Genomic DNA, 112,553 nt, shown 5'->3' with positions numbered 1-112,553 from the left:
CAAACTGTTGCGAAAATCGGGCAGACGGCTGTCGGCCATTCGAGCGACACCACTCCATCCGCTGACGTCAATGGTCGACCGGAACCGGCCCCCGACTCAGAAGTGTTTCGACGGCCTGATGGGGAATGCGCTGCTCCCACCGTTCCGCATTCGCCTCGAAAATCCGCGCGCCCTCTTTCTGCGCCAGATCGGCGTCGAGCAGAAACGCGCGCGCGCGTTCGACGAACTCGTCGGGATCGTCGTAGGCCGTCAGCCCGAAGACCGGTTCGAGCGAACCGATGGCGGCGGTGGTGCCCACCACGGGCAGACCACGGCCGGCGGCGTCGAGGAGCTTCACCCGGACCCCGCCCCCGGTCCGGATGGGGGCGACGAGGGCACGGCAGGTGCCGAGGAACGCGTCGAGGTCCTCCACGAAGCCGATGTCACGGACGCCGTCGGGCAGCGGCGGTGGTGTCGCGCCCGGTTTGGGTGCGCCGACGATGCACAGCTCGGCGTCGGGGATGCCCTGCGCAATGCGCGGCCACAGGCGGAGGATCTCCAGGAAGCCCTCCTGATTCGGCGGCCAGTCCCGGGTTCCCATGAAGACGAGTCGCGGTACGTCGGCATCGGCGTCGGCGCGCGTCCCGGGCGGCAGGGTGAGATCGATCCAGCGGGCACTCGGGCACCCGCGCTCCCGGTAGAACTGCGCCTCCTCGAGGTCGTAGGTGCCGATCGCCGACGCGCTGCGCGCCACCCGGAGTTCATCGGACAGGATGCGCTTCGCCTCGAGGATCCCCGGCACTCCGCGCGTGAGCCGCCACACCAGGGATTCCGAGTTGACCGTGTTGATCACCAGTTCGCTGCGATCCACCTGCGTCGAGCGCAGGTACGACTCGGCCATGTACGAGTGCTCCGCGAGGAAGACGTCACCGTCGAGGTCGTCGAGGGTGCGGACCAGGTCGTCGGTGTCGAACCGGACGTGGCACACGCTCCGCCGGGTCCGCACGCTGTTGCCGATCAGCGCCGGGAGTCGCACAGGCGGCTTCGGCACCCGGATCACCCTGCCGTCGGCCGAGATCCGCGGAGCGTCGCCGGTGGCGAGATGGTTGGAGAGACACACGGCCCGTAGGTCGAACGATTCCGCCGCGATGTCGAAGATCACCCGGGCCAGGGCCACGTCGCCGCCGTGGTCGTGTTCGATGTCCTTGGCCATCATGAACGTCACCGTCGTCATACGCCTCACCCCTGTCTTGCGGTTTCGTCTTCTCCGGTGACGAGCCCTTCGGGCCGCACCGACCGGACATAGATCGCGAACAGGATCGCGTCGGTGACCACCGACGCGATCGCCGCTCCCACCGCACCGAAACCCGCCAGCGCGCAGACCAATCCGAGTTTGACCGGGACCAGTACGGCGGCCGCGGCGCTGCGTACCACATCGCGTCGCTGCACATAGAGCACCGTCGTCAGCACGTTGTTCATCACACGCAGTGCGACGAACAACGAGATCACCACCAGCGCCCAGGCGAGTTCGGATGAGTACGGGGTGGCGAGCAGGACGAACCCGGCCCCCATCACAAGCGCCGAGGTCGCGACCGCCATGATCACCACGTGTTTCACCGGCGGACCCGCGGTGACCGCGCCACCGGCGGCACGCAACTGCTCGTGGTAGGTCCCGGCGAGCGACATCCCGACCTGGCCGGCCGCCCAGCCGACCGTGCTCGCGATCGCGAAGTATCCCGCCACATCGGAATCGGTCACCGCTCCCAGCAGCAGGATGTCGCCCTGCATGTAGAGCGCGTTCGCGAGATGCTCCCCGAACAGGATCGCGATCAGGCGAGCCGAGCCGGGGACGCCCGGGCGGGTACGCGGGACAAGCGTCGCGGCGTAGACGGCGATGACGAGATACGGTGCGAGATAACAGAAACTCGCCGTCTCGAGATCTGCCGACGGTACGAACTGCAGGTAGCCGACGGCCATTGCGATGCTCACGACCTGCCGCGTGGTGTCGAATCGCATCACCCGATCGGGGTGGCCGTCGCGCAGCGCGCGGCTCTTGACCGCGTTGAACGCGATCTCACCACCCGCGACGATCAGGGCGAACCACACCAGATACGGCGCAGCCAGACACGACGCACCCACGCCCATCAGACCGAGCCCCAACAGGATTCGCGTCACCCGCTCCGCCGCGAACGCATCCTCCGCCTCGCGGATGGCCCGCACCGCGAACGGATTGTCCAGGGGCGCCGCGATGATAGCGCCGAGCGCGAAGGCCATCGCGTACTGCCCGTAGGCGCCGATGCCGAGGTGAAAGGTGAGGGCGATGGTCCAGCCCAGACCTGCGGCTCGTCCGCCGTAGGTCCACCCGGCAGCCACGAGCGCCTTGACCAGGTTGCGTCGGTCGTCGACCGGGGCCGCCTTCTCCTCGGTGTCGGTCGCGCCGCTCAGGCCCGACACAGCGACCTCGCCCAGGTCTCGAGGTAACCGCCGACTACCTCGTCGGGTTCGCGCGCCTCGCGCATCGCCTTCAGTGCCTCGGCCATCTCGGACAGGCGATCTCGGGATTCGACGAGATCCGCGGCAGCCGTCGCCAACTCACTCACCGTCTCGTCTTCGGTGCGTCCGTCGTCGTCGACGACGCGAACGCCGCCTTCGGCCCGGAGCTCACCGAGCGCACCATGACCGGTGCACACGACCGGGGTGAGATGTGCGATCGCGTCGGTGACGACACTCGAACCGGGGAACGCCTCGCCGTAGGGACTGCGCGCACCGTAGGGCACGATGAGTGCCCGGATGGCGGAGAAGTAGGCGGGAAGGTCCGCGTCGTCGACGCCGCCCAGGATCTCCACACCGTCGATGGCGGGCAGCGCTTCGGTCCCGCGGCCGGCGATCCGGATGACGATGTCGTCGGGAAGCAGACTCCGAAGTCGTTCGACGTGCTCGAAACCCTTTCCGCGGTATACCAGTCCGAACAGTCCGACCGCTTTCGGCCGGTCCGGGGCGGACACCACCTCACCGCGGCTCCACACCGGCATGTGGGCATGGCGCACAGTCGTGTCCGGATAGGCACGGAGCAGCGATCGGACCCCGGCATCGCTCATCGCGAAGAGCGTGCGAGATCCGGCGACCCTCCGCTCGACCGCACGGGAGAGCGTCCGGAGCGGGAAATGCACGGCGTGGTTGAGCAGCTTGCGCTGCTCGAGGAACGCGACGCGCCCAGGCCACCAGACGAGTCCGGGCGGATCGTGGACGGTCGCACTGACCAGGACATCACGTCGGTGACGTTCGAGTCCGGCCGTGGGCCAGAAGGATTCGACCGAACCGCCGGAGAACTCACCGTGCACGACGACCGGACGGCCGTCCGCGGCGTCGATGAGCTCGATGATCGCCCGCCGCCGAGCACGCAGTCCGGCAACCGTGTCGGTTCCGGGCCGCGGGTGCCGGACCTCGTGGAAGTCCGCGACACGACGGCGCAGTATGCCCGCGAACACCTCCGAATAGGCGCCGACTCCGCCGGCAGTCCTCTCGGCGGCGACGTAGATCAGACGAACCCCGTCCAGGTCCGTCGTCCCCGGCTTCCCGACCGGCCCTGCTGCCATCTGGCCGGCCATCAGTAGAAGAGCGGCCGGTACTTCGGCCGGTAACGCAACGCCGACTCGGGTCGCTTGGAGATCGTCTTGGCCGGCACACCGCCGACGATGTCGAGATCGGCGACGTCCCTGCTGACGAGCGCGCACGCGGCGACCACGGCACCCCGTCCGATGCTGACGCCGCTCACGACGGTGGCGCGGCTGGCGATCCACGCGTGGTCACCGATGTACACCGGTTCGAGAATCGCCTCGAACTCCGGACTCGCCGGGTCGTGCTTTCCGGCGATGATCTGGGTGTCACTCGCGATCACCACGTTGTCACCGATGCAGATGCCCGATCGTGCGTCGAACAGGACGCGGAACCCGATGGAGCACGCCTCGCCGATCCGGATCTGGTCGATGTCGAAGACCTGACAGCCGCGCAGGATCGAGGTGTCCTTACCGATCTTCGCGCCGAACGCGCGGAGGAATCCCTGCCGGATGGTATGAGACGGGATGTAGGTGATGATGTTGTTGTACAGCAGGATTCCGACACGGTTCTTCGCCTTGGCGATCGTCGAGATCTCGGTGAAGGTGTACCGGGGGTGGAAATCCGCGCGCTGCGGAACCGTCGGTCCGGCTGGTCCCGCCGCCGGCGGTGTCGTCATTTCGGTACTCACGTTCGCTCCGCTCCTCTCGCGACCACTGCCTCGGACACGAGGTTCTTGATCTCCTTGATGAATGTCTCCTCGCCGAAGTGGGCGACGTGCGCCTTGATCTGTTCGGCATCCCAGTCGCGCGTGGCGATCTCGGCGACGGCGGCCCGGATGCTCACCGGGTCGGGTGCGTCGAAGAACACTCCGTTGACGCCTTCGGCGATGGTGTCGAGGAAACCACCCCAGCGCAGTACGGCGCACGGCTTGCCCCGCATGCCGCCCTCCAGTGGGGTCAGTCCGTAGTCCTCGTAGCTGGCCGCGACCACTGCGGTGCAGTTGTCGTACAACCAGCCCATCTCGGCGTCGGTGAGGTCGCTCAGCATGGTCACGTTCTCGGGCTTGGTTGCGCGCAACCGCTCCGCCTCGGGCCCGCGACCCACGACCACCAGATGATCGTCCGTACCACGGAAGGCGTCGATCACCGCGTCGACGTTCTTGTACGCCAGCAGGCGTGAGACACACAGATGGAACGGGCGTACCGGAATGCCGGCGGGCGCATCCGCTAACCCCGACGGCGCGAGGGGCGGGAGCACCGGCGCCGAGACCACCGTCGAATCGAGGCCGTACGCCGCCTCGATGCGGTCGCGGACCGCCCTCGAGATCGCGAGGTAGCGGTCGCACTCCCGCGCGGCCGCCCGGTCCCAGCGACGAAGTACCGGCCCGAGCAGGCGGATCGCGAGTTTCTTGACGGCACTGGAGGACTCACCGAGATAGACATCGGTCTGATAGAGCCAGCGCGCCGGCGAGTAGCAGTAGACGAGCTTGTACCCGGAGGTGTCGAAGCCGTGCGCCCAGCCACTCGAACTCACCACCACGATGTCGGCGTCGATGCGCATCCGCGAGGCCGCGAACGGCAGCACCGGCAGGGCCGACCGGTGATCGGTACGCAGTGCCGCAACACGATTCACCGGCGAGGTGATGATCGTCTTGTCCCGGAACTCCTCATAAGTCTGATCCGGCTCGTACAAGAGCGTGTAGATAGGGGCGTCCGGAAACGCCTTACTGAGGGACAGGACGACCTTTTCCGCCCCGCCCCGCTGGGTCAGATAGTCGTGGGCGATCGCCACTCTCGGCATTTTCTCCACGACGAGCCCAGCATCCATCATGTGCACCAAAGAACCACTTCTCCCCCGACGAATTTCGAGAAGAATTCTCGTGAATGGCGAGTGCACGCACTCGCGCGGACCCCGATGTCCGCTCGAAAGGAGATCGTAATGTGGAAACGCCCGCTCCGCGCGGCGTGCTCGCGATATGTGAGCTTGCCGTCGCGGAACGGGCGTGAGAATGTGCCACGGACAGTGGCGGTGTCAGACCGCTCCCAGGACGCTTGCCGCGTACTTCGGAGTCCAGTCGTGCTTGTAGATGGCACCGAAATTCTGTTCGCGATCGGCCAGATTGGTACCGGTGTCCCGGATGCTGTAGATGAACGTCGGGCCCACGAATCCCGCCGAGACGGCGAAGCCCTTCACATCCGTGATCTGTTTGGCCTGTTCCCATTCCGAGACCGCGTCGTCCGCCGTGCCGGTGGGAGCGCCGAGTTCGGTGAACCAGATCTTCTTCGCGCCGTCCCCGCGCGCGATCATCAGGTTGCGCACCGCCGGGATGTCGGTGACGGCGTTCTCCGGGTTGGCGTACAGGCCGCCGGGGAAGACGTACGGGTGCATCGCGAGCGCGTCGAAGCTGCCCTTGGCGCCGGCGTTGTACATGGCGGTGACGAAGTTCGGCGGCGAGTTCCAGCCGCCGGAACGCGCCAGACCTGCAGCGATGACGGTGGAACCCCACTGCGCCGACTTGATGGTGCTGTAGGCGGCCTTCAGGAGGGAGGTGTACCGGGCGGCGTCGACCGTCCACCCGAAGAAGATGGGCAGATTCGGCTCATTCCAGATCTGGTAGTTCGTGACCTTGCTTCCGTACCGCGCGATGAACTTCTTCAAGAAGGAACTCAGGTCGGAATTGTTCGTCGGCGGGGCGGTGAAGAAGGTTCCGGCCGGCCGGGACCAGGGCGGCGACGACACCACATTGGCGAGGACCTTGAGCCCGCGGGCACGCGCCGCATTGATGATCCGGTCCGGGGTGGACCAGTTGTACGAGTTCTTGGCCGCCTCGATCGAGTTCCAGTCGACCGTGACCCGCAGCCAGGTCGCCTTGGTCCGCTTCACCGCGTCGAGTTCGCGGCCGAGGTCGGCATCGTTGAGCCACAACAGTCCTGAGCCGCCGGCGAAGCCGAACCCGGCCGTGGTGACGGGGACCGCCGCCTCGGTGGGGCCGGCAGCGCTCCCGGAACCCAACCAGCCCGGGGCGGCGGGGGCGGAGCTCGCGGATCCGGGGACACTTCCACCGATCCCGAGGCCGAGCAACAGAGAGATGCTCACCACAAAGGCAGAGAGGAAATGGGTTCTCGATAGGCAGAAATGCCGGGATGATCGTATTCTCATGGCGCAGAGAGTACCGCCAAGTTCGGGGACCCACATGGGTGGCGGGTTCCGGACGAGGCTGTGCTCGCAGCTTTTACATGCATCTGGTCGGGGAATCAGTGCGTGTTCGAAAGTCGGTGAAAAGACACGGATGTCGTTCGCCTCGCACTGGGAGAATTGTCGATGAAATCTGCATTGATCACCGGTATCACCGGACAGGACGGCCTCTACCTCGCCGAGCTCCTGCATTCGAAGGGTTACCGGGTCGTGGGACTCGTTCGGGGACAGAACAACCCGAAGGCCGCGCGCCTTGCCGAATCGCATCCGTACGTCGACATCGTCAGCGGGAACCTGCTCGATCTGTCGAGCTTGATGCGGGCCATGACCTATGCGAATCCGGATGAGGTCTACAACCTCGGCGCCGTCTCGTTCGTCGCCTACTCGTGGCAGAATGCCCGACTGACGAGCGATGTGACCGGTACGGGCGTACTGAACATGCTCGAAGCGGTTCGTCTGCACCAGGATACGACCGGCAAGGACATCCGCTACTACCAGGCGTCGAGCTCCGAGATGTTCGGCAAGGTGCAGGAGGTCCCCCAGCGCGAGTCGACACTGCTCTGGCCGCGTTCGCCGTACGGTGTGAGCAAGGTCTTCGGCCACTACATGACCATCAACTACCGCGAGTCCTACGGCATGCACGCCAGCTCCGGAATCCTGTTCAATCACGAGTCGCCGCGTCGGGGCCCGGAGTTCGTGACCCGCAAGGTCACCCAGGCCGTCGCCCGCATCGCACTCGGCACCGACGATTCGATCGCACTGGGAAACCTGGATGCACAGCGCGACTGGGGCTTTGCCGGCGACTACGTCCGCGCCATGTGGATGATGCTGCAACAGGACATCGCCGACGACTACGTCATCTCCACCGGCGAGACACACTCCATCCGTGAGTTGCTCGACGTGGCGTTCAAGGTCGTGGGCATCGACGACTGGGAGCATCTCGTCCGCATCGACCCCCGCTTCTTCCGCCCTGCCGAGGTCGATCTCCTCATCGGCGACAGCACCAAGGCCCGTGAACTCCTCGGCTGGAAGCCCGAGGTCGGCTTCACCGAGCTGATCACGATGATGGTCGAGGCAGATCTCGACATCGAATCGAAGAAGCTGGCCGGCAAGGTCGCATGACCCCGCCACGTGCCCTTGTCACCGGCGCGAACGGGCAGGACGGGCACCTGCTGATCGAGGAATTGGTCACGAGGGGTTGGGATGTCGTCGCCTTGGTACGACCGGGCCGCGCGGTGGGTCGTGCGTCCGGTGGCGACGTGGTGATGAGCCCGGTCGACCTCGCCGACCCGGAATCGACGCGCCGCGTGATCACCGACCACGCCCCCGATCACATCTTCCACCTCGGCGCCGTGTCCTCGGTGTCGGAGAGCTGGCATGATCCGCTGACCACCGCCCGGGTGACCGCGATGTCGACCGTCGCGATACTCGAGGCGGCGTCGGCGCTCGACGACCTGGGGCAGCGCGTCCACGTCGTGAACGCCTCCAGCGCCGAGATCTTCGCCGGTTCGACGACCACCCCCCAGAACGAGACCACGCCGATCGCCCCGGCGTCGCCCTACGGAGCGGCGAAGGCGTACGGCCACACCATGGCCGGGGTTGCGAGATCGAAAGGACTGGAGGTGGCCAACGCCATCCTCTACCCGCACGAATCCCCGTTGCGCTCCACCCGTTTCGTCACCCGGAAGATCACCGCCGGGGTGGCCGCGATTGCGGCCGGGAGCACCGAACCACTTGTGTTGGGCAACCTCGACGCGCGTCGCGACTGGGGGTGGGCAGGGGACTACGTGTCCGCCATGATCGCCCTCGCCGAGAACCGGGCGAACGACGACTACGTCGTCGCGACCGGCGAATCCCACAGCGTCGGAGAGTTTGTCGCGACCGCTTTCGAGGTGGCCGGGATCTCGTCGTGGGAACACCTCGTGACCACCGATCCGTCCTTCGTGCGTCCGGCGGATGGCGTCGACCTGGTGGGTGATCCCCGCAAGATCGGCGACGAGTTCGGCTGGCGGCCGACGACCAGGTTCGCGGAAGTGGTCGAAGCAATGGTCCGGCACGACCTCGCTCTTGTGGGCGCGGACGAATCCCGGCGGGCGGCAATCGCATGACCTCGGCTCGCGACACGATCCCGGCGGATTCGGGGCCGGGGTTCCCGGGCGGATCACGACGCCTGATCGCCGTGCGCCGTAGGCAATCACGATCGCGATCATGGGTTCCGCGGTACACCAGAGCTCTCTGGTGCACCGATCTGGTCGTCGTGGTCGCCTCGGTGGCCCTGGCCCAGCGGCTCCGGTTCGGCCCCAGCGGTTCTCTCCATTCGGCCGCCGCGGTCCACATCCCGTCGATCCTCGTGTCCGCGGCACTGATCGTCGTCTGGATGGCCGCCCTCGCCGCCTTCCAGACCTACGACCGGCGGATCTTCGGCTCCGGCCCCCAGGAGTACAGCCGGGTCGTCACCGCATGCTTCGCGGTCTTCGGCGGACTGGCCATCGTCGACCTCCTCGGCGGACTGAACATCGCGCGGGGGTACCTGGCGCTCGCCCTCCCGATGGGGACCATCACCTTGTTGCTGGGCCGGAACGTCTTCCGGCGGCTCCTCGCACGGGCGAGGATCTCCGGCAGGCATCGTGAGTCGGTGCTGATGGTCGGCGGTGTCGAGTCGGTCCGGCCGACCGTTCGGCGCCTGGCGGCCGCGGCCCCGCTCGGGTACCAGGTCGTCGGCGCCTGCCTGCCGCCCGGGCATCGTGGCACCCACGCGGAGATCGACGTCGACGGCGCGGCGGTCCCGGTCCTCGGAGATTTCGACGACGTCCTCGCCGCCGTCGGGGCGTCGGGTGCGACCACGGTGGCCGTCACCTCGGCCGATGCCCTCGGGCATCAGGCGATGCAGGACCTGTCCTGGAACCTGCACGGACTCGACGTCGACATGGTCGTCGCGCCCGGCGTCACAGACGTCACCGGCCCGCGGATGATGCTGCGGCCGGTGGCCGGGTTGCCACTGCTGCACATCGATCACCCGCGCTACGAAGCAGCGACCCGGTTCCGCAAGTCCGCTCTCGATCGGTGCGGCGCAGCGCTTCTCCTTCTCGCACTGTCCCCTGTCTTCCTGATCGTCGGCGTCGCGGTGGTCGTCGACTCCGGGTTCCCGGTCTTCTATCGCGCCGACCGGGTCGGACTGGGGAACAAGAAGTTCCGCATGTGGAAGTTCCGGTCCATGGTCACCGGCGCCGACCGGATGCGCGGCGGTCTCGGCGACCGCGACGACGGCGCGGGACTGCTGTTCAAGGTTCACGACGATCCGCGGGTCACCCGGGTCGGCAAGGTGATCCGCGCCTACAGCCTCGACGAACTCCCTCAGCTCTTCAACGTCCTGACCGGGCAGATGAGTCTGGTCGGGCCGCGCCCGCCGCTGCCCGAGGAGGTGGAGAAGTACGACGGCCGGGTCGCACGGCGGATGCTCGTCAAACCCGGCATGACCGGGCTGTGGCAGGTCTCCGGACGATCCGACCTCTCCTGGGAGGAGTCGGTCCGGCTGGACCTGTCCTACGTCGAGAACTGGACCATCATGCAGGATCTGACGATCCTGTGGCGCACCGCCCGAGCAGTGGTTGCGAAGGACGGCGCCTACTGAGCCCCGGGCGCCCCCGCATCCCGCGTCCCGGCAGGATCGCCACTTCGGACCGGAATCACGCGCTCCACCATGTGATTCCGAGACCGAAGTGGCGATCACTCGCTGCGGGAAGGGCCGGCGAGATCCCGATAGGCCTCGAACATCGCGCGTCCGAACTCGCGCTGCCCGGCGGAGTTGTAGTGGATCGTCTCCCCTGGGTTGTGCATGCCGTCCGGTCCCGACACGTGTGCGCACGCCGAGTGCCGGTCGGGTGTGGTGGCGTGCACCGCGGCGATGCCCGGATACTTCGGGTGTCCGGTCGCGATCTCCTCGGGCACCATCTGGCCGAGGATGAACGGTACCTCACCGAAATTGTCTCGGAGACCGGTGATCAGCGCGTCCAGGCGATCCCGGTAGACGTCGGGCGGCGTCAGCGGGACGTCACTCTCGCCCTGGTGCCACAGGATCGCGGCGAGCCGGGAGCCGGTGCTGGCAGCCGCGAGGGCATTGCCGATCTGCCGTACGGCGAGGTCGTACAGATTGACGCGCGCAGTGCGGTTCGCCGGATCCCAGCTGTAGCCGTTCTTCTGATGGAAAGACGTGTCGCCGCGAGCCGACGGGACCAGCAGCACTGCCTCACCGGTGTAGTCGGCCAGCAGGGAACCGAACGTCGTCGCGAATCCGGCCCCGGCACCGGGGATCTCGTGGAGCAGTGGGTCCTCGGCCTGCAGTATCCGCCCGCGCCGCCGGCCGCATCCCGGCCACTGGTGGACCCGCCGATCCGGCTGGCCGGGAAGCGCACCGACCCCGGACATTCCGGCACCATGCGCATTCGACTGCCCGAGAACCGCGACCACCGAGTAGTGATCGGCCGGTTCGACCACGGTCCCCGCGGCGAGTAGACGTTTGACCGCGTCTTTCGCGCGGATGATCCGCTGGGCCCTGGCCGGTGCGTCCCCGTGGATTCGCAGGTCGGACTCCGAGATCGACTGCCCCGTCGTGGGTTCGTGCATGACGTTCACCTCTCCGAGCAGGTCGACGCTGCCGGTTCCCCGGCGAAGCGGGCCGAGATCCATGGCAGCAATGCGGCCGCGTCCACATCTGGGTGCCCGCGGTCCTCTTGGTAGTCGACGGTCACCGAATCACCGACCTCACAGGCCCGTTCGACGAACGCCGCGGTCCATTCCGCGTCGATGAACGTGTCCCGGCCGCCGTAGAGGACGTACATCGGCACCGGTGTCGGGGCCACCGGCACGGCATATCCGGCGAGGATCTCCGACAACCTGTACGCGGACTCCGGCGTGCCGGGTCCGATGTCGCGCGGCGCCAGCGACTCGGCCGCCTGCGCCCGGCCGGCGACTGCCGGTCCCGTACAGGCGGACAACGTGTCCCACGCCGCCACCGCCGCCCCTCGCCGGTAGTCGTCGAGCCGTACCGCCGGGTCGCGACGAGACCACGCCTCGACGATCCACTGCAGCATGAGCTGCTGGTCACCGGTGATCGTGCCGTCCCGGGACTTCTCGACCACACCGGCGATGTCCGCGGCCGGGACCATCGCGGCCGCACCGAGCATCGCCAGACCTCGGCCGTACTCGGGTGCCGCCATCGCGGCGGCCAGAACCGCTCCGCCACCCTGCGATCCGCCGTAGGCGACCCACTTCTCGGAGGCGTAGGGCAACACCGCCCGCAGTGCCCGGACGGAATCGATCACGTTCATACCCGCGGTCCGGGCGTCGAGATACGGGTGCACCCCGGGACTTCCCAGGCCCTGGTAGTCGGGCAGCGCCACCACGAAACCCGCTTTGACGAGCCCATGTGCGAGTTCGCCGAGACCGTACATCCCGGCGGCGACGGAGGGTGCGCACGGTTCGTCGATGCCGGTGGTGCCGTGCGCGAACGCCACTACCGGCCGGGTCTGACCGGCGTCGGGTTCCGGACCGGTGACCACCAGTCCACTGACGACGGTGGGTTCTCCCGAGTTCGCATCCGTGGACCAGTACGTCACCCGGATCGCGCGGACGTCGTCGAGACGTGCCGAGATCGGCAGCGAGTCGGTGTATTCGGCCGACACCACCTTCCCGGGGCCCTCGACGATCGCGAACGGCACCGGTCCGTCCGCGGGGTCCCGGACCACGTTGACGAGACGGATACCCGAGGTCACCACGACCAGCATGACCGTGTGCGTCACCAGCGCGAGCGGTATCGCGACGAGGAGGGGATGTCGGCGGACGAGGCCGATCATCGCCGGCGCATCCTCCTGGCCACCACCATCGCGGGCTGCTCGATGTATCGATAGGTGATGCTCGCGAACACGAGGCTGACCGCGCCGACGAGCAGGACGTTGACGATGAGACCCGTCACCGAATCACCCTGCAGCAGTCCGAGTCTGCCGATCACGATCATCAGCGGGAAATGCCAGAGGTAGATGCTCAGCGAGATCCGTCCGCTGTAGTCGAGCGGCTTCCAGTCCAGGACGGTGGCGAGCCTGCCCTCCTGGCCTGCGGCCAGCGGCAGCACGATGATCAGGATGAACAGCGCAGACGACAGCGCCGTGAAGGTCGACTGATACGACGAGCCGGCCGCGATCAGCACCAGCATGATCAGCAACGACGGTACGAGCGCCACCGCCGATGCGATACGCAGACGCCGGGCGCCCCGCACCGAGATGTGGCCGGTACCGACCGCGACGAACGCCGCGACGGCGAGCATGCCGAACGCGAAGTTGTCGGCGGCTGCGAAGAAACTCCGCAGGATGACGGCGACGGCGTTGGGTCCCCAGTTCTGCTCGGTCACCGCGGTGATGCCCTGGGCCTCGGCGACCCGGCCCGCGACCATCTTGCCGATCGTCCCGACCACGATCAGGATCGCCGGTGGTGTCACCACGAGGATCGCGGCATGCGTTCCGAACCGCCGCCGTAGCCACCACATGGCCATCCCGAACAGCGGCAACGACAGGTAGAAGCCGAATTCCAGTGTCAGCGACCACGATGGGCTGATGCCTGTCTGCAGGTACTGCGGGAAGTAGGTCTGCGTCAGGGTCAGGTTGGTCAGGAGCATGGCCGGGTCGGTGATCATCCCGGTCCCGGTGTCCTTGCCGGTCTCACTCGCGACGAACTCGTTCACGACGAAACAAGCCTGGAGAACGTAGTTGGTGATGAGGAAGATCAGCAGGTACGCGGGGAACACCCGCAGCAGACGATGCGTCGCATAGGAGCGGACGTCCGGCGGGGACTGCCGGCCGCTAACCAGGCCCTTCACGTACGGCAGGTAGAGCAGGAACCCGGACAGCGCGAAGAAGAAGATCAGTGCCTGCCCGAACAGCTGGAGGCCACCACTCGCCATCGTGTCCGGTGAATTCTGCACGGCGACATGGACGATCAGCACCGCCCAGCACGCGATGCCGCGCGGACCGTCGAGTCCTCGGATGCGACCGACGGTCGGCGTCGTCGCGGGTGCGGGGACATCACCGGCGGGGACTCCCCGCCGTTCCAGGTTCTCGGTCATCCGGCTCTCTCGATCTCTGCGCATCGGTTGTAGCTCGGTTCGTCGTCGAATCGGGCGGTCAGCCAACCCACCACCTGGCGGCCGTCGACGCCGCCGTGGTCGGCCGCCGGTTGGAACTGGGTGTGGACGACATCGCCACGGGCACAACTGCGCCGCACCGCCGCCGCGGTCCACTCGGACCGGATCAGCTCGTCCTTGCCGCCGTAGATCACGATGGTCGGCGCCGCTGCCGGCAGGTCGGGAACGGCGCGTTCGCGCAACAGGTCCCGCAGCTCGGTCACGGCCTCGGGCGATGTCGGTCGGAGTTCGTCCGCGCTCAGCGACTCGAGCACCTCGGCTCGCCGTGCCCCACGGGACGCCGAACACTGCGACAGCTCATCCCAGGACGCGACGACCTCAGGGCCGGCGAACCGGCGCAGGTCCAGCTCCGGGTTCTCGGCGTTCAGTGCAAGCAGCAGCCAGTTGTACAGCCCGTACTGGTCGACGGTCATGGTGCCGGAGGCCGCGAGGTCGGCGAGCCCGGCGACGTCGGCGGCCGGCGACAGCGCGGCGACACCCACGAGATCGAGTTCGCTGCCGTACGTCTCGGCCAGCGCGTTGGCAGCCCACGCCGCCTGCCCGCCCTGTGAGCCACCCAGGGCTCCCCACCGGGTCCCGGTCTCCGGCACGAGATATCGGGCCGCCCGGACCGCGTCGATCACGTTGCGTCCGGAGGTGCGCGCATCCAGGTACGGATGGGTCGGACGCTGCTCGTCCGGATCGCCGAGGCCCTGATAGTCCGGGACTGCGACGACGTAGCCCAGCTGTAGCCAGCTCGCGGCGGTGACCGCCAGGTCACCCAGATCGGACTTGAGCGTGACCCCGCATTCGCCGAGTACACCGCTCGTGCCGTGCGGGAGGACGATGACCGGCCGTCCGCCTTCCGGCGCCGGACCCTTGGGCGCGAAGAACGCTCCCCAGGTCTCCGTCTCCGCACCGGTCCGACCGTCGGTCGACACGTACTTGACACGCAGCGCCAGTTGCGAATTCGCCCGTACCCGGCGGTCGAGCAACGGCATCGTCTCGGCTGCCCGCAACGCGCCGGGCCCGGCTCCGTCGGTGTTGACGCGATACTCGACGCCCCCCGCACCGGTCGTCGGGGTGGCTTGTTCGCCGGCGTCCGATGAACAGCCGGCGACGGCGATCGCCGCGGCCAGCAGTACCGACGTCATCCTGATGCGCCCGCTCAATCGTCTCCCCATCACGCTCCCCCTCCGATTGCGCCCTCGAGAGGGGCACCCCGATGTGCGTCATGACGGCGGGATGACGGCCGCGACGTACGCGGGACCCGCGCCTCCCGCGGATCCACGACCCGGTCACGCGCGACCTCGACGCCGATCACGAGCACCAGGCCCACCAGCAGGCCGAGGAGCACAGCGGTCGTGATCGTTCCCCAGAACTCTGGCAGCACAGGTGAATCCGGCACCGAGGCGACGTCGATCACGTCGATCTCGTGCAACGGACCCGCGACCGGGCCGTCGCTCCACTCGAGTTCGGTCACCAGCACCCGCAGGACGTCGACCACCGCACCGGCGAGGTGTGCGGCGGACTCCCCCGTCGGACCCGTGGCCACGACGTCGAGTACGGCGTTGTCGAGGGGCGAGGTGACGGTCAGCCGCGCGCGGAGATCCTCCGGTGTGACGGCGTCGCCGAGGACCCCGGCGGCATCCGCCCGGGCCACCCGTGCCAGCACCTGATCGGACACCGCGAGCTGCACATACGACGCCGACCGCAGCTGACCGGCGAGGTCGCTGGCGCGTTCGGCGCCGACGCTGGCCGGCCCCGGCGCGATGATCAGTGCGCTCGAGTGCGCCTCATAGGTTTTCGGTATCAGCGCGTACGCACCGGCCCCGACGGCGGCGGCTGCGATCACCGACGCCACGAGCACGACGAGGTTGCGGCGCACGATCGCCAGGTAGTCCGCCGGTCGGCGGGTCGACGGTGACCTCATGGGCGGTCCCCGCAGTTCTGCGGCGGCTTCCACCCGGACTCCAGGGACTTCATCCAGGCCACCGATTGCCCGGAGTCGAGCTGGGCATGGGTCTCCCCGATCCGGCGCATGGCCTGGATGGGCGACCCGGCGGTGCAGGACCGGCGGATCGCCCGTTCGGTCCACGGAGCGGCGATGAGTGGGTCCTCGGTGCCGTACATGATGAGCATCGGCGCAGTGGCCCTGCCCACCGGGAGCGATGTGGCGGCGAGGTGGTCGCGGAGTCGTGCCGCCGCCTCCGGGGTGTGCGGTGCGACATCCTCGACACCGATGGAGTTCAGCACCCGCTGGGTCTGCTGGACGTCGATCGGGATGCAGCGGAGTACCTCGGACCAGTTCTTCCGCAGGAACTCCGAGCGGTAGTCGTCGCGGTCGAACTCGTCGGGCAGCACGCGTGCGAGTGAATCGATCAGGTAGGCCATCATCGGGACCTGATCGGCGGTGAGCGTGCCCTTCTCGGCGCGTTCGACCAGGCCGGTCATGTCCGACACCGGCACCAGTGCGACGGTGCCCAGCAGGTCGAGACCACCGCCGTATGTCGGCGCGAGCTCACCCGCCGCCCAGGACGCCATCCCGCCCAGGGAGACGCCGTAGGAGATCCATTTCCTGCCCAGCCCCGGGAACACTCCGCGGGCGGCACGTACCGCGTCGATCATGTTGTAGCCGTAGGTGCGAGCGTCGAGGAACGGATGGTCGACGTCCCGCATGCCGAGGCCCTCGTAGTCGCTCATCGCGACGGCGAAACCGTTCAGCACCAGAGCCGCGATGATCTCGTCACTGCCGATGAGGTTGACGTATTCCGAAGGACCGCAGTCGTCGAGGACGCCGGTGGTGCCGTGACCGAAGGCGATCGTCGTCCAACCGCCCGGCGGCGGTTCGCCTTTCGGGGTGACGACGATCCCCGACACGACCGTCGGCGACCGGTCCAGTCCCGACGTCGACCGGTACTCGACTCGTTTGACGATCGCACCCAGTTCGGTGATCACCGGGATCGGGCCGCGTGGCGGGTCGGCGACCGCGAGTACCGCGCCGGGTCCTCCGGTGTCCGCGGCGCCCCGGACAATCGGTTCCGGATAGGGAGTGACCAGATCGGGCGGCGACTGGATGGCGAGCGGGATCGCCGAGTTCAGGGACGGATCATCCGTGAACCCTGCTGCACCACAACCACTCACCACGAGGGCCGTCGTCATCGCGGCGACGACGGCGGCGAACCGCCTCCGGTTCGACGCCCGCGTCAACGACCCCGCCCGTCCGACGGGACCCCCGCCGCGGCAGCCGAGCCGGAGCCGTTACGTGAAGCATGATCGATCGTGGTGCGGATCGTCTGGGTCACACTCTCCGAACCGGGTTCGGCATCGACGGTTTCGGCGCCGGGCTCATCGGTGTCGGTCGCATCCGGCGCCTTCGCCCGCCCAGCCTTGCCGCTGACGAGTACCGTACCGATCACCGCTCCGACGAGTTCGATCGCCGCGACGCTGTCGCGCAGGGCTTTTCGGGTTGCGGACCCGCTGCGCACCACGACGACCATCGCATCGGACAAGGCCGAGTAGACGATCGAATCAGAGGTCGAACCCATGCGGGGACAGGCGATCACGATGTAGTCGAAACGCTCACGCAGGTCGTCGAGCACGGTACCCAGGACCGGACTGCTCACGCGCACAACAGCTTCCGGAGCGACGGGCCCGGCGGGAAGAATGGTCAGCCCACCCTGTTCGACGTAAGGGTCGACGCTGCCGGTGCTGCTGCTGAGCACGGTGGACAGTCCGTGATCCGCGGACAGCTCTGTTCCGGCGGTGATCCCGCCGCCCGACAGGTCGCCGTCGACGAGGAGAACGGTGTTCCCCGTGGCGGCCACGGTCGAGGCGAAGCGTGCCGCGACGTCGCCGGCACCCGCATCCGATCCGACGCCGGTGAACCCGATGACCCGCGGTGCGCGGGCCTGTTCGTCACGCCGGCCGCCGAGGAAGCGGATCAGATTGTGCAGTCCGCGAAGGGCGTCCGCGTCCCGGACGGCGGAATCGTCGATCCCGAGCGTCTCGATCGGGATGGTCTGCGGCGACAGCACCGCGAGCACGGGATGATGCGTCGAGTCGACGGCGGTCACCTCGTCGACAACGGTTCCGCGACGCCGCCAGCCGAGCAGCAGCGCGATCACGACGCCGACGACGAGTCCGGCGCCTACACCGATCGCGGTCCACAACATCCACGGCCGGCCCGCCGTCGACGGGAGCCCGGGCTCGTCGTAGAGCACTGCCGATGCCGCCGATGTCCCGCCGCGCCGTGACGTCTCGAGTTCCTGCACGACCTCGACGGTCTGCTGGGCGACCGCGGCCGCATAGGACTGCGCTCGTTGCGGACTCGGTCCGGACACGGAGACGGTCAGGATCACGGTGTCCTCGACGGGCAGCGCCGTCGTCTTCGACCGCAGGTCAGCGGGGCTGATGGCCCCCTCCAGTGCTTCCGAGGCACGGGTGGCGACCTGCTCACTCGTCGCTATCTGCGCGTACGAGTTGACTCGCCCCTCGGCGAAGAGATTGTTCTGGTAGGACTCACCCACCGATGTGCCGCCCTCGGCGGTGACGAAGAGCCGAGCCGACGACACGTAGTCGACGGATGTGAAGTACATGCCATAGCCGAACCCGGCCAGCCCGCCGACGAGAACACTCGCCACGATGGCCCACCAATAGCGGACCACAATACGGACATACTCATTGAATGGCATGAAACCTACTCCTCCCGACGATGGCGGAGCAGGACCGAGAGCCGAATAACCAGCCGTGGAAATGTCTCTGAAACATTTCCACGGCGAAGTTTTCGAAACCTGTGTCTTTCCCCGACGCGCTAACTCTAGCCACAGTCGGCCACTCGCGCGCTTCGAGCGCTGTGATCTCGAACTCGTTGTGCCACGACTGTTTCCCGACGGAGACCTCACCCCGATACCCGCCGATGGTTCATGTAATGATTCCCGCGTGGGGATTGTGCGTTCACTCGCGATCGTGGCCGTGGTGGCGGCCGGCACCTTCGGCTGCCTTCTCGCCGGCGAGTCCGTCGCGACCGCGGCATTTCTGGGAATCGCCCTGATCGCGGGATCATATATAGGACTGCAGCATCCGACGTGGTTGTTGTGGGCACTCGCGGTGATCGTCGCCCTGCTTCCCGCAGGTTACGTTCCCGGTACGCCCGTACCATTGATCTTCACTCTCACCATGGCGGTCCTGCTCGCCACCGTGATCCACCCGCGCGACGTGACGACCTTCACCCCGCTCGAGTACGCACTCATCGCCTTCGTCGGCGTCGCCGGACTGTCCGTGGTGGCGACCCTGCAGAGCATCGACGACATCGTCGAGTACGTGAAGTGGTCGGGCGCGATCCTCCTCGTCGTCGCGCTGCTGCGGTTGCGCGCCGACCAGTTGCGGACGTTCGGACAGGTCTTCGTGGTCGCATCGGCCGCCTCGGCCGCGGTGGGCCTCGCGATGCAGACGGTCGACAAGTCCGCCCGGACCTTTGATCTTCTGTCCCCCTTCGGTTATGACGCGTCGTCGGCGGGCCGGTTCGTCTTCGACGGGGCGTCGGTGACGGCTCGTCTGTCGGGCACCTACATCGACCCGAACGCCGCGGGGATCGGTTTCCTGGCGGCACTCATGATCAGCCTGCTGGTGTTCGACGGATACCGTCGCTCGATGATCGCGGCGGTCCTGTTCGCAGCGGTCGCGTTGACCCTGAGCCGCGCGGCGATCTTCTCCGTCGTGCTGGCCCTGCTGCTGATGCTCGCCTTCCACACCATGTCGGCACGGGGCCGGGCTGCGCTCGTCGGCACGCTGGTCGGCGGAATGGCTCTGCTGTCGGCGATCCCGGCGTCCCGGCGACGGATCTTCTCCTCCTTCGGTGACGGCGACACCGGCTCCGCCGCACGCACCGACGCCCTGCGCGAGTTCCCGGAGAAGATGAGCGGACACTGGTTGTTCGGACACGGTTGGGGCATCGCCGAATTCAAGGATCCCGAGAAGGCGTTCACCATCAACTACGTCGCCAACGCACCGCTGCTCTCGGTGTACCGCGGCGGGCTGATCGTGGGAATCGTCTTCACCGCGATCATGATCTACGCCTGTTACCTCGCCTATCGCTGCCTGCGTTCGTCCCGTCCGGAGGTCGCCCTGTACGGCGGGTGCTTCATCGCCTTCTTCGTGCTCGGGATGCAACTCGACTTCAGCACGGTGTCCATCCCCGTCTCGGTGACCGATCTGTCGCTGATGCTGGTGTTCCTCGTTGTGGCCCTGCGGAATTCGGGAACCCGCGAGCCACTGCGACAGCCCGGGTCCGCCGCCGGTCGGGCCGTCGTCGACGACAGGTTGCGATCACTGCGGTGAAACGTCTGATCCGGGTGCTGCTCTGCACAGTCCTCGTCGCCGTGGCCGTCGGCGGCGTGCTCGGCTACCAGCTGTTCACGCGTGTCCACGACGACCCGCTTCGCAAGGCCGACGCCATCGTCGTCCTGGGCGGCGAACACGACGGCCGCGAGGACTACGGAATCCAGTTGGCGCGCAGGGGTTACGCCGACCACGTACTGATCTCCGACCCCTATCGGCCCTACACCGAACAGGATTCGATGATGCCGCGGGTGTGTTCGGCGAGCACCCCGGAGATCACGGTCACCTGTTTCGAACCGAAACCCTCCACGACGCGCGGCGAGGCGATGTTCGTCCAGGAGATGGCGCGACGCCACGACTGGCAGGACGTCATAGTCGTCAGCTGGAGTTACCACCTGGTGCGGGCGCGGTTCATCTTCGGTCAGTGTTTCGGCGGCGACGTCGTCATGCACGCGCTCCCGCGCGACTACAGCCCCAACCCGGTGCTCTGGGGTGCGGTGTACACATACCAGTACGGCGGCCTCGCGAAGGCCGCCGTACTGGGGTGTTCTGACTGAGAGGTTCCGCGACCGCCGAGGACCGGCCGGGCGGGGTCAGCCGCCGAAGACGTCGCGCAACGCCTCGACCTCGGCGACCCGTTCCTTGTGCGTGGGCGCGGTCGGCGAGGCCAGGATGCAGGTGACTCCGGCCGCACGGAACGCGGCGACGCGCTCGGCGACCTGAGACTTGGAACCGATGAGCGACATGGCGTTCACCAGCTCCTCGGGGACGGCCGCGGCGGCCTCGACCTTCTTGCCGTCGAGGTAGAGGTCCTGGATGAGCTTCGCCTCGTCGACGTAGCCGTACCGGATGGCGAGCTGGTTGTAGAAGTTCTTGCCGCGGGCACCCATGCCGCCGATGTAGAGCGCGGCGTGGTGGCGGACGAGTTCCTTGGCGTTGTTGATCTGCTCCGGGTCATCGGAGACCCGCGCGGTGGCCTGCACGACGATGCCGAGCTCGCCCAGCGACGGGTCGCGCTTGGCCCTGCCTGCGGCCAGGGACTCGCCGAATGCGGCGTCGATCTGCTCCGGGTGGAACAGGATCGGCTGGAGCTCGTCGAACATCTCCGCGGCCAGCTCGATGTTTTTCGGCCCGATGGCGGCCAACAGCAGCGGGATGTTCTCACGGACCGGATGGTTGATGATCTTGAGCGACTTACCGAGTCCCGAACCGCCGTGCTCCTCGTCGAGCGGCAGGGTGTAGTGCTTGCCCTGGTAGTTCAGCTTCTCGCGGCGCCACACCATGCGACAGATCTCCGCGTGCTCGCGCGCGCGGCCCAGCGGGTAGTCGTACTTCACGCCGTGGAAGCCCTCGATGACCTGCGGTCCCGACGCCCCGATGCCGAGCACCGCGCGGCCGCCACTGATGTAGTCGAGGCCGGCCGCGGTCATCGCGAGATTGGTCGGGGTGCGCGAGTACATGGGCAGGATCGCCGTCTGCAGTTCCATCTTCTCGGTCTTCGCGGCGATGAAGCCGAGCTGGGAGACCGCGTCGAAGCTGTAGGCCTCCGGCACCGCGATCCGCTCCACACCCGCAGCCTCGAAGTCGGCGAGATTGTTGATGGTCTCGCGGAAGTCGCCCGCGTAGTTGATCGGCATGCCCAGCTTCATCGATGTCATGGCGTCGGATTCTTCCACAGCGACCGCCGGTTCCACCATGCCCGGCCGAGCGTTCGTTCGCCCCGGAGAGCGACGGACGACACACCGGTGCTGAACTGCGACAACAAGCGCGACACGCCGAGGAGACAACGAATCCCCACGAAACCGTGCCGAGACGTTTAGGAATTTCGATGCCCAGCCCTCATGATGAAAATATGAGCGGCGAAATGCTGATCCTGGTGCTGTTGGTGATCACGGCCCTCGGCTTCGATTTCACCAACGGCTTCCACGACACCGGCAACGCCATGGCCACCTCGATCGCCACCGGCGCCCTGAAACCGAAAGTCGCCGTCGGACTCTCCGCCATCCTCAACCTCGTCGGCGCCTTCCTCTCGGTCGAGGTCGCCGCCACCATCACCAAAGAAGTCCTCAACATCCAGCAGACCTCCGGCCCCGACGCCGGCGAGATCGTCGCCGGCATCACCCCGACGACCGCGCTGCTGATCATCTTCGCCGGACTCATCGGCGGCATCCTCTGGAACCTCTTCACCTGGCTCTTCGGCCTGCCGTCGAGTTCCTCGCACGCCCTGTTCGGCGGCCTCATCGGTTCCGGGATCGCCGCCATCGGGCTCTCCGGCGTGAACTGGCACGGGGTGTTCGGCAAGATCATCGTGCCCGCGTTGCTCGCCCCGGTGATCGCCTGCCTCGTCGCCGCTTGCGGAACCTGGCTCGTCTTCACGATCACCCGTCACCTCGCCGAGAGCCGCAAGGAACAGGGTTTCCGATACGGCCAGATCGCCAGCGCCTCACTGGTCTCGCTCGCCCACGGCACCGGTGACGCGCAGAAGACCATGGGCGTCATCGCGATGGCCCTGATCGTCACCGGCCATCTCGACGCCTCGACCGTCAGCCACGGACTCCCCCTGTGGGTCGTCGCGAGCTGTGCCGTCGCCATCGCGATCGGCACCTACCTCGGCGGCTGGCGCATCATCCGCACCCTCGGAAAAGGCCTGGTGGAGATCAGTTCCCCGCAGGGCATGGCCGCCGAGGCCTCATCCGCGGCGATCATCCTGACCTCCAGCGCAGCCGGGATGGCGCTGTCCACCACGCAGGTCGCCACCGGTTCGATCCTCGGCTCCGGCGTCGGCAAACGCGGCGCACAGGTCCGCTGGGCTGTCGCCGGCCGGATGGCCGTGGCGTGGCTCACCACCCTGCCCGCGGCCGGACTCGTCGGCGCGGCATCGTTCTACATCGCCCACCTGCTCGGCGACGTCGCGGGCGCAGCGGCGATCTTCGGCCTCCTCATCGCGGCGTCGGCCTACATGTACCGGCGCGCGCAGCAGAACAAGGTCGACGCGGGCAACGTCAACGACGACTGGGACGAGACCACCGGCTCGGTGCTGCCGACCGATCCCGGGGCCACCCCGGACACCACCGCCCGGTCCGCCTGATCGTCACGGGCCGACCACAACACGAGCACACGAGAGGACCCTGCTGAGATGGACATCGTCGAGGCGATCGCCAAGGTGCTGGTCGTCGGCCTGATCTTCGGCGCCGGCCTCCCGGCACTGTTCGCGGTCGGCCTCCGGGTCCACGAGCAGGGTTCCGACGAGGTCATCGACGGTTCGGTCATCAAGGGCAACCCGGCGATGCGCGTATTGAGCTACGCGATCTTCGCCGTCGTCGCACTCGTCATCCTTACCGCGCTGCTGTGGATCACCCGGCAGACCCTCTACTTCCACACCGGCATCAAGCTCTTCCCGTTTGGTTACAAGTGACCCCACCCGGGTAAACAGCTGTTCCAGATGTGCAAGAGCCGGAGACGCGATCAATCATGAGCAGTGAAACCCCGCTCTTCGAATCGGTGATCAACTGGATTCGCAAGGGCTATCCCCAAGGTGTCTCGCGCACCGACTTCCCGCCCCTGATGGCGCTCCTCACGCGTGTGCTGACCGATGAGCAGGTCACTGCCGTCGCACTGCAACTGGTCAAGGAGTACGGCCCCCGGGAACCGGTGACCGAGAACCAGATCAGCGACGCCATCAAGCGGGTCACCAGCGAACCCCCGACGCCCGAAGAGGTCAACCAGGTCGCCGGACGTCTCGCCGCCGTCGGCTGGCCGCTGGTGTCCAGCCGAGCCTGACATCGCGCTCCGCAGACACCGAGGACCGACCGCGTGGCGCCGAAACCTACAATCACGCTGAGTGGGTACGCATCCGCGTCACCGCAACGCGCCCGACGCACCTGCGTCCCGTCGAAGAAAGGGGGTGAGGAGTGGACCGCCCACAGTTGCTCTACCGCATCATCGAATGGCTGCGCACCGGATATCCCGACGGCGTACCCCAGGGCGACTACATTCCACTCGTCGCCCTCCTGCGCCGTCAGCTCAGTGAAGACGAGGTGCAGGAGGTGTCGTCGCGGCTGATTCGTCAGTCGCCGCCACCTCCCGAGCCGATCTCCCAGATCGACGCGGCCGTCGCGATCACCAAGGTCACCCGCGAGCTACCGCACGAGGACGACATCGCCCGCGTGCGCCGTCACCTGGAATCGTCGGGCTGGCCGTTCGACGGACCCGACGCGAATCGGGCCGAGTCCTGAGAACTCTTCGCGCCCTTTCCCTTCCCTCTCGGCCGGAGGTCGTGGACCGACGCGACGAGCTGCTGGCGGTGCTCGACGGTTCGGTCGCGATCGTCCCCACCCCCGACGACGCCCGCGAGACAGCGCTTCTGACCGAAGCGCTGGCGGTGGGTGAGCCGATCGCCGACGAGGTCTCGCTCGTGGTCTCCACGTCGGGGTCGACCGGCATTCCCAAAGGGGCTCAGCACACCCCGGCGACGCTGGCCGCGTCGGCGCGGGCGACCGCGAACCGCCTCGGCGGCCCGGGCAACTGGCTCCTGGCCCTCGCCCCGCATCACATCGCCGGACTGCAGGTCCTGCTGCGGGCCTTCGCCTCCGGACACACACCCGCCGTCCTCGACCTGGCTGTGGGCTTCGACGCCGACGCGTTCGCCGATGCGCTCGAGCGGCTGGACGGGCCCCGTCGCTACACCTCACTCGTGCCGACGCAGCTGATCAAGGTCCTCGACTCACCACGGGCGACCGCCGCGCTGCGCTCCGCCGACGGCCTGCTCGTCGGCGGTGCGGCGACCCCCGCTCCCCTGTTGCACCGGGCCGTCGACGAGGGACTCCCCATCGTCCGCACCTACGGGATGAGTGAGACCGCAGGCGGTTGTGTCTACGACGGCATCCCGCTCGACGGCGTCTCCATCCGCATCGACGAGCCGTCGCCCGACGGTGTCGGTCGCGTCATCCTCGGCGGCCCCATGGTCGCCCACGGCTACCGGAATCTGCCGGATCATCCCACCTTCGCCGAGTCCGGTTGGTTCCGCACCGACGACCTCGGTCGCCTCGACGCCGGTGTCCTGTCGATCGTCGGGCGCGCCGACGAGGCGATCTCCACCGGCGGACTCATCGTCGTGCCGCAGGTGGTCGAGGCCGTGATCGCCGAGGACCCGTCGGTCGCCGAATGCGTCGTCGTCGGGCTCCCCGACGACCGTCTCGGCGAAAAGGTCGTCGCGGTGGTCGTCGCACGGCGCGGAGAGCTCCTCGACGCCAACCGGATTCGTGGTTCGGTCGCCGAACGACTCGGCCGGTTTGCGGCGCCGCGCGAGGTCATCGAGGTCGACGAGCTGCCGCTGCGCGGTCCGGGTAAACCCGACCGGCGCGAGTTGCGGCGTCGCTTCTCTTCGTAGGTGTCGCGGATCGTGTCGGGCCGCAACACCTTTCGCGACAACTGCGGTCAAGCCGCGACGCTGATCGCCTGACGGATGGTCGACGCGACGTAGCCGGCCCGTTCCGTCAGGTCACTCCAGGTGAAGTTCAGAACAGTCCAGCCGGCCGCGATCAGCGCGTTCCGTCGGGTGCGGTCGTTCTGAAACGTCCCGGCGTCCCGGTGGAACGCGAAGCCGTCGAGCTCCACCGCCACCATCTGCTCGAGGAACGCGAGATCGATCTCGTACCCGCAACTGGGATGGTTGGCGACCCAGCCGACGATCCCCGCGTCGTCGAGGATCGTCACCGCGAGCCGCTCCGCGGCCGATCGTGCGCCGGACTCCAGCAATTCGACCATCGGTCCCATCTCGGCGGCTCCGACACAGCGGTACCGACGTCGGTAGGCCTCCTCCAGTCGATCGACGGTGATCCGACGCTGTTGCAGCGCCGAGTCGATCACCCCGGCCCCCTGTTCGACCGCCCCTTCGAGCGCCGACAGCGCAATTCCGGTGACCCGCAGGTCTCCTCGGACGAGGATATCCGCGTCGTCGAGGGACCGGTTGATGATGCGCACCCCCTTGACCGGTGGACCGTGCCGTCCGCGGGGAGCGGTGACGGTGATCGTCGCGGGCGGGTCGTCGACGATGCCATGCCACCATGCCGCCGCCAGTCCCGACAGGATCGCCGAGGGACCGACGGACAGCGTCGCGATCCGGGTTGTGGTGCGGTCGGTCACAGGGTGGTCGGCGAGTCGGTACAGCCGGGGTCGGACACGGACCCATTCGCAGGCGGCCACCCGACGGTGCACCGCCGAGCGATCCAGTCCGTGATCGCGTGCCTCGCCGGCGGTGATGACACCGTCGTGTTCGAGGGCAACGGCCCGCAGTTTCGGTGGAGTACGCACTCTCATCAGACGTATCCGCAGGTCGGTACGGTTCCGGGTTACTGAGGCCGGCCGCAGATGTCGCCGATCGTGTCGCGCGTCGCAACGATGCGCGACATCTGATGGGGTGGTCGGCGGCGATCCGGCGGCGTGGCAGGATCGATCCGTGGCAACCGCATCGCAGTGGATTCAGGGCGCACGCCCGCGGACTCTCCCCAATGCCGTGGCGCCCGTCGTGGCCGGCGTCGGAGCGGCGCTCCACGGCACCTCGGGATGGGGAGGGATCTCGTGGTGGAAGGCCGGGCTCGCACTGGTCGTGGCGGTGGCGTTCATCATCGGCGTGAACTTCGCGAACGACTACTCCGACGGTGTGCGCGGCACCGACGACGACCGTGTCGGTCCGTTGCGCCTCGTCGGCTCGGGTCTGGCGTCCCCGGGTTCGGTGAAGGCCGCGGCGTTCATCTGCTTCGGCATCGGGGCGGTGTGCGGTCTCGTGCTGGCGATCGCAACGGCCTGGTGGCTGGTCGTGGTGGGTGCGGTGTGCATCGCGGGTGCCTGGTTCTACACGGGCGGTAAGCGGCCGTACGGCTATGCGGGCTGGGGCGAGGTCGCGGTGTTCGTGTTCTTCGGTCTGGTCGCGGTGCTCGGAACCCAGTTCGTGACGTCGGACCGCGTCGACCTGGTCGGCCTCGCCTGCGCGGTGGGTGTCGGCGCGGTCTCCTGCAGCGTGCTGGTCGTCAACAACCTGCGCGACATCCCCTCCGACACCGAGAGCGGCAAGATCACCCTCGCCGTCCGGTTGGGCGACCCCCGCACCCGAATCCTCTTCGCCGTCCTGCTGATGGCCCCGCTCGTGATGAGCGTGGCGCTGGCCTTCGCGACCCCGTGGGCGCTCGTCGGGCTGTTGACGTTCCCACTGCTGTGGCAGGCGTACACGCCGGTCCGCACCGGGGCGCAGGGTCCGGCGCTGATCCCGTCGATCGGGACGACCGGCAAGGCGATGCTGGCGTGGGCGGTCGTCACCGCGGTGGCGTTGGCACTGACCTCATAGTCTGCCGGCGAAGAAGCCCGCTCCGGATCTGCTCCGGGGCGGGCTTCTTCGTATCGGGAATCAGACCTCCGCGTCGACCTCGGGCAGGCTCGCCCACACGGCGGCCTTGAGTTCATCTGCGGTGGTGGCCGATTCGATCAGCGCCCGCGAAGCCTCGTCGGCGGTGTCGATGATGCCGAGCAGCAGGTACTCGGCGCGGAGCTGGCGGTCGCCGCGTTCGCGGGCGATCTCGACCGCCCGGGCGAACACTGCGCGAGTGTCCGACGCGAACCGGGGGCGGTTACCCCGCCCGCGCGGACCACGACGGCCACGACCCGGTTCCCAGGGTCCCTCGCCGCCGGGGCCGAACGGTCCGGGTCCGAAGCCGCCGGCACCCTCGGGGCCGAAGCGCGGGTCGAAACCTTCTGGCCCGCAATCGGGGCGGGGTCCGCGGGCACGGTGCGGTCCATGATGACCGTGTCCGTGCCGGCGTCCACGTCCTCGGCCGTGCCCACGACCGTCGTCGGGCCCTCCTCGTCGGCCCGGCCCCCGTCCGGGGCGTTCGCCCCAGCCGTCGGACAGGTCCTCACCGAATCGTCCGCGAACGGCTTCGCGGACCTTGTCGAGGTCGATCCCGATGCTGCGCAGCGCTTCCCGGTCCTCCTCGTAGCGCCGGCGCGCCGACTCGTCGTCGGTGTCCGTCACATCGGCCTGGTCGGCGTGCTCGTCGTGGTACTTGCGCACCACTTCCCGCGCCGATGCCAGGGTCAGCTCCTGATCGGCGAGGATCGAGAACAGCGGACTCCGGGCGTTGCAGAGCATGCCCAGGATGAGGTGGTCGTTGCCGAGTTGCCGATGGCCGAGGTCGGCGGCCTCCTGCGTGGCGAAAGCCAGCAGCATCTTGTCATCACGAGTGAATCGTTCGAACATCTTTGACTCCTTCGGGTCCGCCCTCGCGGACCTCACGTTGTGAGTGCTTCTGATGCACGGCCTGCCGGCTGATCTGCAGCACTTCGGCGATCGCCTGCCAGCTCCAGCCATTGGCCCGAGCGTTGGCGACCTGAACTTCTTCGAGTCGGTCGGCCAACGTGCGCAGCGCTCGAACCGCTGCCAGGCCCTTCCCCGGGTCACTGCTCGCGGCGTCTCCGGCGAGGTCAGCGCCCTGGGCGTCGTCCGGCGTTTCGGTCTTCTGGTCGGCGTGCATGGTGTCAGGTTATGTTGACACCGCCTCCGTTGTCAAGATTTGTTGACAGTCGATTTCGCCTGTGGATGGTTGCGCAACAGCCAGTCCGCAGTCGGCTAGCATGCAACAAACTGCGGGGGGAGTTTGCGATGACAACGAAGGTTGATCCGGAAGAGCTGCGGGCAGCGGCGTCACAGTTCGCGCCGGTGATCGGATTCGGGCCGGTGTGGCCACCTCCGACGACATCCGCCGGGCTCGCTGTCACATCCGCGGCTGCGGGGTTAGACCAACTCGACACAGGCACAGCCCTCGCTGAGACAAAGACGTCCCTTATGTCGGCCTTGGCCACGCTCGGCGGCCGGCGGGCTGCTTGGGAATCGATCCTCAACGAGTCGGCCGACACCTACGAGGGAACCGACGTCACCTCGGCGAAACGACTTGCTGGCCTGGGTGACTTGAACCAGCCGCTGCCGGGGCAGCCCGGCTGATGGTCTACCCCACCCGGCCGATCGTCGCGGAGCTCAACTTCGACAAGATGCCGGCACTCGCTGAAGATCTGACCGAATACGCCGAATACACCGCTTCCGATGCCCGGATGACACGGGACACGATCACCGGCCTGGACTGGTCCGGCGGCGCGAAGAACGCCGCGGTCACTCGCGCCAACCATGAACACGCCCAACTGATGCGGGTGTCGGCAACCTTCACTTCCCTCGCCAATACCATCACCACCGGGCACACCGATTTGTCGTCCTTGGCAGGCAACCTGAAGCTGACCGCGACGGCCTACGAGGACAACGATTACTCGGTGGCGGACAACTGGAAGGTCACCGACTCATACAACTATGCGCTTGCCGAATCCGCAGCCGCCGGAGACGACGAGCAACTCACCGCACTCGAAACGTTGAAGGCCACCCGTGCGCGGATCGCCGAGAACGCGACACTCTGGATGGAGGGGGTTGCAAGAGATTTCGACACGGCCGATACCGACATCGCGGCAGCGATCCGGGGCGCAAACGGCGTGCTCGACCAATTAACGCCTCCCGCAGCAGGTTTGAGTGCCGGTGGCGCAGCGAAGATCCTGGACAACTGGGAAAACGGCCGTGGCCTGACCCAAGAGCAGATGTACGCGCTCGCCGCCGGGAACCTGACACCGGAGCAACTACAGGCGCTGCATGCGGGTCAACCTGTCAACATCCCGCAGGGACAATACGACTTCCTTCGAACTCTTTTCCGCGGGATGGACGGCATGTCCGTCGAGGAGATCACCGGACTGCCTGGCACCGGGGAGCAGAGTGCCGCAGTTCGAAACCTGCTCGCCAACGGAATGCAGATCATGAGCAATCCGTCTGTGTCCACCGACGCCGGGGACGCCGGCGGGATGGCGGTCCTGCCGACCAACGTGCGGACGCTACTCACCGAGAAGCCCGCGCAGACAGCCCCCTCCGCCCACGGTTCCGTGGTCAGGCGTCTTGGCGAGTTCGACGCGCTGGCAGACCTTCTCCTGGCGGGCGACGATTCGCTTCGAATGGGTACCGACATCGACCGGGCCTTCCTGAAGCAGGCGGCAGAGATCACCGCATCACTCGAGGGCGACCCGACTCGCAGGGCTTTCGGGGACGTGATCATGACCCCCGAAGAGACCTCCCGATTCCTTGACAAGATGATCGGAGTCGCGAGTCCGGACAAGGCCGCAATCCATGACTTCGTCACTGGATCAAATATGGACGTAACGTGTTCAGACGGAGGCAAATTCAACGCCGACAGTCATCTGGACGCGCTGTTCGGCCACAAGTGGGATGAAAACGCTACCAACGTCAACAATCTCTTCAAGTGGGTCGGTTCCGACGCCGGCAATCCACAGAATTCCTACTACGCCGGCACGGCCGCCGACACCGCCACCGCACTCGGGAAGTACCTCGGCGCCGAGTCGAACATGTCGATCGGCGGAAACCTCGGCGTCAACAGCCCGCACCTCGCACAGACGCTGGCGGGCGCGCTTGCCCCCTACCTCGGCGACTACGCGCACTCATTCACCGGGTCCACCGGTATTCCCACGTACGGTGCCGGAGAACTGACCGCAGGAGAGCTCAAGAACGTCTTCCGAGCCTTGGACTCGGACCCGGCGGCCGCTGCGATCATCAACCAGGCCGGTGCGCAGTGGCAGCTCGCGATGGCGTACCAGGCAGGAGCACATGACCTTCCCCAGCTCGGCGTGGCTGCCGGACTCCTGGCGGATGCGATGCGAGATGGCATGGACGAGGAAATCGCGCACCTGTCCGAGACCGCATACAAGGACCGCGTCGGCGACTATCAGGACAAGCTGAATGCGGCAACAATGCTGAGGTATGTCGCCTCGGTGAGCACCTACGGAGCCGCGCTCAATGCTCTGGTCCCGCCTGAAGTCGAACAGAGACTGTTCGGTGGACCGCCTGACCTCGATTCAATGACCGCAGAGGAGAGGGCGCGCTACGCCTCGGTGAACGTTCCTGCGTTGACTGATCCACAGGCCATTCGGTTCGCATACTTCGTTGGTGCGGCATCCACCGACCCCTCCCTTCAAGACCAGTTCCCTGGGGGCTTCGACGAAAAAGGCCGGCCAAACTACGAACAGCTGATCGAGTGGGACAAGGCCAATGGAGGCAAGTGGACGAAGTGGATGAGTGAGCAGATGTCACAGGGCTTCGACAGCAACTTCGATCTCGGTGTCGGCGCACCCGACCAACCCGGACCACCACCGCAGGCAGGCACGCTTCCACTCGTCCCGGGCGGAAAACCGGTCGGCTGACGGAGGAACAAAAAACAATGCGCTCCTTCTATTCAGTTATTCTCGCGCTCTTGCTGCTGCCGATGGTCAGTTGTTCTGGCGACGCACAGACCAACGACCTCCCTTTAACCGGCCCCCCGCCGGCTCAAGGTGCAGACCCGTCACAGTTCCCTTTCCGATGGATCCCGACCCGTGCGCTCGACCTCAAATCACCGGACGGAACCTTCGTACGTGCGATAGCCGAGACCGACGTTCTTTTCAGTTATCTGGGCAGCTCCGCGATGCAAGCACTGGTTCCCCCTGGATACGTCGAAGCAGCCCAGGAGCTTTGGACTCTGAGAGTGAACAACATACCCACCTTGAACATCGAGCCACGAACGACGTACCTGTTCGCAGTCGATTTCCCCGACACCGTGCGGCGAGCAGACGAACCGAGAGATCAACGTCACGCCTCGCCCACCCCGACCGATCAGCTCGGCAGAGCGGCCGTCTGCACCTTCAGCACGGGGCCAAACCCCAAACCCATTCTTCGCGCGCTCTTCACCTACCGGCGCACCGGCATCGCCCCTCCGGTTGACCAAAAGGGGGCGCTGAACCAGCCCACTGTGAACGTGTTCGGCGATTGGACGGCTCTCGAGGACTACGACACGCTTGACGATCGGCCCTGCGAGAGAACGCTTGCGTCGCCCGACGGTCAACATCAAAGCCCCAGCCCTGGATGGGCTGGCGCGAGCCACTGACCGCTAGCAGAATCAGGTATTCAAACCATGTCAAGTGAACTCGAAGGACTGAAGCCCCACATCATCGCCGCGCTCAAGTCACCGCCGGGCACAACCCTCAAGGACCTCGCCGCGCGCTTCCCCGAACTCGACCGCGAAGAACGCCTCGAGGAGGAGTTCCGGCGTCGCTACGACGACGCGATCTTCGACTGGCAGCACCACAACGGATGGAAACAAGCTCCGTATGACGTGGCGCAGGACATCGCCGAGCAGGTTCGACACGAGATCGAGTACGAGGTCCGAACAGGGAGACTCACCTGAGACAGACTCCGCCAGAAGTTGGGGCAGTTTGATCCGCCTACCGGATCAAACTGCCCCAAGAAAAAGGTGCTCGACGACCACGCCGAGCAGATGAGGTGGCAGCAGCCGGTCGCAACATCCTTGCCGCGATACCGAACGTCGACGCACCGCTGAATGCCATGGTGATCTGGGGACGCCACGGCTCTGACCACGAGACTCACGGCGCGTTCGAAGCGTCGCACTGCTACCGTCACGGCTCATGACGACTCCTACCGCCGCTGGATGGTCCGCCGACGAGCACCCGCCCTGCGCGCAGCAGCAGAACCTCTGCAGGGAGGATTCGGCAGCACACTCGTGATCACCGCACTGTTCGGTGGGATCGTTGCCGGCCTCGCGGTCGCGGTTCCGGTCGGTGCCGTCGGTGCACTCATAGTGATGACCGGCGCACACCGCGGGTGGCGGGTCGCAGCCGGCGGCGGCCTGGGAGCCGCGACTGTCGACGCCCTCTACGCGATCTTGGCGGTGATCGGCGGGAGTGCAGTCACCGCCGCTGTCGGAAGTGTGGCGACACCCCTGCGTTGGGTGGCCGGCCTCGTACTTCTGGTCCTCGGCGCGATGATGCTTCGATCGGGCTGGCGAAGCCGAAGCGGGACAACGGATGCCGGGCCCTCACGCCTCTTCGGCACCGCCGGCCGCGCCTATGTCAGCGTGTTCGGCGTGACGGCGATCAACCCCGCGACGGTCATCTACTTCGCCGCTCTCGTGGCCGGCGGTGCGGTCGTCGAACCCACGGCGGCCTCTGGCACCGCATTCGTTCTCGGCGTACTGATCGGCTCGGCGGCGTGGCAACTGGTTCTCGCCGCGGGCGGTTCGTTCCTCGGCGCAGCGCTCGTCGGCGACCGTGGTCGACGATGGACGGCGGTCATCGGAGGTGGGCTGACGATGCTCCTCGCCGCCCGAATCCTGATCGGGTCGTGAGTTTTCTCCGTATGACGTTGTGCCCGGATTCCGGGCACAACGTCATACGGAAATCAGCAGCACCGGGCAGGACCTACTCGTTCAGAATCGACTCGCTGATGTTCATCCGCGCTGCGCGCACGGCCGGTAGGAACGCGCCCACCAGGCACAGCGCCACCGCGATCGCGACGAACATCGCGGCAGACGGTCGAGGCGAGTAGATCACCGTCAATGAGGTTGTCACACTGAGGATTCGGTCACTCAACAGATGCATCATCGCACCGAGGACCACGCCGACGAGGGCACCCACCACCGCGACCGCGGCGGCCTCGGCGAGCACCATGCGCGAGATGAATTTCCGCGAGGCACCCATCGCCCGGAGCACACCCAACTCACGACGACGCTCGATCACCGAGAGCAGCAGGGTGTTCAGCAGCGCGATCGCGGCGGCGCCGGCGACGATCCACTGGATGGCCACCGTGAACGAACCCGCCTGCTGGACGGTCGCCTGCGTGGCGGCGAGCGCTTCCGCACCGGTGTAGACGCTGATGGGTTTGTTGCCGGTGGTCGGAACCTCCGCGACCAGCGCTTCGAGCGACTTCTGCACCTGCTCGGGGTCGGCGTCCGGTGCGGTGATCACCTGCAGGTAGGTGTCGCCCTCGCGTCCGAACCACTCCCCCAGCTGCTGCTGCGACAGCGCGGCGACCCCGGAGTCCACGGAGACGTAGTCGACGGTGTCCCGGACGATGACGTCGTGCGGACCGGTCGGCGTCGCCAGCGTCACCGTGTCTCCGACACCCACATCGAGCACGCGCGCAAGCACATTCGACAACAGGATGCCGTTCCCGGCGAGCACCTGCTCGACCGACTCCGGCGTCGCCTTCCGCATGAACGGCGCTCGCGACCCGGGTTCCAGACCCTGCACATTCGCTCGGCTCTCGCCGATGTTGACCGCAGCCCACTGACCGCCGACGACCTCGGTCACCCCGGGCACCTTCGCGGCCTCGCCGCGGATCGACGGCGGCAGGATCGGACCCAGCGGCAGGCTCGCCGACGAGGACGACGACACGTAGAAGTCCGGGTCGCCCAGGCCGTCCAGCGATTTCGACATCGACGAGACGAGGTTGTCCAGCGCACCCGACGTCCCCATGCCCACGGCGATCGCCACGGCGACCGTCATGAGCGTCGCCCACGCCCGACGCGGCGCGCGCTCGGTGTTGACCGACGCCAGCTGACCCGGTCCGCGGAACCAGCGGGCGGCCCGAACCACCAGCCAAGTCAACGGATTCGACAACGCGAAGCACACCAGCAGCGCACCCACGAGATAGACGACACCGGCGAGGATCGCCGGCCGGCCGGGCACCGTGGCCACGATGACCCACGATGCGATCAACCCGGCGACACCCACGATCGCCGCGATCACGACCACCGGGCCGCGACGTCTCGACGCGTCGGACACCTCGACGGGAGCCATCGCCTCCACCGGCGACACCGAGAACACCGACCGCGCGGCCAGCGATGTGGCGGCGACACAGGCGATCACACACGCGAGGACCGCGACCACGGGCGCGTACCCCGGGAGGTGATAGTTGATGACCGTGCCCACCGTGTCGGGCGGCGGATCGGGCAGGCTCGCGATGACCGCGCGGCCGGCGAGGATTCCGAACGGGATACCGACCACACCACCGACCAGACCCATCAGGGCGGCCTCGCCCAGCATGTCACCGACGAGGTGTGATCGTTTGGCGCCCAACGCCCGGATCATGGCGAGCGAACCGCGCCGCGACGCCACCGCCATGTTCATCGTGTTGAAGACCAGGAACGCCGCGATCACCAGCGACACCAGCGAGACGAGCAGCGTCGCGTCGCGCGTCACCGAACTCGCGACCTCGGCCTGTTTGGCGCGGAAGTCCGGATCGACGACGACCGCCCGGCCGTCGACGATCTCCTCGACCTGCTTGCGCACCGAACCGACATCGACGCCCGGTTCGGTGACGATGAGGATCGAATCGAGCCGTCCTTCCAGCCCGACGAGTCGTTGCGCGAGGTCGAGGTAGGCGAACAGAAACCGACCGTTGTTGAGTCCGGCCGCCTGCTCGTTGTCGACGACCTCCAGCACCTCGACGTCGACGCCGTTGACCGTCAGCTTCTGCCCGACGTCGAGGCCGAGTCCCGGTCCGACGAAGACGCCGTTGCGCAGTCGGTCGAAGTCGATCGAGGCGGAGTTCTCCTGTTGCACGGCGGATCGCAGGCTCCCCGACAGCGACGTGACGCGCTGGTCGGAACCGATGAGCGGGATCGCCGACTCGTCGACGACGACCGACCCGCGGATCATCGGTACGACGGCTTTGACACGGTCGACGTCGCGGCGGATCTGCCCGGCCAACGACTGGTCGACGCCACTGTCGGCGATCGCCGCGACCTCGAGATCGGCCGAACCGGAGATCGCATTGTTGAACGCGCGCACCGACTCCGAGGTCGAACCGAAGGTCCCCAGAACAGCGACGAGCAGCGCCGACGAGACGATGACCACCGCGAGCGAGGTGAACAGCCGCAGTCGGTGGGTGCGGATCTCGCGGATGTTGAGCAACCGGATACGGGTGAAGCCGGCGAGCAGGGCTTCGACACGCCTCCTCGCTGCGCTGGTCGGCTGCTCAGCCGGCGGGGTGTCGCTCACTCCGCGATCTTCCCGTCGCGCACCGTGATCGTGGTGTCGGCGAACGCAGCCGCCTTGGGGTCGTGGGTCACCATGACCACCAGTCGATCCGGCGCGGCGTGCGCGACGTCGGCGAGCAGTTCCAGCACCGATTCCCCGGTCTTGGAGTCGAGGTTGCCGGTGGGTTCGTCGGCGAGCAGGATCGTCGGGTCCATGATGAGCGACCGGGCGATGGCCACGCGCTGCATCTGTCCGCCGGACAATTCCGACGGCCGGTGGTCGACGCGGTCGCCGAGGCCCACCTGCTCGAGGAGTTCGACGGCGCGCGGTTTGGCCTTGCGCAGCGACTGGTTGTCGAGCAGTCGTGGCAGCGCCACGTTCTCCCACGCCGACATGGTCGGGACGAGGTTGAAGAACTGGAAGACGAAGCCGACGCGATGGCGCCGGAAGGCCGACGCGGCGGTGTCGTCGAGCGCACCGAGATCGACTCCGTCGATGGAGATCCGGCCCGACGTCGGGGTGTCGAGGGCGCCCAGGATGTGCAGCAGCGTGGACTTGCCCGCGCCGGAGGGACCGACGATGGACGCGAACTGCCCTCCGTCGATGGTCAGATTCAGTCCGTCGAGGGCGCGGACGCGTTCCTCACCCATCTGGTACTCACGCACCAGGTCGACGGCCTCGACGAGTGGACGCACGGTTTCGGTCGGCACCCCCCGGATGGTAGCTCACCGGGTTGGTGCGGCTCGGGGCTCAAGCCGTCCAGCGTCCCGTCGCGAGGAACTCATCGAGGATCGCGTTCGCCGGGTCCAGATCGAAAGACTGTGCAGCGATCCACTTCTCGTCGAAGTAGGTGTTGGCGTAGCGGTCACCCGGATCGCACAGGAGCGTCACGATGCTGCCGGCCCGGCGATCGGCGACCATCTCCGCGACGAGGGAGAACGCACCCCATATGTTGGTGCCGGTCGACCCGCCGACGCGGCGCCCCAGCATCTCCGACAACCGGTGCGTGGTGGCGATCGAGGCCTCATCGGGAACGCCGATCATCCGGTCGATCACCTGGGAGATGAACGACGGCTCGACGCGCGGCCGGCCGATTCCCTCGATACGCGAACCGATCTCACCGGTGAGCGTTCCGTCTCCGGTCTCGTACGCCGGCAGGAACACCGAGTTCTCCGGGTCGACGACCGCGAGCCAGGTGTCGTGGCGCCGGTACCGCACATAGCGGCCGAGCGTCGCCGAGGTGCCGCCGGTACCGGCGCCCACCACGATCCACGTCGGGACCGGGTGCTCCTCGTCGGCCATCTGGGCGAAGATCGATTCGGCGATGTTGTTGTTGCCGCGCCAGTCGGTGGCCCGTTCGGCCATCGTGAACTGGTCGATGAAGTGCCCGCCCAACTCGGCCTCGAGGCGCAACGCCTCGGTGTAGACCTCGCCGGGATGTTCGACGAAATGACAACGGCCGCCGTGCCGTTCGATCAGCCTGGTCTTCGCCGGCGACGTACTCGACGTCATCACCGCGATGAACGGCACGCCGATCAGCTCGGCGAAGTAGGCCTCGCTGACGGCCGTCGAGCCCGACGACGCCTCGATGACGGGCGTGCCCTCGGTGACCCAGCCGTTGCAGATGGCGTAGAGGAACAGCGACCGGGCCAGACGATGCTTCAGCGATCCGGTCGGATGTGTCGACTCGTCCTTCAGGTACAGGTCGACACCGGCCTCGCCGTCGGGCCCGGACCATCGCGACCACGCGGGCAACGGAACCCGCAGCAAATGCGTGTCGGCACTGCGCCGGGCGTCGGCCTCGATCAGCCGTACCGCGTTCTGCGCCCAGGCGCGGTCTCCCCGATGATCGACGACCCGCGTCGGCCTCATGCGGGACGCCCCGTTCGGAACGACCTCACTTGTCCCCGCGCAGGCGCGACTGGAGGTCGTCGTGGCGGGCCCGACGATCGGCCTCGATCGCGGCGATCTCGCCGTTGACCTTCAGCCTGAGCGACTTGAACAGGTACATGCCAAGCGGGAGCGCGATCAGCACGCCGAAGACGGCGGCCACGAGGAACGGCACGTCGACACCGACGAGCTTTCCGCCGAAGAGGATGACCGCGGCGATGACCACGACGAGCAGCATGCGCGCGACCGTGTAACCGAACAGGGCGACCGCCAGGGCCGCGGGGCGGCCGCTTGGCGTAGGTGTACCGGGGGCAGGGTCTTGCGCTTCACTCACCACCTCAGAGTACTTGGCACCCCTCGAAGACCTGCACGTCGAGGGCCTTTGCACGCTCTTTACCTGCGGCTGACGGTTCGAGTACCTGGGCGATTTGCGTGTATTCATGAAACACGCGTCCATCACGTGCCGGGCCGATTCGCCAAACCGTGGCGCACCGACAGGGCACCATCGTTTCAGGGGGAAACGTGACCAGCATCGAAACAACCGCGTCCACCTACATCACCCCGGGACTCGCCAGCCAGCACACCCTGACCCCCGGCCAGGTGGCGGCGATGTTCAATGTGAATCCCAAAACCGTCGCACGCTGGGCCAGCTCGGGCATCCTCGGCTCCATCCGCACCCCGGGCGGCCATCGACGCTTCCGCGAAGAGGACGTGGTCGCACTCCTGAACCGTCGCACCCACTAGTCGGGCCGGCCCATCGAGCGACCTCAACCGGCTGCCAGACGAACTGACGTACCCTGGTTGACGGGAGGTTGCCATGACTTATCTGTTCGCCGTTCTCGGTCTGCTCGCCATCGGTTTCCTGATGTGGCGTGCGTTCGGTCCGCAACCCGACGGCGGCGGCAGCGCCTCCCCGTCCGGCGGTCAACGGCGTCGCTCCAGAGGGCCGGTCGGCCCCGACGACGACCCCGACTTTCTTCGTGACCTCGACAATCGCACCCGTGACACCAACGGCGGAGAAGCTGACGACCTCTGACGTCAGCCATCTGCTGAACCGCGTCATATACAAAAACCTGAGACGAGATTCAGAAAGCCTTGCCGGAACATACCCAGGGGTAGGGTAATGTCCTTCTCATCATCGACTCCACGATGGATGATCCGAGAGAAGGCGCCGTTGAACCCGGGACGATCTCCGCAAGGGGCGTCGACCGATGACGACCTGAGCTTCGCAGACAAGATCGGTCACCTGTTCGAGCACAGCCGTGACGAGAACGGGATCCGCTACACCGGCAAGAAGATCGCCGAGAAAGCGAACCGCTTGGGGTACTCGCTGTCGGATGCGTACATCTCGCAGCTCCGCACCGGCAAAGCTCGTACTCCGTCGTTCCGCACCGTCGAAGCCATCTCCCGTGCCTTCGACGTGAGCGTCACTTATTTCCTCTCCAATCCCGACGAGGACCTCGAGCGCGTCAGACAGCAGCAGAACTATGTCGAGATGCTCGAGGTCACCGGCAGCCACCTGGCCGGGATCGACCTCGGTTCACTGTGCCCGGACACGATCGATGCCCTCATCGATCTGCTGAAACTCGTGAAGTCACAGGCTCTGGCGAAGCAGGCCGAGACCCCGGAGCCCGACGCCTGACGGCTCAGAGGCCTGCGTACGAGTGCAGGCCCGAGACGACCAGGTTGATGATGAACAGGTTGAACAGCATCGCGACGAAGCCGGCGACGTTGATCCAGGCCGCGGCGGTGTTGCGCCAGCCTGCGGTTGCGCGGGCGTGCAGATAGGCCGCGTAGATCACCCACGCGATGAACGACACCGTCTCCTTGGGGTCCCAGCCCCAGAAGCGTCCCCACGCTGCCTCGGCCCAGATGGCTCCGCAGATCACGCCGAGGCCGAAGAGCGGGAAGCCGACGACAACGGTCTTGTAGGCGAGGCGGTCCAGGCTCTCGGCCGCCGGGATGTGGTCGACGATGCGACGCAGCGCGCCCCCCAGTCCCGGGCGAGCGGTGGAAGCCGCGTTGTCGGCGGGGTTCGACGCCCAGCGCATCTTCATCAAATACAGGATGCTGGCGACACCCGAGACCATGAGGATGCCGGAGGACACCGAGATGATCGACACGTGCACGGTCAGCCAGTACGACTTGAGCGCCGGGACCACCGGGGCGGCCTGGGTGTAGAGCCAGCGACCGGCGATGAACATCAGCAGGATGACCGGCAGCAGCACGAACGACAGCAGCGCGCGGTGTTCGGGTTTGCGCAGGATGATCAGCGCCGCGAGCACGCCGGCCGCGCACGTCATCGAGACGAACTCGTACATGTTGCCCCACGGGGCGCGATCGGTGGCGATGGCGCGCAGGACAATCGACGCGAGGTGGGCGATCAGGCCGACATACACGACCGGCAGGCCCATGTTGCCGAGCTTGTCTCCCAACGTCCGCTTCGGGGGACCCGCGACACGGCCGGGCACGCGCACAGCGTCCGTACCCGATGCAGCGGAACCGGCGGCGACGAGTTCCCGCTCCTCGAGCTTGCGGCCGCGAACCGCCGCCAGCGCTCCGAAGAACAAGAAAGCCGCCACCACGTACACGGTGATCGCGGTGCCGTACAACAGGTCGGAGTAGCGAGCCAGCGTCTCGTCCACCTGAGCGGTGCCGTTGTTCATCAAGGTTCCTTTCGCCGGAGGCTAGAGCCGCCGGGTCGTGCGCCGCGAGGTGTTTGCGTCGTCGTCGACGACGAGTGCCGCCGCCTGATCTTCGAACCCTTCACCCCAGCCGGCCTGATCGGTACGGGCCAGACCGGCAATCTCTACTACAGTACGTCGTTTTCCATCGAGCGGTTCGGAGCCGGCCGGGTTTCGACTGCCGTCCTGCCCGGTGGTGACCGGTGCCGGGACGAGCCGCGCCCAGATGCGACGGCGGCGGATCAGCAGCGAGATCAGAAGCCCGCCGAGCATCACGATCGAGCTGACCAGCACCCAGATCTGTGCCGGGTCGTGGGAGACCTGCACCGACACCCACCGCTTGTATCCGTCGAAGGTGACGGTGGTGCCGTCGGCGGTGGTGTGGCTCTGGCCGATGCTCAGGTTCACCTGTGCCTGCCGCTGGAGGCGGCCCTGCTCGACGAGGTCCTGGTCGAGGGAGTAGACGTTCTGCGGTTTGCCGGTGTCGAGACCGGTGTCGCCCTTGTAGACGCGGATCGCGACGGCCGGGTCGTCGGGCTCGGGAGACAGCGACGTCAGCAGGGTCCCGTGGTAGAGCGCGGTCGGCGCGAACAGGCCCTCGAGCGCGATCTGGTTCTTCCGTCGCTCGTCGGCGTCGGGATAGAGACCGGCCGGGGTGTCGTAGCGCACCGCACCCGAGGACAGCATCGTCTGCAGTTCGTCCGGGACGAACGGGACGGTCTGGGTGCGCTTCTCCCCGTTGGGGAAGGTCACGGTGAAAGTCGGGGCGAAGCCGTTGCCCAGCACGTAGACACGGTCGCCGGCGACGCGCAGCGGTTCGTTCACGCGGACCGAGGTGCTGGTCCAGGTGTCCGGGGAGCCGACCTTGGTTCCCTCCGCGTAGCGGATCGTCGCGTCGTACATGTCGGGCTGCCCGCTGGGCAGGAAGGTCGCCGAGAAGTCGTCGACGCGGAAGCAGAACGGCGACAGGTCGGTGCCGTCGACGAGGTTGCCGGCGCGGAAGGAGTCGTAGACGGCGGTCGAGGTGTTGCACATGCCCTGCTCGCCGTCGGCGACGAGGATTCGCGTGCCCTCGTAGCCGAACATCTTTCCGGCCGCGATCGACACCAGCAGCGCGAGCAGCGCGAAGTGGAAGACCAGGTTGCCGAACTCCCGCAGGTAACCCTTCTCCGCGGACACCTCGACGCAGCCGTCGGGGTAGGCCTTGGACGGTTCGCGGACGACGACCTCGCGCCGCCAGCCGCGGAGCCGGCCGTTGATGCGGTCGGCGATCTCGTCGGGGGTGCCGTCGACGGTGTGGGTGACGTGCCGCGGGAGCCGCGACAGATTGCGCGGCGTGGCAACGGGTTTGGCACGCAGGCTGTGGAAGTGCTCGATCATCCGCGGCGTGAGGCAGCCGACCAGCGAGACGAACAGCAGCACGTAGATGGCGGTGAACCAGACGCTGGAGAAGACGTCGAACAGCTGCAGCCGGTCCATCCAGGTGCCGAGCGTGCCGCGTTCGGCGATGTACTCGAGCGTCTTGGTCTCGTTCAGCTCGCGCTGCGGGAGGAGCGCTCCGGGGATCGCCGCGAGTGCCAGCAGGAAGAGCAGCAGCAGGGCGGTGCGCATCGAGGTCAGCGAACGCCACAGGTTGCGCAGCGGCCAGAGCACCCGGCGTCGGGCCCAGTGCGGCTTGGGCGCGCCGGGTTCGGGGGTGTCCACCTGGGGACGGTCGGAGACGTCGGTCATGGCTGCAACACGCTCAGATCGGTAGTTGGGTGTCGGTGACGAAGCGGACCTGGACCCAGACGATGAACTGGTCCCACCAGCCGGTCAGCAGTGCGACGCCCACGCCGATGAGGAGGACGCCACCGATGATCTGGATGGTCCGGGCGTTGCGGCGCAGCCAGCCGAGGCTGCGCAGGGCCCACGCCGAGGAGAATGCCAGCACGACGAACGGCAGGCCGAGGCCCAGGCAGTACGCGACGATGAGGGTCACGCCCTTGGCCGCGGTCGCACCCTCGGTGCCGCTGACGGTCGCGATGACCGAGGCCAGCGTCGGTCCGAGGCACGGCGTCCAGCCGAGCGCGAAGACCGCGCCGAGCAGCGGGGCGCCGACGATGTTGGAGACGCGCACCGGCTCGAAGCGGACCTCACGCTGCAGGGCCGGGATGAGGCCGATGAACACCAGGCCCATGGCGATGGTGACGACGCCGCCGATACGTTGCAGCAGTTCACGATTGAGGACGAACGTGCTGGTGACCCCCAGCACCGTCGCGGTGGCAGCGACGAACACGACGGTGAAACCGAGTACGAACAGGCCGGCGGCGAGCGCGACCCGTGAGCGTCCGGTCTTGGCTCCCTCGCCCGCCTTCACCGCGGGCGCCTCGGCGCCGACGAGTCCCGCGAGATACGACAGATAACCGGGGACGAGCGGCACCACGCACGGCGACGCGAACGAGACGAGACCGGCCAGCAGACATGCCGCGAGGGCGAGTAGGAGCGGGCCGCTGGTCACCGTGTCGGCGAAGGTGTCGCCGATCGACGAGGCGAGGACGGTCGTCGTCAGGTCGGCCGTGGTGGGCTGGGACATCAGGCGGCACCCGTGGGTTCCGCGGCGACCCGCTTGACGACCTCGTCGAGTTCCTTGTCGGAGACGGCCTTGAGGAAGACCGCGGCCGGCCGGTGCTGACGGTCGAGGACGATCGTCGTCGGGACCACCGAGGTCGGGGTGGTCAGTGCCGCCAGGGACAGGCCCGGGAAGTCGTAGATGGACGGGAACCCGACCTTGCGGTCGATCACGAAGTCCTTCGCGGAGTTCCGGTCGTCGCGCAGGTTGATGCCGAGGAACTCGACTCCGTTGTCACGGTTGTCCTCGTAGACGCGCTCGAGGTCGTCGGCCTCGCCACGGCAGGGCCCGCACCACGAACCCCAGACGTTGATGACCACGACCTTGTCGGCGAACCTCGCGTCGGACAGCGACAGCGGCTGCCCGCTCACGAGGTCCTCGCCCTCGAGGCCGGCGATCGGTTTGCGGTCGGCCGGTTCGTAGGTGATGACCGTCTGCCCGCCGGGCGACACGAACTGGAAGGTGTTCCCCTGTGCCACCGCGTCGTCACCGGTGCTGCAGCCGCTGATCAGCAGGATCAGGGCCGACAGCACTGCCGGCAGGAGGAACTTGCGCACTGCTTCTCTACCTCTGGCTTCACGCACCGGTGGCCAGCGGGTCGGATGCACCGGCCGGCTCGGAGTAGATGATGTCGACGAGGGCGTCGTCGTCGTAGATCAGGCTGGTCAGCGAGGCCAGCGAGCACTGCCGCCGACGCGGGTCGTGCCAGAGGCGCTGACCTTCGAGGAACCGACGCAGCGTGTAGACGGGCAGCTGATGGCTGACGCAGATGGCCTCGTGGCCGCGTGCGGCGTCGCGGGCCTTGTTGGCCGCGGCCAGCATGCGGTGGGCCAGCTGAATGTACGGCTCGCCCCACGACGGGGTGAAGGGGTCACGCAGCTTGGGCCAGTGCCGCGGCTTGCTCAGCGCGCCGTCGCCGACGGAGACCTTGAGGCCCTCGAAGACGTTGTCGGCCTCGATGAGGTCGTCGTTGGTCTGGATGGACAGCCCGTGGGCGGCCGCGATCGGGGTCGCGGTCTCCTGCGCACGCTGCAGCGGCGAGGCGAAGACGGCCCTGACGTCGTGGTCGGCGAGGGCGTCGGCGACCGTCTGCGCCTGCGAGCGGCCGGTGCCGGAGAGCCGGAAACCGGGGAGTCGGCCGTAGAGGATGCCCTCCGGGTTGTCGACCTCTCCGTGGCGCATCATGTGGACGATCGTGTGCATCAGGCGTTGTCCCCCGGGGTGGCTGCGGTAGCGGCTGCTTGCGCTGCCGCGGGCAGCGCGTCGGCGATCTGCGAGAAAGCATCCTCGTCGAGTGCGGCGGACACAAACCAGGCCTCGAAGGCGCTCGGCGGTGCGTACACCCCGCGTTCGAGCAGCGCGTGGAAGAACGGGGCGAATCGCCAGGTCTGCGTCGCATTCACCCCCGCGTAGTCGACGATCGGGATCTCCGGGTCGGTAGTGAAGAACACACTCAGGAGGTTGCCCGCCTTCTGCACGCGGTGGCTGACACCGGCTGCGGCTAGCGACTCCGTGAGCAGTCCGGCGAGACGGTCGGCGTTGGCGTCGAGCTTGTTGTAGACCTCGTGGTCGGCGTGACGCAGGGTGGCGAGGCCGGCGGCCACCGCGACCGGGTTCCCCGACAGGGTGCCCGCCTGGTAGACCGGGCCGGTCGGCGCGAGGCGCTCCATGACGTCGGCTCGACCACCGAAGGCGGCGGCGGGCAGGCCGCCGCTCATGACCTTGCCGAAGGTGTAGAGGTCGCCCGCGACTCCTTCGAGGCCGTACCACCCGCTCGGGCTCACCCGGAAGCCGGTCATGACCTCGTCCATGATCAGCAGAGCGCCGTGGCGGCGGGTGACCTCGCGGAGACCGGCGTTGAAGCCCGCGTGCGGCGCGATCGCGCCCATGTTGCCGGCGGCCGCCTCGGTGATGACCGCGGCGATGTCGTGGCCGTGCTCCTCGAATGCCTTCGCGACGGCCTTCAGGTCGTTGTAGGGCAGAACCAGGGTGTCGTGGGCCGACGCACCGGTGACGCCCGGGCTCGTCGGCAGACCGAGCGTCGCCAGACCCGAACCGGCGGCGGCGAGCAGGGCGTCGACGTGACCGTGGTAGCAGCCGGCGAACTTGATGATCTTGGAACGACCGGTGAATCCGCGGGCGAGCCGGATCGCCGACATCGTGGCCTCGGTACCCGAGTTCACCAGGCGCACACGCTGGACCGGATCGACGCGGCCGATGATCTCCTCGGCCAGTTCGATCTCGGCCTCGGTGGGCGCGCCGAACGACAAACCGCTGGTCGCCGCACGCTGCACGGCTTCGACGACGGCCGGATGCGCGTGGCCGAGGATCATCGGTCCCCACGAGCTGACGAGGTCGACGTAGGTGTTGCCGTCGGCATCGGTCAGGCGGCAGCCCTGGGCACTGGAGATGAAGCGCGGGGTCCCGCCGACCGCAGAGAAGGCACGGACCGGAGAGTTGACGCCGCCCGGGATGGCCTCGGCGGCGCGGGCGAACAGCGCCGCGGAGGAGTCGGAATGCTCGACGATGGGGCCGTCAACGGAAGGGGTCACGGCCTACAGTGTTCCAAATGGCACCGGGTGACCCAAATCGCCGCTGGTGAGAGGGTGCTCCGGGTCACGCGGGGGTGTCAGATGGGGCCGTCGACGGTCAGTTCGCGAGCGCCTTGCGGACCTGCTCCGCGATCGCTGCCTGGCCCCGTTCGTTCGGGTGAACCCGGGCGGGTCCCTGCGCCGTCATCGGCTCGATCCAGCGTTGCGGACCGGCGCAGGCGTCGTGCCCCACCGACACCGGCAGCATGTCCACGAACCGGACACCCTCGTCCTCGGCAGCGCGTCGGCCGTACTCGTTGAGCGAGGTCTGCAGCTCGCGGATCATGGGGGCGTCGCCGACGGCGAGCTTCATCTCGGGGTAGCAGCCGACGGTCGGCGGCATCAGCCACGGATAGCCGACGAGCAGCACCTTCGCGTCCGGCGCCTTGGCCTTCACGTCGCGCAGCGCCTGACGGATGGCCGGATAGATGTCGGTGGCGACCGGCTCGATCAAAGAGCGTCCGTACCGATCGGTGCACGGCGAGCCGAGTGGATTGGTGTCCGCCGCTCGGCTGCAGAGCTCGATCGTCCGCCCATAGGTCCCCTTGTCGTTGCCGCCGATCATCACCGTGACGATGTCGGCGTCAGCGGTCAGGGCGTCGAGCTGCGGCGGCACCCCCTCGTGCTGGGCGTTCCGGAAGTCGGCGGTCTCGGCGCCGCCGCAGCTGACGTCGGTCAGCGAGAGGTCTTCCTCCGCGGCAACGATGTGCGCGAAGTTCTTCGACGAGCGCAAGCACAGGATCGGCGAGTCCTCCACCAGCGGCTGGACGCCGGTCCCCGCACTGAAGCTGTCGCCGAGGTTGACGTAATCCGTGCGGTTGTCGGCGGTCTGGGTCTCGGCGGATGTGGGCGGCGGGCCTGGGCTGCCCGCGGCGTCGTCGCTCGAGCAACCAGTCGCCAGGGTCGCGGCCACCGCGAGCAGGCCGAGACCGCGCAACAGGGAGCTGGTCCGACCGCATCGGTGTCGTGTGTCCACCAACCCATCGTGCGTCCGCGCGAAGGCGGTCGGCAACCACCGCCCGGCCGGTAGCGTTGAAAACGGCGTGCGAATGCCGAGGCTGCAACTCGAACAGACGAGGATGTGAGACCGCATGAACTCCAGCGATGTCGGCGACAGGGATGTGATCGATCCCCAGGCGGTTCTCGACGGGGTGCCGACCGGACTGTGGATCAACGGCCGCTCGACGCCGGCCGCCGACGGCGCCACCTTCGAGGTGTACGACCCGGCCACGGAGGAGTCGCTGACCTCGGTCGCCGACGCCGGGGTCGCCGATGCCCGCTCCGCGCTCGACCACGCGGTCGCCGTGTCCGACGAGTGGGCCGCGACGCCCGCCCGCGAGCGCGGCGAGATCCTGCGCCGGACGTTCGAGTTGCTCACCGACCGCGCCGACGACATCGCCCTGCTGATGACGCTCGAACTCGGCCGCGCACTCCCCGACAGCCGGGCGGAGACCAAGTACGGAAACGAGTTCCTTCGTTGGTTCGCCGAGGAGGCGGTCCGCATCGGCGGGCGGTTCACCCAGGCCCCCGCGGGCAACGGACGGATCCTCGTCGCCCAGCAGCCGGTCGGACCGTGTCTGGCGATCACGCCGTGGAACTTTCCGCTCGCGATGGGAACGCGCAAGATCGGGCCGGCGCTGGCCGCCGGCAACGTCATGATCGTGAAACCGCCGCGGGAGACACCGCTGACGATGCTGGCGCTGGCCGAGGCTTTCGCGGAGGCGGGGTTGCCGCCCGGTGTGCTGTCGGTGCTGCCGACGAGTTCGAGCGGCGAGGTGTCCACCGCACTGATCACCGACGACCGGATTCGCAAGATCAGCTTCACCGGCTCGACGCCGGTGGGCCGCAACCTGCTCGGGCAGGCGGCCGAACGCGTGCAACGCACCTCGATGGAACTCGGCGGCAACGCACCGTTCCTGGTCTTCGACGACGCCGACGTCGACGCCGCGGTCGAGGGAGCGTTCGCGGCCAAGATGCGCAACGGCGGCGAGGCCTGCACAGCGGCCAACCGATTCCTCGTGCAATCCGGTGTCGCCGAGGAGTTCACCACCAAGCTGGTGGAGAAGATGTCCGACGTCGTGATGGGGCCGGGCTACAAGGACGGCGTGACCCTCGGGCCGCTGGTCAACGCCGATCAGCGGGACAAGGTCGCGGCCGCCGTCGAGCAGGCCGTGAGCGACGGAGCACGGGTCCGCCTCGGCGGGGAACGACCCGACGGTCGCGGATTCTTCTTCCCGGCAACGGTTCTCGACAACGTCGACCCGTACGCGCCGGTCACGCGCGAGGAGATCTTCGGCCCGGTCGCGGTGATCAGCACCTTCGACACCGAGGACGACGCGATCGCTGCCGCGAACTCGACCGAGTACGGCCTGGCGGCGTACTTCTACAGCCGCGACCTGGAACGATGCATGCGCGTCGCGAGTCGCCTGGATTCGGGCATGGTCGGGGTGAACCGCGGCGTGATCTCCGATGCCGCAGCGCCGTTCGGCGGGATCAAGCAGTCGGGCATCGGCCGCGAGGGCGGCAGCGAAGGAATCGACGAGTACCTCTCGGTGAAGTACATCGCGCTCACCTGACCCCTGCGCGACCTGATGATCCGACGATGGTTCGACGCTGATTCAACCTGTTACGTATGTGACTGGTGATGCAGATGTTATCGCGCCGAAACCTGCACGGCCGTGCTCATCCGTACACTTCGAGAGCATGCGTCTGAGAAGAATGATGCCCGCGATCGCCGTCGCCGCGGCGGTGACGACGGCCGGTGTTGCCGTCACCACCACCGGGGACAACAGCACAGCGAAGATCGAATCAGCCGCCACCAGTTTGGATTTCGGGAGCGTTGACCTCGGCAGTTCCGAGCTCGGCACCCCCAACAGCACGTTCCTTGGGAAAGCCCGCCGACCCGCTACATCGTCGTCCTCGGCGCCAGGTTCGGCCAGTTCGGGCAGACACCGCAGATCATGACCCAGCGACTGAACGTCGCAGCGAACCTCGCCAAGAAGCATCCGTTCAACCGGATCATCGCCTCGGGCGGCGACACCCACTGGCTACCCATCGCCGAGGCACAGTTCATGAACATCGGCTTGATCCGACGCGGAATCCCGCCGTGGCAGATGGTCAACGAGGTCGCGTCGACCTCGACTGTGCAGAACGCCCAGAACACGGTGGCGATGCTGAAACGGATGGGCGGGACCGGCGCTCTCATCGTCACCAACGGCTTCCACATGGAACGCGCGATGAAGAATTTCCGCGACGCCGCCAAGGCCCAGGGAGCCCGGCTGACGTTCCGGCCGGCGTACGCATAGACACTTCCCCGCGGGGCGGTCCCCCTCCCGCCCGACTGTTTCCCTCCCGCTTGCCGGATCCGGTAAGCGGGAGGGAAACGGACACCGCGGGAAACGGGGCCTGGCCTACGCTGGGCAGCATGCACGATCCTGGTCATGAATCGCCCGATGCCGAAGAACTGCGTCGCCAGTTCGAGTCGATGATTGCCGGCCTACAACCGAACGAACTCCCCACACTGTTGAATCAGCTCAGCGCTGCCGCCGCGGACAGGTTCATGCGACCTCCGTCGGTTCGTCATCGCAAGGAACCGCTCGCCGAGACCGTGGTGTTCCGCATCCGCGTAGATCTCGACGAGGCGCGTCCTCCCATCTGGCGCCGCCTCGACGTCCGCTCGGATGTTTCTCTCGGAGATCTGCACCGGATCATTCAAGCGGCGTTCGGATGGCTGGACTACCACCTCTATCGTTTTGCCCTGGGCGGCAGCCCATTCGACCGCAGGAGTGAACTGTTCCTGTGCCCGTTCGACGCCCAGGAAGGCGAGGAGGTGGGCACACCCGTCGCCGAGGTTCGCCTCGACGAGACGCTCCACGGACAAGGCGACGTCCTGCGCTACGTCTACGACTACGGCGACAGCTGGGAACTGACATTGCAGGTCGAAAGCGTCCACGAGGCGTCGAAGGACACCCCGTGGGCCCGCTGCGTCGGCGGTCGGCGAGCTGCACCGCCGGAGGACTGCGGCGGGATCACCGACGCGGAGTCACTCGCCGAGGTCGTCGACGACCCCGCACATTTCGACATCGACGAGGTGAACGCCGCACTCAGCGATCCCATCCTCTCGCTCGTCGATGCCGGGATCGATGGTCGTCTCGGCGTTCTGCTGTGCCGGATTCAACCGTTCGACGAGTCCGGAGCTCTGACGGCGAGCGCAGGTCGGCTGGCGAGTTCATCAACAATGGCGACGGGTGAGCAACTCGAGGCCGACCTGAACCCGTACCTGTGGTTCCTGCGTCGCGCACGTGATGAAGGATTCACACTCACCTCGGCTGGCTACTTGAAACCTGCTGACGTGGTTGCGGCGTCCAAGGTGTTGCCGACGATGAAGTACTTCTTCGGCGCCAAGAATCGAGAAGTCCAGAGCGCGCCGGTATTGCACTTCCGCGAGTCCATGCTTCGGATGGGGTTGTTACGCAAGTACAAAGGCCGCCTCCTGCCGACCCGAGCCGGAGCGAACCTCGCCGACGATCCGCAGGCACTGGCCGACCATCTCGCAGACCGGCTGCTGAACCAGAAGATGGATCAATTCAGCGAGGACGCGAGTCTGCTGATGCTCTTCTTCGCCGCCGCCTCCGAACCCGGCGACGAGATGCCACTCGAGACGATCGGCGCGCTGCTCACCGCGTATCGCTGGCAGGGCCCGGGCGGGCGCCCGATCCAGAAGTACGACCTCTATGACCTCGACAACGGAATCTACGAGTTCTTCGGAGCCGTCTCGCCCCCGGAACGGGGACTCCGAGGGGTGACGCTGAGTTCGACGGCCATCGAGATCGCGCGGCGCGCCATCCGACACCGCTGACCCACGTCTACTACCGAAAGTAGTTCTGGCGCCTGACGATCCGTCGGAGTCGTGCCGACGGTTTTGTCGGACCCCCTTCGTATGGTGGTGTCATGGCTTTCGAGTTCGGCACCATCGACCCCGGCGGGGATCTCCCCGACGCGGGGTTCGACGTGTTCGGATCACTCGCCGGCCTCTCGCCCGAAGCCCTGATCAGCACCGCCGTCTATTCGGCATCGATGAACGCCGCCAACACCTGCCGCACACTGATCACCGCCAGCCTGCTCCACGAACAACGCGAAGAAGAATACCTACTGCACCGCAGTGCGATTCACCCCGGCGAGGCAGGTTCCATCGACGAACTCCTCGACAGGACAGCACAAGCAGTTACCGGTGCGGACCCGTATGAACAGTTCGGGCCCAACGGATTCGAACAAGCCACCGCCGAACTCGGCGCCGCCCTGAACCTCACCCCCGCCGAGGCCCGCGATCTCATCCGCACCGGCGACGCCATGCGGTACCGACTTCCGCTGACCGGCACCACCCTGGCCTGCGGACGAATCGACCTCGACCGGTTCCTGATCGCACTCAAACGCACAGACTTCGTCGACAACGCCACCATGCCTATAGTGGACGCCGCGTTGGCCGAGGCAATCCTGGCGCGCGATCCGATGTCCACGGCGCGGTTCACCACCATGGTCGACCAGATCGTGCACAGGCAGGCACCTGATGCGGTCAAGCGCCGCAACGACCAGGCCACCCGGGACCGCGGAGTCAACATCCGACCCGACCGCCACCAGCCCGGCCAGTCGCGCATCACCGGACACTTCCCCCACACCGACGCCGCCGCCCTCAACGCCCAGCTGACCTCCATGGCCACCGGCGTGCACACCGGCGACCCGCGCACCATGCCCCAGCGCCGCGCCGACGCCCTACTCGCCCTCGCCCACGGCAGACAAACCCTGGACTGCCGGTGCGCCGACTGCACACCCCCACCAGCCGAGCAGAACCTCGACACCCCCGAGCCCGCCGAACCCGCCGACGCGGCAACACCCGACCCCGAGCCCACCCCCGTTGCTGTACCGGCCGTGACCGACACCGCCGCAACCGAACCCGAAGACAACGCGCCGGTCTCGGAGCCGACCGGCGACTGCACTTGCACCTGCACCAGTTGCCGCGCACCCCGACCGACCTACCACATCGTGGGCAACCTGACGACTTTGGTCGGGCTCGACAACGCACCCGGCATGCTCGACGGCCACGGGCTGATCGACGCCCACACCATGCGCCGGCTCTTCGCTGACGCGGTTCACACCTTCATCACCACCGGGGTGCGCACCGACCCGGCCGACGCCGACGCCCGGGCCGCGGCAGCCGCCAGCACCTACGTGCCGAGCAAGAAACTGCAAGCACTCGTCCGCGCCGGCGAGTTGTGCTGCACCTTCCCCGGCTGCAACCAACCGGTGTGGACCGTCGACCTCGACCACACCCACCCATACGACCACCGCCACCCCGACCGCGGCGGAAAGACCCTCCAACACAACCTCAAACCGTTGTGCCGGTTCCACCACCGCATCAAAACCTTTGGCAGGTGGCGCGACTCCCAGGACGAGTACCTCGCCGTGTGGTTCGAAGCCCCCACCGGCCACACCTACCTGGGCAACCCGTACACCGGGCGAGACCTGTTCGCGTCGTTGAAAACCCAGCCACCCGACCACCCGGCGCGGCAACGACTCACCGACGAGCGCGACCACCGCACCGACACCCATCGTCGACAACAAGACGAGTGGGACCGAAACAACCCGCCACCGTTCTGACACAGAACAAGTGCGCGGGCGGCTGAAGGCCGGCTTCGATATGCCGACGGGGGCGCGTGCAGGGTGGTGCTCAGCTGCGCGCCGCGGTCGGGGCTGCGTGCGGAATCCGCCGCTCATACCGGCGATGACCATCGGAACTGCTGGGTGGCGGCCTAATCGATGTAGTCGCGCAGCCATCCACGGTCTTCGGCGAACCAGGCGCGGGCCTGGTCGATGACGGAGCGGAGCCGCCGACGAAGATGCCCTGTTCGGACCGATCTTTACTTTGCTGGAGGTCGTCGTAGTTGGTGGTTTCCGCCTCGCGACATCCCATACCGGGCGGCCCCGCGCGTCGGCGTTGGGAGATCCACTTCGGCTGGCAGCGAGCGAATGAGCGGGAGGGAGACGGACATCGCGGGAACGGGGATTCGTGCCCAACCGGGCGGGAAGCTCACTACCGCCGATGCTCCGAGGGAGCGATTCCGTACCTCTTCCGGTAGGCGGCAGCGAACCGGCTGGCACTGGAAAAGCCCCATCGTGCAGCGACTTCGGCGACAGTGCAGGTGTCATCGGACGAGACCAGGTCGGCTCGTGCCCGACTCAGACGAATGTCCCGCAGCGTCTGGGTGGGGGTGGCGCCGACATGCTCGGCGAACCCTTCCTGCAGTCGTCGTAGGCTCGATCCGCCGATCTCGGCCATGTCGGCCAGACGCCAGTCGCGAGCGGGATCGTCGTGCAGGGCGTCGAGCACCCGCTTCACCATCCGCGGCCGCAGGCCCGTCCCGGCCTCTTCCGGCGAGACCGCGAGGATGAACGCGCTGCTGACCGCGCTGGCGAGCTGCGGCCCGACAAGCGGGTTGGCGAGCAGGTCGGCCGGCTCCCGAAGCTGCGCCGAGAGCGCACGGACGAGCGCAAACCACGACTGGCCGTCGGGTCCGCTGAGGTCGAGCTGATCCGGCAGCAGCAGCTGGGAACGCAGCGGGCCCGCGTGGACCCGATCGGCCTCACGTGCGAGGTACTCGGCGTCGAACTTCACCCCGACGACGACACAGTCAGCCGACCACCGGGTGATGACCGACGGCCGGTCGGCGGTGAACACCGTGGCCTGGCGGGCTCCGACGTCGTGCGCGTCGACCCGGAACGGGACTCCAGGACCCCACTGACGGGGATGTTGATCTCGTAGGCGCCGGGATAGTCGCAGGCGATCGAGACCTCGGTGCCCCAGTTCAGCCGACCGATGGTGACCGGACCCAGGTCGACGTTCTGCAGGTGCAGTTCAAGTTGGTCAGGCGACGACAGCGCGGTCAGCTCATGCGGGAAGTACACCTGCTCAACGGCCCGGCGTGCTGCGTCCCAGTCGCCGGTCTGGGTGGTGCGCTGCGTCGACATGCGTTCTCGAACTCCAATCCCGCTCGAACCCCGATCTCGTTGCCATCGGGGCGACACCTGCGATTCAACCCCGTGAGACACCCCACTCACCACCGTATGAGAGAGGGAGATCACACTCGTCGCGCAATCGGTACCGCTCCCGCGCATCGCGTATCGCCCCCACGACGATCGGTCCCTAACGTCTGGTCACACCACGTCGGCGACAGCCCGCCGACCATCGTCAACCGAGGTGAGGACGACCGATGACCAGCACGATTTCCTGGATCGACGACATCACGATGACCGAACTCGAGCGCAATCCGTACCTGGTCTACGAGCGGTTGCGCGCAGAGTCGCCGCTGGCGTACGTGCCGGTGCTCGGGTCGTACGTTGCCAGCACGGCCGACATCTGCCGCTCGATCGCCACCAGCCCCGACTTCGAGGCCGTCATCACCAAGGCGGGCGGACGCACGTTCGGGCACCCCGCGGTGATCGGCGTCAACGGACCCATCCACGACGACCTTCGCTCCATGGTTGACCCCGCGCTGCAGCCGCAGGAGGTGGACCGCTGGATCGACGATCTCGTGCGTCCCATCGCACGCCGCTACCTGAGCGAGTTCGAGGACGCCGGTCGGGCCGAACTCGTCGGCGGCTACTGCGAACCGGTCAGTGTCCGCGCTCTCGGCGACCTACTCGGTCTGAAGTCGGTCAGCTCGGACAAGCTGCGCGAGTGGTTCCACAAGCTGTCGAGGTCGTTCACCAACGCGGGCGTCGACGAGAACGGCGAGTTCACCAATCCCGAGGGCTTCGACGAGGCCGATGCCGCCAAGGAGGAGATCCGCTCCATCGTCGACCCGCTGATCGACAACTGGATCGTCAACCCCGACGACAGCGCGATCTCGCACTGGCTGCACGACGGCATGCCCGACGGTCAGACCCGCGACCGCGACTACATCTACCCGACCCTCTACGTCTATCTCCTCGGCGCGATGCAGGAGCCCGGGCACGCGATGGGCTCGACGCTCGTCGGGCTGTTCACGCGGCCGGACCAGCTCGAGCAGGTCATCGACGAACCCGCCCTGATCCCCCGCGCCATCTCCGAGGGCATGCGCTGGACCTCGCCGATCTGGTCGGCGACCGCACGCATCAGCACCAAGGACGTCGAGATCGCCGGGGTCGAACTCCCCGAGGGCTCGGTGGTGCTGCTCTCCTACGGTTCGGCCAACCACGACCACACCGTCTACGACCGCCCGTCGGAGTACGACATCACCCGGCCCCCGTTGCCGCACCTGGCATTCGGCGCGGGAAACCACGCATGTGCCGGCATCTACTTCGCCAACCAGGTCTGCCGGATCGGCCTCGAGGAACTGCTGGAGACCATCCCGAACATCGAGCGCGACACCTCCTCCGATGTCGAGTTCTGGGGCTGGGGCTTCCGCGGTCCGACGGCACTGCACGCGAACTGGGAGGTGTGATCATGAGCAGCGCAGACACCTTCACCGTCAACGCCGGGAACTCGTCGGTGCCGTGTGCACCGGACCAGAAAATGCTCGACGCGTTCCTGCGCAACGGGGTGTGGGTCCCCAACTCCTGCAACCAGGGAACCTGCGGCACCTGCAAGGTGCGCGTTCTGAGCGGGACCGTCGACAACCCACCGGCACCGGATTCCGTTCTCGCAGTTGCCGATCAGGAACAGGGCTTTGTGCTGTCCTGCCAGGCGACCCCGACCTCCGACGTCGTCATCGATCCGCCGGTAGAGGACGCCGGCGCACCACGCCACGCTCTGCGCGACATCTCCGGGACCGTCGGCATCGTTCGGGACGTCGCCGCCGACACCGTGTCGATGACGGTGCTCCTCGACGAGCCGCTGGACTTCACCGCCGGCCAGTACGTCGAGCTGGCGGTACCGGAAACCGGTGAGACACGGCCGTATTCGATGGCCAACCCCCCGAGCGAACCCGGCAAGCTCGAATTCCACATCCGTCGCCAGCCCGGTGGCCTGGCCACGGAGGGTTGGATCTTCGAGTCGCTGGACGTCGGCGATCCGGTGACGATGACAGGTCCGTGGGGAGACTTCTGCCACGAGCCGGAGGAGCGGGACGTCGGGCTGGTCCTCCTGGCCGGCGGAACCGGCCTCGCCCCGCTCAAGGCGATCGCCCGGGCAGCCCTCGAAGACGATCCGGAACGTGAGATCCACGTCTACCACGGCGTCCGCACCCGAGCCGAGCTCTACGACGTCGACTTCTGGGAAGGACTTTCGGCCACCCATCCCGGCGTCCGGTACATCCCGTGCCTGAGTCGCGAACAGTGGTCCGGGCGAACCGGATACGTCGGTGACGCGATGATGGAGGACCTCCCGTCCTGCCGGAATCATGCCGCCTACCTCTGCGGTCCACCGGCGATGGTCGAGGCGGGAGTCAAGGCGCTCAAACGCCGGCGCATGCCACCGCGCCGCATCCGGCGGGAGAAGTACACCCCGGCAGTCCGTCTCGTGCCGGCGTGAAGCAGTACGGCACTCCTCCCGCGTAGGCCCTTCCCTCCCGCGGTAACCGCTCAGTGCGCACCTAGATTGCTGAGCGCGCTCTTCAGAGGAGCGAGCAGACCCGACGCTCCGCGCGTGTCTGCCATCAGGCAGCGCGCGCCTTCGACTACCTCACGGTCCCGCTCGCCGAGCAGACCGTCGAACCGTTCGTCCAACAGCCAATGCACATCGGTTGCCGCGAAAGCAGCCACCGCGTCGAGGAACATCTCCATCCGGCGGACGCGGTCTTCTCGCTCCGTCCCCTCGCAGACGAACCAGCGGAACTGATCTCTCCAAAGATGTTGTCGCGCTTCGACGCCGGACGTGTCGACGAACGTGCCTCGGATGGACTTCACCTTGCTCTTCTGCAGGTACTCGTCGACCTCCATCGCCAGACGGATCACGTTGCCGTCATTGAGGGATGCACCGACAATGAGGACGTGCTTGGTCAAGAGCAGAGCTTGAAGCAAGGACCCGGCGGGTCGCGACTTGGCGTCGAACAGCACGAAGTCCCGACGCGTGAGCACAATGCTCGGCGACCTGTCGATGTCGCCGTGGAGCTTGAGCAGCCATGGACGTTCCTCGCCGACCGCTTCCCACGGCAGGATCGTTGGACGTCGGCGACGCGTCGCCTCCACCGCCTTCTCGTAGAGGCCGTCATAGTTGGTGGTGACCACTTCGCGGCAGCCCATTCCGGCCAGCAGTGCGTGCGCGAGCGCCACCTTCTGTTTCCGGCCAATAATCTCGATAACGGCGTCGTTCAGCTTTTCGGCTCCGCCCATAGCCGAGGCGAGATACTCCGCCTGGTCGAGGGCGTCGAGACTCGCGAAGTCCGTGGGTAACTCACTGCCGACCCGCTTGCCGAGTTCGTCGATCAAGGTGCCCCAACTCGGCAGGCCCGCCGCCATGCTGACCCCCACACCCAGGAACAGCGCCAGGTGTCCGCTGGCCGCCAGACCGCCGAGCCGCCGCGCCTCGGTCATCTCGGCGTCGTCGGGATCCCAGTGCTTCGACCCTTTCGCCTCGCGGTTGCGGCGAGCATGCTGAGCGGCGCTGAACACGGCGGGCTCAGGGGTGACGAGAAGGATGTCGAGTCCGAGTGTTTTGGCCTCACTCTGGAGAGTGTCGAGCAGCGCCCCGAGAATCGCACCCCGACGACTGCCGAGCCCGCCACGACCTCGGGCAGTGGAGTTCTCAGACACGAGACGACTCTAGAATGCCGCGGTGAGTCGCCCTTCCCGCGGGACCGCTTCCCTCCCGCGGTGTCCGTTTCCTTCCCGCTTGTCGGCTAGCACCCGCGGGAGGGAAATGGCACCGCGCGAAGGAAATGGTCCCGCGGGAACGAAAACGCCCCGCCGGCAATGCCGGCGGGGCGAATTCAGCTGAGAATCGGGCGATCAGCGAAGCAGCGCGCGGCTCATGACGACGCGCTGGATCTGGTTGGTGCCCTCGTAGATCTGGGTGATCTTGGCGTCGCGCATCATGCGCTCGACCGGGAAGTCGCGGGTGTAGCCCGCGCCACCGAAGAGCTGGACGGCGTCGGTGGTGACCTCCATGGCGACGTCGGAGGCGAAGCACTTGGCAGCGGCCGAGATGAAGCCGAGGTTCTTCTCGCCCCGCTCGGCGCGCGCGGCCGAGGTGTAGACCATCAGGCGTGCGGCCTCGATCTTCATCGCCATGTCGGCGAGCATGAACTCCACACCCTGGAAGGTGCTGATCGACTTGCCGAACTGCTTGCGGTCCTTGGTGTAGGCGATGGCCTGGTCCAGGGCGCCCTGCGCGATACCGACGGCCTGTGCGCCGATGGTCGGGCGGGTGTGGTCGAGGGTCTGCAGTGCGGTCTTGAAGCCGGTGCCCTCGTCGCCGATGATGCGGTCGAGCGGGATGGTGCAGTCCTCGAAGTACAGCTCGGCGGTGGGCGAACCCTTGATGCCGAGCTTCTTCTCCAGCGGGCCGACGGTGAAGCCGGGGTCGTCCTTGTGGACCATGAACGCGGAGATGCCGTTGGCCTTCTTCTCCGGGTCGGTCACGGCCATCACGGTGTACCAGGTCGACTTGCCGCCGTTGGTGATCCAGCACTTGGAGCCGTTGAGGACCCAGTTGTTGCCGTCCTTGCGGGCACGGGTCTTCATCCCGGCGGCGTCGGAACCGGCCTCGCGCTCGGAGAGCGCGTAGGAGGCCATGGCCTCGCCGGAGGCGATGCCGGGCAGCACCTGCTGCTTGAGCTCGTCGGAGCCGTTAAGGATCAGGCCCATGGTGCCGAGCTTGTTGACGGCGGGGATCAGCGACGACGAGGCGCACACGCGGGCGACCTCTTCGATGACGATGCAGGCCGCGATCGAGTCGCCGCCCTGGCCGCCGAACTGCTCGGGGACGTGGATGGCGTTGAAGCCCGAGGCGTTCAGCGCGTCGAGGGCCTCCTGCGGGAAGCGCGAGTTCTCGTCGACGTCAGCCGCGTGCGGCTCGATCTCCTTCTCGGAGAGCGCGCGGATCGCCTCACGCAGAGCGACGTGCTCCTCCGGAAGCTGGAAGACGTCGAAGTCGGGATTTCCGAAACCCATGACAACTCCTCACGGCACGGGGTGCCAAATTGGTGGTTATTGACCAGTGCATCACGGCACTCAGTGCCATGTCAACGCGCCACGGCACCGTAGGAATGCGACCCACGTCACCGATTGTCCTCGCCGGGTCCGTTGTTGTCCCGAACCTGACCGACCCGGTCAGGCTTTCCGCAGCTCATCGGCTACGCGACGGGCCACCTCGTCGGGCGGGGTCCCCGCCGGATAGGTCACGACGGTGACCTGTTGCGGCATGTCCTCGGCGTCGATTCGGTCGACCTCGGCACCGAGTGCCACCGCGACCCGGGCGAGCTCACGACGCAGGCGTTCGAGCGTTGCGTCAGCGTCGCCGCGGATCATCTGCCGGAGCAGGTAGTTGTGCGTGCCGGTGATCGCCGCGACGTAGGCCACGATGCGGACCGGCGGCTCGTCGGGCAGGCGCCGCCGCAGGAACTCCTCGAAGGCACCCTGGTAGCGGTAGGTGGTGACGAGCTCGCGATCACGCAGCGCCGGGACCTCCTGCACCACCTGGGCGCGCCGGACGGCCAGATCGCGGTCCCGCCGGAAATGGCTGAACACGACCTCCGCGGCGGCGCACACCGCCGACCACGGATCACCCTCGAAGCCGGCCAGGGTGTCATCGACCTGCGCCAGCAGGGATTCGTGATCGGCGAAGATCACGTCCTCCTTGGACCCGAACTGCCGGAAGAACGTGCGACGCGACATCCCGGCGGCCGACGCGATCTGCTCGACCGTCGTCGACTCGTAGCCGTGCTCGCTGAACAGCCGGATCGACTCGGCGACGACGAGCATGCGGAAGCTCGTGCTGTCGACATCGGCAACTGACATGGGTCAAGTATCACCACATGAGCGTCCGCACGGGCGCACGACCCGAATCAGTGGTCGGCGGTACCGAGGTCCTGCCGGCCGAAGGCGCCCGTCGCGCGCGGCGTCACCTCCACCTGCTCGTCGACCAACATCCCACGCCGGGGCCCGAGACGGGACCGCCTGGCCGCGAGGCCACCGGCGCTCCTGCGCTTCGGGTACGGATTCGGTTCCTGCCCTACGTCACTGGGCGCCGGGTCACTCGGCGCGGGCTTGTGCACGCAGCTCGCCTTTCAGGACCTTGCCGGTGGGGGTGCGCGGCAGTTCGTGCGCGAAGACGATGTCGCGCGGCACCTTGTAACCGGCGAGCAGGCGACGGCCGTGCTCGATGAGCTCCTCACCGGTCAGCGTCGCCCCGGGGTGCAGCAGGACGTAGGCGCGGGGCCGCTCGCCCCACTTCTCGTCCTCGACACCGATGACCGCGACGTCGACGACGGCGTCGTGGCTCACCAAGGCCTGCTCGACCTCGATGGTGGAGATGTTCTCGCCGCCGGAGATGATGATGTCCTTGGCGCGGTCGCGGAGCTGGATGTAGCCGTCGGGGTGCATGACGCCGAGGTCGCCGGTGTGAAACCAGCCGCCCGCGAACGCCTTTCGGGTCTCGTCCTCGTCACGGAAGTATCCGGCCATCACGTTGTTGCCGCGCAGCACGATCTCGCCCATGGTCTCGCCGTCGGCCGGGACGTCGACCAGCGGAACCTGATCGGCGACCACCACCCGGGCCGTCTCGGCCTGCACCATACCCACGCCCTGGCGGGAGAGCTTCGCCGCACGATCGCCGGGTTCCAGTGCGCTCCAAGCATCTTGGTACTCGCAGATGGTGTACGGGCCGTACACCTCGGTGAGGCCGTAGACGTGGACCACGGTCACGCCGATCGCCTCGAGGGAGCCGATCACGGTCGGCGACGGCGGCGCGCCGGCAGTGGTGATGTGCAGCGGCCGGTCCAGCCGATGTGCCCGCGGCGAGCCGACGATGGTGGTGCAGACCGTCGGCGCTCCGCACATGTGGGTGACACCGAGATCGTCGATGGCATCCCAGATCGCGTCCGCGCGCACGGCACGCAGACAGACGTGGGTGGCACCGGCGTGGGTCACCGCCCACGGCGTGCACCACCCGTTGCAGTGGAACATCGGCAGCGTCCACAGATACCGCGACGAACCGGTGAACTGGTTGTGGAAGGTCTCGCCGAAGGAGTTCAGGTACGCGCCACGGTGGGTGTACATGACGCCCTTGGGCTTTCCGGTGGTTCCCGAGGTGTAGTTGATCGAGATGATCGCGTTCTCGTCGTCGACCGTCCACGGGATCGGCGTCGCATCGAGGTCGTCGGCGGAGGCCAGGTGGTCGTCGTAGGAGACGAGCCCGTCGATGCCGGCGTCGGAAACCGGACCGGGTGTCACCCCGAACTCGGGATCGGCGATCTCGACAACCGTCTCGACCTCCGGCACCTGCCCGATGATCGCGGCGACGGTGTCGCGGAACTCCGCGTCGAAATAGAGTGCCTTGGCCCCGGAGTGCTCGAGGATGTAGACCAGCTCGGGTCCGGCGAGTCGCGAGTTGAGGGCGACGAGGACGCCACCGGCGAGCGGCACCGCATAGTGCGCGATCAGCATCTCCGGGATGTTCGGGGCCAGGTAGGCGACGCGATCACCGGGCTTGATCTTGGCGGAGAGCACGCGGGCGAGCCGCTGAACATGGTCGGCGAACTCCGCGTAGGTGTGCCGACGCTGCCCGTAGATGATGGCCGCGCGGTCGGGGAAGACCGCCGCCGAACGCTCCAGGAATCGCAGGGGGCTCAGCTCGGAGCGGTTCGCGCCGCCCCAATCCGTGGTCGAGGGGCCCGGGCCTGTCGCGGACACATCGGGGGTGGAGACCGACATCATTCCTCCGTTTTCTCGCGACCGTGTGAGAAGGGCCGTGGGGTTTGTGACGGCCCATACGTGCGACGGCGATCTAGGGTACTGATCACATGGAAGTGCCTGCACCCTCCGAAGTGGGGGTTCGACGCCGACACCGTGACCGGATTGGTGCACTCCCCGAGCCCGTAGCGGGCACCACAAAAGGTGGGACGGAGGCCTGCGCACTACGTACGGTGGTTCCATGGCAACTCCCACCGAGAGTCCCACCCCGTCGAGTCCCACCTCATCTGGGCGCACCCCGATCGCCAAGGAACCGACCGTCGACGATCCGGTCACCCCGGCCGGTGTCTCCGCCGACGACGACCTGTCCGCCGACGAGCGCGCGCTACTCGTCGACAACCTCCGGTTCGTCCTCGACGGCCGGTGGCGGGCCACGAGGGAAACCGTCCGCGAGAACTCCAACCGCGCCGACCTGCTCCCCGATCCCTCCTGCACGCTGGAGGAGGCACGCGCCCACACCCTCGAAGTGATGCGCGAGCTGGCGTCGCAGGGTTTCGCCGCCGCCGGATTCGCCGCCGATCACGGCGGCACCGGCGACATCGGCGCCTCGATCACCGCGATCGAGATGCTCGGCTACGCGGATCTGTCGCTGATGGTGAAGGCCGGCGTGCAGTGGGGTCTGTTCGGTGGTGCGGTCGAGAACCTCGGCACCAAGCGCCACCACGACAAGTACGTGCCGGGCATCATCGACCTGGACGTCCTGGGCTGCTTCGCGATGACCGAAACCGGGCACGGCTCCAACGTGCAGGCCATCGAGACCACCGCCACCTACGACCGCGACGCCCGCGAGTTCGTGATCCACTCCCCCACCCCGTCGTCGCGCAAGGACTACATCGGCGGGGCGGCCGAGCACGCCCGGTTCGCCGCGGTCTTCGCCCAGCTCATCACCGGCGGACCCGGCGAGGAGCCGGAGGGTCGAGGCGTGCACTGCTTCGTCGTACCGATCCGCGACGAGGACGGCAACGACCTACCCGGCGTCACCACCAGCGACTGCGGCTACAAGGGCGGTCTCGACGGCGTCGACAACGGTCGCATCATGTTCGACAACGTGCGCATACCGGCGGAGAACCTCCTCAACCGCTACGCCGACGTCGCCGAGGACGGCAGCTACAGCTCGCCGATCGAGAACATCAACCGTCGCTTCTTCACCATGCTCGGCACGCTGATCCGCGGACGCGTGAGCGTGGCCGCGACCGCGGGTGCCGCCGGTCGCAAAGCGCTGACACTCGCAACCCGGTACGGCCTGATCCGCAAGCAGTTCGAGGCGCCGGAGGCCACCGACGAGATCACCGTTCTGGACTACCTCGGCCACCAGCGAAAGTTGTTGCCGCTCATCGCCAAGTCCTACGCGATCGCCTTCGCCCAGAACGAGATCGTCGCCGAACTGCACGACGTCCAATCGGTGGCACCCGACGACTCCGACGCCGGACGCCAGCGCCAGCTGGAGGGACAGGCCGCGGGCCTCAAGGCCTACGCGACCTGGCATGCCTCGCATTCGATCAACGTCAGTCGTGAGGCCTGCGGCGGCGCGGGATACCTGGACGAGAACCAGCTCTCGATCATCCGCGGCGACATCGACGTGTTCACCACCTTCGAGGGCGACAACACGATCATGATGCAGCTCATCGCCAAGGAACTCCTCTCGTCGTATTCCGATGATGTGCAAGGTCTTTCGGCGGGCGGCTGGGTCCGCTTCATCGCCGGGATGGCGCGCGACGTGGTGGCCGAGAAGACCGCCGTCCGCCAGGTGGTGCAGACACTGCTCGACAGTTCCGACGAGGACACCGAGAAGTCGGCACTCACCGACCGGAGCACGCAGATCCGGCTGTTCCGCAACCGTGAGGACCACCTCGTCCGCACGTGTGCGCAGCGTCTGCGCCGAGCCCTCGACGACGACAACGACGCCTTCGACGTCTTCAACAACGCGCAGGACCACCTGCTGAAGGTCGGGCACGCCCACATCGAGCGCGTGGTGCTCGAGGCCTTCGTCGAGGCGATCGAGAACTGCGATTCCCGTTCCGCCGCAGAACTGTTGGGCAAGGTGTGCGACCTGTTCGTGTACTCCGCCCTCGAAGCCGACCTGTCGTGGTTCATGATGCACCGGCACATCTCGGTGGAGCGCGCGAAGGCGGTCCGGCGCGGCGTGAACGAGCTGTGCCAGGAACTGCGCCCGCACGCACGGTCGCTGGTCGACGCCTTCGGTGTCCCCGAGGAACTTCTCCGCGCACCGATGCTCGTGAACGGCTGACCCGACCGGTAATTCATCTGACACTGTGCCCGGCCTGTATCCCTCAGGCCGGGCGCAGTCTTGTGTGCGCTCGTGTTTGGAAAGAGCACAACTCGGGCACTACTGCCTCGACGCCGCTGTGAAACCACCCGCTGCGACGCGTCCAGGGATGTGGCCACGTGCTGCATCGAGCACCTCTCGGACGGCGCGGACGCCGACAAGGGCGGCTGGGCCAGTGGTCCCACCCCGACGGGAAGCACGAGTTCAAGTTCCTCGCCGATCCGCAACCGCTCGGCGACCGCCAATCCGGTCCGCCGCCGGATCCGAAGCTCTACGCGACCTACGATGGCGCCATGGGAGACCCGCCGCTTCATCTACGGAGGTGCCATGCCTGACCTGCCCGACCTCATCACCACGCCGTTCCGCTGGCTCGGCGCTCTGCGGCACGCCCGCGTGTTCCATCCGGACGGCCTGCTGTGCGGCGGCCGGGCGTCGGTGTCCGGCGACCACCCGCTGCCGTTCCGTTCCGGCCCGGTGACGGTCCGCCTGTCGAAGGGGATCGGCACCCCTGGCGGTCTGCCCGACATCGTCGGTGTGGCCGTGCGGTTCCCCGCCGTGGCCCCGACGAACGCCCCCGCCGACGCCCCGACCCCGACCGTCACCGGCGACACCGCGTCCGGTGCCTGGGATCTGCTGCTGGCCGGCCCCGCACCGCTGTCGGGTCGTCTACCGGTGCCGCTGCCGGCCACGCACTGGGCCCCCACCGCCGTCTCGAGCCTGACTCCCTATCGCTACGACGGCGAGCTCTACTGGATTCGTGCCCGCATCATCGAGCCGACCGGGCCGTCGGGTCTGAATGTCGAGGATCTCGCCGCCTGCCTGCGCACCAAGAAACCGGTCGTCATCATCCTCGAAGCCGGGTTCAAACGGTTCGTACCCCTGGCCCGGATCGAACTCGACCACGTCCTGACCGGGCTCGACATCGACTTCGATCCGATCCTGCATCGTCCCGACGGGGTCGAGTTCGCGCCGTCGTGGCTGGGCGACCTGCGCCGGCGCGCCTACCGCGACAGCCGCAAGGGCCGTCACTCGGTGGTGTCCTGATCCTTCTTCTCGGGTTCTTCCGGATCGGTCTTCCGGGATTCGTCGCTCTCGGTGGACTTGCTCTTCCTGGTGGAGGGCGGTAGTCCCATCCGTACGGCGGCGTGCGCCTGCGTGAGTTCACTGCGGAACACCTCGACGTCGCGGGCCCATGCCTGGGCCAGATTGCCGGAGGTGAGCCGCACCCCCACCCCCTTACGACGCCGCGGCACGCCGTGGAGTTCGCCGAGCGCCGGAGCGCTCTCCCAGTCTTCGGGTGTCGGGGAGTTGTTGGCCGGGTAGATCTTCTCGATGTCGGCGAGCGGCGTCGTCACCGCGCCCTGACGCAGCGTCGTCTCGGTGAGTTCGACGCTGACGTGGCGTCGTGCCGCGGTCACCTGGACGAGCGAAAAGCCGAACAGGATCACCAGGAAGATGATCAGGACCGGCCAGTGCACCTGCCCGGGCCCGGCGATCTCCATGATCAGGACGGCGAGGACGAGCACCGGCCCGATGAGGACCACCCACCTGCTGCCGCCGGGTTCGTAGAAGAGAACCTCGCCCGGGTCCACTTCCGGTTGGGGTGCAGCCGGTTCGGGTTCGACCGGATCGACCCCGTCGGCTGGGTCGGGGGTCTCGTCGGTCACGGCTTCTTCTTGCGCGGCGTGCGCTGCTTCTTGGGTTCGGGGGCCTTGCCGGTGTACCAGGTCTCCGAGTCCGGCCGGTAGGCCAGCAGCGAGCCGAACAGGCCGATGATGGCCGCCAGCAACGCCAGGGCGAACACCGGCGATCCGAGACCGACACTGAGGAACAGCAGCATCGCGACGACGACGAGTGTCAGGGCCGACAGCGACGACCGCCAGCGCGCGTCACCGGTGAAGGCCTTGCTGCCGAGCAGGATGTAGGCGACGCCGACGATCAGGACGAGGACGCCGAGCGTCGCCGAAGACATCGACCCGGAGTCGTCGATCGCGGACAGGATCACCACGAGGACACCGAGGACGGCCAGGAGCGCTCCCGACACCACCCAGCACCGGTAGGCCCAGACGACGAGTTTCGGACGCTGCGCCGGGTCGGGACTTGTCACTGCTTCTTCGGTCCTTCGCTGTCGGGGTCGGGGGTCTCGGGTTTGCGGAGGTCGGGTGTTCCACCGCGAGCCGCGTCGCCGGGTGAATTGTCACCATACGGTGTGCCCGCGGACTGCGTCCCCGGCTCTGACGCAGACCCGTACGGGTTCGGTGTCGGCTCGTGGGGTGACGGATACGGATTGCTGCCATACGGATTCTGGCCGTACGGATTCTGGCCATACGGGTTCTGTCCGTACGGGTACGGCGCCGCGGCGGGCGGCACGGGCCGCGGCTTGCGCTCCTCGGCCATACGCCGGCAGTACTTCTCGGAGTCACCACGCATCAACAGCACCGTCGCGCCGAGCGCGGCGACGCCGCTGATGACCAACGGCACCATCGCCCACGCCGGTTCGAGGTCGCCGAAGAGCGAGAAGACCAGGTTGACGACGATATAGACGCCCATCGCACCCAGCACGATGCGCGCCCAGTTGTAGCCCTTGCGCGTGAACCACACGACCAGCGCGGTGATCGCGGTCAGGAAGACCGACATCGCGACGAGGACGCCGACGACGAAACCCGATGACGTCATGAACTGCAGCTGGTCCGCGGAGACACCCTGTTGCGGGTTGGCGCGGATCTGGTCGCGGACGAGGTCGACGAAGGTGCCGGTCTGGGCGAACAGCGCGACGATCTGTCCGACGACGACCACCACCCACAGTTCGACGGCGATCGAGATCGAATCCGGGATCGTCGGGCGCAGGTCTGCGTCGGGCTCTGACGAGGCGCGCATCGGGTCGAACGGTGCGGACATGGCACCAGCCTAATCGGAGGCGACCCCGGTCCCGTGCACGCGTCCCGGAGGCCGCCGCGGTCAGCTCAGGAGAGCCGGTTCGCGACCTCGGTGGCCCAGTAGGTCAGGATGACCGACGCGCCGGCACGACGGATCGAGGTCAGCGATTCCATGATCGCGGCGTCGCGGTCGATCCAGCCCCGCTCGGCGGCGGCCGTGATCATCGCGTACTCACCGCTGATCTGATATGCGGCGACGGGGACGTCGCTCATCTCGGCGACGTCGCGCACGATGTCGAGGTAGCTCATCGCGGGCTTGACCATCACCATGTCGGCGCCCTCCTCGAGGTCGAGGCGCACCTCCCGCAACGACTCGATCCGGTTGGCCGCGTCCTGCTGGTAGGTCCGCCGGTCCCCCTGCAACGAGGAGCCGACCGCCTCGCGGAACGGACCGTAGAAGGCCGACGCGTACTTGGCCGAGTAGGCCAGGATTCCGGTGTCGGTGAAGCCCTCGGCGTCGAGTGCCTCGCGGATGACGGCGACCTGGCCGTCCATCATCCCGCTCGGCCCCAGGAGCCGGGCACCGGCGCGGGCCTGTGCCAGCGACATCGACACGTAGCGGTCGAGGGTCACGTCGTTGTCGACGCGCCCGCGACCGTCGAGGACACCGCAGTGCCCGTGATCGGTGAACTCGTCGAGACAGGTGTCGGCCATGAGAACCGTCGAGTCACCGAGGTCGTCGGTCAGCGCGCGCAGGGCACGGTTGAGGATTCCGTCGTCCGCATCGGCACCCGAGCCCGTCGCATCCTTGTCCTCCGCACGCGGCACGCCGAACAGCATCAGCCCGCCGACACCGGCCTCGACGGCCTCGGCCGCGGCAGTGCGCAGCGAGGCAAGAGTGTGCTGGACGACGCCGGGCATCGACGAGATCGGCTTCGGCTCGTCGATGCCGTCGGCGACGAACATCGGCAACACGAGTTGCCGTGGTGCGAGGGTGGTCTCGGCGACCAGCCGACGCATCGCCGGTGTGGTGCGCAGCCGGCGGGGCCGGATCAGCGGTGCCATCGATGCACCCGGCTCACGAACGCGATCGACGGGACTTCTTGCGCGGCGGGGGCAGTGCGCCCTCGGCGCGGAGCCGGGCGGCGTGCTCGGCGAGCGCGTCGACCAGTTCGAGAACCGACGCGTTCTCCGGCTGCACGTCCACGCGCAGACCGAATTCCGTTGCGGTCTCGGCGGTCTTGGGACCGATGCACGCAACGATGGTGCGGGCGTGCGGCTTTCCGGCGATGCCGACGAGGTTGCGGACCGTCGAGCTCGAGGTGAAGCAGACCGCGTCGAAGCCGCCGGTCTTGATCATCTCGCGGGTCTCGGCGGGCGGCGGCGCGGCGCGCACGGTGCGGTACGCCGTCACGTCGTCGATCTCCCAACCGCGGTCACGCAGTCCCTCGGAGAGGGTCTCGGTGGCGATGTCGGCCCGCGGCAGCAGGATTCGGTTCACTGGGTCGAAGACGTCGTCGTACGGCGGGAACTCGTCAAGCAGACCCAGCGAGCTCTGCTCACCCGACGGCACGAGTTCGGGGTTGATGCCGAACGACCGCACCTTGTCCGCGGTGGCCTCGCCGACACAGGCGATCTTGACGCCGGAGAAGGCGCGGGCGTCGAGACCGAACTCGGCGAACTTCTCCCACACGGCGCGGACCGAATTGGTGGAGGTGAACACCACCCACTGGTAGCGGCCGTCGACGAGTCCCTTGACCGCGCGCTCCATCTGCGCCGGACTGCGCGGGGGCTCGACGGCGATCGTGGGCACTTCCTTGGGGATCGCGCCGTGACTGACGAGGCGGTCGCTCATGTCGCCGGCCTGGTCCTTGGTACGCGGCACCAGCACGGTCCAGCCGTAGAGCGACCGCGACTCCCACCAGGAGAGCCTGCTGCGGGAACCCACGACCTTGCCGACGGTCACGACCAGCGGGCCGGTCAGGGCGTTGCCCTGCTCGTTCAGTGTCGCGAGAGTGGCCTCGATGGTGCGCTGTGCACACGTGGTGCCGTTGATGGTGATCGCCGCCGGGGTCTGCGGCGCCATCCCGTGCTCGGTCAGCGCGCTGGCCGTCTCGGCCAGGTGGCCGGACGTGGCGTGCAGGACCAGCGGGCCGGGCGCCGCGGCCAGGGCGGCCCAGTCGACCTCACCGCGCACGTCGGCCTCGGTGTGCGTCGAACCCAGCGGCATGCCGGCGTAACTCGGTACGACCGAGGCGGCGGGCAGGCCCGGCAGCACCTCGAAGGTGACCGAGTGACGCGCCACGGCGTTGACCTCGGCGAGCACCGAGTCGGTGGTGAGCGGATCACCGGCGACGACGCGGACCACGTCGTCCCCGTTGCGGGCGGCGGCCACGAGGGTCTTGGCGACCTCGGTCGGGTCACCGAGCGCCGGGCGCACCACCGACTCCTCGTCGGCCTTGTCCGCCTCCGCCGCGGATGCATCCGCGGCGGCCGCGGTGTCCGCCGCATCGGTGCCGTCGGCTTTGTCTTCCGCCGTCTTGTCGGCCTTCTTGGTCGACCGGCGGGTGTTCGGTGCGGGTTCTTCGCGGTGCGCGCTGCCGATCAGCGACACCACGGCGGCCGGGACATCGGGATCGATGTAGGCCGTGGTCGCGTTGATGATCACGGTGCGTGCCCGCACGGTGAGCAGGTCTGGGTCACCTGGACCCGACCCCACGAACAGGATCCGTCCGGGATTTGCCTTCTTCGTACGGCTCATGGGTTCGCACTCTCCTGCCCTCGCGTCGAGGGCTGCAGTTCTTTCTCTGCTAGGGAGAGTTGACGAGTTCGCCCGCTCCCAGCTCCAGCAGTTCGGCGGCAAGATCTTTACCAAGTTGGACGGCACGATCGACCGGACCCACCGCCGAAGCGCGGATCACATCGGATCCGTCCTCGGCCGCCACCGCCGCACGAAGCGACAGTTCGGCGAAGATGCGCCCGTCCTCGTCGATCGATTCGACCACCTCGGCGATCGCTCCGACCGGCGCAGTACACCCGGCCTCCAGGGCCGCGAGTACTGCCCGCTCGGCATCGATGGCCGCCCGGGTGGACTTGTCGTCCAACTCGGCGAGTATTCTCACCAGTTCGGCATCGTCTGAGCGGCACTCCACAGCGAGAGCACCCTGCGCCGGAGCCGGCAGCATGACGACCGGATCGAGCGCTTCGGAGACCACTTCGGTCCGTCCGATCCGCACGAGGCCGGCGCGGGCGACCACGACTGCGTCGAGTTCGCCGCTGGCGACTTTGCCCAACCGAGAATCTAGGTTGCCTCTTAGGGGGCGGATTTCCAAACCGAGACCCAATGCCTTAAGCTGTGCCGCCCGCCGGGGGGCCGAGGTGCCGATCACCGATCCCGGCGGCAATTCCCCGAGCACTAGATCGTCCCGGCTGACCAGCGCGTCTCGCGGGTCCACGCGGGTCGGGACGGCCGCGATCGTCAGGTCGTCCTCGGGGGCCGTGGGCAGATCCTTGTAGGAGTGCACGGCGACGTCGACCTCGTCGTCGCGGAGCGCGACGCGGATGGCGGTGGTGAAGACGCCGACGCCGATCTCGGCGACCGGTGCGGCCGATGCGTCACCGGCGGTCTTGATGATCACCAGTTCGGCCGGGTGGCCGGCGGCGGTGAGTGCATCGGCGATCGTCTGGGATTGGGTGGTGGCCAGTAGCGAACCCCGCGTACCGATACGGATCGGCGCGGTCCGGGTTTCACTCATCGGTCACCCTGCTCGCCGGTCGAGTCGGTGGTCCCCAGTCGATCGGGCGCCGAAACCGACTCGGCCGCACCTGGTTTGAGCTCGAACAATTCGCGCAGGGCCTCCGCGTAGTGATCGCCGTTGGGCGTCGACGCCAGCTGCTTCACCCGCACCGTCGGTGCGTGCAACAGCTTGTCGACGACGCGGCGGACGGTCTTGGCGACCTCGTCGCGCTGGTTGTTCTCGAGGTCCGGGAGCCGGGTCTCGAGGCGCAGGATCTCGGCTTCGACGACATCGGCGGCGCGCTGGCGGAGAGCGGCGACGGTCGGGGTGACCTCGGCCTGGCGCTGGTGGGTCAGGTAGTCGGCGAGCTCGGCGGCGACGATGGACCGGGCCGCGAGGGTGTCGTTCTCCGCGGCCTGGGTCTCGGAGTGGCCGCGCAGACCCTCGATGTCGACGACGTGCACGCCGGGCAGGCGGGCCGCGGCCGGATCGACGTTCCGCGGGAGTCCGAGGTCGCAGATGACCATCGGGGTCGACTCGCCGTTGCGGTTTCGCTCGGCGAGAGCCGAATGCACCGCACCCACGCTCACCACGGAGCCGATCGAGCCGGTACAGCTGACCACGACGTCGGCGGCGGCCATCGCGGCCGGCAGGTCGTCGAGTCCCACCCCGTGCACGGTGATCCCGTGGTTGGCGGCGATGTTGTCGGCCAGGTGGCGGGCGTTCTCGACCGTGCGGTTGACCACGGACATCTCCGTGACGCCCTCACGGGCCAGCTGGGCGGTCGCGAGGCCACCCATGGCGCCGGCGCCGACCACCACCGCGGTGCGCAGCCGGTGCGCCCCGGTCGCGGGGTCGGTGAGGAGGGACTTGGCGCGGTGCAGGGCCACGGACACGACCGATGCGCCGGCACGGTCGATGCCGGTCTCGGTGTGCACCCGCTTGCCCACGCGCAATGCCTGCTGCGCGAGCTCGTGCAGGACGCGGCCGGCCGAGTCGTTGGCGTCCGCGCTCAGGTAGGCGTTGCGGATCTGGCCGAGGATCTGCTGCTCGCCGACGACGAGCGAGTCGAGACCGGCGGCGACGGTGAAGAGGTGTTCGACGGCGGCCTCGGAGTAGCGCACGTAGGCGTGCCGGGTCATCTCGTTGACGGTCATGCCGGAGTGGTCGCCGAGAACCTCGCCGACCGCCTCGAGGGCCGGGTGGAAGGCGTCGACGACCGCGTAGATCTCGACGCGATTGCATGTCGAGACGACCATGGCCTCGGAGATCGCCCGTGACGACAGCAACTCGTCGACCAGCTTCGGACGGTCGTGGTCGGAGACCGTCAACCTCTCCAGCACCTCGACGGGCGCACTGCGGTGCGACACCCCGAACAACAGAACACTCACGCTGTCACCGTTTCTTCACCCATTGCTTTTCCGTGGCGTCCGTCGGCCGCCTTCACCTCGCGAGGCGCACCGACGTCGCTGCGTGAGGAGATCTTGAGGTCGTTCCGTGGGGCCTGTGCACTGCCACGAGAGGCCTGGAACGTCAACACCTGTAGCTCCAAGGCTAGATCAACTTGTCTGACGACGACATCCGCCTCCGTCGTCAGCGCCACCGGGGTGACGTTGAGCACTTGCCGCACACCTGCCCCGACGAAGGCGTCGAAGGCCGGCCGGGCGTCGTCGTCGGCGGTGGCCACGACCCCGATCTCCACCGCGGGCTCGACCTCGGCGCAGACCGCCGCGATGTCGGTGAGCGGGGCGATCCGCGGGCCGCCGACCTCCAGCGATGTGCCCGTGAGAGCCGGATCGGCGTCGAACATCGCGGCCACCCGGAAGCCGCGACCGAAGCCGGTGTGGGCGAGCAGAGCGCGTCCGAGCTGGCCGGCCCCGGCCAGTGCGACCGTGTGGATGCTGTCGGTGTGCAAGGTCATCGAGATGCGCGCGGTGAGACGACCGACGTCATATCCGACGCCGCGGACGCCGTTCGCGGCGACATAGGAGAGGTCCTTGCGGAGGATGGCGGGGTTCACCCCGGCCGCGGTGGCCAGTTCGCCGCTGGAGGCCACCAGGACGCCGCGCTGGCTGAAAGAGCGCAGGACGTGCAGATATGTGGCCAGCCGGGCCACTGTGGGAGCCGGGATGTCGGTGGCCACCGTGGCGGCGGGCGGCGGCAGCGCAGACGCGGGAGGGTCGGCGTCGCCGGACTTCTGACGATCGGCGCCCACGCTCACCTCCACTCCCCTACGCACAGCACGATCCATCGAGGATATAACCCCCTGTGAATCTCTTCACATGGACCCTCATGATTCGCGGAGCTGTGTTAAACACCACCGTTTCTCCGCGATGGCGGATCGGGGCCGGACCGCCGGTTCAGCCCTGACGCGTGAGGTCGGCACGCAGCCGGGGCTCGTCGACCTCCCAGTAGCTGTGCTCGTCACCCTCGAGCAACACCACCGGCAGCCGGTCCCCGAACTCCGCACGGATCTCGGGACGGCCGTCGGCCGCGGCCCGGTCGACGTCGACCTCGGTGAACTCCACCCCCAGCTCGCCACAGATCCGCGTCAGGTCACGACGGGCGGTCGCGCACATCTGGCATCCCTCACGGGTCAGCAGTTCCACGGTCATGAGGTCCATACTCGCAGCGCTCCGCTCCCCCGCCGACGCGACCCCGGCCCGGTGACGAGAACCACGGCCCGGGCGCGCCGCAACGGCCCCGCGGCGACGCTGATCGTCGTGGGTGGCCGCTAGGCTGGACCGCGCAGGCAGTGCTGGCGCCAGACGCGACGTGGGAGGTGGGCAGTGGGCAACACCCCGGGCCCGGGAGACGAACGACCCGACAACTCGTCCGACACCCCTGTGCCCGGCGCATCCAGTCCCGAAACCCCCGCGGCGCGAAGCTCCGCACCGGCCGACTCCGGCGCCACCCCGCTCGACACCGGCGACGACTGGGAGTCGCAGGCAGCACGCATCGAGTTCGACGACGACTTCGACGAGGACGCCGAACTCCACGACATCGCCGCCGACGACGAGACCCACCGGGTCACCACGTGGATCTCCCAGCGGGCCAGCGCGGCGACCGGCCGTTTCCGCCAGACCGCCCACGAACTCCGTCAGACCCTCGCCGGCGAGGCGAGCGCGAAAGCCGCCGTCGACTCGCTCCGGCTGCGCGAACCGTCCGACATCGAGCCCGGCGAACCCCCGCGCGATCTGACCGCGGCCGCCTTCTTCGACGTCGACAACACCCTCGTCCAGGGCGCGTCGATCGTGCACTTCGCTCGAGGCCTCGCCGCCCGCAAGTACTTCACCTACGGCGACATCATGGATTTCGCGTGGACCCAGGCCAAGTTCCGGATCACCGGCAAGGAAAACGCCCGCGACGTCGCCGAGGGCAGGGAGAAGGCGCTCTCGTTCATCGCCGGACGCCAGACCTCGGAGCTCGCCGAACTCGGCGAGGAGATCTTCGACGACTACATCGCGGACAAGATCTGGCCGGGCACGCGCGCTCTCGCGCAACGCCACCTCGACGCCGGTCAGCAGGTGTGGCTGGTGACCGCGACGCCGGTCGAACTCGCGCAGACCATCGCCGACCGTCTCGGACTCACGGGTGCGTTGGGCACGGTCGCCGAAAGCGTCGACGGCGTGTTCACCGGGCGTCTCGTCGGCGACATCCTGCACGGGCCCGGCAAGGCCCACGCGGTGCGCGCACTCGCCATCCGTGAGGGCCTCAACCTCAAACGCTGTACCGCGTACTCGGATTCGCACAACGACGTCCCGATGCTGTCGCTCGTGGGCAAGGCCGTCGCCATCAACCCCGACACCGACCTGCGCGACGTCGCCAAGGTCCGCGGATGGGAGATGTACGACTTCCGGACAGCGCGCAAGGCGGCGAAGTACGGTGCCGGTACCGCCATCGTGCTGGGCGCCGCCGGCGGCGGTGCCGCGGCCGCCGCACGGCTCCTACGACACCGCTGACCCCGGCGCCTCGTCGCGACATCGGTGACCGCCCGGAGAGACCCCATCCCGGAGAGGACCACCATGACGGACGAGACCCTCACCGATCCCGGACCCGGAGCAGGCGCGACCGCCACACCCGATCCGCTGCGCACGATCGAGCAGCGCGTGCTCTGGCTGTCGACGTCGATGATCCACCACGCCAACCGGGTTCGGCCGAACCCGTCGGGCCTGAAGGTCGGCGGGCACCAGGCGTCGTGCGCCTCGATGGTGTCGATCATGACGTCGCTGTGGTTCTCGCAACTGCGGCCGGGTGATCGGGTCTCGGTCAAACCCCATGCGTCACCGGTCCTGCACGGCATCAACTACCTGCTCGGCGGTCTCGACGAGTCGTATCTGACGACGCTGCGGCAGTTCGGCGGACTCCAGTCGTATCCGAGCCGCACGAAAGACCCCGACGCGGTGGACTATTCGACCGGGTCGGTGGGAATCGGTGCGACCGCGCCCATCTGGGGTGCGGTGGCACGCCGCTATCTCGACACGACGGTCGGCGGCCCCGATGCGGTTGCCGCCGACCGGCGTTCGCCCACGGTGCTCGCCCGGCAGTACTCGCTCGTCGGCGACGCCGAACTGGACGAGGGCGCGGTCTGGGAGGCGATCCTCGACCCCTCCGTGGCCGAGCTCGGCGAGATCGTCTGGATCGTCGACCTCAACCGGCAGTCCCTGGACCGGGTCGTCCCCAACATCGCCGCCGGACGCCTGGAGGCCATGTTCGCCGCCGCCGGGTGGCAGGTGATCATGGTGAAGTTCGGCCGGCTGCTGGAGGATCTGTTCGCGCGGACGGGCGGGTCCGCGCTGCGTTCGCGCATCCTCGACATGCCCAACCCCGAATATCAACGCCTGCTGCGGTGCGACGCCGGCGAGGTCCGCGAACGCCTGCCGGGATCGGGTCCCGACTCGGACGCCGTCGCCGCGCTCATCGCCGAGGTCGACGACGAGACCCTCCTCGAGGCCATCCGCAACCTCGGTGGCCACGACCTCGACGCCCTGGTCGGCGCCTACGAGCAGATCGACGACACCCGTCCGACGGTCATCCTCGCCTACACCATCAAGGGCAACGGACTGCCGATCGAGGGCCACCCGCAGAACCACTCGTCGCTGCTCACCGTCGAACAGTACGACGAGCTGGCGGCGTCGCTTGGGCTCGACCCGAGCCATCCGTGGGGACGGTTCGACGAGGACACCGACGAGGGCCGGCTGTGTGCCGCGACGGCCGAGCGACTTCGGCGCGAACCCGTCGCGCCCACGGCACCGCCCGCGGTCCCGACCGACACCGGGAAGACACCGTCGGGAACGTCGACAACGCAAGCCGCACTGGGCCGTACGCTCCTCGCCCTGTCCCGGGAGGCTCCCGAGGCCTCCGCCCGGGTCGTCACCGTGAGCCCCGACGTCAGCTCGACGACCAATCTCGCCGGCTGGCTGAACAAGGTCGGGGTGTGGTCGCCGAACGAACGCCGCGACTGGTTCGCCGACGACGCGGAGACGATCATGCACTGGCGGGAACGACCGACCGGCCAGCACATGGAACTCGGTATCGCCGAGACGAACCTGGCCGGACTGATCGGCGAGCTCGGCGCCACCTGGAGTCGTTGGGGCGAACCGCTGTTCCCGATCGGCGTGCTCTACGACCCGTTCGTGGAGCGCACACTCGAGCCGTGGTCCTACGGCATCTACGCCGGCGGCCAGTCGATCCTGGTGGGTACCCCGTCCGGCGTCACGCTGGCAGCGGAAGGCGGAGCGCACCAATCGATCACGACACCGTCGATCGGCCTGGAACAACCCGGGTGCGTCAGCTACGAACCTGCCTTCGCGATCGACGTCGAGTGGACGCTGCTGGCGTGCATCGGCCGGCTCGGACGCCCCGACGGGACCTCGTCGTACCTGCGGCTGTCGACGCGGCCGGTCGACCAGCGACTCGCCGCGGTCCCCGACGACCCGGCCGCCCGTGAACGCCGCCGCCGTCAGGTGGTGGCCGGCGGATACCTGTTGCGTCGCAGCGAATCCCCGCAGGTCACGCTGGTCGGGATGGGTGCGGTCAGCACGGAGACACTGGCCGCCGCCGACCGCCTGGCGGATCAGGGCGTCGCCGCCGACGTCGTCTGCGTGACGAGCCCCGGACTGATCTTCGAGGCGCTACAGGCCCGACGCGGGCTCGCCGAGGCCGCGTCGTGGATTCTCGACCAGGTGTTCCCGCCCGGGCGCGCGGCACCGATGGTCACCGTCCTCGACGGACATCCGCACACCCTCGCCTTCCTGACCGGCATCAACAACGTGCCGGGTGCGGCGCTCGGGGTCAGCCGGTTCGGTCAGGTCGGCTCGCTCGAGGACGTGTATCGCCTCCACGGCATCGACGCCGATTCGATCGTCCGCGCCGCCCTCGACCTCGCGACCTGATCCTGTTCAGAGCGAGGCAACCTCACTCATCGGGTCGATCAGCACCTTCGCGTGGTGGGCGGCCGACCCGAGCGCATCGAACGCCGGCGCGACCCCTTCGAGTCCGACCGTCGCAGTGATCATCGGCGCGACGTCGACCTTGCCCGCGGCGATCATCTGCAGCGTCTCGTGGAATTCGGCCGGGTCGTAGACGAACACGAATCGCAGTTCGATCTCCTTGTTGAGCGCCATCGCCGGGCGGAATGTGTCCGGTTCCATGCACACACCGACCACGACGACACGTGAGCGGAACGGGGCGTTGGACACGATGTGCTCGATCATGCCGGGGGTGCCCACGCATTCGAAGATCACCGGCCCCTTCGGCGTCGCGCCGAGCCGATCGGCGATCCGGAACAGGGAGTTCCACGGGGCCAACGGAATTCGACGCAGGGTGTGCATGGCATCGAATGCGGTGCCGAGCAGGTCCTGCGCGGCGGTGACGTATTTCCCCTCCTGGGCACACCGGTCGAACGGCGACTCCACGGCCGGGTCGACGACGATGTCGGCGCCGACGCGGCCGGCCAGCGCCCGGCGTCCCTCGGACAGGTCGCTCGCGATCACGGTGCGCACGCCCGACGCCTTGAGCATGGCGATGACCGCGAGGCCGATGGGCCCGCACCCGATCACCACGGCGACATCGCGCCGGCCGACCTCGCCGCGTCGGACCGCGTGATGGGCGACGGAAAGGGGTTCGGTGAGGGCGGCGTGGTCGACCGACAGCCCGTCGGGGATCTCGAAGGTCATGTCCTCCGACACCAGCACGAACTGCGCGTAGGCGCCCGGGGCCGACGCCGTCAGGCCGGTCAGGTGCGCCTCGTCGCCGTGGCGGATCATCGGCACCGCCACCACCGGCGTCCCCGGCGCCCACAGCTTGCGGCATCCGGGACCGTAGGACACCACCTCGCCGGCGAACTCGTGACCCATGACGACCGACTGGTCGGACCGCATGAACGCGTCGTAACCGACCTCGCCGGACACATCGGCGGTCGCATCGCAGTGCACGCGGGCGTGGAGGTCGGAACCGCAGATGCCCGCCCGCAGAACACGCAGGAGAACCTGCCCGGTTTCCGGTACGGGGGTGGGGACGTCCTGGACGGTCAGCTCACCGGCTCGACACACGACTGCACGCATGCCTCAATGGGTAGCAGCCGACGGGCGCTGCGTCAGCTGAAATGCGGGGTCAGCTGAAATGCGGGGTCAGCCGAAATGCGGGGTCAGCCGAAGTAGACACTTCCGCGGCGGCTCAGCATCCGGAACAGGGTCTGCTGAATCTCTTCGCGTACATGGTCGGTGAGGTCGAAGACCACCATCGGGTCGTCCGCCGACGACTCGTCGTAGGAACCGGTCTCGATCGGGCGGCCGAAGTGGATGTGCCACTTCGACGGCAACGGCACCATGCCCAGGGGCCCGAGCCACGGGAACAGTGGCGTGATCGGGAAGTACGGCAGGCCGAGCACCTTGGCGAGCGGCTTGAGGTCGGCGAGCATCGGATAGATCTCCTCCGAGCCCACGATCGACACCGGGATGATCGGCGCCGCGTTGCGCAGCGCGGTCGTCACGAAGCCGCCCCGGCCGAACCGTTGCAGCTTGTACCGGTCCTTGTAGAGCTTGCCGATGCCCTTGAACCCTTCCGGCCATACGGCGGTGAGTTCACCGGCGCGCAGGAGTCGGTCGGCGTCGTTGTTGCAGGCGAGCGTCGCGCCGATACGCCGCGCGACCTCGCTGATGCCCGGTGAGTCGAAGGCCATGTCGGCGGCGAGGACACGTAGATACCGATTGTCGGGATGGTTGTCGCGGACGGCCAGCGAGGTGATGATCGCGTCGACCGGAATGGTGCCGGCGTGGTTGGCAACGAGCAGCGCACCGCCCTCGAGGGGCAGATTCTCGATACCGGTGACCTCGACGCGGAACCACTTCTCGTAGACCTGGCGGAGCGCCGGAAACCACACCGATTCGGTGAAATGGGGGTCGAATCCGAACTCGTCGACCTCGTACTCGCCCGCCATCCGTTCGCGGATGAAACCCGCGGTGGAGGTCAGGGTGTCGGCGACGGCGTTCCGGATGCCCCCGAGACTGAACAGCGGGCTCGACTTGGACGGGCCGCGGTGCTCGACACCGAGCGCCTCATCCGACAGCGCGATCTCGTTGCTGATCGGGGTCACCCGCGCGGGCGAGCGGCCGAATCCATCGGTGTTGGGATGGCCGAGCATCGAATCACCTTGCATGACACCGGTATTCGTGCGCTGTCCCGGAACCTGCTGGCTCGGATGTCGACGGCGCCCCGAATCACGTGCACCGCGGCGATCCGCAGAGGCGTCCGGACCCGACGGTGACGCGTAGAGCTGTATGACCTTGGCGGTACGTGCATCCGTCGCTCCGCTACCTGGCAAGGCGCTCACCCCTTGTTCTTGTCCCGTGGATCGTCCGTGTCGGTGAACCCCCCGCTCGACGTCTGAACCGGGGTGCCTGAACTACTGGCCGTCGTTCCGTCACAAGCCATCCCCCCAGGCCGGCAGACGTAACGCTGCGTCGTCGATGACATGAAACGAGAACCCGGGAACGACCCGCGATCTCCCCGTGTGATCGTCAGCATGTTCCCGAAGTCTCACCCGTCGCCCGCGGTGGAGTGATTCCCCCGCGCGCGATGTGGGTCTGGCGACCAAGTCTAGAGGTTGCACCGACGTTGCGCACGTCGACGGCCACACCTCGCACCAATCTCATCCACAACTCACTGGAGTTGATGTGCGGCCGAGACGACACGCTGCTCCAGAGCCCGCCAGACGTCGGTCCCGATCACCGGCGTCACGCCGCTGCGTTTCACGAAGTCATCCAGGGTTTCCATGGTCGTGTACCGCGGCACGAAACCCAACTCGGTGCGCATCCTGGTGGTGTCCAGCACCCTGCCGTAGGTGAGGAACTCGGTCTGCGAGGAACGGAGCTTCGCCGAGCGCAGGTCCTGGAACACTCCGGCGATCGGCGCGAGGAGACCACTCGGCACCGGCAGTTCGACGTGCCCGACCCGCCGGATGGCCTGCGACAACGTCACCACACCCTCACCGGAGAGGTTGAACGTGCCGGGCTTGCCGGCGAGGGTCACGTGCTCCATCGCCGCGAGTGCGTCCTCCTCGTGGAGGAACTGCAGGCGCGGCTGGTATCCGATGACCGTCGGGACGACCGGCGCCGACAGGTACGAACCCATGCGCGTGGTGATCCGCGGTCCGAGCATCGCCTGTGGGCGCACGATCGTGATGTCGATGTCCGGGCGGCGGCGTCCGAGTCCGCGGACGTAGCCCTCGACGTCGAGGAGGTCGCGGCCGTAACCCCGCTTGGGCTCGCGGCGTGCGCGGGTCTCCTCGGAGAAGTGCGACGGGTCGTGTGCACTGGAGCCGTAGACCATCCCGGTCGACCGAAGTACGAGCCGCTTCACCGACGGCGTCCGCTGGCAGGCCGCACAGACCTGCATCGCGCCGACGACGTTGAACTCCTTGATGGCCGCCGAGTGCGGGGCGGTGTCGGCGATCGACGTCGCGGCGTGGACCACCGTGTCGACCTCGTACGACACCAGCGCCTTTGCGATGGTGGGTCGCCGGATGTCCAGACGCAGGAACTCTGCACGCCCCATCCGGCGCAGGAGGTCCTTGCGCGGCACCCGGGAGTCCACGGCCAGCACACGTTCGATCTGCGGATTGGCCGCGAGCCTTGCGACAAGGTACCCGCCGAGAAAAGTCGACGCCCCGGTCACCAGGACGACCCGGGGCAGCACTGCGGAGGATTCGGCCATGGCGTCGAGGCTAACGTCATCGGCCCGTTTCAGCCCGTCGAGGGCCCCGGATCGGGTCCTTCAAACAGCAAAAGGACCCGCCGAGGCGGGTCCTGGTGCCATGAGAGTGCTTATTTGCCGAGTTTGCGGCGCTGCACCCGGGTTCGACGCAGCAGCTTGCGGTGCTTCTTCTTCGACATGCGCTTGCGGCGCTTCTTGATCACTGAACCCATGGGGGCGCTTCCTCACGATTGACACTGATGTACTTGACCGACCCTGGCCTGCACTCGATCGGCTTCGTCAGTGGTCGTCGACTGGCGTCGACTACCCGGCTCGAGGAGCTCACCGGTACATCCAGGTACGCGACCACTGAGCCTACCGGGCGGTGTATCGGATCGGGAAATCGCGGTGGCCGAAATGACCACCGGGACGGTCTGCCGGCCCGGGTGGACACCCGCACCAGACACAGCACTCCCGGGGCGGCCGTGCGGCCACCCTCGGGAGTGCTGGGTAGAACTGCTGATCGGCGCGTCAGCCGAGACCGAACCTAGCCGGCGTCGAAGTACGACGTCTCCAGGTAGTCGTGCACCGCTTTCGCGTGCACACGGAACGAGCGTCCGACCCGAACCGCGGGCAGTTCGCCGTTGTGGACGAGACGGTAAACGGTCATCTTCGAAACGCGCATCAGCGACGCAACTTCGGCGACGGTGAGGAACTGCGACGCAGAGGTCGCGTTGCTCACCGAGGCCGCCCTGTCACCAGGAGTGTCTGCAGGTGCCATTGATCACTCATACCTCCGGTGCACGCGTCGCGGCCGCAGGCTTCCCCTCCTGCGGACATCAGACACGCACGTGCTTAAAGCAGCTTAGCGTGGCAGATGTGAAAAAAGCGACGTGAGGGACCGTGATTTCTGAGATTCCTGGGACTCGACCCCAACATGCTGGGGTTTAGCGGCCTGTCGACCACAACTCATGGGGTGCCGGACACCGCGTGTCCCGCCGCCAAACCCTCGACTTCCACTCGACGTCCGCCGCGGGCGCTGGCGGCCGCACAGGCGCGTGTGGCCTGGTAGACGGCGTGCCGCAGGCCGTTCGCCTCGAATTCCCGGATCGCCTCCGCGGTCGTGCCGCCCGGTGAGGTCACCGCGGCCCGCAGATCGACCGGTGACATCCCGGAATCACTCAGCAGGACCCCGGCGCCACGGATGGTCTGGATCGTCATCTCCGACGCCTGTGCGCGGGTCAGACCCAGACCGACGCCGGCGTCGATCATCGCCTCGGCGAGCAGGAAGACGTAGGCGGGACCGGACCCGGACACGGCGGTGACCGCGTCCATCTGCTTCTCGGGCACCACGGCCACCCGGCCGACGGTCTTGAGGATGTTGACGACGGCGCGCAACTGCTCATCGCCGACGTAGCGTCCGGCTGAGACCGCGGACATCGCCTCGTTGACCAGCATCGGCGTGTTCGGCATGACGCGGATGACCGGCGAACCCGCCTGTAGCGCACTCTCGTAGCGGGCCAGCGGGATGCCGGCGACGAGGGTCACGGTCACGCGCTCGGTCTGCGCGTTGTCCTCGGCCGAGGCCAGCTCCCGCAGCACCGAGTCGACGGCATCCGGCTTGACGGCGAGGAATACGTACTGCGCGGATTCGGCGGCCGTCTTCACGTCGGTCACCAGGACCCCGTATTCGTCGGCGATCTCGGACGCGCGGGATTCGAGCTTCTCCGCGACGACGAGATCCTTCGTCGGGGTTCCGGCGCCGATCAGGCCGGCCAGGAGCGCCTCCCCGATCTTGCCTCCACCGATGATGGCGATGCGTTCGGTCACGAATGTCTACCTTCCTGCGGGAATGAGTGCCAGCTGACGCGACTGGGCGACAACTGTCCCGGTCGAGTCCACCACGAGATGATCCTCTTCGAACATTCCGGGCCCGACCTCGGTACTCGTCGCGGCGAACCGCAGCCATCCCGGCGCGGGATGCCGACGCACGTAGGTGGTCAGCTGCACGGTCGGCGCCCAGCCGAACATCGCGAGGTTGAAGACCACCGGCGGCGAGATGTCGCACACCAGGACCGCGAAGTACTCGTCGGGATCGAGGCCCTTCGGACGAATCCACCCGCGCACGAGCGGCTCACCGGTCTCGCCGCGGACCATCGGGAACGTCTCGGCGTCGAGGACCAGGTCGACCGCCGCACCGAGATGGTTGATCTCGGCGATCGGCGAACCGTCCAGCGAGATCCCGGTCGACGGGGGTTCGGCGGGCGTGCCGTCGAGCACGTTGGGGCCGGAGTGATGCGGGGTCCCGGAGTCGGGGCGGGCCATCGTCACCGACGAGGACACGACCGTGCGACCCTGCTGGACCGCGTCGACCTGGAGGACCGTGACGGTCCGGCCGCGTTTGCGCACGGAGATCGCGAGGTCGACGTCGGCGGCGTCGGGTGCGGTGAGGTAGTCGCTGGCGATGGCGACCGGGATCATCGCGGCCGCCGCGTCGGCGGCCTTCGTGTCGCCGTCCTTCGTGTCGCCGTCCGGTCCCGGGGCCGGGGTGAGGGCGGTCAGTGCGGTGCGCGCCGCCTTCGCCACCACCATCTGCAGGCTTCCGCCGTGCACCTTGGGTCCGATGGTGAAGGTCTCGTCGATGTGCGCTCGCAAGGTGATGGAGTCGGGACCACCGCGCTCCACCTCGGTCAGCGCCAGTACCTCGGTGATCTTGCTGGTCATCGTCCCGCTTTCGTCGTGCCGACCCCGACGCCGGCGGAAGACCGGGACGCGACGATCTCCGGGGTCAGGTGTCGAGCCGGCCGGCGCTCTCGGGGTGCAGCTCCCGTTTGAGATGCTGCCGCGCAAAATCTAGCGAACGCGCGAGCAGTGCACTGCGTTCGGGCTTGGTGCGTGCGCTGCCCGTGGTGACCTCCAGCACGACCGCACCGGCGAAGTCGCTCTCCGCGATTCGACGACACACCTCGGCGCACGGTTGTCCGCCGTCACCGGGGATGAGGTGTTCGTCGGTGGCGGCGCCGTGACCGTCCGCGAGATGCAGATGGTTGAGGTTCGGTCCCATGCGATCGAGCAGGTCGAGGGCGTCTACACCGGCCGTCGCGGTGTGCGACAGGTCGAGCGTGTAGTTCGAGTACCCGTCGTCGGTGGGGTCGATCGACTTGCCGAACGCCGAGGCGGCGAGACCGGGCCCACCGCCACGTTTCTGGAGGCGGCGTACGGATGGCTCGCGCGAGCCGAAGAAGCGGTCCGCCCGCATCGGGAACATGTTCTCCACGGCGATGGCGACGCCGCTGTCGTCCTCGAGCTCGCCGACGAGGTCGTCGAAGGCCGACACGTAGCCGCGCTGCCAGCGGAACGGTGGGTGCACCACGACGGTCGACGCGCCGAGGTCCTCGGCCGCCTGCACCGATCGTGCGAGCTTCACGACCGGGTCGCGGCCCCACACCCGCTGGGTGATCAACAGGCACGGGGCATGGATGGACAGCACCGGCACCTGGTAGTGGTCCGACAGGTATCCCACGCGTCGGATGTCCTGGCTGACCGGGTCGCCCCAGACCATCAGCTCGACACCGTCGTAGCCGAGGTCCGCGGCGTAGGCGAAGGCCGCCTCGGTGTTCTGCGGATAGACCGAGGCGGTCGACAGACCGATGGGTATCTCCGGTCTGGGGAGCGGAGGCGTCCCGGGCGTCGTCACGTGGCCAGGAGTACCAGTGGACCGATGGTCACCAGCAGGCCGACCCCCAACGCGAGCAGCGTCGTGGTCAGGTCCTTGGTGCGCCGCACCACGTGCGACAGCGTGACGATCCCGAAGATCACCAGGACCGCGAGGACCAGCGCGAAGTACGGGTTCCAGCGCCACAGTTCGGTGAAGCCCCAGAACAGACCGATACCGACGACCAGACCTACGACCGCCTGACCGAAGATCAGGAGCCACGCGGCGGCCGGTGACCTCTCGTCCTCGGTGTCGGCTTCCCTGGTCTCGGCTTCCCTGGTCTCGGCTTCCCTGGTCTCGGCTTCGTCGGTCTCGGCTTCGTCGGCCTCACCGACGCTGACCGCGGGCTTCGCGGCCTCCTCCAGCTCAGGCGGCGTCGTACCGGCGATGGTGGCGGTGTCCTCCGCCGGCCCGTCGGCGACACCGCCGGGGGTCTCGTCGAGGTCGGCGGTCTCCGCGAGGCGGGCGGTGTCGGGCTTGTCGACGGGCTCGGGTTCCGCGGCCGGCTCGGGAGTCTCGCGAGGCTGGTCGTCCTCCTCGTCGACGACCGGCGCCGACCATGCCTCGGTGTCGTACCACTGGGCCGACGCCTGCCATGCCTCTGTCTCGTCGGTCTCTGCGGGCCGGGTCTCCTCGACGCGGGTGTCCCCCGCTGCCGCCTCGTCGTGGGCGGCGTCCCCCGGGGACGCGATCGGCTCGATGATCTCGGTCGGGTTCTCGTCGTCACGTGCCCGTGCTGCGGCAGCTCGTGCGCGACCACCCGGCGCGGACGACGTCGCGGAGACCGTGCCGGGCGTCGAGGCGGCGACCGAAGCGGCTGTTCCCGCGGCGGCGCCGGCCGCTTTGCGGCTGAACAGCTTGCGTGCGAGCCCGCCGAGCGCCTTGGCGCCCTTCTTCGGCCCACTCGTACCGGCCGCCGGCCGGGCACCGGTGTCGGTGTCGCCCTCCACGTCGGCGAAGTTGCGGTAGGCATCGAAGTCCATGACGTCGGAGAACCCGCCGTCGGCCCGCTCGCGCGGATCGGAACCCGAGTCGACCTCGTTGAGGTCATAGGTCACCACATCGTCGGATTCGACGACGACGAGACCCTCGTCGGAACCTTCCACGACCGGGATGATGCCGGTGACCGCGTTCGCCGACTCCTCGTCGACGGGTTCCGAGTCGCGCGGCGGGCTCATGCGCCGGGCGACGGAATCCGAGCTGAAGTCACGGGTGGCCGGCGGTGCCTCGCCGTAACCGGGCATACCGCTGGCGTTGCGACCGGACGATGCGAACGGCCGGTCCGGGCGGGACCGGTCGGCGACCGGGCGGTCGTCGGCGGCGCGACGCGCGACGGGGTTCCCCGACCGCGGGAACGGACCGCTCGGGCTCTCGGTCCTCGCCGACGATTCGGGTGCGGAAGGTTCCGATGCGGACGGTTCCGGGGTCGATGCGGTCTCGGCCGGCTCGGCCTCCGGCTGCTCGACCTCGGCGGTCTTCGCCTGGGGCGCTTCGACCTCGGACGCCTCCACCACTGCGGGTTCGGTCTGCGCGGACGCGTTCTCGTCCGCAGAAGCGGGTTTCTCGTCGGCCTGCGTGGCGGGCGCGTCGGTGATCTTCGGGATCTCGCCGGTCAGTTCGGACACCGAGACCGAGCCGTCGCGACCTGCGCGTCGCCGCCCGCGACCGTCACGCCGCGTGGGCGTCGTGCCGCCGGCCGCCTGCGACCGGGCGAGTAGTTCCGATACCGAAATGGGTCGAGATTCGGGTTCCGAATCCTTCGACATGAAGTGGCTCTCCGTCCTCGAACGTCACCGGATGCCGGTCGAGCGCATCCGCTTGGGTACCTCTCGGCGCTCGTGGACGCACCGTCGACCGTCTCCCCCATCCCGCGCGCCCGTGGGCGTCGCAGACCGGATCAGCCGACGCCGCCCCGGGCGCCAGTCGTCTGTGAGGGCTCGAACGAGTCGGCTGGTTCCGCATCGAGTCGACGCAAGATAACACCCTCCCGCAGAGCCCACGGACAGATTTCCAGTGTATCGACTTGGAGGGCCCGCATAGCCGCCTCCGCCACGAGCGCGCCGGCGACCAGCTGACCGGCACGATCGGCGCTGACGCCTTCCAGTTCGGCGCGGTCGGAGCGGGTCATGCGGGAGATGAAGGAGATGAGCTGACGGAGTCCGCTCGTCGTCAGCTCGCGCCGGACACGGGGGCCCGCGCTCGACGGTGCCGCGCCGGTCAGGCGGGCGAGGCTGCGGAAGGTCTTCGAGGTGCCGACACACAGGTCGGGTGCGCCGGGCGCGAGGAGCTCCCTGGCGGGGGCGCGCAGTTCCGCGTCGAGCCAGTCCCGCAGCACACCGATCCGACGCCGGTCCGGCGGGTCGTCGGGCAACCAGTCGCGGGTGAGTCGTCCGGCGCCGAGCGGCAGCGACAGCGCGACGTCGGGTTCCTCGTCGACGCCGTTGGACATCTCCAGCGAACCGCCGCCGATGTCGAGGGCGAGGATGCGTCCCGCGCTCCACCCGCGCCAGCGTCGGACGGCGAGTGAGGTGAGCCGCGCCTCGTCGCGCCCGGACAGGACCGTGATACGCACCCCGGTGCGCTGCTCGACCTCGTCGAGCAGATCGTCGGAGTTGGTGGCGTCGCGGACCGCCGACGTTGCGAAAGCCATCATCTGCTCGCATCCGGAGGTGCCGGCGATGTGGGTGAACTCCGTGACGGAGTCGATCAGCTTGGACACCGCCTTGTCGCTCATCCGCCCGTCGGCGTCGATCTGTTCGGCGAGGCGCAGAACGGCCTTGGTCGAACTCATGGGCGTCGGGTGGCCACCGCGATGGGCGTCGACCACCAGGAGGTGAACAGTGTTGCTGCCCACGTCCAGAACTCCTAAGCGCACGCGTCAACGGTAGTGCAGGCTCCGTGTCGGCACGATCCCGGCTACCGTTGTGGTCGTGACCGCACTCTCGCCGTCCGCGCCACGAATCACGCCCGCCCCGGAGGTCGAACTCGACTTTCCGCGTGAATGGTACGAATTCGTCGATCCGGCCGATCCCGAACACTTCATCAGAGCTGACCTCACCTGGCTGCTGTCGCACTGGACGTGCGTCTTCGGCACCCCGGCCTGCCAGGGCATCCTGCCCGGACGCGAGACCGACGGCTGCTGCAGCCACGGCGCCTACCTGTCCGACTCCGACGATCGGGAACGTCTCGCCCACGGCGTCTCCATGCTCACCCCGGAGGACTGGCAGTTCTACAAGAAGGGCTCGGGCAAGAACCCGCTCGGCCCCAAGGGGTATCTCGAGGAGGGCGACCTCGACGACGAGCCGGCGCTCAAGACGCGACTCCACAAGGGCGCGTGCATCTTTCTGAATCGTCCGGGCTTCGAGGGCGGCGTCGGATGCGCACTGCATTCGATGGCCCTGCGCAAGGGACTCGAACCGCTGACCGTCAAGCCCGACGTGTGCTGGCAGCTGCCGGTGCGCCGTGAGCAGGACTGGGTGGAACGGCCCGACGGCACCCAGATCCTGCAGACCACGATCACCGAGTTCGACCGTCGCGGATGGGGCGAGGGCGGCCACGACCTCAAGTGGTACTGCTCGGGTTCACCCGACGCCCACGTCGGCGCGAAGCAGGTGTGGGAGTCCTATGCGCCCGAGCTGACCGAGCTCCTCGGCGCCCCCGCCTACGAGGCACTCGCGGCCGCCTGCCGGCGCCGTAAGGGTCTGGGGCTCATCGCCGTTCACCCGGCGACCACCGCCGCAACCGCACGCCGCGAGACCGACGTCAAATACGAGCTGCAGCCGCCGGAGTGAGCCGGGTGCGCGGGAGACCGCGCACCCGTTTCAGGCCTCGATCTTGTACCCGAGACCGCGGACCGTGATGAGGTGTTTGGGGCTGGCCGGGTCCGGCTCGATCTTGGAGCGCAGGCGTTTGACGTGCACGTCGAGGGTCTTGGTGTCGCCGACGTAGTCCGCTCCCCAGACCCGGTCGATCAGCTGCCCGCGGGTCAGCACGCGGCCGGCATTGCGCAGGAGATACTCGAGAAGATCGAACTCCTTGAGCGGCAACGTGATCGGCTCGCCGTTGACCGCCACGGTGTGTCGTTCCACGTCCATCCGGACCGGGCCCGCCTCGACGACACCGAGATCGAGGTCGTCGTCGCCGGCGTCCGCCCCGCGGCGCAGGACCGCCCGGATGCGGGCGATGAGCTCCCGCGCCGAATACGGCTTGGTCACGTAGTCGTCGGCGCCCAGCTCCAGTCCGACGACCTTGTCGATCTCGGTGTCCCGGGCAGTCACCATGATCACCGGCACGTTCGACCGGGCACGCAGGGCCTTGCAGATCTCCGTCCCCGACATCCCGGGGAGCATCAGATCGAGAAGGACGATGTCGGGGCTGACGCGGTCGAAGGCGGGCAACGCCTGGGCACCGTCGTTGACGATGCTGGCCTCGAACCCCTCCTTGCGCAGCAGAAAGGCCAGCGGATCGGCCAGCGATTCCTCGTCCTCGACGATCAGCACGTGGGTCAACTCTCGGATTCCTTGTCGTCAGCGGACCAGCCCACGTCGGACAGGTCCTCGGGGATACACAAAGTGAAGGTGGAGCCCGTACCGGGTTCGCTCCACAGATTGATCGTGCCGCCGTGGTTGGCGGCCACGTGTTTGACGATCGCCAGGCCCAGACCGGTGCCACCGGTCATCCGCGACCTCGCCTGGTCGACCCGGAAGAAGCGCTCGAAGACACGCTGCTGGTCGGCGCGGGCGATGCCGATACCGCGGTCGGTGACGGCGATCGCCACCATGGGACGGCCGTCGATCCGGATGATGCGTCGGCTGATCGAGACGACGGTGTCGGCGGGCGAGTAGGCGATGGCGTTCGAGATGAGGTTGTTCAGGGCAGTCAACAGCAGCAGCCGGTCGCCGCGGATCGTCGCGCCCAGCGGATCGTCGGAACGCAGTTCGATCGACGCCGCCTCGGCGGTGAGCGTCGCCGCGGCGAGGGCGTCGTCGACCAGTTCGTCGACGTCGATCGGGGTGAACTCGGGGGTGTCGCCGTCCTGCAGGCGCGACAGCGCGAGCAGCTCACTCACCAGCCTGCCCATACGTTTGGTCTCCCCCACAACCCGCTGGCCGAAGTGCTGGACCGATTCGACGTCGTCGGACGATTCCAGGAGAGCCTCGGCGAGCAGCCCGATCGCGCCGACCGGTGTCTTGAGTTCGTGCGACACGTTCGCCACGAAGTCGCGGCGGGTGGCCTCGAGACGCTTGTGTTCGGTGTCGTCGAGGCCGTAGACCACGGCGTACCGCTCGTCGTCCTGCGCCACCACCTTGGCCAGGCAGCGCACATGTTCGACGGTCGGCCGCGGGGTGCGGCCGGTGGAGACGAAGCCGAGGGTCGAGGTGGGTGGACTGAACTCGAAGTTCTGCTCGACGCCGGTGTCGAGGACGTCCTTGACGGCATCCCAGACGGGGTCGGCGAGCAACATGTCGCGGACGATCCCCAGTTCGACAGCCCGGTGATTGAACATCACGACGTCGCGGAACTCGTCGACCACCGCAACGGCGGTCGACGAGTTGCGAACGACCATGCTCAGCAGGCCGGCCTTGGTCATCCGGCCGTCGGCGGTCGTCGACGCGACATCGGAATCGCGGATCTCGGCCGAGGCGGGCACAGCCCTCGGGACCTGCGCGCGGTCGGTGGCCGGGACGGGCAGGGCCGCGGCGCCGGAGGCGTCGGATTGCATGGACGTGCTACCCCGGCCGAACAAGGAGCCGAGCGAGAAGCGTCGGGGCCACCGGGAGGCGCCGAGACAGCGACCCAGGATGACTCCGAGGATGAGCGCGAGTACGAACGCGATCGTCGCGGCTGAGATTGCGGCGGTCACAGGCCCAGCTTACGGCGGAACCAACGCGAGTTGCACACGTGTCGCAGCTGTTGGGCAGCTGTTCACGTGCCGTTCGCCGAAGGCCTTGCGGCCGCCGGGTCGGACCGTCGGCGGGTGGAGCCCACGCCGGCGGCGCGGATCACTGGGGGACCGGCACCGCCATGTCGGCGAACTCCGGATGGAGCTGGATGAAACGCTGTACATACGAGCAGACCGGCACGACCTGCTTGCCACTCGCCCGGATGTCCTCGAGGACGAACCGAACCAGTTGTCCCGCATAGCCGTGCCCGCTGTATTGCTCGCGGATCACTGTGTGCGTGAGCACGACCTGATACGGCTCGGAGACATAGTCGAGGTACCCGACCACCTCGTCCTCGCCGAAGGAATCGGAGGCGAGCATCGCCTCATACCGTTCCCGAGCAGGTGAATGATCGATCCGCAGGGTGCCCACATCCGCCATAGCGTCTAATGTAGCGCGCGTCACACCCAAGAAGCTATGACGATTATGTTACGCGCTCACCGCCCGGCGTCTGCGGGCGGCGAAGGCGTGTCGGAGAGGCTACTTCTGGCCCTGGGCCGCCACCGCGGCCGCGCCGGCCGCGGCCGCCTCGGGGTCGAGGTAGGTGCCGCCCGGGTTCAGAGGCTTGAGGTTCTCGTCGAGGTCGTACCGCAGCGGGTTGCCGGTGGGGATGTTCAGACCCGCGATGTCCTCGTCGGAGATGCCGTCGAGGTACTTGACGAGCGCCCGGAGCGAGTTGCCGTGGGCGGCGACGAGCACGGTCTTGCCTGCCTGGATGTCGGCGGCGATCGTCTCGGTGAAGTACGGGATCATCCGCGCCACGACGTCCTTGAGGCACTCGGTCAGCGGCACCTCGTCGAGGTCGGCGTAGCGCGGGTCGCCGACCTGGCTGTACTCGGCGTCGGGCTCGATGGCCGGCGGCGGGGTGTCGTAGCTGCGACGCCACAGCATGAACTGCTCCTGGCCGTACTTCTCCAGGGTGTCGGCCTTGTCGAGGCCCTGGAGCGCACCGTAGTGACGCTCGTTCAGACGCCAATCGCGGACCACCGGGATCCAGTGGCGGTCGGCGGTGTCGAGAGCGATCTGCGCCGTCGAGATGGCGCGTCGCAGCAGCGAGGTGTACAGGACGTCGGGCAGCAGATCGTGCTCGACGAGCAGCTCACCGGCCCGTACGGCCTCGGCCTTGCCCTTGTCCGTGAGTGCCACGTCCACCCATCCGGTGAACTGGTTGGACGCATTCCATTCGCTCTCGCCGTGACGCATCAGGATCAGGGTGCCGTTGCTCATGGGCGATAGTTTCGCACAGACGCGCTGCGCCCTCTTCCCACCGCCCGGCCATTTGGTGTCCGGCGTCGCGATTCGCGCGGCGACCCGCACGTCCGAGGTCTAGCGTTGTCGCATGACAGCCAGCACAAACGCCGGCGAGACCGGCAAGAATGCGGAACAGCAGCCCGAGCTCAAACGCGTACTGGGCTGGAAGCTGCTGCTCCTGTTCATCATCGGCGACATCCTCGGCACCGGCGTATACGCGCTGACCGGTCAGGTGGCGGGCGAGGTCGGGGGCGCGGCGTGGCTGCCGTTCCTCATCGCCTTCGCCGTCGCGACGCTCACCGCGTTCTCCTACCTCGAACTGGTGACGAAGTATCCGCAGGCCGCCGGGGCAGCGCTCTACGTGCACAAGGCCTTCGGCATCCACTTCATCACCTTCATCGTGCTGTTCACGGTGATGTGTTCGGGCATCACGTCGGCGACGACGGCCTCCCGCGCATTCGCGGTGAACATGCTGACCGCGTTCGGCGGCGAGTCCCCCGACGCCACGAATCCCGCCCTCTACGCAGTGGCCGTCGGTTTCCTGCTGCTCGTCATGTTCATCAACTTCCGCGGCGTCGCCGAGGGCGTCGGCACCAACGTCGTCCTGACCCTCGTGGAGCTGACCGGTCTGCTGCTCGTGCTGTTCATCGGTTACTGGTTCATCGCCGGCGGCAACGCCGAGCACTGGGATGCGGTGGTGGCGTTCGAGAGTCCCGACGACAAGAACGTCTTCATCGCCGTCACCGCGGCCACCTCGCTGGCCTTCTTCGCGCTCGTCGGCTTCGAGGACTCGGTCAACATGGCCGAGGAGTGCAAGGAGCCGACCCGCATCTTCCCGAAGGTCATGCTGAGCGGCCTCGGCATCACCGCCGCCGTCTACGTCCTGATCGCGATCTGCGCCGTGGCGATCGTGCCGGTGGGCGTACTGGCCGAGAGCGAGACCCCGCTCGTCGACGTCGTCCAGGCCGCGGCGCCGGACTTCCCGATCTCGGATCTGCTGCCGTGGATCTCGATGTTCGCGGTCGCCAACACCGCCCTGATCAACATGATGATGGCGAGCCGCCTGCTCTACGGCATGGCCAAACGCGGTGTGCTGCCCAAGTTCCTGTCGTACGTCCACCCGGGGCGCCGGACCCCGTTCGCGGCCGTCATCTTCACCACGGTCATCGCCCTGTTGCTGCTCACCTACGTGAGCTCCGACCCGAAGAGTTCCATCGTCGGGCTCCTCGGCGGCACCACCGCACTCCTGCTGCTCGCGGTGTTCACCATCGTCAACATATCGGTGCTCGTGCTACGTCGGGACACGGTGGAGCACAAGCACTTCCGCACCTCCACACCCGTCGCCGTGCTCGGCGCCGTCACGTGCGGGTATCTTACCCTGCCGATCACCGGCCGCGATCCCGAGCAGTATGTGATCGCCGGCTGGCTCCTGCTCCTCGGCGTGCTCCTGTGGGCGGTGACGTACTGGTGGCACCGACGATCCGGTGACCATGCGATCAGCTACGACGAGGTGCCGCCGCATCAGATGAATTGACGGCCTCGAGGAGAGCCCGGAAATGAAGCGACCCCCGACCAGGTGATCACCTGGTCGGGGGTCGTATCTGGTAGCGGGGACAGGATTTGAACCTGCGACCTCTGGGTTATGAGCCCAGCGAGCTACCGAGCTGCTCCACCCCGCGTTGCAAGGAGCAACACTATCCGCGGGGTGCGTCCTGCACCAAATCGGCAGCTCGGACGGGTCCTTGTCCTGCGCCCGGACCTACTTGCGCAGGTCCTTGCGGAGGATCTTGCCCGACGCCGACTTCGGGATCGCCTCGATGAACTCCACCGCACGAACCTTCTTGTGCGGGGCCACCTTCGACGCCACGAACTCCATCACCTCGTCAGCGGTCAGCTCCGCCTCGGGCTGCCGGACCACGAACGCCTTCGGGATCTCCTCCCCCGACTCCGCATCGATCACACCGATGACCGCCGAGTCCGCGATCTTGTCATGGGTCAGCAGCAGGGCCTCCAACTCCGCCGGCGGCACCTGGTAGCCCTTGTACTTGATGAGCTCCTTGAGCCGATCGACGATGTAGACACACCCCGTCGGATCGACCTGCGCCATGTCACCGGTGTGCAGAAAACCGTCGGCATCGATGGTGTCGGCGGTGGCCTGCTCGTTGTTGAGGTAACCGAGCATCACGTTCGGCCCCTTCACCCACAGCTCACCCGGCTCCGAGAGCCCTTCCTGCGGAAGAGGGATGTCCTCACCGGTGGCGGGATCGACGACCTTGTTCACCGTGTTCGGCACCGGCCAGCCCGTCGACGACAGCGGCGGATCCTCACGCCCCAGCGTGGCCTGGGTGTCGAAGGGGATGATGTGCGAGACCGGGGACAGCTCGCTCATGCCGTAGCCCTGCAACATGTGCAGGTCCAAACGCTTGGCCACGGCCTGACCCAGCTCGTCGTCGAGCGGGGCCGCCCCCGACATCATCGTGTGCAGCGAAGACAGGTCGTAGTTGTCCACGATCGGGTGCTTCGCGAGCGCCACCGCGACCGGCGGCGCGATGTAGGCCATCGTCACCTTGTGGTTCTGGATGTTCTCCAAGAACTCCACCAGGTCGAATCGCGGCATGATGACCAGCGAACCGCGAGCCGCGAGAGCCGCGTTGAGCAGCACCGTCATTCCGTAGATGTGGAAGAACGGCAGCACCGCGATCACCACATCGTCGGCGGTCATGCCCTGCAACGGCTTCAGCTGGGCGACGTTGGCGACCAGGTTGCGGTGAGACAGCGCAACACCCTTGGGGTTCCCGGTCGTTCCCGAGCTGTAGGGCAACACCGCCACATGGGTGGCGGGGTCGAAGGAGACGTCCGGCGCGGGCAGGTTCGGACCCAGCAGATCCACCGCGTTCGGGTGACCCGAGGCGTCCTGCCCCTCACCGTCGAGGACGATGAGGCTCTCCGCGGCCAGCCCCACCTCGTCGGCGGCCGCCTTGGCCTGCTCGAACATCGGCGAGATGGTGACCAGCATCTTGGCGCCGGAATCCCGGAGTTGCTTGGCGATCTCAGTCGCGGTGAACAGCGCATTGATCGTCGTCGCCGTCGCGCCCGCGCGCAGGATGCCATGGAACACGGTCGCGAACGCCGGGATGTTCGGCGAGAGGATGCCCACCACGTCCCCGACCCCGATCCCCCGCGACGCCAAGGCGCCGGCCGCGGCCTCGATCTGGCCGATCAGCTGGCCGTAAGTGGTCGTCGAACCCGACTTCGGGTCCACCAGGGCGATCCGTTCGCGGTCCTCGTCGGCGACCGACCCGAACAGGTAGTCGAAGACACTCACATCGGGGATCTCGACGTCGGGGAAAGGACTGGTGAAGCTCATGGCACCTCCGGTGATGGGTCGGTTCTGCCCGCACACCGTATCAACAATCGTTGCCGCGGTGTGACCTGGACCTCTCCATCCAATCAAACTCCCCCGGCCCGGTGGGACACCACCTACAAGAACCGCCCCTCGAATCGACCCCAGATCGCGGCCACCGACGATATATGTCTGCGAGCAGCTGCCCAGGGCGGTTGGTCGGGAGCGTTTCTCAGTCGTCGGACGCAGGCTCGTCGCTGGAGGTCTGTGCGCCCTCGACGACGGACTCGCCTGGGACGTAACGTCCTTCGAGCGGGGCGCCGGCCTCGGGCAGCGCCTCCTTGTCGATGAGGTGCTCGAAGGCCAGGAGGTTCCGCAGGGATTCACCGCGCGACACGCGCCAGGCCCACTCGCGCTGGATCGAGGAGAGGAAGCCGAGTTCGAGCAGGGTGTTGAAGTCGCCGTCGGCGGCCTCCAGTACCTGCCCGAGGACGCGGTCGAGTTCGTCGGAGCCGAGTGCGTCGGCCGAGATCCGGCCGACGAGGTAGATGTCGCCGGTGTTGTCGATGGTGTAGGCGACGCCGAACAGCCGACGGTTCCGCTTGAGCAGGTATTTGTAGACGCCCGCGTGGTTCTCGTCGGGTCGGCGGCACACGAAGGCCTCGACCCTGACCCCGTGTTCGCTGGCGGTGAGCAGGACCGTCGTCTTGAGCTTCTGCTCGCCCGGGAGTTCCAGGATGACGTGGTCGACGTCGGCTCCACCACCGCTCTTACGCGAGTAGGCGATCTCGTTCTCGGTCAGTGTCTTCTCGAGCAGGTCGACGACCTCGGTGCGACTCACGACATCCTCTCGGTGGGGAACGGGTACTGCGAGACCCTCAGACGGTCACCCGATTGCGCCGCCGACGCCAGCGCCGGCGAGCCCGGGCGGGGCCGCCCGGTGTCTGTGCCGCCGCCTGCTCGGCGTCTCGGTGGGCGGCATCGGTCTGAGCGGCGAAGGACTCCATCGCCCAGCGGTAGCTCTCGATCAGCTGGTCCACCGTGTGCTCCCAGGAGAACTTCTCGGCGTGGCGTCGGGCGTTGCGGCCGAGTTCGGCCAGCCGATCGGGTTGCGCCAGAAGCTTTTCCAGTGCATTCGTCCAGTCGCCGGGCACATGACCATTGACCAGCACACCGGTGCGTCCGTCGTCGACGGCGACGCCGAGACCACCGACATCGGCGGCGATGACCGGCGTCCCGCAGGCCTGCGCCTCGATGGCCACGAGACCGAAACTCTCGGAATGACTGGGCACCGCGACCAGGTCCGACGCGCGGTACACCTGGACGAGCCGATCCGACGGCTGCGGCGGGAGGAAGGTGACGGACTCGGAGATCCCCAGTTCGGCTACCTGATCCATGAGCGCGGTGGGGCGTTGCAGTCCGGAACCCGACGGCCCGCCGACGATCAGGAGTCGCAGCTTCCGCCCGGACCCGACTTCTTTGATCAGCGGCGCGATCGCGGCGACCAGGAGATCGGGAGCCTTGAGCGGCTGGATCCGTCCCACGAACGTCACGATCGTCTCGTCGGGATCGAGGCCGAGGACCGACCTGGCCTCGGCCGACGAGCCGGGCGTGTAGCACTCGAGGTCGGCGCCCGGCGTGACCACGTCGATGCGGTCGGCGTCCGCGTCGTACATCGAGAGAAGTTCTGCCGCTTCGGTTTCGGTGTTCGCGACCAGCCGGTCGGCCTCGCCCACCACCTGCTGCTCGCCGATGACGCGCAGTTGCGGCTCGGCGGTGTCACCCTCTGCGAGGGCGGCGTTCTTGACCGCGGCGAGAGTGTGGGCGGTGTGCACCAGCGGCACGCCCCAGCGGTCGCGCGCCAGCCAGCCGACCTGCCCCGACAACCAGTAGTGCGAGTGGATCACGTCGTAGTGGCCCGGCGCCTGCGCCGCCTCGGCGCGCAGCACTCCCGCGGTGAACGCGCAGAGCTGGGCGGGGAGGTCTCGCTTGTCGAGACCCTCGAAAGGCCCGGCGATCACGTGGCGGACGGTGACCCCCGGCGCGGCCGCGACCGACGGCGCGTCGGACGACGAGGTCGCCCGGGTGAAGATCTCGACCTCGATGCCGCGTCGGGCCAGCCGGATCGCCGTCTGCCAGACGTAGACGTTCATCCCGCCCGCGTCGCCGGTACCCGGCTGCGCCAACGGCGAGGTGTGCACGGAGATCAGCGCAACACGCCGCGGCAACGGGCTGGAGGTCATGGTCTCCACCTTAGAGAAATGGCGCAGACGGTGGCGCGCGCCCTCCGCGTCGACCAGCGCACACCGCAGTTCTCCCGCGGCTTCGCGTCGGGCCCGGCCATCCCCTACACTGTTTTCGGTAACGATTGTCATTTGCGTAAAGGGTGTCATGAGGAAAACGCTTCTCGCCGCGGCCGGAGTCCTGTCCGCCGCCGCGCTGGTGCTGGCCGGCTGCTCGAGCGACTCCGGAAACGGTGACGGCACCCCGACCGTGGTCACGTCGACCAACGTCTGGGGCGCGGTCGCCTCGGCCGTCGCCGGCGACAAGGCGACCGTCGCCTCCGTCTACACCAGCACCGAGGGCGACCCCCACGAGTTCGAGCCGTCCGCCGCCGACACCGCGACGATCGCCGACGCCGACATCCTCGTCATGAACGGCGGCCACTACGACGCCTACATGGAGCAGGCCGCGAAGTCCTCGGGCGCGACCGTCGTCGACGCCTACGCCCTCACCCGCAGCGACGACCATGACGCGCACGATCACGATGCCGACGGACAGAGCGCAGACGACCACGCGGATCACGCCGATCACGACCACGGCGACGAGAACGAGCACGTCTTCTACGACCTGCCCGTCGTCGCGGAGGTCGCCGACAAGGTCGCCGACGCCCTCGCCGAGCAGGACCCGGAGAACGCGGGGACCTACCGCGCGAACGCCGAGACCTTCACCACCGGCATCGACGAACTGCGAGCCGAGGTCGCCAGCATCCGCAAGGCGCACGACGGCACGAAGGTGGCCCAGACCGAACCGCTCGCGGGGTACCTGCTCACCGAGGCCGGCCTGATCGACGCGGCTCCGGCCGGGTTCACCCAGGCCGTCGAGGAGGGCCAGTCGCCGTCCGCCGCGGACCGCGCGGCCATGCAGGATCTGCTCGCCTCCCGCGGCGCCGCCGTCCTGATCTACAACGTCCAGGCCGTCGACCCGGTGACCCAGGCGATGCTCGACGTCGCGAAGTCCGCGAAGGTGCCCGTGGTCGAGTTCACCGAGACCCTCCCGGACGGCGTCACCGACTACCTCGTCTGGCAGCGCGCACAGATCGACGCGCTCGCGACAGCCCTCGACGCCGAGAAGGGGTGACCGCGATGACGGCGGGAACCGACCCGGTGGTCACGTTCTCGGGTGCGCGACTCGGCTTCGGCGACCGCGTGCTCTGGGACGACCTCGACCTGACGATCCGACCGGGTGAGTTCGTCGCCGTGCTCGGCCCCAACGGGTCCGGGAAGACCTCGTTCCTGCGCGTCCTGTTACGTCAGTACTCACTCGACCGCGGCACCGTCACGACCACCGACAAGATCGGCTACATCCCGCAGCAGCACGCCGACGAGGGCGACCCGATGGCCCTCCGGGGCCGGGACCTGGTCGGTTTCGGCGTCGACGGCAACCGGTGGGGACTCGGACTGCGCGGGCGGTCCCGCCGCCGCGACCTCGTCGACCAGGCACTCGCCGCGGTGGACTCGCTCCCCTACGCCGACGCCCCGCTCGGTGTCCTCTCCGGAGGCGAACAGCAGCGGCTGCGCGTGGCCCAGGCGGTCGTGAGCGATCCCGACCTCCTGCTGTGCGACGAACCGCTGGCGAGCCTCGACCCGACCAACCAGCAGGTGGTCGTCGACCTCATCGACCAGCGCCGCAAGCAGGCGGGAACGGCGGTCGTGTTCGTCACGCACGAGATCAACCCGATCCTCCCCTACGTCGACCGCGTGCTCTATCTGGTCGGCGGACGGTTCCGCGTCGGCACACCCGACGAGGTGATGACCACGGAGACGCTCAGCGAGCTGTACGGCAGCGACGTCGAGGTGCTCCGGGTCAACGGTCGCCTCGTCGTGATCGGCGGCGAGGATGCACACCACTGCGTCGACATCGCCGAAACCGGGAGTCAGCCCCTATGAGCGTGACTCCGCTGGCCGCCGAACGTCAGTTCAGCGACCTCTGGGACTTCTCGACGACCATCGACCTGCTCGGCTACGACTTCATGCAGCAGGCGCTGCTCGCGATGGTCCTGCTCGGCCTGGTGGGCGGACTGCTCGGGCCGTTGATCGTCGCCCGGCAGATGTCGTTCGCGGTCCACGGCTGCAGTGAGCTGTCGGTGACGGGCGCGGCCGCGGCGTTGCTCGCCGGCGTCAGCGTGAACCTCGGCGGTGTCATCGGCGCAGTCCTCGCCGCGGCGGTCTTCGGCATCCTCGGCAACAAGGCCCGGGAACGCGATTCGGTGATCGGTGTCGTGATGGCGTTCGGCCTGGGCATCGGTGTCCTGTTCCTGGCCCTCTACGGCCGGATCGGCACCGGTTTCGCGCTGCTGACCGGACAGGTCGTGAGCGTCGGACTGAACGGCCTGGTCGCGATCACGATCACGACGGCCATCGTCGTCGCGGTGCTCGCGGTGATCTACCGGCCGCTGCTGTTCGCGTCGACCGATCCGCGCGTCGCACAAGCGCACGGCGTGCCCGTCCGGACGCTGTCCGTCGTCTTCGCGATCATCATGGGACTCGCGGCCGCCCAGGGCGTCCAGATCATCGGCGCGCTGCTGGTGATGTCGTTGCTGATCACCCCGGGTGCCGCCGCTGCACGGGTGACGGCCAACCCGATGCGGGCGCTGGTGCTGTCGGTCGTCTTCGCCGAGGTCGCCGCGGTCGGCGGCTTGTTGATGTCGCTCGCGCCGAAACTCCCGGTCTCGGTGTTCGTCACGATCATCTCGTTCGTGATCTACGTGGTCTGCCGCATCATCGGCTCGCGCCGCGTGCACACGACGCGCTAGTACTCCTCGGCGAATCCCGGATTGCATCGGGCGCCGATCATGTCCTCCTCGGGGACGACGGGCCGTCCGGGTTCCAGGTTCCAGCTCGGCTTCTCCGGTTCGATGATCCGCGCGAACCGCCAGTGACAGTCGAACTGTGCCTGCATGCCGGGGGTGTCGGCGTTCGCGTCGAGTCCGACGACCTCACGCCAGGCCGCGGCCATCGCCGCCGGGTCCTGCGTGTACCGACCCGAGGTCGTCGGGAAGACGGAGAGGCTCGGTCCCACTTCCGTCTCCGTCCACTCGACGTGGTCGATGAACGGCGGCCGATAGACCACCGTCGGAGTGGTCGACCTACTCGCGGGTCCCGGACCTGTCGTGATGGTGGACGTGGGGGCAGAATCCGTACTCACCTGAGTGGTCGTCGACGTCGCGCCGACCGACTCGCCGGCCTCGCCGGATTCCGCACTGCAACCCGCCAGGAACAACGTGGTCGAGACACCTCCCACTCCGGCCAGAGCACAGATTCGCGCCGTTGTCTTCCTGAAGCCTCCCGCGCTCATACGGCCACCGTAGGGCACGAGTAGCCTGCATCTGTGATTCACCGGCGAACATTCGGTCGGGCGGTGCGCACGGGGACGACCGTGCTCATCGTCACCGTGTTCGTCCTGCTCATCGGTCTCAGCGGGGGCGACCGCGATTCCGCACCGCACGCCGGTGACTCGACTCGTCCCCGCGTGCGCGCGACCTCGGACGGCCTCACCCTCGACGGGAAACCGTGGTGGCCGGTGGGTTTCAACGCCTACCAGCTGGGCACCGACTGGTCGGTGAACGTCGGCTGCGGCGCCGAGGTCGATCTCGATGCATACTTCGCGGCGTTGCCACCCGGGGCCCTGACGCGGTTCGACCTCTACTCGTCCTTCGCCTCCGACAAACACACGGGACTGCTGAACTTCGAACCACTGGACCGGGTCTTCGAAGCCGCGAAGCACCACGCACAGCTGGTGCTGCCGGTCCTTGCCGGCGGCTCGGGGGACTGCGAGGACGGCAGGTTCAAGGAGCGGGCCTTCTATGTGGACGGGTGGCTGTCGAAGGGTGCCTCCGCGACGACCTCCCGAGGTCATCTGACGTATGCCCAATGGGTCGAGACCGCAGTGTCCCGCTGGCGTGACGAATCGTCGATCGTCGGATGGGAGCTCGTCGGCGAGCCCGAACCCGGAGTCTGCGGCAGATCCTGCGACTGGCGGCGACGCGTGTGTCCCGGCGATGCCACGGCCGTGTTGCGCTCGTTCTTCGACCGGGCCGGCGCGCATCTGCGATCGTTCGACGACTCGCGCCCGATCTTCTCCGGACTCGTGGGTGGCGACCAGTGCGGGATCGCCGGCGACGGTTACCTCGAGGTCGCTCGCTCCGACGGGATCGACGTCCTCGACTTCCACGACTACAGCTCCACCGACGACCCCGACCCCGGACCGCAGGGCAGCGACCTGTCGACCCGGATCGATCAGGCCCGACGACTCGGTAAACCGTTGGTGGTCAACGAGATCGGCATCGAAGCAGGTTCGTGCCTGTCCCTGGGGACCCGCGCCCGGCGCGTCGACGCCGCCATGTCCCGCCGGCGGGACGCCGGTGTCGCGGGCGTCCTGCTCTGGTCCTTCGTCCCCGACCCCCGCACCTCCGAGTGCACCTACGACATCGGGCCGCGCGACCCCGCATGGGATGTGTTGCGCGCCAACGTCCCTCAGCCGACCGGCTGAGGGGACCTCAGCCCGTGATCCGGTAGACGCGCCAATCGGGCAGATCGGCACCGTCGTTGGGGGCCTCGAGAACGCGGACCCCGATCTGGGCACCGTTCTCGTACATCGTCGGGTAGCGCTGGTTGATGGCGTCCGACACCCCGCGCCCCTCGGCCGGAACGGTGAGGAAGTACTGCACCCCGCCGCCGACCGGGTCGTTCAGCAACTGCGCGAAGTCGCGGTCCGACGGGATGACGAACTGTCGCGGCCGCTCGGACTGGGCGACCACCGCGAAGCCGTACACGGTGTCGCACAGGACGGCCCCGTCGGGCAGTTCGAGCGAGTCCAGGTACTTCGCCAACGCCCGTTCGGTGGAGAACGACCGCACGACGCGCTGTTCGTCGAGGTACTTCTTCTCGACCGACTGCGGTCGAGGATCGACCACCGAACCCACCGCGAACTCCTGCGGTGCGTACTTGGGTGAAGTCATCCCCATCGCGGTCACCGGGATCGCGGCGGCCATCAGCACGACGACGGCCCCGGCGGCGGACGGGTACGCGAGCCCGCGGTACGCAGGTAGGTCCGCAGGACGAGGTCGACGGCGTTGCGCTCGACGCGAATCCCACGCAGCGACAACGCGATCGGCGAGTTCACCGCGGCATCGATCGGGGTGCGCGAGATCAGCCGCCCCTCCTGCAGCACGTCGACGGTGCCACCGGTGACGAAGGTCGGGAACTGCGCGGTCCCGCGGATCTCGGTGGGGATCAGCCCCGGCGGCACCGCGAGCGACAGGCTGACCTCGCCCTGCTGTCCGGGGAACGAGACGGTCGGCGACGACCCGAGTTCGCGCATGCTCAACGGTGGTGGCGGATCACCCGGCGCCGCGGTTGCGGGGGCGGTGAGCGCCCCGGTCGAGACGATCCCGGCCAACAGCAGACCCGCCAGCAGCAGGCTCACGCTGCGACGGCTCCGGACAGGCGAAAATGCCTGGAGCGCCCAGGACGTGCACATACTTCACCCTCCGAATGACCCCCGGACAACACCCCATCGCCTCGGCGTTCAACCTATCCCATGCCCCTGCCGGGTACATCTTTGTCCGGCGAAGCAATGGTCTCGATTGCCGAAGGTCTCCCCGCGCCACGGCGAAGTCTGCAACCATGGCGGAGCGGAGGAGTCCACGCCAACCCGAGGAACGCCCATGCGCACAGTTCACGTCGGCGACGAGGTCGACGGCGGAACGTACGTGGACGTCGCCGGGACCACGCTCTGGCATTTCTCCGCCGGTGACCCGCAGGGCACCCCGACCGTCCTGTTGCACGGCATCTTCGCGTCCGCCGCGTCCTGGGGCGCGCAGGTCCCCGACTTCCTCGACGCCGGACTGTTGCTGTTCATGCCCGAGCGGCCCGGTCACGGCCACAGTCCCGACACCACCAGCGATTTCACCTGTGCATCGATCGCCGAGCGCACGATCGCCTATCTCCAGACGGTCGTCGGACGGCCGGCGAACATCGTCGGGTGGGCCGACGGTGCGGCGATCGCCCTCGTCGTCGCCCGGGACCGGCCCGATCTCGTCAACCGGATCGTGTACGTGGGTGGCTACCTGAACCCCCGTGGGCGCCGACCCGATCGGTTCTCCGACATGGTGCTCAGCCGCAATCCCGTCACCGTCGAATACCTGCGCACCCACCACGATGCGACATCGCCCGATGGGCCCGAACACTTCTCGGTCGTCTACGACAAGACGCTTCGAATGCTCGCCGCCGAACCCGACTACGCGGTCGCCGATTTCGCCGGCGTCCGGGCGCCGGTCCTCGTGGTGGTCGCCGACCGCGGGCTGGTCCGGATGGAACACGCCCTGGAGATCGTCCGGACGCTGCCCAACGCCCGGTTCGCGGTGCTGCCCGGTACGCACATCGTTCCGGTGGAGGCACCAGAACTGTTCAACCCGCTCGTACTGTCGTTCCTCGCCGCCGACCCGCCGACCCAGTGGCTACCGGAGTGACCCGACGGGTGTGCGGTCAGGCCTGCGACGGTGCGTGCACCCGGTACCAGGCCCGGCGACGCAGGGTGTCGGGGTCGGCGACGACACGGTCCGGGTCGTTGATGACCAGGACCTTCCGCTCGCCGGTGGTGTAGACCGGCCAGCCCAGACCGGGGTCGCCGGTGCGGGCGAAAGCACCCCAGCGCCCCTGCACGTTCTCGGTGACGCGGCGCGTGCCCGGCCAGTCGGCGATGGCGAGTCCGGCCCCCATCGGTGCCCGGTAGGCACCGAACACGGTGAACAGTTCCGTCGCGTGCGTCGCACCGAAGCCCGTCGCGTCCAGCACCTTCGTCCGGTAGTCGTAGCGGTAGACGTAGGTCGGCGCGACCTTGCTGTGTCCGTCGGCGAAGGCGGTCATCGGCGCCCAGAAGATCGAGTCGCCGGCCAGCCGGATGCGGTCGCGGTCGCCGTTGCCGTACTGCGAGGCGATCTCGCGGCGGACCTCCTCGTCCTCCACCCGCATCAGCATGCGTTCGGAGTCGGGTAGTACGTTCCAGAGCTTCGCGAAGAGCTTTCCCTCGTCCTTGTTGCTCCCGATCACCAGCGGCACCGGCACCGTCAGTCCCTCGGCTGCCGCGGCCAGCGGCGAGCGCGGCAGCACGTCACCGTCGACGACCGGCGCGAACGGGATGGCCCCGCCGGACGACTTGGTCGCGAACCGCATCAACCGGTTGCCGGCCTCGAGCAACAGGGCCGGGTTGGGTGTGGTGAGGAGGCGCTGCGCCTCGGCCGGGTCGACGGGATCCTCGGTGCGTTCCATCGAGGTGTTCCGGCGCTGCGGGTCGCGGAGGATCCGGACGAACTCGTCGGCGTAGACGGTCGCCGCATCCTGCTCGACCACGAGTTCGGGAGCCGGACTCTGCGCGATGGCGTGGTGGAACAGGCCGGTGGCCTCCGGCGCGGACAGCAGAGCGAGGACCGAGGAGCCGCCGGCGCTCTCGCCGAAGACGGTCACGTTGTCGGGGTCGCCGCCGAACGCGGCGATGTTCTCCTGCACCCAGCGCAGCGCGGCGATCTGGTCGCGCAGACCCGCGTTGGTGTCGAACGGCCGGTCGTCCGTGGCGAACTGCGAGAGGTCGAGAAAACCGAAAGGCCCGAAGCGATATTGGATCGTCACCACGACGACGTCCTGGGCGCGTGCCAGGAAGGCGCCGTCGTAGAGCGGCGTCGCGGCGGTGCCGAGGATGAAGGCTCCGCCGTGGATGAAGACCATCACCGGGCGCGGCCTGCTCGATTCCACCTCGGGCGAGAACACGTTGAGGGTCAGGCAGTCCTCGGCCATCGGGGCGAACCTGCCCGGCGCAACCGCGGTGAACCGCTTCTCCTGGATGGCCGCCTTGGCGATCTTGGTGCAGTCCCGGACGCCGGGCCAGTCGTGCACCGGTTCGGGAGCGCGGAAGCGGCGGTGAGCCACCGGGGGTGCGGCGAACGGGATGCCCCGCCAGCTGATCGTGCCGCGGCGGAGCCGCTTCCCCCGGGCGCCACCGATGACGCCGTTGACCGTGGTGACCTTGGTGTCGAGCAGTGCCATTCCCCCACTGTAGACGAATCGCACGTTTCGTCTGTTCAACCGTTGGCAGAACTAGGATGTGGCCATGACCCCCGACAGGGCCACGACCGACCCGGCGCCCGCTCCTCGCATCGATCTCAACGCCGATCTCGGCGAGGGTGTCGGCGACGACGAAGCGATGCTGACCATCGTCACCAGCGCCAACGTCGCATGCGGCTTCCACGCGGGGACGCCCGCGGACCTGCTGGCGACGTGCCGGGCGGCCGTCGCCGCCGGTGTACGCATCGGCGCCCAGGTCTCCTACCCCGACCGCGCGGGATTCGGCCGCCGCTTCATGGAGATGTCGACGCCGGACCTGATCGCCGACCTCGTCTACCAGATCGGCGCGCTCGACGCTCTCGCCCACTCCGTCGGCGGGGCGGTCACATATGTGAAACCCCATGGCGCGCTGTACAACACGGTCGTCCACCACCAGCAGCAGGCCGATGCGATCGTGACCGCGGTGCGCGACGTGAACCCCGACCTCGCGGTGATGGGCCTACCGGACTCGGAGGTCCTCGCCCGCGCCGAACGTGCCGGACTCGCGGTCATCACCGAGGCCTTCGCCGACCGCGCCTACACCCCGGCCGGCACACTCGTCCCCCGCACCGAGCCGGGGGCGGTTCTCTCCGACAGCACCGAGATCGCGCGCCGCGTCGTCGAGATGACCACGAGCGGACGACTCACGGCCGTCGACGGCTCGGTCATCACCGTCGCCGCGGATTCGATCTGCCTGCACGGCGACACCCCGGGCGCGGTCGACCACGCCCGCGCGGTCCGCGAGGCCCTCGGCCGGGCCGGCGTCGAGGTCGCGCTCCACCGGGCCTGAGGGTTGCCGGTCGTTACCGACGACGCCGCTGACGAGCGAATTCGGCGAGCACGACGCCCGCGGCTACCGACGCGTTGAGCGACTCGACGTCACCCGCCATCGGGATGGAGAGGATCGAGTCGCAGCTCTCGCGCACGAGCCGCGACAGTCCCTTGCCCTCCGACCCGACGACGATCACGGTAGGGCCGGTGCCGTCGTACTCGTCGAGGGTGACGTCGCCGTCGGCATCCAGACCCACGAGCTGGGCACCGGAGTCCGCCCAGTCCTTGAGGGTGCGGGTCAGGTTGGTGGCGCGCGCGACCGGGAGACGCGCGGCGGCGCCGGCACTGGTCCGCCAGGCCACCGCGGTCACACTCGCGCTGCGTCGGGCCGGGATCACCACACCGTGCCCGCCGAACGCGGCCACCGAGCGGATCACCGCGCCCAGGTTGCGCGGGTCGGTGATGTTGTCGAGGGCCACCAGCAGAGGCGGGGTGCCGCTGGCCTTTGCATCGGCCATCAGATCGTCCGGATGGGTGTACCGGTACTCCGGCACCTGGAGGGCGATGCCCTGGTGCATTCCGTTGGTGGACAACCGATCCAGCTCCGGTTTGCCGACCTCGAGGATGGAGATCGCCTGATCGCCGGCGATCTTGACCGCCTCGGCGACGCGCTCGTCCGGCTCGGAGTTGGTGGCGATGTAGAGCGCCGTCGCGGGAACGCCGGCGCGCAGGCACTCGACCACCGGGTTGCGACCGAGGACGTACTCGGGACCCTCGTCCTTGGCTCGCGCCGCGCCGCCACCGCTGCGTCCTGCACCCGACTTCGCCGCGGCCTTGGCCTTCTTGTGCGCGGGATGGTACGGGCGGTCGACCGCCTTCGGGGTGGCGCCGCGGGCCTCGAGTCCACGACGACGCTGGCCGCCGGACCCGACGACCTGTCCCTTCTTGGTGCCCGACTTCCGGATCGCACCCTTACGCTTCGAATTTCCTGCCATCACGCCTCACCCTTCAATGCCCACTGTGCACCATCAGGGGTGTCGGTCACCTCGATGCCGGCCTCGGCCAGGCGGTCTCGGACCGCGTCCGCGGTCGCCCAGTCCTTGGCGGAACGCGCGTCCGCGCGTCGTTGCAGTTCGGCGCGCACCAGCACGTCCAGCGCGGAGGTGGCGGCCGAGTCGTCGGCCGTACCGGCCCATTGGTCGTCGAGCGGGTCGACGCCGAGAATCCCCATCATGGCCCGCACCGACGACGCGGCTGCGAGAGCGGCCGCCCCGTCACCCGATTCGAGTGCGGTGTTGCCCTGCCGGACGACGTTGTGCACCACCGCGAGAGCCGCGGGGACGCCGAGATCGTCGTCGAGTGCGGCACCGAACTCGGGGTCGATGTCGCCGATCACCACGTCACCGACGCGGGCGGCGACACGCTCGACGAACGACTCCACCCGCCGGTAGCCGGCGGCCGCCTCGGTGAGCGCACCGGGCGAGTACTCCAGCATCGACCGGTAGTGCGCGCTGCCGAGGTAGTACCGCAGTTCGACGGCACGGACGCGCTGCAGCATCGCGGGGATCGACACCACGTTGCCCAGCGACTTGCTCATCTTCTCGCCACCCATGGTGACCCAGCCGTTGTGCAGCCAGTAGCGCGCGAACGGGTCCCCGGCGCCGTGCGCCTGGGCGATCTCGTTCTCGTGGTGCGGGAACACCAGATCCATTCCGCCGCAGTGGATGTCGAACTCCGAACCCAGCAGGCTGGTGGCCATCGCCGAGCACTCGAGGTGCCAGCCCGGGCGTCCCGGCCCCCACGGTGTCGGCCATGACGGCTCGTCGGGTTTGGCCGCCTTCCACAGGGTGAAGTCGCGGTGGTCGCGCTTGCCGGTGCCCGCGCTCTCACCCTGGTGCACGTCGTCGAGCTTGTGCCCGGACAGCGCACCGTAGTCGGGCAGGCTGCGGACGTCGAAGTACACGTTGCCGTCGGCGACGTAGGCGTGCCCGCGTTCGATCAGCCGCTCCATGTACTCGACCATCTGGGTCACGAAGCCGGTCGCGCGCGGTTCCGCGGACGGCGGCAGAACGCCGAGGGCGCGGTAGGCGTCGTCGAAGGCGCGCTCGTGGGTGGCCGCCCACTCCCACCACGGGCGCCCGGCGTCGGCGGCCTTGCGGAGGATCTTGTCGTCGATGTCGGTGACGTTGCGGACGAACAGCACGTCGAGGCCCTGATGGCTCAACCAGCGCCGGAGGATGTCAAAGGCGATGCCGCTGCGGACGTGGCCGATATGGGGAACACCCTGCACAGTCGCGCCACAGAGGTACACCGATGCCCGGCCTGGGCGCAGCGGCACGAAGTCGCGCACCTCTCGGGAGCTGGTGTCATACAGGCGCAGGGTCACGACCGGCCATCCTACCGGACCACGATCGGGCCACCGACCACGCGAGCGCGCGGACGAGCCCCGTTCCGCAGCCGGAATGCCATCAACTCGCGTCGGCAGCGAGGACCGAGTCGAGGAGCGCCTGCATCGTGTCGAGCGTGTCCCCGAGGACCGCCACGGCCCGTTCGGTGTGCGGATACCGCACACGCACATGGATGCCGTCACGATCACGCCAGAACCACCACTGCGCCGTGTCGGTCGGCTTCTGGCTCGAGATCTGCCGCACGTCGACGTCCCCGCGCGGCATGGGCAGCCGCGTGTAGTCGACATAGGACATCATGAAGACGTCGCTACGACCGGGGCGCAGTCGATCACCGAAGGCTGCGTACACCGGCGTCAGCCCGATCTCGGCCAGCGGCAGTGCGGCCGCGAGACGCCGGGTGTTGCGGTGCATGGCGGCGTACAGGTCGCCCGTCGCGCTGATCCGCAGCGGGGCGTTGCCCACCGACCAGCTCACGCAACCCGGTCCCGCCCCGGCGCCGGTGGGCACCACGGTCGCGATCTCGTCGGGTCCGCCGGCGGCGTTGACGGCCATCGCCGCACAGGTGAGGACGGCCGGATAGGTGCGGGCACCGCGACGGTGGACCGTCGAACTGAAGGTCGCGGCGTCGTCGCCGGACAGCAACGTCCGGACCATCGTGTGCACGGGCAGGCTGACGCCCACGGCGACACCGAGGTCGAGCGGGAACTCGGGCACCGTCCAGCCGGTCGCGGCGAGGAACTGCCCCCAGGCGCCCAGGCGGGGATCGTCGGCGGTCACCGACGCCTCCCCCTCGGCGACGACGCTCAGGGCCGCGAGTCCCGACTCCGCGGGCGCCAGTTCCCGACCGACGAGCAGTTCGCAGATCTCGGTCGACACGACGGCCAGCGAGCGGGCGTCGACGTAGCAATGGTCGAAGGCGCAGATGAGTGTCGTCCCGCCGGCGCGCGTGACCGCCGCCAGGAAATGCGGCATCGGCTCGAAGGGGTTGCACGTCGCGCCGATGGACTCGATGAGCTTCGCGGCGAACTCCTGCGAGGAGAGCCCCTCAGCGGTCTCGCGGTGCTCCTCCTTGACGTCGACGCCGGGGTGCACCAATCGGGTGACCCCGTCCTCGGCCTGTACGTAGTGACTGCGCAGCGCGTCATGGCGGGCGATGACCGTGGCGACCACCTCGCCGAGCACGTCGGCGTCGAGCTGTTCGGGGAAGTCGAGGGTCAGCGCCATCCAGCCCGGCTGTCCCGAGGCGAGCGACGCCAGGTGGAATCGCTCGTTCTCCGACACCGGCGCGCTCGACCGCGCGGCGGCACCACCCGGCACGGCGCGCCAGCACACCAGTTCACCCGGCTCGACCTCCCACGATTCGGAACTCGAGAGCTTCATCGCACACTCCTTGTCGATCGGCGGGGGACGGCGGATGGGGCGTCGGGGGTCGGTTCGGGCGCGGGAACGCCTGCGGCGTAAGCGGTCACGATGGACTCGATACGTTCGATCAGGCCGAGGATCGAGGTGCGCGCCACCGCGTTGTCGGGGACGTGTGAGCGCACGACGAGTCCGGCGTCGGTGCGCGTGAACCACAAGTTGGCGTTGCGGGTCGGACCGACCCCGCTGGAGGTATGCATCGTCGACAGAACCGGGTCGTCGCCGAGGCCGAGCCGGCGCACATCTGTGTAGGACACCATGTACGGACTGCCGTCGAGTCCCTTGAAGACCCCTTCGCCCGCCAAGAGTCCGAGGACGCCGTGAGCCGGTACCGAAGCGGCCCGGCGCGCAGCGCGCACACTCTCGGTCGCGATGCGGACGAGCCCGTCGAACGACGTGTCCGGCCCCTGCGGCGAGTCCACGATGACCGGCGCGAAGTTGCACAGCCAGCCCTGTGTCCGCGCGTGCCCGGCGCCCCGGCTCGCGAGCACGGTGGACACGAAGAACCGTGCCTCGCCGGTGGATTCACGATGATGCGTGGCGAGAGCGGCGTAGAGGAGGCCGGCGAAACCGCCGGCGGACGCGGCCAGCCGGGTGTCGCAATGCACCAGCTGCTCGGGCGTCAGCAGCCAGTGCTCGATCGCGACCGCGGGTTGCGGCGCGCCACCGGTCAGTCCCAGGTCGAGTGGACACCGCGGGGGTCGGCCGTCGTTCGCGGACAACGCATCCCGCCAGAGAGCCACCCGCTCGTCGTCCGAGGTGAGGGCCGTCGCCGCGGCCCGCTCGGCCGCGATCGAATCACCGAAGGCACCGGCGGGGCCGAGTTCCGCGGGCACACCGGAACTTCGCTCCCGGTACAGCGCGACGATCTCGGACAACGCCAGGGCCGAGGAGTAGCCGTCACCGTGGGCGTGGTCGGTGGCGAAGAAGAACGTGAAGGCACCATCGGCCGAGGGGTTCGGATCGACCGCGGCGGCGCACCAGGTGCCCGGGATCAGCTCTGCACGAGCCGTTTCCGATGCACGACGACCGGCCCAGAGGCCCAGATCGGCATCGCCGACGACCTGCGCCTCCCCGGCGCGCTCGGCGACCCGGAACTCGAAGGCCTCCGGCGGCGCCACCCATCGTTCGGGACCAGAGTCACCAGTGCGGTAGTGGGCACGCTGCTCCTCGTGTCGCCGGACGAACGCGGTGAGGGCGCCGCTCATCGCCTCCGCATCGAGGGGAACGTCGAAGCGTGCGGCAGCGAGCAGGAAACCGTGGTGCGGCCGACCGTCGGATCGCTTGTCCGCCATGGTCGCCAGGTGATCGGACTGCAGAAACGACACCCCGTCACCCCACCGGTGCGCTGCCCGGGCGACGCCTGCCGGGTCGCCGAGTTCCCATTCGACGATCCGCCCACCACGCAGGTGGGGTCGGAGCCGAACGGTCAGCGACCCGGGGACACCGAACCCGGGTGACACGCGGGGGGAATGCAGGGTGCCGGACATCAGCGGTCCGCTACGACCGGCGACCCTCCGGCTACCAATTCCGCAGTGCGGTAGGTGTACTCGCAATCACCGTCGGTGACGATCTGCTTGAGGATCGCGTGGAACACGGACAGGAAGGTCTCGACCGCGGGTGCGCCCTCGGCCGGGAAACGCGAGGACACGTTGACACCGGTGGGGATGCGGTTGATCCAGAAGTAGACCTCGTCGGCGTCGCGGGTCGCGCTGCGCAGCACGCGTGCCGCGCGCGGCTCCCACTCGGTCGATCCCTCGGCGTGGCGAAGGTCGATGTAGGACACCACGAATCCCGGCGGCGTGACATCCCCGCCGATCAGCTCGGCGACCGGCGCGAACGGGGCACCGCCCACGTCTTTGTACTGGGCCGAGGTGGCCGCCACGGTGGTCAGCGCGTCGGTGAACCTCAGCGGCCGGCCCGGACGCACGGCCACCGGGATGATGCCGACGAACCAGCCCACGGCCTCGCCCCACTCGATGGCGTTGCGGGTGTGGACCGGACTGATGAAACGCAGATCCGCGGAACCGGTCAGGGCCGCCGCGGTCATCGACAGCGCGGTGTAGATGCCTGCGGTCATGGACGATCCGGCTGCCTTGCAGATCGCGTCGAACCGCTTGGTCTCGGCGGGATCGAGCAGCCAGTGCGACAGCGTCGTCTGGAAGCCCTCCGCCGGGGCCCGCTGGGCCGTGATGGTGCGCGGCGCCTCCGCCGGGACGGCGAACTGCGGGAATCGCGGAATCGGCTCCGGCTGGACGGCAGTGGTGGTGTCGTCGAAGAAGTTGCGCCACTGGCTCACCGCGGCGTTGTTCGCATCGATCTGCTCACCGAGTCGGCGCTCGGCGTCGCTGAAGTCCAGGTAGCTGCCGAAGGCGGCGAGTCCGTGCGGGTCGCCGGTGACCTCGGCGAGGTACAGCGCGGTCAGCTC

At 68.0% G+C, this 112,553-nt stretch carries 101 protein-coding genes, 1 tRNA gene and 5 pseudogenes (1 of these 107 only partly in view); 38 read left to right on the top strand and 69 right to left on the bottom strand.

The features are described 5' to 3' along the window. Positions 1–67: 67 nt before the first annotated feature. From GOALK_RS09575 to GOALK_RS09550, 6 genes are all read right to left on the bottom strand, one after another. On the bottom strand, positions 68–1,213 hold the full coding sequence (locus GOALK_RS09575) for a glycosyltransferase (protein ID WP_006358608.1): 1,146 nt from the start codon (positions 1,211–1,213) through the stop codon (positions 68–70). Between the two features lie 5 nt (positions 1,214–1,218). Further along, a complete protein-coding gene (locus GOALK_RS09570; RefSeq protein ID WP_006358607.1) occupies positions 1,219–2,433 on the bottom strand; it encodes a lipopolysaccharide biosynthesis protein in 1,215 nt (404 codons plus the stop codon). After that, entirely contained in the window at positions 2,421–3,575 is a 1,155-nt protein-coding gene (locus GOALK_RS09565; RefSeq protein ID WP_230461898.1) for a glycosyltransferase, read from the bottom strand. Before GOALK_RS09565 ends, GOALK_RS09570 begins: the two co-directional genes overlap by 13 nt. A gap of 11 nt (positions 3,576–3,586) precedes the next feature. Further along, on the bottom strand, positions 3,587–4,213 hold the full coding sequence (locus GOALK_RS09560; protein ID WP_006358605.1) for an acyltransferase: 627 nt from the start codon (positions 4,211–4,213) through the stop codon (positions 3,587–3,589). An 8-nt stretch (positions 4,214–4,221) separates the two neighbouring features. Beyond that, entirely contained in the window at positions 4,222–5,337 is a 1,116-nt protein-coding gene (locus GOALK_RS09555; RefSeq protein WP_042375517.1) for a glycosyltransferase, read from the bottom strand. Positions 5,338–5,568: 231 nt separating this feature from the next. Then, entirely contained in the window at positions 5,569–6,636 is a 1,068-nt protein-coding gene (locus GOALK_RS09550; protein ID WP_006358603.1) for a cellulase family glycosylhydrolase, read from the bottom strand. A 222-nt stretch (positions 6,637–6,858) separates the two neighbouring features. Between GOALK_RS09550 and GOALK_RS09545 the strand changes: the two genes are divergently transcribed. Genes GOALK_RS09545 through GOALK_RS09535 form a run of 3 tightly spaced genes read left to right on the top strand, consistent with a single transcriptional unit; the run spans position 6,859 to position 10,363 of the window. After that, a complete protein-coding gene (locus GOALK_RS09545; protein WP_006358602.1) occupies positions 6,859–7,854 on the top strand; it encodes a GDP-mannose 4,6-dehydratase in 996 nt (331 codons plus the stop codon). Continuing rightward, positions 7,851–8,840 (top strand): GDP-mannose 4,6-dehydratase, encoded by a 990-nt coding sequence (locus GOALK_RS09540; RefSeq protein WP_006358601.1) that lies wholly within the window; start codon positions 7,851–7,853, stop codon positions 8,838–8,840. Before GOALK_RS09545 ends, GOALK_RS09540 begins: the two co-directional genes overlap by 4 nt. Then, a complete protein-coding gene (locus GOALK_RS09535) occupies positions 8,837–10,363 on the top strand; it encodes a sugar transferase (protein WP_042375519.1) in 1,527 nt (508 codons plus the stop codon). Before GOALK_RS09540 ends, GOALK_RS09535 begins: the two co-directional genes overlap by 4 nt. Before the next feature lie 95 nt (positions 10,364–10,458). Here the strand turns inward: GOALK_RS09535 and GOALK_RS09530 are convergent, their stop codons facing one another. Genes GOALK_RS09530 through GOALK_RS09500 form a run of 7 tightly spaced genes read right to left on the bottom strand, consistent with a single transcriptional unit; the run spans position 10,459 to position 18,597 of the window. Further along, positions 10,459–11,355 carry a sialate O-acetylesterase gene (locus tag GOALK_RS09530; RefSeq protein ID WP_006358599.1) on the bottom strand — a complete coding sequence of 299 codons (897 nt, stop codon included), beginning with the start codon at positions 11,353–11,355 and terminating at the stop codon, positions 10,459–10,461. Between the two features lie 5 nt (positions 11,356–11,360). After that, the gene (locus GOALK_RS09525) at positions 11,361–12,584 is read right to left on the bottom strand and encodes a lipase family protein (protein ID WP_006358598.1); all 1,224 of its coding nucleotides are present in this window, start codon (positions 12,582–12,584) and stop codon (positions 11,361–11,363) included. Further along, positions 12,581–13,846 carry an acyltransferase family protein gene (locus GOALK_RS09520; protein ID WP_006358597.1) on the bottom strand — a complete coding sequence of 422 codons (1,266 nt, stop codon included), beginning with the start codon at positions 13,844–13,846 and terminating at the stop codon, positions 12,581–12,583. The genes GOALK_RS09525 and GOALK_RS09520 overlap by 4 nt, the downstream gene beginning before the upstream one ends. Continuing rightward, on the bottom strand, positions 13,843–15,057 hold the full coding sequence (locus GOALK_RS09515; RefSeq protein ID WP_006358596.1) for an alpha/beta fold hydrolase: 1,215 nt from the start codon (positions 15,055–15,057) through the stop codon (positions 13,843–13,845). The genes GOALK_RS09520 and GOALK_RS09515 overlap by 4 nt, the downstream gene beginning before the upstream one ends. A 29-nt stretch (positions 15,058–15,086) precedes the next feature. Beyond that, positions 15,087–15,836 (bottom strand): YveK family protein, encoded by a 750-nt coding sequence (locus GOALK_RS09510; RefSeq protein WP_006358595.1) that lies wholly within the window; start codon positions 15,834–15,836, stop codon positions 15,087–15,089. Beyond that, positions 15,833–17,113 carry a lipase family protein gene (locus GOALK_RS09505; protein WP_035753305.1) on the bottom strand — a complete coding sequence of 427 codons (1,281 nt, stop codon included), beginning with the start codon at positions 17,111–17,113 and terminating at the stop codon, positions 15,833–15,835. The genes GOALK_RS09510 and GOALK_RS09505 overlap by 4 nt, the downstream gene beginning before the upstream one ends. Next, positions 17,110–18,597, bottom strand: coding sequence for a tyrosine-protein kinase domain-containing protein (locus tag GOALK_RS09500; RefSeq protein WP_006358593.1), 1,488 nt, complete (start codon positions 18,595–18,597; stop codon positions 17,110–17,112). The genes GOALK_RS09505 and GOALK_RS09500 overlap by 4 nt, the downstream gene beginning before the upstream one ends. Before the next feature lie 247 nt (positions 18,598–18,844). On the opposite strand from GOALK_RS09500, the gene GOALK_RS09495 reads away from it, so the two are divergent. After that, positions 18,845–20,242, top strand: coding sequence for an O-antigen ligase family protein (locus GOALK_RS09495; RefSeq protein WP_006358592.1), 1,398 nt, complete (start codon positions 18,845–18,847; stop codon positions 20,240–20,242). Then, on the top strand, positions 20,239–20,799 hold the full coding sequence (locus tag GOALK_RS09490) for a YdcF family protein (RefSeq protein WP_006358591.1): 561 nt from the start codon (positions 20,239–20,241) through the stop codon (positions 20,797–20,799). The genes GOALK_RS09495 and GOALK_RS09490 overlap by 4 nt, the downstream gene beginning before the upstream one ends. A 36-nt stretch (positions 20,800–20,835) precedes the next feature. Here the strand turns inward: GOALK_RS09490 and GOALK_RS09485 are convergent, their stop codons facing one another. Next, positions 20,836–21,900: an LLM class F420-dependent oxidoreductase gene (locus GOALK_RS09485; RefSeq protein ID WP_006358590.1), complete on the bottom strand. Its 1,065-nt coding sequence runs from the start codon at positions 21,898–21,900 to the stop codon at positions 20,836–20,838. 194 nt (positions 21,901–22,094) lie between these two features. Between GOALK_RS09485 and GOALK_RS09480 the strand changes: the two genes are divergently transcribed. The 5 genes from GOALK_RS09480 (at position 22,095) to menE (ending at position 25,631) form a co-directional block, all read left to right on the top strand. After that, entirely contained in the window at positions 22,095–23,330 is a 1,236-nt protein-coding gene (locus GOALK_RS09480) for an inorganic phosphate transporter (protein ID WP_164905343.1), read from the top strand. Positions 23,331–23,378: 48 nt separating this feature from the next. Further along, positions 23,379–23,657 (top strand): hypothetical protein, encoded by a 279-nt coding sequence (locus GOALK_RS09475; RefSeq protein ID WP_006358588.1) that lies wholly within the window; start codon positions 23,379–23,381, stop codon positions 23,655–23,657. Between the two features lie 56 nt (positions 23,658–23,713). Continuing rightward, positions 23,714–24,022 (top strand): DUF3349 domain-containing protein, encoded by a 309-nt coding sequence (locus GOALK_RS09470; protein ID WP_006358587.1) that lies wholly within the window; start codon positions 23,714–23,716, stop codon positions 24,020–24,022. A gap of 131 nt (positions 24,023–24,153) precedes the next feature. Beyond that, a complete protein-coding gene (locus GOALK_RS09465; protein ID WP_006358586.1) occupies positions 24,154–24,477 on the top strand; it encodes a DUF3349 domain-containing protein in 324 nt (107 codons plus the stop codon). Between the two features lie 41 nt (positions 24,478–24,518). Next, the gene (gene menE / locus GOALK_RS09460) at positions 24,519–25,631 is read left to right on the top strand and encodes an o-succinylbenzoate--CoA ligase (protein ID WP_006358585.1); all 1,113 of its coding nucleotides are present in this window, start codon (positions 24,519–24,521) and stop codon (positions 25,629–25,631) included. Positions 25,632–25,678: 47 nt separating this feature from the next. Here menE and GOALK_RS09455 read toward each other — a convergent pair whose 3' ends face one another. After that, entirely contained in the window at positions 25,679–26,554 is an 876-nt protein-coding gene (locus tag GOALK_RS09455) for a DUF559 domain-containing protein (RefSeq protein ID WP_006358584.1), read from the bottom strand. Between the two features lie 145 nt (positions 26,555–26,699). Here GOALK_RS09455 and GOALK_RS09450 point away from each other — a divergent pair, with 145 nt between their 5' ends. Continuing rightward, a complete protein-coding gene (locus tag GOALK_RS09450; protein ID WP_006358583.1) occupies positions 26,700–27,584 on the top strand; it encodes a 1,4-dihydroxy-2-naphthoate polyprenyltransferase in 885 nt (294 codons plus the stop codon). Positions 27,585–27,644: 60 nt separating this feature from the next. On the opposite strand, the gene GOALK_RS09445 is transcribed toward GOALK_RS09450, so the two are convergent. Both GOALK_RS09445 and GOALK_RS09440 read right to left on the bottom strand, forming a co-directional pair. Further along, positions 27,645–28,493 carry a Clp protease N-terminal domain-containing protein gene (locus GOALK_RS09445; RefSeq protein ID WP_006358582.1) on the bottom strand — a complete coding sequence of 283 codons (849 nt, stop codon included), beginning with the start codon at positions 28,491–28,493 and terminating at the stop codon, positions 27,645–27,647. Then, a complete protein-coding gene (locus tag GOALK_RS09440; RefSeq protein WP_006358581.1) occupies positions 28,471–28,767 on the bottom strand; it encodes a helix-turn-helix domain-containing protein in 297 nt (98 codons plus the stop codon). Before GOALK_RS09440 ends, GOALK_RS09445 begins: the two co-directional genes overlap by 23 nt. Positions 28,768–29,078: 311 nt before the next feature. On the opposite strand from GOALK_RS09440, the gene GOALK_RS23880 reads away from it, so the two are divergent. The 5 genes from GOALK_RS23880 to GOALK_RS09415 all read left to right on the top strand — a co-directional run bounded on the left by GOALK_RS23880 (position 29,079) and on the right by GOALK_RS09415 (position 33,510). Continuing rightward, the gene (locus GOALK_RS23880) at positions 29,079–29,234 is read left to right on the top strand and encodes a hypothetical protein (RefSeq protein WP_157139144.1); all 156 of its coding nucleotides are present in this window, start codon (positions 29,079–29,081) and stop codon (positions 29,232–29,234) included. Further along, on the top strand, positions 29,234–31,534 hold the full coding sequence (locus GOALK_RS09430) for a TPR repeat domain-containing protein (RefSeq protein ID WP_006358579.1): 2,301 nt from the start codon (positions 29,234–29,236) through the stop codon (positions 31,532–31,534). The genes GOALK_RS23880 and GOALK_RS09430 overlap by 1 nt, the downstream gene beginning before the upstream one ends. A gap of 17 nt (positions 31,535–31,551) precedes the next feature. Beyond that, complete coding sequence (locus GOALK_RS09425; RefSeq protein WP_006358578.1) at positions 31,552–32,253, top strand: hypothetical protein; 702 nt, start codon at positions 31,552–31,554, stop codon at positions 32,251–32,253. 27 nt (positions 32,254–32,280) lie between these two features. Further along, entirely contained in the window at positions 32,281–32,553 is a 273-nt protein-coding gene (locus tag GOALK_RS09420) for a hypothetical protein (protein ID WP_006358577.1), read from the top strand. A 261-nt stretch (positions 32,554–32,814) separates the two neighbouring features. Continuing rightward, positions 32,815–33,510: a LysE family transporter gene (locus tag GOALK_RS09415; protein ID WP_050918664.1), complete on the top strand. Its 696-nt coding sequence runs from the start codon at positions 32,815–32,817 to the stop codon at positions 33,508–33,510. 73 nt (positions 33,511–33,583) lie between these two features. Here the strand turns inward: GOALK_RS09415 and GOALK_RS09410 are convergent, their stop codons facing one another. The 4 genes from GOALK_RS09410 to GOALK_RS09395 are packed head-to-tail and all read right to left on the bottom strand — an operon-like array spanning position 33,584 to position 38,369. After that, positions 33,584–36,166, bottom strand: coding sequence for an ABC transporter permease (locus tag GOALK_RS09410; RefSeq protein WP_006358575.1), 2,583 nt, complete (start codon positions 36,164–36,166; stop codon positions 33,584–33,586). Then, positions 36,163–36,855 (bottom strand): ABC transporter ATP-binding protein, encoded by a 693-nt coding sequence (locus GOALK_RS09405; protein WP_006358574.1) that lies wholly within the window; start codon positions 36,853–36,855, stop codon positions 36,163–36,165. The genes GOALK_RS09410 and GOALK_RS09405 overlap by 4 nt, the downstream gene beginning before the upstream one ends. Before the next feature lie 40 nt (positions 36,856–36,895). Then, entirely contained in the window at positions 36,896–38,017 is a 1,122-nt protein-coding gene (gene cds1 / locus GOALK_RS09400; protein WP_006358573.1) for an L-cysteine desulfhydrase Cds1, read from the bottom strand. Positions 38,018–38,042: 25 nt separating this feature from the next. Further along, on the bottom strand, positions 38,043–38,369 hold the full coding sequence (locus tag GOALK_RS09395; protein WP_040004095.1) for a DUF4229 domain-containing protein: 327 nt from the start codon (positions 38,367–38,369) through the stop codon (positions 38,043–38,045). Between the two features lie 188 nt (positions 38,370–38,557). Between GOALK_RS09395 and GOALK_RS09390 the strand changes: the two genes are divergently transcribed. The 3 genes from GOALK_RS09390 to GOALK_RS09380 all read left to right on the top strand — a co-directional run bounded on the left by GOALK_RS09390 (position 38,558) and on the right by GOALK_RS09380 (position 39,677). Next, positions 38,558–38,779: a BldC family transcriptional regulator gene (locus GOALK_RS09390; protein ID WP_006435233.1), complete on the top strand. Its 222-nt coding sequence runs from the start codon at positions 38,558–38,560 to the stop codon at positions 38,777–38,779. A 73-nt stretch (positions 38,780–38,852) separates the two neighbouring features. Further along, positions 38,853–39,071, top strand: a complete 219-nt coding sequence (locus tag GOALK_RS09385) for a hypothetical protein (RefSeq protein ID WP_006358570.1) — start codon at positions 38,853–38,855, stop codon at positions 39,069–39,071. 138 nt (positions 39,072–39,209) lie between these two features. After that, the gene (locus GOALK_RS09380) at positions 39,210–39,677 is read left to right on the top strand and encodes a helix-turn-helix domain-containing protein (protein WP_006358569.1); all 468 of its coding nucleotides are present in this window, start codon (positions 39,210–39,212) and stop codon (positions 39,675–39,677) included. 4 nt (positions 39,678–39,681) lie between these two features. Here the strand turns inward: GOALK_RS09380 and ccsB are convergent, their stop codons facing one another. The 7 genes from ccsB to GOALK_RS09345 all read right to left on the bottom strand — a co-directional run bounded on the left by ccsB (position 39,682) and on the right by GOALK_RS09345 (position 46,897). Next, positions 39,682–40,701: a c-type cytochrome biogenesis protein CcsB gene (ccsB, locus tag GOALK_RS09375; RefSeq protein WP_006358568.1), complete on the bottom strand. Its 1,020-nt coding sequence runs from the start codon at positions 40,699–40,701 to the stop codon at positions 39,682–39,684. A 21-nt stretch (positions 40,702–40,722) separates the two neighbouring features. Further along, positions 40,723–42,450, bottom strand: a complete 1,728-nt coding sequence (gene resB, locus GOALK_RS09370) for a cytochrome c biogenesis protein ResB (RefSeq protein ID WP_006358567.1) — start codon at positions 42,448–42,450, stop codon at positions 40,723–40,725. Positions 42,451–42,463: 13 nt separating this feature from the next. Then, the gene (locus GOALK_RS09365; RefSeq protein WP_006358566.1) at positions 42,464–43,294 is read right to left on the bottom strand and encodes a cytochrome c biogenesis CcdA family protein; all 831 of its coding nucleotides are present in this window, start codon (positions 43,292–43,294) and stop codon (positions 42,464–42,466) included. Then, complete coding sequence (locus tag GOALK_RS09360) at positions 43,294–43,887, bottom strand: TlpA family protein disulfide reductase (RefSeq protein WP_006358565.1); 594 nt, start codon at positions 43,885–43,887, stop codon at positions 43,294–43,296. Before GOALK_RS09360 ends, GOALK_RS09365 begins: the two co-directional genes overlap by 1 nt. 19 nt (positions 43,888–43,906) lie before the next feature. Further along, the gene (locus GOALK_RS09355; protein ID WP_006358564.1) at positions 43,907–44,533 is read right to left on the bottom strand and encodes a histidine phosphatase family protein; all 627 of its coding nucleotides are present in this window, start codon (positions 44,531–44,533) and stop codon (positions 43,907–43,909) included. Further along, complete coding sequence (hemL, locus tag GOALK_RS09350) at positions 44,533–45,882, bottom strand: glutamate-1-semialdehyde 2,1-aminomutase (protein ID WP_006358563.1); 1,350 nt, start codon at positions 45,880–45,882, stop codon at positions 44,533–44,535. Before hemL ends, GOALK_RS09355 begins: the two co-directional genes overlap by 1 nt. A 97-nt stretch (positions 45,883–45,979) precedes the next feature. Continuing rightward, a complete protein-coding gene (locus GOALK_RS09345; RefSeq protein ID WP_372512918.1) occupies positions 45,980–46,897 on the bottom strand; it encodes an SGNH/GDSL hydrolase family protein in 918 nt (305 codons plus the stop codon). 115 nt (positions 46,898–47,012) lie between these two features. Between GOALK_RS09345 and GOALK_RS09340 the strand changes: the two genes are divergently transcribed. The 4 genes and pseudogenes from GOALK_RS09340 (at position 47,013) to GOALK_RS09325 (ending at position 52,575) form a co-directional block, all read left to right on the top strand. Then, positions 47,013–48,497, top strand: coding sequence for an NAD-dependent succinate-semialdehyde dehydrogenase (locus GOALK_RS09340; protein WP_006358561.1), 1,485 nt, complete (start codon positions 47,013–47,015; stop codon positions 48,495–48,497). Between the two features lie 127 nt (positions 48,498–48,624). After that, positions 48,625–49,226 (top strand): annotated as a pseudogene (locus GOALK_RS09335) (YdcF family protein). 119 nt (positions 49,227–49,345) lie between these two features. Then, positions 49,346–50,779: a plasmid pRiA4b ORF-3 family protein gene (locus GOALK_RS09330; RefSeq protein ID WP_035753343.1), complete on the top strand. Its 1,434-nt coding sequence runs from the start codon at positions 49,346–49,348 to the stop codon at positions 50,777–50,779. Positions 50,780–50,871: 92 nt separating this feature from the next. Further along, positions 50,872–52,575 (top strand): DUF222 domain-containing protein, encoded by a 1,704-nt coding sequence (locus GOALK_RS09325; protein WP_006358557.1) that lies wholly within the window; start codon positions 50,872–50,874, stop codon positions 52,573–52,575. Between the two features lie 433 nt (positions 52,576–53,008). On the opposite strand, the pseudogene GOALK_RS09320 reads toward GOALK_RS09325, so the two are convergent. Then, positions 53,009–53,943, bottom strand: a pseudogene (locus GOALK_RS09320) (AraC family transcriptional regulator). A gap of 242 nt (positions 53,944–54,185) precedes the next feature. On the opposite strand from GOALK_RS09320, the gene GOALK_RS09315 reads away from it, so the two are divergent. Then, positions 54,186–55,397 carry a cytochrome P450 gene (locus GOALK_RS09315; RefSeq protein WP_006358554.1) on the top strand — a complete coding sequence of 404 codons (1,212 nt, stop codon included), beginning with the start codon at positions 54,186–54,188 and terminating at the stop codon, positions 55,395–55,397. Positions 55,398–55,399: 2 nt separating this feature from the next. Continuing rightward, the gene (locus GOALK_RS09310; RefSeq protein ID WP_006358553.1) at positions 55,400–56,425 is read left to right on the top strand and encodes a 2Fe-2S iron-sulfur cluster-binding protein; all 1,026 of its coding nucleotides are present in this window, start codon (positions 55,400–55,402) and stop codon (positions 56,423–56,425) included. A 50-nt stretch (positions 56,426–56,475) separates the two neighbouring features. Here the strand turns inward: GOALK_RS09310 and GOALK_RS09305 are convergent, their stop codons facing one another. The 4 genes from GOALK_RS09305 to GOALK_RS09285 form a co-directional block, all read right to left on the bottom strand. Continuing rightward, positions 56,476–57,504 (bottom strand): SIR2 family protein, encoded by a 1,029-nt coding sequence (locus GOALK_RS09305; RefSeq protein ID WP_232283151.1) that lies wholly within the window; start codon positions 57,502–57,504, stop codon positions 56,476–56,478. Positions 57,505–57,840: 336 nt separating this feature from the next. Continuing rightward, entirely contained in the window at positions 57,841–59,004 is a 1,164-nt protein-coding gene (locus tag GOALK_RS09300; protein WP_006358551.1) for an acyl-CoA dehydrogenase, read from the bottom strand. A gap of 159 nt (positions 59,005–59,163) precedes the next feature. Continuing rightward, positions 59,164–59,850 (bottom strand): TetR family transcriptional regulator, encoded by a 687-nt coding sequence (locus GOALK_RS09295; protein WP_006358550.1) that lies wholly within the window; start codon positions 59,848–59,850, stop codon positions 59,164–59,166. 234 nt (positions 59,851–60,084) lie between these two features. Beyond that, positions 60,085–61,764 carry an AMP-binding protein gene (locus tag GOALK_RS09285; protein ID WP_006358548.1) on the bottom strand — a complete coding sequence of 560 codons (1,680 nt, stop codon included), beginning with the start codon at positions 61,762–61,764 and terminating at the stop codon, positions 60,085–60,087. Positions 61,765–61,984: 220 nt separating this feature from the next. Here GOALK_RS09285 and GOALK_RS09280 point away from each other — a divergent pair, with 220 nt between their 5' ends. From GOALK_RS09280 to GOALK_RS09275, 3 genes and pseudogenes are all read left to right on the top strand, one after another. Continuing rightward, positions 61,985–64,051, top strand: a complete 2,067-nt coding sequence (locus GOALK_RS09280; RefSeq protein ID WP_006358547.1) for an acyl-CoA dehydrogenase family protein — start codon at positions 61,985–61,987, stop codon at positions 64,049–64,051. A gap of 171 nt (positions 64,052–64,222) precedes the next feature. Further along, positions 64,223–64,395, top strand: a pseudogene (locus GOALK_RS24585) (manganese catalase); the annotation flags it as partial. Positions 64,396–64,417: 22 nt separating this feature from the next. Next, a complete protein-coding gene (locus GOALK_RS09275; protein ID WP_006358546.1) occupies positions 64,418–65,134 on the top strand; it encodes a hypothetical protein in 717 nt (238 codons plus the stop codon). On the opposite strand, the gene mce1N is transcribed toward GOALK_RS09275, so the two are convergent. The 9 genes from mce1N to GOALK_RS09230 all read right to left on the bottom strand — a co-directional run bounded on the left by mce1N (position 65,116) and on the right by GOALK_RS09230 (position 73,318). Continuing rightward, entirely contained in the window at positions 65,116–65,757 is a 642-nt protein-coding gene (mce1N, locus tag GOALK_RS09270; RefSeq protein ID WP_006358545.1) for a transport-regulating membrane protein Mce1N, read from the bottom strand. The genes GOALK_RS09275 and mce1N overlap by 19 nt on opposite strands. Further along, entirely contained in the window at positions 65,754–66,197 is a 444-nt protein-coding gene (locus tag GOALK_RS09265; RefSeq protein WP_006358544.1) for a hypothetical protein, read from the bottom strand. The genes mce1N and GOALK_RS09265 overlap by 4 nt, the downstream gene beginning before the upstream one ends. Then, positions 66,194–66,988: a Bax inhibitor 1 family protein gene (locus GOALK_RS09260; RefSeq protein ID WP_006358543.1), complete on the bottom strand. Its 795-nt coding sequence runs from the start codon at positions 66,986–66,988 to the stop codon at positions 66,194–66,196. The genes GOALK_RS09265 and GOALK_RS09260 overlap by 4 nt, the downstream gene beginning before the upstream one ends. Positions 66,989–67,053: 65 nt before the next feature. Further along, a complete protein-coding gene (gene hemB, locus GOALK_RS09255; protein ID WP_006358542.1) occupies positions 67,054–68,031 on the bottom strand; it encodes a porphobilinogen synthase in 978 nt (325 codons plus the stop codon). 13 nt (positions 68,032–68,044) lie between these two features. Next, positions 68,045–69,727, bottom strand: a complete 1,683-nt coding sequence (locus GOALK_RS09250) for a bifunctional uroporphyrinogen-III C-methyltransferase/uroporphyrinogen-III synthase (protein ID WP_006358541.1) — start codon at positions 69,725–69,727, stop codon at positions 68,045–68,047. Positions 69,728–69,776: 49 nt separating this feature from the next. Then, on the bottom strand, positions 69,777–70,721 hold the full coding sequence (gene hemC / locus GOALK_RS09245; protein WP_006358540.1) for a hydroxymethylbilane synthase: 945 nt from the start codon (positions 70,719–70,721) through the stop codon (positions 69,777–69,779). Further along, a complete protein-coding gene (locus GOALK_RS09240) occupies positions 70,718–72,094 on the bottom strand; it encodes a glutamyl-tRNA reductase (RefSeq protein ID WP_006358539.1) in 1,377 nt (458 codons plus the stop codon). The genes hemC and GOALK_RS09240 overlap by 4 nt, the downstream gene beginning before the upstream one ends. Further along, positions 72,091–72,918 carry a redox-sensing transcriptional repressor Rex gene (locus GOALK_RS09235; protein WP_006358538.1) on the bottom strand — a complete coding sequence of 276 codons (828 nt, stop codon included), beginning with the start codon at positions 72,916–72,918 and terminating at the stop codon, positions 72,091–72,093. Before GOALK_RS09235 ends, GOALK_RS09240 begins: the two co-directional genes overlap by 4 nt. 145 nt (positions 72,919–73,063) lie before the next feature. Then, positions 73,064–73,318 (bottom strand): glutaredoxin family protein, encoded by a 255-nt coding sequence (locus GOALK_RS09230; RefSeq protein WP_006358537.1) that lies wholly within the window; start codon positions 73,316–73,318, stop codon positions 73,064–73,066. A gap of 174 nt (positions 73,319–73,492) precedes the next feature. On the opposite strand from GOALK_RS09230, the gene GOALK_RS09225 reads away from it, so the two are divergent. Beyond that, the gene (locus GOALK_RS09225) at positions 73,493–74,665 is read left to right on the top strand and encodes an HAD family hydrolase (RefSeq protein WP_006358536.1); all 1,173 of its coding nucleotides are present in this window, start codon (positions 73,493–73,495) and stop codon (positions 74,663–74,665) included. Positions 74,666–74,728: 63 nt separating this feature from the next. Further along, positions 74,729–77,098, top strand: a complete 2,370-nt coding sequence (locus GOALK_RS09220) for a thiamine pyrophosphate-binding protein (protein WP_006358535.1) — start codon at positions 74,729–74,731, stop codon at positions 77,096–77,098. Between the two features lie 6 nt (positions 77,099–77,104). Here the strand turns inward: GOALK_RS09220 and GOALK_RS09215 are convergent, their stop codons facing one another. From GOALK_RS09215 to GOALK_RS09175, 10 genes are all read right to left on the bottom strand, one after another. Beyond that, complete coding sequence (locus GOALK_RS09215) at positions 77,105–78,268, bottom strand: zinc-binding dehydrogenase (RefSeq protein ID WP_035751761.1); 1,164 nt, start codon at positions 78,266–78,268, stop codon at positions 77,105–77,107. An 83-nt stretch (positions 78,269–78,351) separates the two neighbouring features. Next, complete coding sequence (locus GOALK_RS09210; protein WP_006358533.1) at positions 78,352–79,347, bottom strand: lysophospholipid acyltransferase family protein; 996 nt, start codon at positions 79,345–79,347, stop codon at positions 78,352–78,354. Positions 79,348–79,865: 518 nt separating this feature from the next. Further along, positions 79,866–80,918 carry an NAD-dependent epimerase/dehydratase family protein gene (locus tag GOALK_RS09205; RefSeq protein ID WP_006358532.1) on the bottom strand — a complete coding sequence of 351 codons (1,053 nt, stop codon included), beginning with the start codon at positions 80,916–80,918 and terminating at the stop codon, positions 79,866–79,868. A 110-nt stretch (positions 80,919–81,028) separates the two neighbouring features. Further along, a complete protein-coding gene (locus GOALK_RS23415) occupies positions 81,029–81,130 on the bottom strand; it encodes a 30S ribosomal protein bS22 (protein ID WP_003402602.1) in 102 nt (33 codons plus the stop codon). A gap of 314 nt (positions 81,131–81,444) precedes the next feature. Then, positions 81,445–81,678, bottom strand: a complete 234-nt coding sequence (locus tag GOALK_RS09200; protein ID WP_006358531.1) for a helix-turn-helix domain-containing protein — start codon at positions 81,676–81,678, stop codon at positions 81,445–81,447. Between the two features lie 188 nt (positions 81,679–81,866). Further along, complete coding sequence (proC, locus tag GOALK_RS09195) at positions 81,867–82,727, bottom strand: pyrroline-5-carboxylate reductase (RefSeq protein WP_006358530.1); 861 nt, start codon at positions 82,725–82,727, stop codon at positions 81,867–81,869. Positions 82,728–82,733: 6 nt separating this feature from the next. Then, positions 82,734–83,621: a thioesterase family protein gene (locus GOALK_RS09190; RefSeq protein ID WP_006358529.1), complete on the bottom strand. Its 888-nt coding sequence runs from the start codon at positions 83,619–83,621 to the stop codon at positions 82,734–82,736. Between the two features lie 64 nt (positions 83,622–83,685). Then, complete coding sequence (locus tag GOALK_RS09185) at positions 83,686–84,594, bottom strand: sugar phosphate isomerase/epimerase family protein (protein WP_006358528.1); 909 nt, start codon at positions 84,592–84,594, stop codon at positions 83,686–83,688. Beyond that, entirely contained in the window at positions 84,591–86,378 is a 1,788-nt protein-coding gene (locus GOALK_RS09180; RefSeq protein WP_006358527.1) for an Rv0497 family membrane protein, read from the bottom strand. Before GOALK_RS09180 ends, GOALK_RS09185 begins: the two co-directional genes overlap by 4 nt. A gap of 131 nt (positions 86,379–86,509) precedes the next feature. Next, positions 86,510–87,487, bottom strand: a complete 978-nt coding sequence (locus GOALK_RS09175; protein ID WP_187346464.1) for a Ppx/GppA family phosphatase — start codon at positions 87,485–87,487, stop codon at positions 86,510–86,512. A gap of 55 nt (positions 87,488–87,542) precedes the next feature. Here GOALK_RS09175 and GOALK_RS09170 point away from each other — a divergent pair, with 55 nt between their 5' ends. After that, complete coding sequence (locus GOALK_RS09170) at positions 87,543–88,403, top strand: DUF3109 family protein (RefSeq protein WP_035752078.1); 861 nt, start codon at positions 87,543–87,545, stop codon at positions 88,401–88,403. Positions 88,404–88,433: 30 nt separating this feature from the next. Here GOALK_RS09170 and GOALK_RS09165 read toward each other — a convergent pair whose 3' ends face one another. The 4 genes from GOALK_RS09165 to GOALK_RS09150 all read right to left on the bottom strand — a co-directional run bounded on the left by GOALK_RS09165 (position 88,434) and on the right by GOALK_RS09150 (position 91,781). Further along, positions 88,434–89,120, bottom strand: coding sequence for a winged helix-turn-helix domain-containing protein (locus GOALK_RS09165; protein ID WP_006358524.1), 687 nt, complete (start codon positions 89,118–89,120; stop codon positions 88,434–88,436). Beyond that, positions 89,117–90,475, bottom strand: a complete 1,359-nt coding sequence (locus tag GOALK_RS09160; protein ID WP_006358523.1) for a sensor histidine kinase — start codon at positions 90,473–90,475, stop codon at positions 89,117–89,119. Before GOALK_RS09160 ends, GOALK_RS09165 begins: the two co-directional genes overlap by 4 nt. 139 nt (positions 90,476–90,614) lie before the next feature. After that, on the bottom strand, positions 90,615–90,935 hold the full coding sequence (locus GOALK_RS09155; protein WP_006358522.1) for a GNAT family N-acetyltransferase: 321 nt from the start codon (positions 90,933–90,935) through the stop codon (positions 90,615–90,617). A 99-nt stretch (positions 90,936–91,034) separates the two neighbouring features. Further along, entirely contained in the window at positions 91,035–91,781 is a 747-nt protein-coding gene (locus tag GOALK_RS09150) for a phosphoglyceromutase (protein WP_006358521.1), read from the bottom strand. A gap of 112 nt (positions 91,782–91,893) precedes the next feature. Here GOALK_RS09150 and GOALK_RS09145 point away from each other — a divergent pair, with 112 nt between their 5' ends. Beyond that, positions 91,894–93,339, top strand: coding sequence for an APC family permease (locus GOALK_RS09145; RefSeq protein ID WP_006358520.1), 1,446 nt, complete (start codon positions 91,894–91,896; stop codon positions 93,337–93,339). 68 nt (positions 93,340–93,407) lie between these two features. On the opposite strand, the gene GOALK_RS09140 is transcribed toward GOALK_RS09145, so the two are convergent. From GOALK_RS09140 to mshA, 4 genes are all read right to left on the bottom strand, one after another. After that, positions 93,408–93,484, bottom strand: a tRNA-Met gene (locus GOALK_RS09140). 80 nt (positions 93,485–93,564) lie between these two features. Further along, positions 93,565–95,172 (bottom strand): 4-coumarate--CoA ligase family protein, encoded by a 1,608-nt coding sequence (locus tag GOALK_RS09135; protein ID WP_006358519.1) that lies wholly within the window; start codon positions 95,170–95,172, stop codon positions 93,565–93,567. 208 nt (positions 95,173–95,380) lie between these two features. Beyond that, complete coding sequence (locus GOALK_RS09130; protein ID WP_006358518.1) at positions 95,381–95,989, bottom strand: type III secretion system chaperone family protein; 609 nt, start codon at positions 95,987–95,989, stop codon at positions 95,381–95,383. Positions 95,990–96,026: 37 nt separating this feature from the next. Further along, positions 96,027–97,391 carry a D-inositol-3-phosphate glycosyltransferase gene (gene mshA / locus GOALK_RS09125; RefSeq protein WP_035752079.1) on the bottom strand — a complete coding sequence of 455 codons (1,365 nt, stop codon included), beginning with the start codon at positions 97,389–97,391 and terminating at the stop codon, positions 96,027–96,029. 148 nt (positions 97,392–97,539) lie between these two features. Here mshA and GOALK_RS09120 point away from each other — a divergent pair, with 148 nt between their 5' ends. The 3 genes from GOALK_RS09120 to GOALK_RS09110 are packed head-to-tail and all read left to right on the top strand — an operon-like array spanning position 97,540 to position 100,183. Next, entirely contained in the window at positions 97,540–98,508 is a 969-nt protein-coding gene (locus GOALK_RS09120) for a metal ABC transporter solute-binding protein, Zn/Mn family (protein WP_006358516.1), read from the top strand. A 5-nt stretch (positions 98,509–98,513) separates the two neighbouring features. Continuing rightward, positions 98,514–99,317: a metal ABC transporter ATP-binding protein gene (locus GOALK_RS09115; RefSeq protein ID WP_006358515.1), complete on the top strand. Its 804-nt coding sequence runs from the start codon at positions 98,514–98,516 to the stop codon at positions 99,315–99,317. Continuing rightward, positions 99,314–100,183 (top strand): metal ABC transporter permease, encoded by an 870-nt coding sequence (locus GOALK_RS09110; protein WP_006358514.1) that lies wholly within the window; start codon positions 99,314–99,316, stop codon positions 100,181–100,183. The genes GOALK_RS09115 and GOALK_RS09110 overlap by 4 nt, the downstream gene beginning before the upstream one ends. Here the strand turns inward: GOALK_RS09110 and GOALK_RS09105 are convergent. After that, the gene (locus GOALK_RS09105) at positions 100,180–100,725 is read right to left on the bottom strand and encodes a DUF2599 domain-containing protein (protein ID WP_035751768.1); all 546 of its coding nucleotides are present in this window, start codon (positions 100,723–100,725) and stop codon (positions 100,180–100,182) included. The genes GOALK_RS09110 and GOALK_RS09105 overlap by 4 nt on opposite strands. A 63-nt stretch (positions 100,726–100,788) precedes the next feature. Here GOALK_RS09105 and GOALK_RS09100 point away from each other — a divergent pair, with 63 nt between their 5' ends. Next, positions 100,789–101,919: a beta-mannosidase gene (locus tag GOALK_RS09100; protein WP_231498863.1), complete on the top strand. Its 1,131-nt coding sequence runs from the start codon at positions 100,789–100,791 to the stop codon at positions 101,917–101,919. Between the two features lie 7 nt (positions 101,920–101,926). Here the strand turns inward: GOALK_RS09100 and GOALK_RS09095 are convergent. Further along, a pseudogene (locus GOALK_RS09095) lies at positions 101,927–102,427 on the bottom strand (ABC transporter); the annotation flags it as partial. A 29-nt stretch (positions 102,428–102,456) separates the two neighbouring features. Continuing rightward, positions 102,457–102,909, bottom strand: a pseudogene (locus tag GOALK_RS23715) (hypothetical protein); the annotation flags it as partial. Positions 102,910–103,096: 187 nt separating this feature from the next. Here GOALK_RS23715 and GOALK_RS09085 point away from each other — a divergent pair. Then, entirely contained in the window at positions 103,097–103,900 is an 804-nt protein-coding gene (locus GOALK_RS09085) for an alpha/beta fold hydrolase (RefSeq protein ID WP_006358509.1), read from the top strand. Between the two features lie 16 nt (positions 103,901–103,916). Here the strand turns inward: GOALK_RS09085 and GOALK_RS09080 are convergent, their stop codons facing one another. Continuing rightward, positions 103,917–105,470, bottom strand: coding sequence for a carboxylesterase/lipase family protein (locus GOALK_RS09080; protein WP_006358508.1), 1,554 nt, complete (start codon positions 105,468–105,470; stop codon positions 103,917–103,919). A 64-nt stretch (positions 105,471–105,534) separates the two neighbouring features. On the opposite strand from GOALK_RS09080, the gene GOALK_RS09075 reads away from it, so the two are divergent. Then, positions 105,535–106,317: a LamB/YcsF family protein gene (locus GOALK_RS09075; RefSeq protein WP_006358507.1), complete on the top strand. Its 783-nt coding sequence runs from the start codon at positions 105,535–105,537 to the stop codon at positions 106,315–106,317. A 13-nt stretch (positions 106,318–106,330) separates the two neighbouring features. Here GOALK_RS09075 and rlmB read toward each other — a convergent pair whose 3' ends face one another. From rlmB to GOALK_RS09050, 5 genes are all read right to left on the bottom strand, one after another. Further along, the gene (rlmB, locus tag GOALK_RS09070; protein WP_006358506.1) at positions 106,331–107,293 is read right to left on the bottom strand and encodes a 23S rRNA (guanosine(2251)-2'-O)-methyltransferase RlmB; all 963 of its coding nucleotides are present in this window, start codon (positions 107,291–107,293) and stop codon (positions 106,331–106,333) included. Next, positions 107,293–108,684 carry a cysteine--tRNA ligase gene (gene cysS, locus GOALK_RS09065; protein ID WP_006358505.1) on the bottom strand — a complete coding sequence of 464 codons (1,392 nt, stop codon included), beginning with the start codon at positions 108,682–108,684 and terminating at the stop codon, positions 107,293–107,295. The genes rlmB and cysS overlap by 1 nt, the downstream gene beginning before the upstream one ends. 82 nt (positions 108,685–108,766) lie before the next feature. After that, positions 108,767–110,086 (bottom strand): condensation protein, encoded by a 1,320-nt coding sequence (locus tag GOALK_RS09060; RefSeq protein WP_006358504.1) that lies wholly within the window; start codon positions 110,084–110,086, stop codon positions 108,767–108,769. Then, positions 110,083–111,615: a hypothetical protein gene (locus tag GOALK_RS09055; protein ID WP_006358503.1), complete on the bottom strand. Its 1,533-nt coding sequence runs from the start codon at positions 111,613–111,615 to the stop codon at positions 110,083–110,085. The genes GOALK_RS09060 and GOALK_RS09055 overlap by 4 nt, the downstream gene beginning before the upstream one ends. After that, a protein-coding gene (locus tag GOALK_RS09050; RefSeq protein ID WP_006358502.1) for a condensation domain-containing protein crosses the window boundary here: on the bottom strand, positions 111,615–112,553 show its 3' portion. The gene runs 552 nt beyond the window's last position; 939 of the gene's 1,491 nt are visible here — the last part of the coding sequence; the start codon falls outside the window, past its right edge; the stop codon is at positions 111,615–111,617. The genes GOALK_RS09055 and GOALK_RS09050 overlap by 1 nt, the downstream gene beginning before the upstream one ends.

Origin of the sequence: Gordonia alkanivorans NBRC 16433 (assembly GCF_000225505.1) — a bacterium.
Taxonomy (GTDB): Bacteria; Actinomycetota; Actinomycetes; order Mycobacteriales; family Mycobacteriaceae; genus Gordonia; species Gordonia alkanivorans.
The sequence above is the reverse complement of the archived record's forward strand: the minus strand, read 5'-3'. Positions and strand labels throughout refer to the sequence as shown.

Bases quoted from the DNA above. Each gene is read 5' to 3' on its own strand.
- GOALK_RS09365 (WP_006358566.1), bottom strand. From the start codon at position 43,294: ATGTCCCAGCCCACCACGGCCGACCTGACGACGACCGTCCTCGCCTCG.
- resB (WP_006358567.1), bottom strand. From the start codon at position 42,450: ATGACCGACGTCTCCGACCGTCCCCAGGTGGACACCCCCGAACCCGGC.
- GOALK_RS09110 (WP_006358514.1), top strand. From the start codon at position 99,314: ATGAGCGTGACTCCGCTGGCCGCCGAACGTCAGTTCAGCGACCTCTGG.
- GOALK_RS09295 (WP_006358550.1), bottom strand. From the start codon at position 59,850: ATGTCAGTTGCCGATGTCGACAGCACGAGCTTCCGCATGCTCGTCGTC.
- GOALK_RS09445 (WP_006358582.1), bottom strand. From the start codon at position 28,493: ATGTTCGAACGATTCACTCGTGATGACAAGATGCTGCTGGCTTTCGCC.
- GOALK_RS09215 (WP_035751761.1), bottom strand. From the start codon at position 78,268: ATGCGTGCAGTCGTGTGTCGAGCCGGTGAGCTGACCGTCCAGGACGTC.
- GOALK_RS09515 (WP_006358596.1), bottom strand. From the start codon at position 15,057: ATGACGTCGGTACTGCTGGCCGCGGCGATCGCCGTCGCCGGCTGTTCA.
- GOALK_RS09340 (WP_006358561.1), top strand. From the start codon at position 47,013: ATGAACTCCAGCGATGTCGGCGACAGGGATGTGATCGATCCCCAGGCG.
- GOALK_RS23415 (WP_003402602.1), bottom strand. From the start codon at position 81,130: ATGGGTTCAGTGATCAAGAAGCGCCGCAAGCGCATGTCGAAGAAGAAG.
- GOALK_RS09080 (WP_006358508.1), bottom strand. From the start codon at position 105,470: ATGGCACTGCTCGACACCAAGGTCACCACGGTCAACGGCGTCATCGGT.
- GOALK_RS09060 (WP_006358504.1), bottom strand. From the start codon at position 110,086: ATGAAGCTCTCGAGTTCCGAATCGTGGGAGGTCGAGCCGGGTGAACTG.
- GOALK_RS09480 (WP_164905343.1), top strand. From the start codon at position 22,095: ATGAGCGGCGAAATGCTGATCCTGGTGCTGTTGGTGATCACGGCCCTC.
- GOALK_RS09155 (WP_006358522.1), bottom strand. From the start codon at position 90,935: ATGGCGGATGTGGGCACCCTGCGGATCGATCATTCACCTGCTCGGGAA.
- GOALK_RS09250 (WP_006358541.1), bottom strand. From the start codon at position 69,727: ATGAGCCGTACGAAGAAGGCAAATCCCGGACGGATCCTGTTCGTGGGG.
- GOALK_RS09575 (WP_006358608.1), bottom strand. From the start codon at position 1,213: ATGACGACGGTGACGTTCATGATGGCCAAGGACATCGAACACGACCAC.
- GOALK_RS09525 (WP_006358598.1), bottom strand. From the start codon at position 12,584: ATGATCGGCCTCGTCCGCCGACATCCCCTCCTCGTCGCGATACCGCTC.
- GOALK_RS09310 (WP_006358553.1), top strand. From the start codon at position 55,400: ATGAGCAGCGCAGACACCTTCACCGTCAACGCCGGGAACTCGTCGGTG.
- GOALK_RS09540 (WP_006358601.1), top strand. From the start codon at position 7,851: ATGACCCCGCCACGTGCCCTTGTCACCGGCGCGAACGGGCAGGACGGG.
- GOALK_RS09545 (WP_006358602.1), top strand. From the start codon at position 6,859: ATGAAATCTGCATTGATCACCGGTATCACCGGACAGGACGGCCTCTAC.
- GOALK_RS09055 (WP_006358503.1), bottom strand. From the start codon at position 111,615: ATGTCCGGCACCCTGCATTCCCCCCGCGTGTCACCCGGGTTCGGTGTC.
- GOALK_RS09085 (WP_006358509.1), top strand. From the start codon at position 103,097: ATGCGCACAGTTCACGTCGGCGACGAGGTCGACGGCGGAACGTACGTG.
- GOALK_RS09075 (WP_006358507.1), top strand. From the start codon at position 105,535: ATGACCCCCGACAGGGCCACGACCGACCCGGCGCCCGCTCCTCGCATC.
- GOALK_RS09430 (WP_006358579.1), top strand. From the start codon at position 29,234: ATGGTCTACCCCACCCGGCCGATCGTCGCGGAGCTCAACTTCGACAAG.
- hemB (WP_006358542.1), bottom strand. From the start codon at position 68,031: ATGGCACCGCTGATCCGGCCCCGCCGGCTGCGCACCACACCGGCGATG.
- GOALK_RS09385 (WP_006358570.1), top strand. From the start codon at position 38,853: ATGACTTATCTGTTCGCCGTTCTCGGTCTGCTCGCCATCGGTTTCCTG.
- GOALK_RS09440 (WP_006358581.1), bottom strand. From the start codon at position 28,767: ATGCACGCCGACCAGAAGACCGAAACGCCGGACGACGCCCAGGGCGCT.
- GOALK_RS09535 (WP_042375519.1), top strand. From the start codon at position 8,837: ATGACCTCGGCTCGCGACACGATCCCGGCGGATTCGGGGCCGGGGTTC.
- GOALK_RS09220 (WP_006358535.1), top strand. From the start codon at position 74,729: ATGACGGACGAGACCCTCACCGATCCCGGACCCGGAGCAGGCGCGACC.
- GOALK_RS09285 (WP_006358548.1), bottom strand. From the start codon at position 61,764: ATGTCGGTCTCCACCCCCGATGTGTCCGCGACAGGCCCGGGCCCCTCG.
- GOALK_RS09105 (WP_035751768.1), bottom strand. From the start codon at position 100,725: ATGAGCGCGGGAGGCTTCAGGAAGACAACGGCGCGAATCTGTGCTCTG.
- cds1 (WP_006358573.1), bottom strand. From the start codon at position 38,017: ATGAGGCCGACGCGGGTCGTCGATCATCGGGGAGACCGCGCCTGGGCG.
- mshA (WP_035752079.1), bottom strand. From the start codon at position 97,391: ATGACCTCCAGCCCGTTGCCGCGGCGTGTTGCGCTGATCTCCGTGCAC.
- GOALK_RS09300 (WP_006358551.1), bottom strand. From the start codon at position 59,004: ATGGGTTTCGGAAATCCCGACTTCGACGTCTTCCAGCTTCCGGAGGAG.
- GOALK_RS09470 (WP_006358587.1), top strand. From the start codon at position 23,714: ATGAGCAGTGAAACCCCGCTCTTCGAATCGGTGATCAACTGGATTCGC.
- GOALK_RS09150 (WP_006358521.1), bottom strand. From the start codon at position 91,781: ATGAGCAACGGCACCCTGATCCTGATGCGTCACGGCGAGAGCGAATGG.
- GOALK_RS09115 (WP_006358515.1), top strand. From the start codon at position 98,514: ATGACGGCGGGAACCGACCCGGTGGTCACGTTCTCGGGTGCGCGACTC.
- GOALK_RS09330 (WP_035753343.1), top strand. From the start codon at position 49,346: ATGCACGATCCTGGTCATGAATCGCCCGATGCCGAAGAACTGCGTCGC.
- GOALK_RS09500 (WP_006358593.1), bottom strand. From the start codon at position 18,597: ATGCCATTCAATGAGTATGTCCGTATTGTGGTCCGCTATTGGTGGGCC.
- GOALK_RS09205 (WP_006358532.1), bottom strand. From the start codon at position 80,918: ATGGCCGAATCCTCCGCAGTGCTGCCCCGGGTCGTCCTGGTGACCGGG.
- GOALK_RS09425 (WP_006358578.1), top strand. From the start codon at position 31,552: ATGCGCTCCTTCTATTCAGTTATTCTCGCGCTCTTGCTGCTGCCGATG.
- ccsB (WP_006358568.1), bottom strand. From the start codon at position 40,701: ATGAACAACGGCACCGCTCAGGTGGACGAGACGCTGGCTCGCTACTCC.
- GOALK_RS09180 (WP_006358527.1), bottom strand. From the start codon at position 86,378: ATGTCGAAGGATTCGGAACCCGAATCTCGACCCATTTCGGTATCGGAA.
- GOALK_RS09565 (WP_230461898.1), bottom strand. From the start codon at position 3,575: ATGGCAGCAGGGCCGGTCGGGAAGCCGGGGACGACGGACCTGGACGGG.
- GOALK_RS09200 (WP_006358531.1), bottom strand. From the start codon at position 81,678: ATGGCACCTGCAGACACTCCTGGTGACAGGGCGGCCTCGGTGAGCAAC.
- GOALK_RS09315 (WP_006358554.1), top strand. From the start codon at position 54,186: ATGACCAGCACGATTTCCTGGATCGACGACATCACGATGACCGAACTC.
- GOALK_RS09560 (WP_006358605.1), bottom strand. From the start codon at position 4,213: ATGACGACACCGCCGGCGGCGGGACCAGCCGGACCGACGGTTCCGCAG.
- GOALK_RS09555 (WP_042375517.1), bottom strand. From the start codon at position 5,337: ATGCCGAGAGTGGCGATCGCCCACGACTATCTGACCCAGCGGGGCGGG.
- GOALK_RS09145 (WP_006358520.1), top strand. From the start codon at position 91,894: ATGACAGCCAGCACAAACGCCGGCGAGACCGGCAAGAATGCGGAACAG.
- GOALK_RS09415 (WP_050918664.1), top strand. From the start codon at position 32,815: ATGGTCCGCCGACGAGCACCCGCCCTGCGCGCAGCAGCAGAACCTCTG.
- GOALK_RS09520 (WP_006358597.1), bottom strand. From the start codon at position 13,846: ATGACCGAGAACCTGGAACGGCGGGGAGTCCCCGCCGGTGATGTCCCC.
- GOALK_RS09210 (WP_006358533.1), bottom strand. From the start codon at position 79,347: ATGCTCGGCCATCCCAACACCGATGGATTCGGCCGCTCGCCCGCGCGG.
- GOALK_RS09355 (WP_006358564.1), bottom strand. From the start codon at position 44,533: ATGCACACGATCGTCCACATGATGCGCCACGGAGAGGTCGACAACCCG.
- GOALK_RS09120 (WP_006358516.1), top strand. From the start codon at position 97,540: ATGAGGAAAACGCTTCTCGCCGCGGCCGGAGTCCTGTCCGCCGCCGCG.
- hemC (WP_006358540.1), bottom strand. From the start codon at position 70,721: ATGAGTGAAACCCGGACCGCGCCGATCCGTATCGGTACGCGGGGTTCG.
- GOALK_RS09135 (WP_006358519.1), bottom strand. From the start codon at position 95,172: ATGAGCTTCACCAGTCCTTTCCCCGACGTCGAGATCCCCGATGTGAGT.
- GOALK_RS09230 (WP_006358537.1), bottom strand. From the start codon at position 73,318: ATGACCGTGGAACTGCTGACCCGTGAGGGATGCCAGATGTGCGCGACC.
- GOALK_RS09475 (WP_006358588.1), top strand. From the start codon at position 23,379: ATGGACATCGTCGAGGCGATCGCCAAGGTGCTGGTCGTCGGCCTGATC.
- GOALK_RS09190 (WP_006358529.1), bottom strand. From the start codon at position 83,621: ATGACCAGCAAGATCACCGAGGTACTGGCGCTGACCGAGGTGGAGCGC.
- GOALK_RS09485 (WP_006358590.1), bottom strand. From the start codon at position 21,900: ATGACATCGATGAAGCTGGGCATGCCGATCAACTACGCGGGCGACTTC.
- rlmB (WP_006358506.1), bottom strand. From the start codon at position 107,293: ATGGCAGGAAATTCGAAGCGTAAGGGTGCGATCCGGAAGTCGGGCACC.
- GOALK_RS09510 (WP_006358595.1), bottom strand. From the start codon at position 15,836: ATGAGGTCACCGTCGACCCGCCGACCGGCGGACTACCTGGCGATCGTG.
- GOALK_RS09260 (WP_006358543.1), bottom strand. From the start codon at position 66,988: ATGTCCGCACCGTTCGACCCGATGCGCGCCTCGTCAGAGCCCGACGCA.
- GOALK_RS09325 (WP_006358557.1), top strand. From the start codon at position 50,872: ATGGCTTTCGAGTTCGGCACCATCGACCCCGGCGGGGATCTCCCCGAC.
- GOALK_RS09530 (WP_006358599.1), bottom strand. From the start codon at position 11,355: ATGCACGAACCCACGACGGGGCAGTCGATCTCGGAGTCCGACCTGCGA.
- GOALK_RS09280 (WP_006358547.1), top strand. From the start codon at position 61,985: ATGGCAACTCCCACCGAGAGTCCCACCCCGTCGAGTCCCACCTCATCT.
- GOALK_RS09275 (WP_006358546.1), top strand. From the start codon at position 64,418: ATGCCTGACCTGCCCGACCTCATCACCACGCCGTTCCGCTGGCTCGGC.
- GOALK_RS23880 (WP_157139144.1), top strand. From the start codon at position 29,079: ATGTCGGCCTTGGCCACGCTCGGCGGCCGGCGGGCTGCTTGGGAATCG.
- GOALK_RS09420 (WP_006358577.1), top strand. From the start codon at position 32,281: ATGTCAAGTGAACTCGAAGGACTGAAGCCCCACATCATCGCCGCGCTC.